Source organism: Streptomyces sp. NPDC038707 (assembly GCF_040636485.1).
Taxonomy (GTDB): domain Bacteria; phylum Actinomycetota; class Actinomycetes; order Streptomycetales; family Streptomycetaceae; genus Streptomyces.
Map to the genome: position 1 here is coordinate 266,889 of NZ_JBEZUP010000002.1, position 113,943 is coordinate 380,831.

Sequence of the window (113,943 nt, forward strand, 5' to 3'; positions counted from 1 at the left end):
GCGGCGGCGCAGTCGGTCACGGAGGTGGCTCCTTCCGTGGCACCGCGGGCGGCCGGTTCCGTGGCTTCCCAGCCGGTCCGGCAGGCGGCGGCGCAGTCGGCCACCAAGCCCGGGCGGCGGGCGGACGGGCCCCCGGCTGCCCGGGTGTCCCCGGACGTGGTTCCGTCGGCGGTCACGCAGCCGGGCCCGCACTCCGCTCTCGGGGCCGCCTCGGCACCGCAGCCGGGCCCGCACTCCGTTCCCGTGGCCGCCTCGGCACCGCAGTCGGGCCCGCACTCCGCTCTCGGGGCCGCCCCGGCACCGCAGTCGGGCCCGCACTCTGTTCCCGGGGCCGCCCCGGCACCGCAGCCGGTGCCGGTTCCGGGATCGCCATCGGCGCGGGCGCCGCAGGCCCCGGCCCCCGCCACCCCCCGCCGAGCCGCCGCCGTCCCCATGTCGGCCACGCTCGCCGCCGACGCCGCGCTGGAGGCGCGGCGGCGGGCGGGGCAGCGGGTGCTGCCGATGACCAGCGGGGAGATCGGGCTGCCCGTGCTGCCGGAGCTGCGGGCCCGGCTGGCCGCGGCGGCCGGGGAGAACGCCTACGGCCCGGTGGCCGGCGGACCCGCGCTGCGCGAGGCCGCCGCCGGCTACTGGCGCCGCCGCGGCCTGGCCACCGACCCCGAGCTGGTGGTGGCCGGCCCGGGCAGCAAGGCGCTGTTGTACGCGCTGCTCCTCGCGGTCGGCGGCGACGCGGTGGTGCCCGTGCCGAGCTGGGTCAGCTACGCGGCCCAGACCCGGCTCGCCGGCGGGCAGCCGCTGCCGGTGCCGATCCTGCCCGGCCAGGGCGGCGTCCCCGATCCGGCCCGGCTGCGCGAGACGGTCCTCGCCGCGCGCGCCGCCGGCCGCGACCCGCGCGCGGTGGTGGTGACGGTGCCGGACAACCCGACCGGCACCGTCGCCCCGGCCGCGACCGTACGGCGGCTGGCCGCGGTCGCCCGCGACCTGGACCTGTTCGTGATCTCCGACGAGATCTACGGCGACCTGGTCCACGACCCGGCCCGGCCCGCCGTCTCCCCGGCGGCCTACGCCCCCGAGCGCACCGTCGTCACCACCGGCCTGACCAAGAACCTCGCGGTCGGCGGCTGGCGCACCGGCGTGGCCCGGCTGCCCGACAGCCCGGCCGGGCGCGAGCTGCGCACCACGCTGCTCTCCGTGGCCAGCCAGATCTGGTCCAGCCCGCCCGCCCCGGTGCAGTCCGCCGCGGCCTACGCCTTCGCCGAGCCCCCGGAGGTCACCGAGCGGATCGCGGCGAGCCGCCGGCTGCACGCCACGGTGGCCCGCGCGGCGGCCGCCCGCTTCACCGAGGCCGGCGCACGCCTGGCCCCGGTCACCGCGACCTGCTACCTCTACGCCGACTTCGAGCCGCTGCGCGCCCGTCTCACCACCGCGCACGGCATCACCGACGGCGCCGGCCTGGTCCGGTTCCTCGTCGAGCGGCACGGCGTCGGCGTGCTGCCCGCGAGCGCCTTCGGCGAACCGGACGGCGCCCTGCGCGTCCGGGCCGCCACCAGCCGCCTGTACGGCGACACCGACGAGCGGCGCACCACCGCCCTGACCGCCCCCGACCCCCTCGCCCTGCCGTGGATCCGCGAGGCGCTGGACCACCTCGGCGACGCCCTGGCCGACCTGACCGGCCCCCGACCCTGAACCCCGCCTGGAGGCTTCCCATGTCCCAGTCCCTGCCGCCCGTGCTCACCGAGGTGGTCCACGAGGACCGCCGCCACGTCACCTTCGGCCTGCCCGAGCCGGGTGAGCCGCAGACCCTGTACCGGGTGGCCGAGGGCGCCCTGGCCGCCGCGTTCCTCGAAACCGACGGCTCCGCCGACGCCGTCCGGGCCGCCGTCACCGAGGGCGCCGAGACGGTCGTCGTCCCGGCCGGCGACCCGGCAGTGCGCCCGCTGGTGCCGCTGCTGCCCGGGGCGTCCGGCGCCGCGCTGCTGAGCGGCTTCATGGGCACCCACAAGAAGAAGTGGAACGGGCAGAGCCAGCCGGAGGACGGCGAGTTCACCCCGCCCAGGTGGTTCTTCAAGGGCTTCGGCGACTGGGCCCGGCTGCCCGGCGAGGACCTGACCGTGCCCGCCCGCCCCCTCGCCCTCATCGAGGAACCGGAGGTCGTGCTCGTCTACGTCAACGACGCCGACGGCACCCCGCACTACGCGGGCTACACCTTCGGCAACGACCTGTGCGACATCGGCCTGCACCGCAAGGACCCCGGCTACAACCCGTACTGCAAGCTGTGCGACACCGCGCTCGCGCCCTGGCTGTTCCTCGGGGCGCCGCCGCGCTCGGCCAACGGCCGCGTCACCATCGTCCGGGACGGCGCGCCGGCCTGGGAGGGCAGCTTCGACTGCGGCGGCGACGCGCTGTACTTCCGGGTCCGCGACATGGCCGAGCACCTGTTCTCCTACCCGGCGGTGCGACGGCCCGGTCTGGTCAACTACGTACTGCTGGGCGCCGACGAGGCCAGCTTCCACGACGGGTTCCGGATCGCCGACGGCGACCGCATCGCCATCGACGTCAAGAGCCACGGCATCGCCTTCGAGAACACCGTGCGCTACGTCTCCCCGGCCCCCGCGGCCGTCCTCCCCGCCGAATGAGCGGCCCTGAGTCCGCGGGCCGCAAGCAGGTGCACCTCGCCGCCCAGCTGCCCGGCATCCACAACGTGACCGTCTGGTCGGACCCGCGCTCGCGCAGCCAGATCGCCTTCGAGTCCTTCCGCCACCTCGCGCGGACCGCCGAACGCGGCCGGTTCGACTTCTTCTTCCTGGCGGAGGGCCTCAGGCTGCGCGAGCACAAGGGGCACCTGTACGACCTGGACGTGGTGGGCCGCCCGGAGAACCTCACCCAGCTCAGTGCCCTGGCCGCGGTCACCGCCCGGCTGGGGCTGGCCGCCACCGTCAACGCCACCTTCAACGAGCCCTACGAGGTGGCGCGCCGGCTGGCCACCCTGGACCACCTCAGCGGCGGGCGCGCCGCCTGGAACGTGGTCACCAGTTTCGACGCGTTCACCGGCGAGAACTTCCGGCGGGGCGGCTTCCTCGCCGAGGCCGACCGGTACTCCCGCGCGGCGGAGTTCCTGGCCACCGCGCGGGAGTTGTGGGACAGCTGGGCCGAGGGGGACGTGCGCGCCGACGCGGCGGCCGGCGCGTTCGTCCGGCCCGGCGCCGGCCGCTTCGCCCACCACGGCGAGCACTTCGGCATCTCCGGCCGCTTCACCACCCCGCGCCCGCCCCAGGGCCATCCGGTGATCATCCAGGCGGGCGACTCGCCGCCGGGCCGGGAGTTCGCCGCCGCCGAGGCCGACGTCGTGTTCAGCAAGTACAACCGGCTCGATGAGGCCCGCGCCTTCTACCGGGACGTCAAGTCCCGGCTGGCCAAGTACGGCCGCACCCCGGACCAGCTGAAGATCCTGCCGACGGCCACCGTGGTGGTCGCCGACAGCGACGCCGAGGCCGCCGCCCTCGCCGACGAGATCTCCCGCGCCCAGGTGAGCCCGCAGACCGCGATCGCGCACCTGGAGGCCGTCTGGGGCCGGGACCTGTCCGGCTACGACCCCGACGGGCCGCTGCCGGACATCGACCCCGAGCCCGACGCGCAGATGCTCAAGGGCCACTCGCTCTTCCGCCGCGACCGCGCCGCGATCGCCCGCGGCTGGCGGGCCCTCGCCGAGGAACGCGGACTGAGCATCCGCGAGCTGGTCATCGAGGTCTCGGGCGGCCAGACCTTCGTCGGCGCCCCGGGCACGGTCGCTGACGCCATCGACCACTTCGTGCAGAGCGACGGCGCCGACGGCTTCGTCCTCGTCCCCCACCTGACCCCCGGCGGCCTGGACGACTTCGTGGACCGGGTGGTGCCGCTGCTCCAGGAGAAGGGCGTCTTCCGGCGCGACTACACCGGCCCGGCCCTGCGCGACCACCTGGGCCTGCCGCCCGGCCCGCGGCGCGCCCCCGCCCCGAAGGAGACCCCGTGACCGCACCCCCGCTGCACCTCGCCGTCGCCCTGGACGCCGCCGGCTGGCACCCGGCGGCCTGGCGCGCCGAGGACGCCCGCCCCGCGGACCTGTTCGGCGCGGACTACTGGGCGGACCTGGTCACCGAGGCCGAGCGCGGCCTGCTGGACTTCGTCACCTTCGAGGACGCGCTCGGTGTGCAGTCGGCCGCCTTCCACCGGCCCGACGACCGCACCGACCAGGTCCGCGGCAGCCTGGACGCGGTGCTGCTCGCGGCCCGGGTGGCGCCCCTGACCTCGCACATCGGCCTGGTGCCGACCGCGAACGTCACCCACACCGAGCCGTTCCACGTCTCCACCGGCATCGCCACCCTCGACCACGCGAGCACCGGCCGGGCGGGCCTGCGCCCGCAGATCGCCTCGCGCGCCGCCGACGCCGCCCACTTCGGCCGCCGTACGACCCCGCAGCTCACCGACGAGGACGTGCGCGACCCGGAGCGGATCGGCCGCCGGCTGAGCCCGCTGTTCGACGAGGCCGCCGACGCGGTGGAGGCCGCCCGGCGGCTGTGGGACAGCTGGGAGGACGACGCCGAGATCCGCGACGTCGCCACCGGCCGTTTCATCGACCGGGACAAGGTGCACCACATCGACTTCGAGGGCCCGTACTTCAGTGTCCGGGGCCCGGCGATCACCCCGCGCCCCCCGCAGGGACAGCCGCCGGTGATGAGCCTCGCGCACGCCTCCGTGCCCTACGAGTTCGCGGCACGCGCCGCCGACGCCGTGTGGATCACCCCGCACGACCGGGCGGGGGCCGCGGCGATCCTCGCCCAGGTGGACACGGCCGTCCGGCGCACCGGGCGGGACACCGCCGCCCGGCCGCTGCTGCGGTTCGCGGAGGTCCTGGTCTTCCTGGACGACGAGCCGGGCGCCGCCGCCCGCCGCAAGGCCCGCCTGGACGACCTGGACGGCGCCGAACTCGGCTCGGACGCCGAGGTGTTCACCGGCACCCCCGGCGAACTCGCCGACCTGCTGCTGGACTGGCGCGAGGCCGGGCTGGACGGCTTCCGGCTGCGCCCCGGCACGCTGCCGCACGACCTCGTCCGCATCACCCGCGGCCTGGTGCCGGAGCTCCAGCGGCGCGGCGCGTTCCGCACGGCCTACGACGCGACGACCCTGCGCGGCCACCTGCGCCTGCCCCGCCCCGCGAGCCGCTACGCGCGGACCGGCTGAACCGCGGAGACACCGCGAAGCCTCCGCCGTCGCGGCGGAGGCTCCTGCGGTCCGCGGGGCTCAGGCCTCGTCGTCCTCGTCGGCCGCGTCCTCCTCGGCCTGCTTCGCCCGCACCTCGGGGTCCAGCCCGGCCGGGCCGGTGCCGTCCACGGAGGTGAGCAGGGGTGAGTCGGCGGGCACCTCCGTCGCGGCGGGCGGCTCGACCAGCCAGTCGGGGTTCGCCTGCTTGTCCCACCACTTCCAGGCCGCGAAGGCACCGCCCGCCAGGACGGTCAGCACCGCGCACACCTTCACGGTCCGGCCGGTGCGGGAGCGCCGCTGCTGACGCCGGACCAGCTTCTGCACGTCCTGGGCCGAGACCTGCCCGCGCAGCGCGGCCAGCGCGGCGGCACCGCGCGCGGCGGCCTCGTCGCGCACGGGCGCGGTGGCGGCCACCGCCTGTTCGATCTTCGGACGGGAGTACAGGGCGGCCTGCCGGGCCGCCTTGCGGGTGCGCAGGGCGGCCTCCTGGGCGGCGAGGTCGACCTTCGGCGGCACATGGGTGAGCGCCTGTTCCAGGCGGGGGGCGAGCCGGGCGTCGTACTGCACGCGGGCCTGCTCCGCGGCCTGCGACACCACGGGCGCCAGCCGCACGCGTGCCTCCTGCGCGTAGTGCGCGGCACGCTCCTTGGCGGTGTCGGCGTAGGGCGCCACCGCTTCCGCGGCGTGCAGCACGCTGTCCTTCGCCGAGCCGGTCGCGGCGCGCACGCTGTCAATGCGGGTCACGGGTTCCTCCTCCTCGGTGGCGTACGGTATTTCGACTTTCCACCCTTTTACGGATCATGCCTCCCGGCGGCCTTCGCGGCACGCGCGGGCGGGCATATGGGTGCCGACCGCTTCCTGCGGCCCGGTCCGGGCGGTGGCCGCCGGGCGTCGGGCGGGCGGGAGCGTGGAAGGATCGGAGCACCGCGGCGGAACGACGACGGAAGGCGGACCGTGGCCGAGCAGCTCTACGCCACCCTGAAGACCACCCTCGGCGACATCGAGGTCCGGCTCCTCCCGCTGTACGCGCCCGTCACGGTCAGGAACTTCGTGGAGCTGGCGCGCGGCGAACGCGAGTGGACCCACCCCGGCACCGGCGTGCGCAGCAGGGACCGGCTCTACGACGGCACGCTCTTCCACGCGGTGATCGACGGCTTCATGATCCAGGGCGGCGATCCCCTGGGCAACGGCCTCGGCGGCCCCGGTTACGGCTTCGAGGACGAGTGCCACCCCGACCTGGCCTTCGACAGGCCGTACCTGATGGCGATGGCCAGCGCCGGCCCGGGCACCAACGGCTCGCAGTTCTTCATCACCGTCACCCCGAGCACCTGGCTGAACGGCAAGCGCACCGTCTTCGGCGAGGTCAGCACCCCGGCCGGGCGCAAGGTCGTGGACGCCATCGCCCGCGTGCCGACGGGACGCAACGACCGGCCGCTGACCGATGTCGTCCTGCACACGGTGCTGGTCGAGACCCGCGAGGAGTGAGCGGCGCCCGCCTCCCGGATCCGCCGGCGCGGGGAACCGGAGAGCACGCTCGTCCGTAAGGATGAAGGGAGGCAGGATAGTGCCGTCAGGCACGGACGCGACGAGCAAGGGGATCTGATGGAGCAGGCCGCAGGGAGCGCGCAGGACGCCCGCAGCGCGCCCGGGTGCTACCGGCACCCGGACCGCGAGACCGGCGTGCACTGCACCCGCTGTGAACGGCCCATCTGCCCGGAGTGCATGGTCAGCGCCTCGGTCGGCTTCCAGTGCCCGGACTGCGTCCGCGGCGGCACCGGCGGGGGCCCCGCCCCGCAGGCATCCCGGCCGCGCACGCTCGCCGGCGGCGCGGTCACGGCGGACCCCCGGCTGCTCACCAAGATCCTGATCGGGATCAACCTCGCGATGTTCGTCGCGATCAAGGCCGATCCCTCGTTCCTGTACGACGTCGTGCTCTACGGCGGCTTGCCGACGAAGCCCTTCACACCGACCTCGGGCGTGGCCGGCGGCGAGTGGTACCGGTTCGTGTCGTCGATGTTCGCGCACGAGGACTACTGGCACATCGGCTTCAACCTGCTCAGCCTGTGGTGGGTCGGCGGCCCGCTGGAGGCGGCCCTCGGCCGGGCCCGCTATCTGGCGGTGTTCTTCGTCTCCGGACTGGCCGGCGGTGCGCTCGCCTATCTGCTCACGCCGCCCGATGCCGCCGTGCTCGGCGTCTCGGGCGCGCTGTACGGCCTCTTCGGCGCCACCGCCGTGCTGATGCGCCGGCTCAACTACGACATGCGGCCGGTCGTCGCGCTGCTGGTGATCAACCTGCTCTTCACCTTCAACGGGTCCCTGCACATCTCCTGGCAGGCGCACATCGGCGGACTGGTCGCCGGGGTCTTCACCGGGTACGCGATGGTGCACGCCCCGCGCGAGCGGCGCGCGCTGGTGCAGTACGGCACCTGTGCGGTCGTCCTCGCCCTGGCCCTGGCGCTCGCGCTGATCAGGACCGCCCAGCTCACCTGACCGGGCCGGGGAACACACTGTTCCCGAACCGTTGTCCACAGCAGGTGCCCGATCTTGTGCACACGGTGCGGACACAGCTGTGCCCCCTGTCGCTCGGATGTGTTTCCGCAGGTCGGACAGGGGGCGAACGAGTGTCTGAGCAGGGTGGTACCAGTCACACCGGCGTCAACACCCGACAAGTTATCCACAGATCGTCGTTCTTTTTCCCCACTGTGGACAACGCTGTGGATAACTCAGGGGACAAACCCTGGGCAGAGCCGTGCGCGGAGCTACTTCCACTGCGTGGAGACACCGAACCCGGCGGCGATGAAGCCGAAGCCGACCACGATGTTCCAGTTGTCCAGGCTGTCGACGGGCAGCGAGCCGTCCGTCACATAGAAGACGACGATCCAGGCCAGGCCGATCAGGAACATGGCCAGCATGACCGGTGCGACCCAGGCCCGATTGGTCAGCCTGATCGCCTGCGCCTGCTTCGCCGGCGGCGGCGTGAAGTCGGCCTTCTTGCGGATACGTGACTTCGGCACGAGGGTCTCTCCTGTCGATGCGCTGCGTGGCCGCGCAGGGAACTGGGTCGGGGCTCGGGGCAGCGTACAAGGGGCCAACATGACGACTCTGTGTGCTCCCCCGGGCGTCCGTTAGCGTAGTGCTTCCGTGGCGCCGAAGGAGATAAGGGTACGTTGAGCAATTCTGCCGACTCCCCCGGGACGGGAGCAACGGGCACCGGACCCGCCCGCGGGCCGCGCCTGCGCCCGGTGCGGATCCTCACCGCGGCCGTCTTCGCCCTCGCCGGGCTGATCTTCTTCACCAGCTTCGACACGGCCAAGGGCACCGACATCCGCCAGGACGCCTCCCTGCTGAAGCTGTCCGACCTGATCCAGCAGCGCAGCCGCAAGAACAAGGGGCTGGACGAGTCCAACGCGACCCTGCGCGACAGCGTGGAGTCGCTGGCCGAGAGCGACGACGGCAGCACCAAGGCGGAGGACGAGAAGCTCAGCGGGCTGGAGCAGAGCGCGGGCACCCACGAACTGACCGGCAAGGCCGTCACCGTCACCCTGAACGACGCCCCGCCCGACGCCACCGCCAAACTCCCCGGCTACCCCGAGCCGCAGCCCGACTATCTGGTCATCCACCAGCAGGACCTCCAGGCCGTGGTGAACGCGCTGTGGCAGGGCGGCGCCAAGGGCATCAGGGTCATGGACCAGCGGCTGATCTCCACCAGCGCGGTGCGCTGCGTCGGCAACACCCTGATCCTCCAGGGCCGCGTCTACTCACCCCCGTACAAGATCACGGCGGTCGGCGACCCGGACCGGCTCAAGCAGGCCCTCGCGGACAGCAGGGCGATCCAGACCTACATGGTCTACGTCAACGTCTACGGCCTCGGCTGGAACGTCACCGACGACGGCACGGTGACGCTTCCCGGCTACACCGGCACCGTGGACCTGCACTACGCGAAGCCGGTGGGATAGCCCGTGGAGTCAGGCCGGCCGGAGGCCCCGCGCCGCTAGTCTGGTGACGTACGGCGTGGGTCTGGTGCCGTAGGGGATACGGAAGGGACGGCATGTACGGCTGGATCTGGCGGCATCTGCCGGGGAACGCGTGGGTGAAGGCACTCGTCTCGCTCGTACTGGTCCTTGCCGTGGTCTACGTCCTCTTCCAGTACGTCTTCCCCTGGGCCGAGCCACTGCTGCCCTTCAACGATGTGACGGTGGACAACCAGTGAGTGCGCGGATTCTCGTCGTCGACAACTACGACAGCTTCGTCTTCAACCTCGTGCAGTACCTGTACCAGCTGGGCGCCGAGTGCGAGGTGCTGCGCAACGACGAGGTGACGGTCTCGCACGCCCAGGACGGCTTCGACGGCGTGCTGCTCTCCCCCGGCCCCGGGACACCGGAGCAGGCCGGCGTGTGCGTGGACATGGTCCGGCACTGCGCGGCCACCGGCGTGCCCGTCTTCGGGGTGTGCCTCGGCATGCAGTCGATGCAGGTGGCCTACGGCGGCGTGGTCGACCGGGCGCCCGAGCTGCTGCACGGCAAGACCTCGCTGGTCGAGCACGAGGGCAAGGGCGTCTTCGCCGGTCTGCCCACCCCCTTCACGGCGACCCGCTACCACTCCCTGGCCGCCGAACCGGCCACGGTTCCGGCCGAGCTGGAGGTGACCGCCCGCACCGAGGACGGCATCATCATGGGCCTGCGGCACCGGGAACACCGCGTCGAGGGCGTGCAGTTCCACCCCGAGTCGGTGCTGACCGAGCACGGCCACCGGATGCTGGCCAACTGGCTGGCGGAGTGCGGCGACCACGAGGCCGTGGCACGGTCGGCGGGGCTCGCCCCGGTGGTGGGCAGGGCCACGGCGTGACCGCGCTGCGCCCCGAGCGCGAGGACTTGTCCGGCGGCGAGAGCCCCGACGAGCCCTCCACCGGTGCGCGACCGCCCGCTCCCCCGACGGGCCCCCGGCCGGCGTCATCACCCGGACAGACCAGCGAGATCAGCGAGATCAGGGAGTCCAGGAAGACAGGGGAGCCGCAGGGGACCCCGCAGCCCGCGTCGACCACGCACCCGCGGCACGCGGCACCCCGCCGCCCCCCCGAGGACCCCCGGACGACCCGACTGCCCCGGATCACGGACGACCCCGTGACGACCCGGCTGCCCCGGGTCGTGGAGGACCCCTTGACGACCCGGCTGCCTCGGGTGGTGGACGGACCTTCAGCCGCTCGTGCGTCCCGGGGGCCGGGTGAGTTCCGGGCGGCCCCGGTGCCCCCTGCCGTGGATGGGTCTCCGGTCGCTCGTCCGCCCCGGGTCTCGGACGACCCTTTGACGACCCGGCTGCCCCGGGTGGTGGACGGACCTTCAGCCGCTCGTGCGTCCCGGGCGCCGGGTGAGTTCCGGGCGGCGCCGATGCCCCCTGCCGTGGATGGGTCTCCGGTCGCTCGTCCGCCCCGGGTCTCGGACGACCCTTTGACGACCCGGCTGCCCCGGGTGGTGGACGGGTCTTCGGCCGCTCGTGCGTCCCGGGGGCCGGGTGAGTTCCGGGCGGCGCCGATGCCCCCTGCCGTGGATGGGCCTCCGGTCGCTCGTCCGCCCCGGGTCTCGGACGACCCTTTGACGACTCGGCTGCCCCGGGTGGTGGACGGGTCTTCAGCCGCTGGTCCGTCCCGGGCGGCCCCGGTGCCCCCGGTCGTCGATGAGTCTCCGGGCGCTCGTCCGCCCCGGGTCTCGGACGACCCTTCCACGACCCGGTTGCCCCGGGTGGTGGACGGACCTCGGGCTACGCCGGTGCGCCGGGTCACGGAAGGACCTCGGACGGCGCCGATGCCCCGGGTCACGGACGAGCCGCCGACGGCGCCGATGCCCCGGGTCTCGGACGAGCCCCGTACCGGGCGGCCGTTCCGGGCCGAGGGCGATTCGGCGATGGCCCCTTTGCCGTCCGTCGATGACGACGAGACGATGGCGCTGCGGGTGGTGCCCGGGCGGCCGGGCGGGCCCGTGGGGGGCTCTGGGGCCTCTTCCGTCACCGGGGCCGCCCCTGCCCCGCCCGGCGGCCGGGCGGCCCGTAGGAAGGCCGCCAAGCGGCGCGGCGGGCGCCGGACGGCCGCGGCGCCCCCCGCGGTGCGCGATCCGCAGCGTCCCCTGACCCGGGTGGAGGCCCGGCGCCAGGCCCGGCTGCGCAAGCCGGGCCCGGCGACCCTGGCGAGCCGGGCCATAGGCGAACTGTTCATCACCACCGGCGTGCTGATGCTGCTGTTCGTCACCTACCAGCTGTGGTGGACCAACGTCCGCGCGCACATGCAGGCCGGCAGCGCCACGCACCGGCTCCAGGACGACTGGGCCAGCGGCCGGCGCAGCCCGGGCGTCTTCGAGCCGGGCCAGGGCTTCGCCATCCTGCACATCCCCAAGCTGGACGTGGTCGCGCCCATCGCGGAGGGCACCAGCAACAAGAAGGTGCTCGACAAGGGCATGGTCGGGCACTACGGCGAGGCCCCGCTGAAGACGGCGATGCCCCAGGACAGGACCGGCAACTTCGGTCTCGCGGCGCACCGCAACACGCACGGCGAGCCGTTCCGGTACATCAACCGGCTCACCCCGGGCGACCCGGTCGTGGTCGAGACGCAGGACACCTATTTCGTGTACGAGGTCACCTCGACGCTCCCGGTGACCTCGCCGTCCAACGTCAGCGTGCTGGACCCCGTGCCGCCGGGCTCCGGCTTCACCCGGCCCGGCCGCTACATCACCCTCACCACGTGCACGCCGGAGTTCACCAGCAAGTACCGCCTGATCGTCTGGGGCAAGATGGTCCAGGAACGCCCGCGCAGCAAGGGCAAACCGGACGCGCTCATCGAATAGGGCTCACCGAGCAAGGGCAGAGGAACTGTGGCAGCGACCGCCGACGAGACCGAAGAGACCACGGGCGCGCCCGAACCGGACCCGGCCCCGCGCCGCAGGCGCCCCGGCCGGATCGCGCTCGCGGTCAGCGTCTTCGGGGAACTCCTCATCACGGCGGGCGTGCTGCTCGGCCTGTTCGTCGTCTACTCGCTGTGGTGGACGAACGTGATAGCGGACCGCAAGGCGGACCGGAAGGCCGACCAGGTGCGCGAGCACTGGGCCCAGGAGAAGGACTCGGGACCGGGAGCCCTCGACACCGGCGACGGCATCGGCTTCCTGCACGTGCCGGCGATGCGCAACGGCGAGGTGCTGGTCGAGAAGGGCACGGGCACGGACGTCCTCAACGACGGCGTGGCCGGTTACTACACGAAGCCGGTCAAGGCGACGCTGCCCACCTCCGGCAAGGAGGGCAACTTCACCGTCGCCGCCCACCGGGACGGCCACGGCGCGAAGTTCCACAACATCGACAAGCTGGCGAAGGGCGACCCGATCGTCTTCGAGACCCGGGACGACTGGTACGTCTACAAGGTCTACTCGATCCTCCCCGAGACCTCGAAGTACAACGTCGAGGTCCTCTCCCCGGTGCCCAAGGAATCCGGCCGGAAGAAGCCCGGCCACTACATCACCCTGACGACCTGCACCCCGGTCTACACCTCCCGCCACCGCTACGTGGTCTGGGGCGAACTGGTCCGTGTGCAGAAGGTCGACAGCGAGCGCACCCCGCCGGCGGAACTGCGCTGACACCGGCCCGGAACGGCGTTGGCCCCGCCGGGACGTCCCGGCGGGGCCACACGGAGGCGTCAGGCGTCAGCCGCCCATGCCGCCGAAGAAGTCCATCTCGCCGCCGCCGTTGTCGTTGTCGCCGTTGTTGTTCCCGTTGCCGTTGCCGTGGTCCCGGCCGAACGACACCGTGGTCAGCGTGATCGTCGTGCCGTTCGGGTCGGCCTGGCTGTTGGCCTGCGGGTCCTGCTGGGCCACGAACGCGTTGTCGTCGTCGGGGCTGCCGTTCGCGAACTGGATGTTGTTGAAACCGGCCTGCTGGAGCAGTTTCCTGGCGTCCTTCACCCGCTGGCCGACGACGTTCGGCACGGCCGACTGCTGCTGCTGGGCCTTGCCGACGTTGATCACCACGTTGGTGTTCTTGACGACCTGCTGGCCCGCCGTCGGGTTGGTGTTCTGCACCTTCCCGTCCTGCGCGGGATCGCTGACCGGGGTCTCGGTGCAGCTCGGCACCAGCCCCTGGGCCTGGAGCGCGGCCTTCGCCTCGTCGCACGACTTGCCGGTGACATCGGGAACCGCGATCTTCTCCTCGGGCTTGGCGACCGTGAGGGTGATCGTGGTGCCCTTCTCCTTGCTGACGCCGGGCTCCGGGTCCTGGGTGATGACGACCCCCGGCGTACGGTCCGACACCTCGAACTTCCTGTCGACCTCGAAACCCTTGTCCTTCAGCTGGGTCTCCGCCTGGTCGAACTGGGCCCCGCGCACGTCCGGCACCTGGACCTTGGGCGCGCCCGTGGAGATCACCAGGTTGACCGTGGTGTTCTTCTCGACCTTCAGGCCCTGCTCGGGATCCTGGGAACACACATTGCCCGTGGCCTGGTCCTCGCAGGGCTTCTTGCTGACCGCCACCTTGAGGTCGACGTTCGCGGCCATCTTCTCGGCCGTCTTCTGCGGCTGGCCCACGAACGACGGCACGGGCACCTTGCCGTCGTCCGAGTTCTTGTGGGTGAACGCGTACTTGCCGATCAGGATCGCGCCGACCAGCACCAGCAGGCCCGCGACGACCAGCAGGACCGTGCCGGTGCCGGACTTCTTTTTCTGCTGGCGGCGGCGGTCCGGACGGTCGTCGTAGCCGTAGCCGCCGTCGTCGGGGGTCATCGGCGGCAGCACGGTGGTCGCGCCCGCGTCCGCGCGCAGCGCGGTCGTCGCCTGCTCCTCGGGGTAGCCGCCGTAGCCCACCGCGCCCAGCGCGGCCGTGGCCGCGACCGGCTGGCCGTCCAGGCAGGCCTCGATGTCGGCGCGCATCTCGTCGGCCGACTGGTAGCGGTAGTTCGGGTCCTTGACCAGCGCCTTGAGGACGATCGCGTCCATCTCGGGCGTGATCTCGGGGTCGAAGACCGACGGGGGCTGGGGCTCCTCGCGCACGTGCTGGTAGGCCACGGCCACCGGGGAGTCGCCCACGAACGGCGGCCGTACCGTCAGCAGTTCGTAGAGCAGGCAGCCGGTCGAGTACAGGTCCGAGCGGGCGTCGACCTGCTCGCCCTTGGCCTGCTCCGGGGAGAGGTACTGGGCGGTGCCGATGACCGCGGCCGTCTGGGTCATGGTCATGCCGGCGTCGCCCATGGCGCGGGCGATGCCGAAGTCCATCACCTTGACCTGGCCGCCCCGGGTCAGCATGACGTTGGCCGGCTTGATGTCCCGGTGGACGATGCCGCTGCGGTGCGCGTACTCCAGGCCCTGGAGGATGCCGATGGTCATCTCCATCGCCCGCTCGGGCAGCAGCTTGCGGCCGGAGTGCAGCAGCTCACGCAGCGTGGAACCGTCGACGTACTCCATCACGATGTACGGGATGGAGACCCCGTCGATGTAGTCCTCGCCCGTGTCGTAGACCGCGACGATCGCGGGATGGTTGAGCGAGGCGGCCGACTGGGCCTCCCGGCGGAACCGGGCCTGGAAGGACGGGTCGCGCGCGAGGTCCGCGCGCAGCGTCTTCACCGCCACGGTGCGGCCGAGCCGGGTGTCGTGCGCGAGGTAGACCTCGGCCATGCCACCGCGGCCGAGCACCTGGCCCAGCTCGTACCGGCCGCCGAGGCGACGCGGCTCTTCCATAGCTACCTACCAGCCCTCTCCGTCGGTCTCGGCCGCGCCCCTGTGCGCGGCCGGAGGCGCTGCCGTCCGGGCCTACCGTACCCGGCTCGCTCTGTGTGACCTGGCCAAGCCCGTAACCCGATACAGGACCGGTATCGCAACGTGCGGCGATGTGAAATGCGTGTGAGGGGTGTCACTTCCGGGGCCGGGGTCGGTCACTTCTTGGCGTTGACGACCGCCTTCATGACGTTCCTCGCGATCGGCGCGGCCAGGCCGCCACCGGAGATGTCGTCGCGGTTGGCGCTCTCGTCCTCGATCACCACGGCCACCGCCACCGGCGAGCTGCCGTCGGGCAGCTTGGCGTAGGAGATGAACCACGCGTACGGGTTCTCGCTGTTCTCCACGCCGTGCTGGGCGGTACCCGTCTTGCCGCCGACCGTGACGCCGTCGATCTTCGCGTTCGTGCCGGTGCCCTTCTCGACCACCGTCTGCATCATGTCCTGGAGGATCTGCGCGTTCTTCGGCGACAGCGGCCGGCTCAGCTCCTCCGGCTCGGTCTTGGCGACCGGGTCCAGGTTGGAGGACTGCAGCTCGTCGACCATGTACGGCTTCATCAGCCTGCCGTCGTTGGCGACCGCCGAGGCCACCATCGCCATCTGCAGCGGGGTGGCGGCGGTGTTGTACTGGCCGATGGACGACAGCGCGGTCTGCGACTTGTTCATGTCGTCGGAGAACACCGAGGCGGTCGCGCGCACCGGCGTGAACTGCTCGGAGTCGAAGCCGAACTTTTTCGCCTCCTCCAGCATCTTGTCGTTGCCGAGGTCGGAGCCGATCTTGCCGAAGACGGTGTTGCAGGAGAACTGGAGCGCGACCCGCATGGTCGCGTTCTCGCAGGGGATGTTGCCCTCGTTCTTCAGCTCGGTCGTGGTGCCCGGCATGGTCCACGGCAGCGGCGAGTCGGTCCGCTCGTCGGCCGAGGTGTACTTGCCGTTCTCCAGCGCCGCGGCGGCCGTGACCACCTTGAAGGTCGAGCCCGGCGGGTACGTCTCGCGCAGCGCCCGGTTCAGCATCGGGTCGTTCGGGTTGTACTTCTTCTGGAGCTTCTTCCAGGCCGCCGCGTCGTCGTTCGTGTTGCCCGCGAAGGACGAGGGGTCGTACGACGGGTAGGAGGCCAGCGCCAGGATCTTGCCCGTGGAGGGCTCCAGCGCGACCACCGCGCCCTTGCCGCCCTGCTTCTTCAGACCCTCGAACGCGGCCTTCTGCGCGCCGGCGTTCAGCGTGGTGACGACGTTGCCGCCCTGCTGCTCCTTGCCGGTGATCATGTCCAGGGTCTTGCGGAAGAACAGCCGGTCGTCGTCGCCGGTCAGGATGCCGTCCTCGATGGACTCCAGCTGGGTGGCGCCGAAGGCCTGCGAGGCGTAACCGGTGACCGGCGCCCACATGGCGCCGTTCTTGTACGTCCGCTTGTACTTCAGGTCGTTCACACCGCTCTTGCTCGTCTCGGCGGACCCGGTGATCGGGTCGCCGCCGACGAGGATGTCGCCGCGCGGGGTGGCGTAGCGGGCGATGGTGACACGACGGTTCTTCGGGTCGTCCTTGAGGCTGTCGGCCTTGACGTACTGGAGGTAGTTGTCCCGCAGCAGCAGGGTCAGCACGAGCAGACCGCAGAAGATCGCGATGCGGCGCAGGGGCTTGTTCATGACGGGCGGACCACCTGGGTCATCTCGGCGTCGGGGTTGCTCGCGGGGGCGGGCGCCGGGCGGCGGGCGGTGTCGCTGATCCGGATCAGGATGCCGATCAGCGCCCAGTTGGCCAGCACGGACGAACCACCGTACGCGAGGAACGGCATGGTCATACCGGTCAGCGGGATGAGCCCCATGACACCGCCGGCCACCACGAAGACCTGGAGGGCGAAGGCGCCGGACAGGCCGATGGCGAGCAGCTTGCCGAACGGGTCGCGGGCGGCGAGGGCGGTGCGCACGCCGCGCTCCACGATCAGACCGTAGATCAGCAGGATCGCCATGATGCCGGCCAGGCCCAGCTCCTCGCCGAAGGTGGCGAGGATGAAGTCGGAGTTGGCGGCGAACCGGATCAGGTCGGAGTGGCCCTGGCCCCAGCCGGAGCCGAGGGTTCCGCCGGAGCCGAAGGCCCACAGGGCCTGCATGGCCTGCTCGGAGTGGAGGACGCCGTCGTGGGCCCCGGTCCGGCTGAGGGTGTACTCCCTCATCGGGTCGAGCCAGGCCTTCACACGGGTCTGGATGTGCGGTTCGAAGCTCGCCACGCCCACGGCGCCGGCCGCGGACATCAGCAGACCGAAGACGATCCAGCTGGTCCGCTCGGTGGCGACGTACAGCATGATGACGAACATCCCGAAGAACAGCAGCGAGGTGCCGAGGTCCGTCTCGAAGACCAGGATGAGGATCGAGATCGCCCAGACGACCAGGATCGGGCCGAGGTCGCGGCCGCGCGGCAGGTACAGGCCCATGAAGCGGCGGCTGGCGAGGGCCAGGGCGTCGCGCTTCACCATCAGGTAGCCGGCGAAGAACACGGCGAGGACGATCTTCGCGAACTCGCCGGGCTGGAGGGAACCCAGACCGGGGATCCGGATCCAGATCTTCGCGCCGTAGATGTTGGCCCCGAGACCCGGCACCAGCGGCAGGATGAGCAGCACCAGGGCGCTGAACATGGAGATGTACGTGTAGCGCTGGAGGACGCGGTGGTCCTTCAGGAAGATCAGCACCACGACGAACAGCGCGATGCCCAGCGCGGTGTACAGCAGCTGCCGGGGTGCGGCCGTGACGAAGTTGGGCAGCGACTGGAGCAGCTTGGACTGGTCCAGCCGCCAGATGCACACCAGCCCCAGCCCGTTGAGCAGGGTGGCCAGCGGCAGCAGCAGCGGGTCGGCGTACGGGGCGAACTTCCGTACGGCGAGGTGGGCGACGCCGGCCAGCAGCCCGAGGCCCAGGCCGTAGCTGAGCAGCCCGGACGGGACCTGGTCGCTGATGGCCAGGCCCACGTTGGCGTAGGCGAACACCGGGATGGCCACGGCGAAGACCAGCAGGGCCAGCTCGGTGTTGCGGCGGCTCGGCGCGCCGATGGCGCCGATCGTGGACGTGTGATGCGTCGGCGAATTCGTAGAACTGCTCATCGTGTGACGGGGCCTCTCACGGCTTGCCTACTGCTTACCGCACAGCGAGACGACCTTCTGCTCATCCTCCGAGAGAGTGGGGCCGGGGCTGGGGGTCGCGGACGGGGTCGTGGACGGAGACTTCGAAGGAGACGCCGGGGTCGTCCTCGAGGCCGTCGGGTTCGGGGTCGGGGTGGCCTTCGTGACGAGGGAGACCTGGGCCACGGCGACGACCGGCGGGACGGAGTCCTCCGGGAACGCGGCGTGCGTGCCCGTACCGGCGGTGGTGCCGGTGCCGGTGCCGCCGGTCCCCGTGGTGCCGGTGCCGGAGGTGCCGCCGGTGGCCTTGCCGCCGTCGGCGGGCTTGCCCTTGTCGTTCTTCGCGTCGCGCGCGGCCTCGTCCGCGGCCTTGCGCTCGGCCTGCTTCCGGCAGGCGGAGGCCTGCACGGCCAGCTCCTCGACCTTCGTCCGGGCCGCCTGGAGGCCGCCCTCCGCGATCGTGGCCTTCACCTGCTTCTGCTGGTACGGCGGCAGGTACTTGAGTTCGATCTCGGGGTGGTCCCTCTCCACCTTCGACAGCGACACCCAGGCCAGGTCCTGGCTGATCCCGCGGTACAGCGCGACGTGCTCGTCCTTGGCGCCGATGTAGTACTGCGTCTGCGTCCAGCGGTAGCCGCCGTACAGTCCGCCGCCCACGACGGCGAGGGCGAGGGCGCCGTACAGGGACGTCTTGAGCCATCTGCGCTGCTTGCGCGGCTTGGAGAAGTCGTCGTCGGCGTACTCGCCGAAGCCGCCGCCCTGCTGGTAACCGGTGTCACCGGAGCCGGGCGGTCCGAACTCGCCGCCGCCGTGGCCCTGCCGGCCCAGATGGGCGGCGCGGCCGGCCGGGGTCTGCATGATGCCGTTGTCGTGCGGGTGGTGCTGGTTCTCGGCGACCGCGCCGACCACCACCGGCTGGTCGGACAGCTGACCGGCGAGGGTGTCGCCCTGGTCCAGGTCCAGCACGTCGGCGACGATGACCGTGATGTTGTCCGGGCCGCCGCCGCGCAGCGCGAGCTGGATCAGCTCCTGCACGGTCTCCTCGGGGCCCTGGTAGCTGGCGAGGGTCTCCTCCATCGTCTGGTGGGAGACCACGCCGGACAGTCCGTCGGAACAGATCAGATAGCGGTCGCCGGCGCGGACCTCGCGGATGGAGAGGTCGGGCTCGACGTGCTCGCTGCTGCCGAGGGCGCGCATCAGCAGGGAGCGCTGCGGGTGGGTGGTGGCCTCTTCCTCGGTGATCCGGCCCTCGTCGACGAGCCGCTGCACCCAGGTGTGGTCCTGGGTGATCTGGGTGAGGACGCCATCGCGCAGCAGATAGGCGCGCGAGTCGCCGACGTGCACCAGACCGAGCCGCCGGCCGGTCCACAGCAGGGCGGTGAGGGTGGTGCCCATGCCCTCCAGCTGCGGGTCCTCCTGGACCATGGCGCGCAGCTGGTCGTTGGCGCGCTGCACGGCGGTGCCGAGCGAGGTGAGGAGGTCGGAGCCGGGCACGTCGTCGTCGAGCGGGACGATGGTGGAGATCACCTCGGAGGAGGCGACCTCGCCGGCCGCCTGGCCGCCCATGCCGTCGGCGATCGCCAGCAGGCGCGGGCCGGCGTACCCGGAGTCCTCGTTGTGCCCGCGGATCATGCCCTCGTGCGATCCGGCGGCGAAGCGCAGTGACAGACTCATGCGCACCTCGCCCGTCGGCTCCGACTGCAGCCGGTCGTGTCGAGCCACACTGCCCACCCTCCGGTCGGGAGCGCGCCGGAGACCGGGTGGCGGCCTGCCGCGGCGTGCTCGCTCCGCTCGCGCTTATTCATGACGTAGCACTACTTCCGCAGCTCGATGGCGGTCTTGCCGATGCGGATCGGCGCGCCCAGCGGGATCGGTGTGGGGGTCGTCAGCCGGGACCGGTCCAGGTACGTGCCGTTGGTGGAACCGAGGTCCTCGATGATCCACTGGCCGTTCTGGTCCGGGTAGATCCTGGCATGGCGGCTGGAGGCGTAGTCGTCGTCCAGCACGATCGTGGAGTCGTGCGCCCGGCCCAGGGTGATGGTCTGGCCCTGCAGCGCGACGGTGGTGCCGGTCAGTGTGCCCTCGGTCACGACCAGCTTGGTCGGGGCGTTGCGGCCGCGCCGGCCGCCGCCCTGCTGGCCGCGCTGTTGCGGCGGTGCGGCCTGCTGCCGGGCCTGTTGCCGGGTCTGCTGCCGTCCGGACTGCTGCGGCCGGGCCGCCTCCCTACGCGATCCGCGCTGGGTGACGCGCGTACCGAACAGGTCGCTCCGGATGACCTGCACGGCCACGATCACGAACAGCCACAGTACGGCCAGGAAACCCAGCCGCATGACCGTGAGGGTCAGCTCTGACATTGCCCCCGCTTCACCCTTCGGCTTGCCTATAGATAACGGTGGTGCTGCCCACGACGATCCGCGAGCCGTCGCGGAGCGTAGCGCGGGTGGTGTGCTGCCCGTCCACCACGATGCCGTTGGTGGAGCCGAGATCCTGGATCGTCGAGGGCGTTCCGGTCCGGATCTCGCAGTGCCGGCGGGAGACGCCGGGGTCGTCGATCCGCACATCGGCGTCGGTGCTGCGGCCCAGCACCAGCGTCGGGCGGGAGATCTGGTGGCGGGTGCCGTTGATCTCGATCCAGTAGCGGGTGCGCGCGCCGCTCATCGGGGCCGCGGCGGGCCGCTGGGTGGCGGGCTGCGGATAGCCGTACCCCCCGGGCCGGGCGCCGGGCGGCGGCGTCGACGGCATCGGGGGCGCCCCGGCGGGCGGGGCGGCCGGCGGGTAGCCGTACCCGCCGGGGGTGCCCGCCGCGGGGCGGCCGGGCGCCGGGGCGGGCGGCGCCTGCGGGTCCTGCTGGCTGCTGGAGGAGGCGAGGGTGCGCGAGCGCACCCGGTACAGGCCGGTGTCCAGGTCTTCGGCCTTCTCCAGATTGACCTTGATCGGGCCCATGAAGGTGTAGCGCTGCTGCTTGGCGTAGTCGCGCACCATCCCGGCCAGCTCGTCGCCGAGCTGCCCGGAGTAGGGGCTGAGGCGCTCGTAGTCCGGCGCGCTCAGCTCCACGATGAAGTCGTTGGGCACGACGGTGCGGTCCCGGTTCCAGATCGTGGCGTTGTTGTCGCACTCCCGCTGGAGCGCTCCGGCGATCTCCACGGGCTGGACCTCGGACTTGAAGACCTTGGCGAAGGTGCCGTTCACCAGACCTTCGAGACGCTGCTCGAACTTCTTCAGGACTCCCATGGGGCACCTCCTCCGTCCCTGCCGTCGTCTTGCCTTGCTGTGTGCCGCTGCCTTGCCGGGGTACTGCTGGGTACTGCTTACTGATCGTATCTACGCGCCCGCCAATCAGCCGGTTCCCCCAGCGGCTCCCCTTCGAACTCCTGGTGCGTGTCCTGCTGCCCCTGGATCGTAGAGGCGGGCGAAGACCAGTGTCCCGCACCCGGCTGTGCACCCGGCCCGCCTTCCGGGGAGACGGCCGGGACCGGTACGAGGTTGATACGTGAACCGTGTCTCTCTGAGACGGACGGGCACGGGCGGTGCACGTGGGGAGGCGCGGGGGAGGCGCGGGCGGGGCGCCGTGGGGTTGCGCGGGGGAGGCGCGGGGGAGGCGCGGGGGAGGCGCGCACCACCGCCGTCGGTGACGGGGAGGGCCCGGGCGGGGTCGCCGGGGGCGGCGGGAAGGGATGTGAATCCACCCTGGACGACGTGCTAATGTTCTCGATGTCGGAAGGGGCCAGCCCGAAAGGGAAGGAACCGGAAGACACACCCAATGCGCGGGTGGCGGAATAGGCAGACGCGCTGGATTCAGGTTCCAGTGCCCGCAAGGGCGTGGGGGTTCAACTCCCCCCTCGCGCACAACCCGGAAGTGGCCGGTCTCGATTACGAGACCGGCCCTTCTGCTTTTCCGGCGCGAGGCTTCCGGGCGTTGGTGCTGTGGGGCTCCTTTGGGGCTGCGGGGGTCTCCTTTGTGCCGCCGGAGCCTTTGTGAGGAAGCTCTCAGGAGCAGCCGGGGCCCGGGCGGAGCCCGCCGAGCTGGGCCAGGGCCCGGTCGAAGAGGGCCGGGAGGCCGGGCTCGCCGTTCTGTTCCGCCCAGTACAGAAGGGTCTCGGTGACCACCGCGGCGAGGACGGCAGCGGTCACCCTCACCTCGTACGCGTCAGGGGCCCCTCCCGCGCGCCGGGCGAGCAGCGCCGCCGTGTGCGCGACCTGCGCCTCCTGCCGCTGCCACATCCGCCCGCGCAGGGACGGCACCCGCGCGGCCAGCCCGAGCCGCGCCAGCGTGGTGTCCGGGTCCGGGCCGAGACGCCGGGCGAGCAGGTCGTGGAGCGTGGCCCGCACCGCGTCGTCCGCCGGCGGCTCCGGCGGGCCGGGCACGGCGGGAGGCTCCTCCGCGAGCGGGCCGGGGTCGTCCGTGAGGACCACGTCCTCCTTCGTCGGGAAGTATCGGAAGAACGTGCTCGGTGAGATGTCGGCCGCGACGCATATCTGTTCGACAGTGGTGTTGTCGTATCCCTGCTCCACGAAGAGACGGAGGGCTTCCTGCCGGAGCAGGCGCCGGGTCTTGGCCTTCTTCCGCTCCCGCAGGCCGGGCCGGGTGGTCATGGGCCTACCCCTTCCTGACGCATGAGGCCGACGCCATTGTCCCACCGCCTGCTCACCGCGGTTCCTAGCCGTTCCCGCTGGTCAGCGCGATGAGGAAAGCGGTTTCCGGGTCCTTTCGGCCGGCGCGGACCCTGGGCAGCGCGAGCAGCGGGGCCAGGGCCCGGCACCAGTCCCGTACCCGGTCGGGGGACTGGCCGGGGACCAGCTCCGCCAGCTTCCGGACCCGCTCCTCGAGCGCGGCCGCGTCCGCGACCCCGTCCAGGGCCCAGTCGACGGCGTCGAAGTCCGGGTCGCCCCAGGCCGGCCGCGGATCGATCGCCACCATGCGGGCACCGGGGCCGGACAGCACGTTGGCCGGATGCAGATCACCGTGTACGAGGCCGACGGGCCCGGTGGCGGCGAGTCCGAGGGCCGCCTCCCGGGCCCGGTCCAGTGCCCCCGGAGGGAAGGGGGCGGCCGGGACCGCCGCCCGCGTGCGGTCCGCCAGGTCGAACAGGAAGCCGATCCGGTGGGACAGGGGCCCCAGCACCGAGTGCTCACCCCGCGCGGGCGGGCCGGCCCGCAGCTCCCGCAGCAGCGCCGCCGCGCCGGACAGCTCCCAGGAGAGCTGTCGTACGGGCACTCCCGGCTCCACGTCCTCCAGCAGCAGGGCCCCCAGGCCGGGGTCTTCCGCCAGCAGTCCGACGACCGACGGCCTGCCCGCCCACGCCCGCAGCGCCTCGGCCTCCTCACGGGCGATCGCCGGCTCGGGCGTGAGTTTCAGCCATACCGAGGCGCCCGTGGGCCGCTCCACACACCGGAACACCCGTGAGGTGCCTCCCCCGCCCGCCGCCACGACCGCCAGGTCCCAGCGGGCGGTCAGCTCACCGACCAGACCGGGCAGCCGGTCGCACCAGGCGAGCACCGCGGGCCCGAACCGCACCACCAGCCGGTCCCGGGCCTCCGGTGTGACCAGGTCCCTCACCGCGCCCCCAAGATCGTCCGGTGCCGACCAGCCTACGGTTCGCCGGCCGCCGGGGGCTCAGGTATTCCGGCCGGCGGTTGTACCGTCTCCCCGAGTCGATGGTCGTACCGACGTCTGTTCGAAGACGTGCGGCAGTGCGGGGGAGGCGGTCGTGATGACCGGAAGCGATGGGCGGGCGGCGGACACGGCGGCGCGGAGCGCGCGCCGGCTCCCCCGGGTACGGGGCTTCGCCTCCTGGGCCCCGGGGGAGCCGGGGCCGGCGGGTGCGTCCGGCGCGCCGAAGAAGGAGGGCAAGGCGCTGCGGGAGAGCGTGCCGCGTTCCGCCCACCGCGCGTACGACCCCGACGCCGGCCGCCCCGACGCGGTGAGCGCGGTACGGGAGTCCAACGCCGGCCGCATCCCCGAGCTGATCCCGCTGCGCGTGGGCCGGATGGCGGCCGGACCGTTCGCCTTCCTGCGCGGCTCGGCCGGGCTCATGGCGTACGACCTCGCCCGCACCCCCATGACCGGGATCGGCACCCAGCTCTGCGGGGACGCGCACGCGGCCAACTTCGGCCTGTACGGCGATGCCCGCGGTGACCTCGTCATCGACCTCAACGACTTCGACGAGACCGCGCACGGCCCCTGGGAGTGGGACCTGAAGCGGCTCGCGGCCTCCCTGGTGCTGGCCGGCCGGGAGGCGGGCGCCGACGAGGACACCTGCCGCGGTGCGGCCCGGGACGCGGTCGGCGCCTACCGCCGCACCATGCGGCTGCTCGCCAAGATGCCGGCGCTCGACGCCTGGAACGCCATCGCCGACGAGGAACTGGTCTCCCACACCGACGCCCACGACCTGCTCGGCACCCTGCGGAGGGTCTCGGAGAAGGCCCGGACCAACACCAGCGGCCGGTTCGCGGCGAAGTCCACGGAGCCCGTCGAGGGCGGCGGCCGCCGGTTCGTGCCCGCCCCGCCGGTCCTGCGTGACATCCCGGACGCCGAGGCCGCGGCGGTCGCCCTGGCCCTGGAGGAGTACGCCGGCACGATCGGCGAGGACCGCCGTCCCCTGCTGGCCCGGCACGCCGTGCACGACGTGGCGTTCCGGGTGGTCGGCACCGGCAGCGTCGGCACCCGCTCCTACGTCGTCCTGCTGCTCGACCACCGCGGGGAGCCGCTGATCCTCCAGGTGAAGGAGGCCCGCCCCTCCGCGCTCCTGCCGCACCTGGCCACGGCCGGCTTCCCGGTGCCGCCGGTGGCGCACGAGGGCCGCCGGGTGGTCCTCGGCCAGCAGCGGATGCAGGTGGTCAGCGACATCCTGCTGGGCTGGACCACCGTCGAGGGGCGCCCCTGCCAGGTGCGCCAGTTCCGCAACCGCAAGGGCAGCGTCGACCCGGCCGCCCTCCCCGCCGACCAGCTCGACGACTACGGCCGCATGACCGGTGCCCTGCTGGCCCGCGCCCACTCCCACGGCGCCGACCCGCGGCTGATCGCCGGCTACTGCGGCAAGAACGAGGAACTGGACGAGGCCATCACCGCGTTCGCCCACACCTACGCCGACCGCACCGAATCCGACCACGCCGACCTCCTGACAGCCATACGGACGGGCCGGATAGCCGCGGAAACGGGGGTATGAGCCACCACTCAGCCCTACGGCACGAGAGCGATCCCCTTCCGGCACAAACAGCTCCCGTCCGGTGCGGGGGCTCTGCGACTCCCCGGGGCGCGGGGAACCGCGCGCCCGGCCCGAACGCACCCGCGCCCACGCCACAAGCCAGGCGGAGCGCCCCGCGACGATACGCTGAGCGGGTGACCACCCCCGAAGCCGGCCATTCCCAGGCGCCGCGCCCCGAGGAGCGGCTGGAACAGGCCGTCCGGGCCGCCGAGCAGGCGCTGATCGAGTACGAGATCGCCGTGGAGACGTTCCGCGTCGAGGTCGAGAACTTCTCCCGCCTGCACGACCAGCGGCTCGGCCCGTTGTACGCCCGGATCGAGGAACTGGACGCGCAGATCGCCGAGGCGCGCGCCGCCCGCACCGGTGACCCCGAGGACGTCCGCCGCGCCGCCGAGGCCCGTGCCCGGGTGCTGCCGCTGCCGGACGTGGAGGAGCTGCTGCACGGCTGGATGGACGGCGACGGCCTGTTCCCGGAGGCCACCGCCATGCTCACCGGCCAGGCGGTACGGCCCCCGGAGCGGGTCCGGCCCAGCGAGCGGGCCCGCAAGCTCTACCGCGACCTCGCCCGCAAGGCCCACCCCGACCTGGCCCAGGAGGAGGACGAGCGCAAGCGGCGCGAGGAGTTCCTCAGCCGGGTCAACGCCGCCTATGCCCGCGGTGACGAGACCCTGCTCACGGAGCTGGCCGCCGAGTGGGCCGCCGGACCGGTACCGCCCGAACGCCGGCCCAGCCCCGCCGAGGAGCTGTACGCCCGCCTCGAATGGCTCGCCCAGCGCAAGGAACTGATCGCGATCGTCGCCCGCGAGCTGGAGGAGGGCGCGATCGCCGGGCTGCTCCGGCTCGCCCCGGACGACCCCGACGGACTGCTCGACGAGATCGCCGGCCGGCTGCGCGCCGACATCGCCCAGCGGGAGGTGGAACTGGCCGGCCTCCTGGGACAGGGCTGAGCCCGGCTTCGGGTAGCGTCGGAGGCATGAATTTCGGAGCTGGTGTGCCCACGGTCCAGGTCACGGACGTCAAGGACGGTGCCTTCCTGCTGGACGTCCGCGAGGACGACGAGTGGCAGGCGGGCCACGCCGAGGGGGCGCTGCACATCCCCCTCAGCGAGTTCGCCGCCCGCTACGGCGAGCTGACCGAGGCCGCCCCGCAGGACGGTCGCGTCCACGTCATCTGCCGCTCGGGCGGCCGCTCGGCCCAGGTCACCATGTACCTGGTCCAGCAGGGCGTCGACGCGGTGAACGTCGACGGCGGCATGCAGGACTGGCAGCAGGCAGGCCGCCCGGTCGTCACCGACGACGGCACCCCGGGCTTCGTCCTCTAGCCACCCGGCGGAGGCGGTACGTCAGCGGTCGAAGTCCAGCTCCACCCTTTCCGTCAGCGGATGCGACTGGCAGGCCAGCACATACCCGGCCTGCGTCTCCTCCGTCTCCAGCGCGAAGTTGCGGTCCATGCGCACCTCGCCCGCGACCAGGAAGGCCCGGCACGTCCCGCACACGCCGCCCTTGCAGGCGTAGGGCGCGTCGGGCCGGTTGCGCAGCACCGTCTCCAGCAGCGACTCGCCCTCGCGCACCGGCCAGGTGCCGCCGCGCCCGTCCAGCCGCGCGGTGACGGTGCTGTGCGCGGGCGCCGCCGCCGTCGCCGCGGGGGCCGAGCCCGCGTCCACATGGAAGATCTCCTGGTGGATCCGGTCCCGTGCCACGCCCAGGTCGCGCAGTGCCCGTTCCGCGCCCTGCACCAGCCCGTACGGTCCACACAGGAACCAGCCCGCCACCTCCGTCACCGGCAGCAGCGCGGGCAGCAGTCCCGTGAGCCGCTCCCGGTCGAGCCGGCCCGACGGCAGGCCCGCCTGCTGCTCCTCCCGGGAGAGCACGGTCACCAGCTGAAGCCGCTCGGGGTAGCGGTCCTTCAGGTCGGCGACCTCCTCCAGGAACATCGTCGAGGCGGCCGTCCGGTCGCTGCGTATCAGACAGAACCGGGCCCGCGGTTCGCGTGCCAGCAGCGTGGTGACGATGGACAGCACCGGGGTGATGCCGCTGCCGCCGACCACCGCCGCGTACCACCCCGGGGCCGGGTCCAGGGTGAAGCGGCCCGCCGGGGTCATCACCTCGAGCTCGTCCCCGGCGTTGATCTCCTTCAGCGCGTAGGCGGAGAAGGCCCCGCCCTCCACCAGCCGCACCCCCACCCGCAAGGTCGCCGGTCCCTCGCCGGCCGGGTCGGGGGCGGGGGAGCAGATCGAGTAGGTGCGGCGGATCTCCGTGCCGTCCACCCGGCGGCGCAGCGCCAGATGCTGGCCGGGCGCGTGCCGGTACTCCTCGCGCAGTCCGGGCGGGACGGAGAGGGTGAGGGCGACGGAGTCGTCCGTGAGCCGGTCGACCGCGGCCACCGGGAGCGGGTGGAAGCGTGCCATCACAACTCCTTGAAGTGGTCGAACGGTTCGCGGCAGTCCAGGCACCGGCGCAGCGCCTTGCACGCGGTCGAGGAGAACCGGCTCAGCAGCTCGGTGTCGGCCGATCCGCAGTGCGGACAGCGGACCGGTTCCGCCGCCGCATCCGGGCCGGCGTTCCCGGTCCGGTCCGTGGACCGGGTGCGCGTCGGGCCCAGGGACAGCGGCACCGGGCCGGCCGGGCGCTGGGTGCGGGGCGGAGCGATGCCGAACTCCCGGAGTTTCTCGCGTCCTTCGGGGGTGATGTCGTCGGTCGACCAGGCGGGGGTGAGCACCGTACGGACGGTGACCTCGCGCATGCCGTGGGCGCGCAGCACCCGCTCTATGTCGACGCTCATCGCCTCGATGGCGGGACAGCCGGTGTAGGTGGGGGTGAGATCGACCTCCACCGCGTCCGTGCCGTGGACGTGCACCGCGCGGAGCACGCCCAGCTCCCGCAGCGTGAGCACGGGCAGCTCGGGGTCGGGCACCGCCCCGGCCAGCTCCAGCAGTTCCGTCTCCAGGGCGGTGGCGGTCACCATGTCGCCCCCGGGTGGCTGCGGTGCAGGTGCTGCATCTCGGCGAGCATCCGGCCGAACGGCTCGGTGTGCAGGCCCTGCCGGCCGGCCCCCGCCGACCAGGCACCGGTGCGCGGCCCCTCGGGGAGGGTGAGGGTGGCACGGGTGAGCACGTCCTCGACGGACTCCAGCCACCGCTCCTCCAGCCGCGCCCAGTCGACGGTCAGGCCCTCCACCGGCTGGAACATCTCCCCGGTGTAGCGCCACAGCGCGGCACAGGCCCGGGCCATCCGCTCATGGCTGGTCCGGGTGCCGTCGCCGAGCCGCAGCGTCCACTGCTCGGCGTGGTCGCGGTGGTAGGCGACCTCCTTCACCGCCTTCGCCGCCAGCGGCGCGAACGGGCCGTCCGCCGCGGCCAGGCCGGCGTACAGGAGGTGCTGGTACGTGGAGAAGTACAGCTGGCGGGCGATGGTGTGCGCGAAGTCGCCGTTCGGCTGCTCGACGAGCTGGAGGTTGCGGAAGGACCGCTCCTCGCGCAGGTAGGCCAGTTCGTCCTCGTCACCGGCCAGCGACAGCAGCACCCGTGCCTGCCCGAGCAGGTCCAGGGCGATGTTGGCGAGGGCGACCTCCTCCTCCAGGACCGGGGCGTGCCCGGCCCACTCCCCGAGGCGGTGGGAGAGCACCAGGGCGTCGTCGCCGAGGGCGAGCGCGGCGGTCACCGGGACGAGGGCGGGGCCGGCGGCGGTCACAGGTGCTTCACCCCTTCCGGGATCTCGTAGAAGGTCGGGTGCCGGTAGGGCTTGTCGGCGGCCGGCTCGAAGAAGGGGTCCTTCTCGTCCGGCGAGGAGGCGGTGACGGCGGTGGCCGGGACGACCCAGATGGAGACGCCCTCACCGCGCCGGGTGTACAGATCGCGGGCGTTGCGCAGGGCCAGCTCTGCGTCGGGCGCGTGCAGGCTGCCGGCGTGGGTGTGGGACAGGCCGCGCCGGGAGCGCACGAAGACCTCCCACAGGGGCCAGTCGGTGGTGCTCATGCTCGCGTCGCTCCCGTCCCACCGGTGTCGCCGGTGTGCTTGGCCGCGTAGGCCGCGGCGGCTTCCCGTACCCACGCGCCCTCGTCGTGGGCGCGCCTGCGCTGGGTGAGGCGCTGTTCGTTGCAGGGGCCGTTGCCCTTGAGCACCTCCCAGAACTCCGTCCAGTCGATCGGGCCGAAGTCGTGGTGCCCCCGCTGTTCGTTCCACCGCAGTTCCGGGTCGGGGAGGGTGAGACCCAGGGACTCGGCCTGCGGGACGCAGATGTCCACGAAGCGCTGGCGCAGTTCGTCGTTGGAGTGCCGCTTGATCTTCCACTCCATCGACTGCGCGGAGTGCTGGGACTCGTCGTCGGGCGGGCCGAACATCATCAGCGACGGCCACCACCAGCGGTCCACCGCGTCCTGTGCCATGGCGTGCTGTTCCGGTGTGCCCTTGCTGAGGGCCAGCAGCAGTTCGTAGCCCTGGCGCTGGTGGAAGGACTCCTCCTTGCAGATCCGCACCATCGCGCGGGCGTACGGGCCGTAGGAGCAGCGGCACAGGGGCACCTGGTTGGTGATCGCGGCGCCGTCCACCAGCCAGCCGATCGCTCCGACGTCGGCCCAGGTCAGGGTCGGGTAGTTGAAGATCGAGGAGTACTTCTGGCGGCCGGCGTGCAGTTTGTCGAGCAGCTCGTCGCGGCTGGTGCCGAGCGTCTCGGCCGCGCTGTACAGATACAGGCCGTGGCCGGCCTCGTCCTGGACCTTGGCCATCAGGATCGCCTTGCGCCGCAGTGAGGGCACGCGGGTGATCCAGTTGGCCTCCGGCTGCATGCCGATGATCTCGGAGTGCGCGTGCTGGGCGATCTGCCGGACCAGGGTCGCGCGGTAGGCGTCCGGCATCCAGTCGCGCGGTTCGATGCGCTCGTCGGCGGCGACGGCCGCGTCGAAGGCCGCCTGGTAGGCCGCCGTGTCGGTGGTGTCCGGCGCGCCGTCCGCCTCTGTACCGGCCGTGCGCTGCGCGGCTGCTGTGGCCATGCGGTCCCCCTGACCTCGGCTCTGCGGTGAACACTGTTCTGCCCGCCCGGCCCGACCGATCGTTCGGTCCGTGCGCAATCCATGGTGGGCCGGGCCGCCACGGGGTGTCAACCGCTGTGGAAAACTCCCGGCACGGCCTGTGGACAACGTGCCGGGGCGTAGGACGGGGCGTGGTTCACGGGCTGGTCCGAGGGGGTGGAAGGGCAGGGCGGAGGGGGCGTGAGGGTGTGGTGGAAGGGTGGGGGCGGGCGTGACCCGGTGGGCTGAAGGGCCGGCGAGGGCGGGTCAGGGTGGACGAGCGGTGAGCGGGTGAGCACGGTGGCGCGGGATGCCGGCGGTGGGCTGTGGCATGGCGCCCGTCCGAGCGGCGGATGCCGTGTCCGCTGAGTTCCCGCGTGCCGCCAGTGGCGTGGCCACGCCCTCGGATCGGCCCCGGGGCTGCGCCCGGTGCCCCTGGCTGAGTACCGTTCCGTGCGGGCACCGAGACGTGGCGCTGGTGCAGCGTGCGGCGCCTGTGCCGAACCCGGCGCCGACGGGCTGCCCCGCCCGGCCCGGACGCCGGGCGGACGAGACCGAGCGGAACGACCGGGCCTAACGAGAATGAGCCGATACGGGGGACGGGACGGAATGGACGCGTACGACGAGGACTCGCGGGAACCGCGGGATCCCGACGGGCCGGCCGGGACGCGTCTCCCGGAACAGCCGCCGCGGCCGGCCTCGCCGCCCGCCGCCCCTGAGCCACGTAACGCCGCCCCTGAGCCACGTAACGACGCGCCTGAGCCACGTAACGACGCGCCCGCGCCCGGGCCCCACGCCGGAGACACAGGGTCCGGGCGCCGAACTGATGGACCGGTGCCCGAGCCCCGTGCCGACGGTACGGGGACCGGCGCCCGTACCGGCATGGCCGTTCCCGAGCCCGGCACCGGTGGTGCGGGGGCTGGGTCCGGTGCCGGGGTGTTCGCGTCGGAGCCGCGTGGTGGTGCCGCCTGGGCGGATCCTCGTACCGGCGGGTCTGCGTTCGAGTCCGGCACCGGTGGTGCGGGTGCTGGGTCCGGTGCCGGGGTGTTCGCGTCCGGGTCGCGTGGTGGTGCCGCCTGGGCGGATCCTCGTACCGGCATGGCCGTACCCGAGCCCGGCACCGCTGGTACGGGGACTGAGCCCGGTACCGGGATCTTCGCTTCCGATCCCCGCGTCGGGGCCGCCTGGGCCGACCCTCGTACCGGTGGGTCCGCGTTCGAGTCCGGTGCCGCTGGTGCCGGGACCGGACCCCGTGTCGGTGTGGCCGCTCTCTCCACCGGATACCAGGTCGTCGCCGCGCTCGTCCTCGCGGTGATCGCCGTGACCGCCGGTGTGCATCTGCTGATGGTGTTCCTCACCCTCGCGCCCTCCAACACCGTGACGAAGCAGCATGGCGAGGCGATACAGGGGTGGGTGGACCCCGAGTTCGAGCAGAACTGGAAGCTGTTCGCCCCGAACCCGCTCCAGCAGAACATCGCCGTACAGGTCCGCGCGGAGGTGCGGATGCGCGACGGCGGGCTGCGCATCACCGGGTGGACCGACCTGTCCGCCGAGGACGGCGCAGCCATCGACGGCAACCTGGCGCCCAGCCACACCCAGCAGAACGAGCTGCGCCGGGCCTGGGACTTCTTCGCCTCCACGCACGACACCGACAACCGCGCCGTGGGTCTGCGCGGCTCGCTGTCCGAACAGTACCTGCGCCGGATCGTGGTGATGCGCCTGTACCGGAGCGATCCGACCAGCCGGGAAGGCGTGATCCAGCGCGTGCAGGTCCGTTCCAGCACCACCAATGTGCAGCCGCCGCCCTGGAGCCGTGAGCGCGTGTACGACAAGCCCGTCTACCGCGTGCTGCCCTGGTGGTCCGTGACGTCCGACGAGGCCGCGGGAGGCGTGCGGTGAACCGTCTCTCCCTGAAGCTGTCCGCCGGTATCGCCCGGGTGACCGGGGCCGCCCTCGGGCCGTACCAGAGCGCCGTGATCCGGATCGGGTTCGCCGGGACCTGGCTGCTGTTCCTGCTGCGCGAGTTCCCGCACCGGCAGGAGCTGTACGGTCCTTCCGGGCCGTGGGGCTGGAACCTGGCCAAGCAGCTGACCGCGGACAACCACGCCTTCACGGCGCTGCTGTGGTCCGACGGGCGGCTCTGGTTCGAGATCTGCTACGCGCTGGCCCTCCTCGCCGCCGCGGCCCTGGCGCTCGGCTGGCGCACCCGGACCTCGTCCCTGCTGTTCATGATGGGCGTGCTGTCGCTGCAGAACCGCAGCGTCTTCGTCGGTGACGGCGGCGACAACGTCCTGCACCTGATGTCGATCTACCTGGTGTTCACGCGCTGCGGACAGGTGTGGTCCCTCGACGCCCGCCGCGCGGCCCGCGACGCGGCGGCGCGCGCTCGTGGCGAGCGGGTGCGCGCCGACCTGGTGGGGCCGGTGCTGTGGGCGGTCCTCGGCCTGGCGCTCGGCACCGCGACGCTGACCGGGCGGTTCGACAACGGATGGCAGATCCTGGTGCTGCTGTGGACGGTGTGGGCGGGACTCGGTCTGTGGTGGGCCGTCGGGCGGTGGGCGGCCGGGCGGGATCCCCGGCTCCTGCTGGACGTCATCGCCAATGTCCTGCACAACGGCGCCCTGGTCGTGATCATGGCCGAGGCCTGTCTGATCTACGCCACGGCCGGCTGGTACAAGGTCCAGGGCTCGCGCTGGCAGGACGGCACCGCCGTCTACTACCCGCTCCACCTGGACTACTTCTCTCCCTGGCCCGGGCTCGCGGACCTGATGTCCTCCAGCGGCACGATCATGCTGATCGTGGCCTACGGAACGGTCATGGTGCAGGTCGCCTTCCCGTTCACCCTGTTCAACCGGCGGGTCAAGAACGTCCTGCTGATCGCGATGATGACCGAGCACGCGGTGATCGCGGTCGTCCTCGGCCTGCCGTTCTTCTCCCTGGCGATGATCGCCGCCGACGCGGTGTTCCTGCCGACGTCGTTCCTGCGCCGCCTCGGCGACCTCGCGGAACGCGCGCGGGGACGGCTCACCCGGAGGGCCGGCGCGGTCCCGGCACCGCGCTCGCCGGAGGAGGGAACGGCCGACCACGTAGGGTTCACCGCATGACCGACCCGCTCAGCCGCTGGCGCGCGCACGCCCAGGGCGCCGTCCTGCTCGACGGCTTCCACGCCCTCAAGCACGCGCTGCGCTTCGGTGCCGAGGTGCCGGTCGCGGTCGCCACCGACCGGCAGGCGGCGCTCGGCCTCGCCGAGGAACTGGCGGGCGACGTCCACGGCACTCTGGACGCCCTGCTGACGGAGGTGTCCGCGCGTGAGTACGCCGCCCTCGTGCCCCGCCCGCATCCGACCGGTGTGGCCGCCCTCGCCGTACGTCCGTCCCGCGAGGCGAACCTGCGCGCGCTCGCCCGCACGCCCCGCACCGCCCCCGTCGTGGTGCTGGACAATCCGCGCAACCTGGGCAACGCCGGTGCCGTGATCCGGCTGGCCGCCGGCTTCGGGGCGACGGGGGTGGTGACCACGGGCACGCTCGACCCCTGGCACCCCACCGTGGTGCGCGGCGGCGCGGGACTGCACTTCGCGACCGCCGTGGAGCGCCTGGACCTCGCCGGCCTGCCCGCCGGGCCGCTGTTCGCGCTCGACCCGGAGGGCGAGGACATCCGGGGCACCCGGCTGCCGGACGACGCCGTACTGGCCTTCGGCTCGGAACGCACCGGTCTCTCGGCCGAGCTGCGTGCCCGCGCGGACCACCTGCTGCGCCTGCCGATGCGCCCCCAGGTCTCCAGCTACAACCTCGCCACCAGCGTGGCCATGACGCTGTACCACTGGAGCGCGACCGGGGGCGCGCCCCTCATCTAGGCCTCCCGTCGCACCTCCACCGTCCGGAAGCGGCTGGCCACGAAGGCGCTGTCGGTCAGGGCCGCGTTGGCCGCCGGGTTGCCGCCGGAGCCGTGGAAGTCGGAGAAGGCGGCCGTCTGGTTGACGTAGACCCCGCCGGTCAGGTTGAGGGAGAGCTGGGCCGCCTCCTCCAGACAGACCTCCTCCACGGCCTGCTCGGTCGCGGCGTCCGTGGTGTACGCGCCGACCGTCATCGCGCCCTTCTCCCGGACGGTGCGGCGCAGCAGCTCCACGGCGTCGGCCGCCGAGTCGACGGCGACCGCGAAGGAGACCGGGCCGAAGCACTCGCTCATGTACGCGGCCTCGTCGTCCGGCTTGGCGCCGTCCAGCTTGACGATGACGGGAGTGCGGACCACCGCGTCCGGGAACTCCGGATGGGTGATCTCGCGGGAGGCGAGGGCCACCTCGCCGAGGCCGGCCGCGGCCTCCAGCCGGGCCTTGACGTCCGGGTTGACGATCGCGCCCAGCAGCGCGTTCGCGCGCGCGTCGTCGCCGAGCAGGCCGTCGACCGCGCGGGCGAGGTCGGCGACGACCTCGTCGAAGGTCTTGTGCCCCTGGTCGGTGGCGATGCCGTCGCGGGGGACGAGCAGGTTCTGCGGGGTGGTGCACATCTGGCCGCTGTACAGGGACAGCGAGAACGCCAGGTTGGACAGCATGCCCTGGTAGTCGTCCGTGGAGTGCACGAGCACCGTGTTGACGCCGGCCTTCTCCGTGTAGACCTGCGCCTGGTGGGCGTGGGTCTCCAGCCAGTCGCCGAACGCCGTCGACCCCGTGTAGTCGATGATCCTGATCTCGGGGCGCAGCGCGAGGGTCTTGGCGATGCCCTCGCCGGGCCGTTCGGCGGCCAGCGCGACCAGGTTCGCGTCGAAGCCCGCCTCGGTGAGCACGTCCCGGGCGATCCGGACGGTCAGCGCGAGCGGCAGCACCGCGCGCGGGTGCGGCTTGACCAGGACCGCGTTGCCGGTGGCCAGGGAGGCGAACAGGCCCGGGTAGCCGTTCCAGGTCGGGAAGGTGTTGCAGCCGATGACCAGGCCGATGCCGCGCGGGACCGCGGTGAACCGCTTGGTGAGGACCAGCGGGTCGCGCTTGCCCTGGGGCTTCGTCCACTCGGCCTGCTCCGGTGTGCGGATCTGCTCCGCGTACGCGTACGCCACCGCTTCCAGGCCGCGGTCCTGGGCGTGCGGGCCGCCCGCCTGGAACGCCATCATGAACGCCTGGCCGGAGGTGTGCATGACCGCGTGCGCGAACTGGTGCGTGCGGTCGCTGATCCGCTTGAGGATCTCCAGGCAGACCACGGCCCGCAGCTCCGGGCCCGCGTCCCGCCAGGCGCGCTGCCCGGCCCGCATCGCGGGCAGCAGCACGTCGATGTCCGGGTGCGGGTAGGTCACGCCCAGCTCGATGCCGTAGGGGGAGACCTCACCGCCCACCCAGTCGTCGGTGCCCGGCTGGTCGGCGAGGTCGAGGCGGTTGCCCAGCAGGACGTCGAAGGCGGCCTTGCCCGCCGCCGCGTCGAGGCTGCCGTTCTCGCCGTACGCCTTGGGGTGCTCGGGGTGCGGGGACCAGTACGCGCGCGTGCGGATCGCTTCCAGCGCCTGGTCGAGCGTGGGCCGGTGCTTCCGGAGCAGCTCGTGGGCGGTCGGTTCGGCGGCCATGCGGGACCAACTCCTCGTCTGGAGAGCCTCTTCGTCGAGTCCGTGACCTGGGCAGGGGCTGCCCGTCAGAGCTAGAGTAACCGAACGATCGGTCGGGACAAGGGGGTCCGGCGCATCTGTGGAAAACGTCGTGCGGGAGGATCGCGCACATGACAGCACTCGACCTCAGCAGCCCCGTGGCCGTCGTCGGCACCGGCACCATGGGCCAGGGCATCGCCCAGGTCGCGCTGGTCGCCGGTCATCCCGTACGGCTGTACGACGCCGTCCCCGGGCGGGCCCGGGACGCGGCCGAAGCGATCGGCGCCCGGCTCGACCGGCTCGTGGAGAAGGGCCGGCTCCCCGCCGGCGACCGGGACGCGGCCCGCGCCCGCCTCACGCCCGCCGACGGCCTCGCGGAACTGGCCGACTGCGCCCTGGTCGTGGAGGCCGTCCTGGAGCGGCTGGACGTCAAGCAGCGGCTGTTCGGCGAGCTGGAGGAGATCGTCGCCGAGGACTGCCTGCTGGCCACCAACACCTCCTCGCTGTCGGTGACGGCCATCGGCGGTGCCCTGCGCCACCCGGGCCGCTTCGTCGGCCTGCACTTCTTCAACCCGGCGCCGCTGCTGCCGCTGGTGGAGGTGGTCTCCGGCTTCGCCACCGACTTCTCCTCGGCCACGCGCGCGTACGAGACCGCCCGTGCCTGGGGCAAGACCCCGGTGGCCTGCGCCGACACCCCCGGCTTCATCGTCAACCGCATCGCCCGCCCCTTCTACGCCGAGGCGTTCGCCGTCTACGAGTCGCAGGCCGCCGACCCGGCGACCATCGACGCGGTCCTGCGGGAGTCGGGCGGCTTCAGGATGGGCGCCTTCGAACTGACCGACCTGATCGGCCAGGACGTCAACGAGTCCGTCACCCACTCGGTGTGGCAGTCCTTCTTCCAGGATGTGCGCTTCACGCCCTCCCTCGCCCAGCGCCGGCTGGTGGAGTCCGGGCGGCTCGGCCGCAAGAGCGGGCGCGGGTGGTACGACTACGCCGAGGGCGCCGAGCGGCCCGAGCCGCACACCGCCGACAAGGAGCGGCCGCCCGCCCATGTCGTCGCCGAGGGCGGCCTGGGCCCGGCGGCCGAGCTGCTGACGCTGATCCGCGAGGCGGGCATCGAGGTCCGCGAGGAGGACGAGAACCAGGGCACCCGCCTGGTGCTGCCCGGCGGCGGCGACCTGGTCCTGGCCGACGGCCAGACCTCCTCCGAGTTCGGGGACGTCGTCTACTTCGACCTCGCCCTGGACTACCGGAAGGCCACCCGGATCGCCCTGGCCGCCTCCCAGGACACCTCGCCGCGGACCCTGGCCGAGGCCACCGGGCTCTTCCAGGCGCTCGGCAAGGACGTCAGCGTCATCGGCGACGTCCCCGGCATGATCGTCGCGCGCACGGTCGCCCGGATCATCGACCTCGCCCATGACGCCGTGGCCAAGGGCGTGGCGACCGAGGAGGACATCGACACCGCGATGCGCCTGGGCGTCAACTACCCGCTCGGGCCCTTCGAGTGGGACCGCAGGCTCGGCCGCGACTTCGCCTTCGACATCCTGGACGAGATGCACGAGCGCGACCCTTCCGGACGCTACGCGCCCTCCCTCGCGCTCTACCGTCACGCCTATGCCAACGACCGGCGGGAGAGCACCTCATGACCACGGCCAGACGCGACACCTACACCCCCGAGACGCTGCTCTCCGTCGCCGTGCGGGTCTTCAACGAGCGCGGCTACGACGGCACCTCCATGGAGCACCTGTCCAAGGCGGCGGGCATCTCCAAGTCGTCGATCTACCACCACGTCAGCGGCAAGGAGGAGCTGCTGCGCCGGGCCGTCAGCCGAGCCCTGGACGGCCTGTTCGCGATCCTGGAGGAGGAGCACGCGCGCGCGGGGCGTGCCGCCGACCGGCTGGAGCACGTCGTGCGCCGCATGGTCGAGGTGCTGACCGCGGAACTGCCGTACGTGACACTGCTGCTGCGGGTGCGCGGCAACACCGAGACCGAGCGGTGGGCGCTGGAGCGGCGCCGGGACTTCGACCACCGGGTGGCCGAGCTGATGAAGGCCGCGGCGGCCGACGGCGACATACGCGGCGACGTGGAGGTGCGGCTCGCCACCCGGCTGGTCTTCGGGATGATCAACTCCATCGTGGAGTGGTACCGGCCGGACGTGCGCGGCGCCAGCGACCGGGACGTGGCCGACGCCGTCGTGCAGCTGGTCTTCTCGGGGCTGCGCCGGGGCTGACCTCAGGCGTCCGGCTCCAGGTCCTCCTCCTCGAACACCAGCAGCGTGCGGGTGCTGAGCACCTCGGGGATCGCCTGGAGCCGGGTCAGCACCAGCTCGCGCAGCGCCCGGTTGTCCGGCGTGTGCACCAGCAGCAGCACATCGAAGTCGCCGCCCACCAGGGCGATGTGGGAGGCGCCGGGCAGCTGCCGGAGCTGCTCGCGGACCGTGCGCCAGCTGTTCTGGACGATCTTCAGCGTGATGTAGGCGGACGTGCCGTGACCGGCCCGCTCGTGGTCCACGCGGGCGCTGAAACCCCGGATCACCCCGTCCTCGACGAGCCGGTTGATCCGTGCGTAGGCGTTGGCGCGCGAGACGTGGACGCGCTCGGCGACGGACCGTATCGAGGCGCGGCCGTCCGCCTGGAGGATCCTCAGGATGTCCTGGTCGATGGCGTCCAGCGGGCGCGGTGGCGGCAGCGCGCCCTCCGCCTGCGGGCCGTCGGCCATTTGTTCAGGCGCCATGTCCCCCCGCTTCCTCGCCGTGGACGTCCTGCGTTCATTCCAGGCTGTGGAGAACCGTTTGTCCACAGCCTCGGGGTGCCTGTAGCCAAAATGCCCCACCGACCGAACAATCGGTGGGTGAGACGGGTCACAGCCGATCCGTCTCCGTAGCCGCTCCCACGAGGAGGTGCCGTCATGACGGTTCTGGAGCAGCGGGGCGCGTACCGGCCGTCGCCGCCGCCCGCCTGGCAGCCCCGTCTGGACCCCGCGCCGCTGCTGCCCGACGCCGAGCCGTACCGCGTCCTCGGCACCGGATCGGCCGCCGACGCCGACCCCGGCCTGCTGCTCAGGCTCTACGCCGCGCTGGTCCGCGGGCGCCGCTACAACGCGCAGGCCACCGCCCTGACCAAGCAGGGCCGGCTCGCCGTCTACCCGTCCAGCACCGGTCAGGAGGCCTGCCAGATCGGCGCCGCCCTGGCCCTGGAGGAGCGCGACTGGCTCTTTCCCAGTTACCGCGACACGCTCGCCGTCGTCGCCCGCGGCGTGGACCCGGCCGAGGTGCTCACCCTGCTGCGCGGCGACTGGCACAGCGGCTACGACCCCTACGCCCACCGGGTGGCCCCCCTCAGCACCCCCTTGGCCACCCAGTTGCCGCACGCCGTCGGGCTCGCCCATGCCGCCCGCATCAAGGGCGACGACGTGGTGGCCCTGGCCATGGTCGGCGACGGCGGCACCAGCGAGGGCGACTTCCACGAGGCGCTGAACTTCGCCGCCGTCTGGCAGGCCCCGGTCGTCTTCCTGGTCCAGAACAACGGCTTCGCCATCTCCGTCCCGCTGGCCAAACAGACCGCCGCGCCCTCCCTGGCCCACAAGGCCGTCGGGTACGGCATGCCGGGCCGGCTGGTCGACGGGAACGACGCCGTCGCCGTGCACCAGGTCCTCGGCGAGGCCGTACGGCACGCGCGCGCGGGCGGCGGTCCGACCCTGGTGGAAGCGGTGACGTACCGCCTGGACGCCCACACCAACGCCGACGACGCCACCCGCTACCGGGAGGACGCCGAGGTCGCGGCCTGGCGCGCCCACGACCCGGTCGAGCTGCTGGAACGCGAACTGACCGCGCGCGGGCTGCTGGACGAGGCCGGCATCGAGGCCGCCCGGCAGGACGCCGAGACCATGGCCGCCGCCCTTCGCGCCCACATGAACGGGGACCCCGAACTCCACCCCATGGACCTCTTCGACCACGTCTACGCCGAGACCACCGCCCAGCTGCGCGAACAGCGCGCGCTGCTGCGGGCCGAGCTGGAAGCCGAGCAGGAGCAGTCCGGCGGAGCGGGCGGGGAACCCGGCACGCGGGAAGGCGGCGCCCGATGACCACCGTCGCGGTCAAGCCCGCCACCCTGGCCCAGGCGCTCACGCGCGCGATGCGCGACGCCATGGCCGCCGATCCCACCGTGCACGTCCTCGGCGAGGACGTCGGCACCCTCGGCGGGGTCTTCCGCGTCACCGACGGGCTCGCCAAGGAGTTCGGTGAGGACCGCTGCACCGACACCCCGCTCGCCGAGGCCGGCATCCTCGGCACCGCCGTCGGCATGGCGATGTACGGCCTGCGCCCGGTCGTGGAGATGCAGTTCGACGCCTTCGCCTACCCGGCGTTCGAGCAGCTGGTCAGCCACGTCTCCCGGATGCGCAACCGCACGCGCGGCCGGATGCCCCTGCCGATCACCGTCCGCGTCCCCTACGGCGGCGGCATCGGCGGCGTCGAGCACCACAGCGACTCCTCCGAGGCCTACTACATGGCCACCCCGGGCCTGCACGTCGTCACCCCGGCCACTGTCGCCGACGCCTACGGACTGCTGCGCCGGGCCATCGCCTCGGACGACCCGGTGGTCTTCCTGGAGCCCAAGCGGCTGTACTGGTCGAAGGACACCTGGAACCCCGAGCGGCCCGCGGACGTGGAGCCCATCGGACGTGCGGTGGTGCGCCGCCCCGGCAGCAGCGCCACACTGATCACCTACGGCCCCTCGCTGCCGGTCTGCCTGGAGGCCGCCGAGGCCGCCCGGGCCGAGGGCTGGGACCTGGAGGTGATCGACCTGCGTTCCCTGGTGCCCTTCGACGACGAGACGGTCTGCGCGTCCGTGCGGCGCACCGGCCGCGCGGTCGTCGTCCACGAGTCCACCGGGTTCGGCGGGCCGGGCGGCGAGATCGCGGCCCGGATCACCGAGCGCTGCTTCCACCATCTGGAGGCACCGGTGCTGCGCGTGGCCGGCTTCGACATCCCCTACCCGCCGCCCATGCTGGAGCGGCACCACCTGCCCGGCGTCGACCGCATCCTGGACGCCGTGGCCCGGCTGCAGTGGGAGGCCGAGGTCTGATGGCTCACGTGCTGGAGTTCAAGCTGCCCGACCTCGGCGAAGGGCTCACCGAGGCGGAGATCGTCCGCTGGCTGGTCCAGGTCGGTGACGTGGTCGCCGTCGACCAGCCGGTGGTCGAGGTGGAGACGGCCAAGGCGATGGTCGAGGTGCCCTGCCCCTACGGCGGTGTGGTCACCGCCCGCTACGGCGAGGAAGGCACCGAACTGCCCGTCGGCGCCCCGCTGCTGACGGTCGCCGTCGGCGAACCGGAGGAAAGCCCCGAGGGCTCGGGCAACGTCCTGGTCGGCTACGGCACCCAGGCACCGGCGGCCCGCAGGCGCCGGGTCCGGGCGGGCACGGCCCTCGCCGACGGGCAGGCCCGGCGCCCCGCAACCGCCGAGACCGCCTCCTCCGCGCCCGTGGCCGCGCCGGCGCCCCCGCCCGCGGCCACCCCCGCGCCCGCCGCGGGCCCGGTCCCCGTGATCTCCCCGCTCGTGCGCAAGCTCGCCCGGGACAACGGCGTCGACCTGCGGCAGCTGACCGGCTCCGGCCCGGACGGCCTCATCCTGCGCGCGGACGTGGAGAACGCCCTGCGCGCCCCGGCCGCCCGCGCGGGGACGGCCGGCGGCCAGGCGCCACCGGCTCCCGTGGCCGCACTCGGCGGCCGGGCGGCACCGGCTCCCGTGGCCACGTCCGGCGAACCGTCCGTGACGGCCCCCGCGCAGCCGGCCCGCGCCGAGGGCGCGGTGCGGATCCCGCTCAAGGGCGTCCGCGGCGCCGTGGCCGACAAGCTCTCCCGCAGCCGCCGGGAGATCCCGGACGCCACCTGCTGGGTCGACGCCGACGCGACCGAACTCCTGCGTGCCCGCACGGCGATGAACGCCACCACGGGCCCCAGGATCTCCCTCCTCGCGCTGCTCGCCCGGATCTGCGCCGCCGCGCTGGCCCGGTTCCCCGAGCTGAACTCCACCGTCGACACCGAGGCCCGCGAGATCGTCCGGCTCGACCGCGTCCACCTGGGCTTCGCCGCCCAGACCGGGCGCGGGCTGGTCGTACCGGTCGTCCGGGACGCCCACACACGCGACGCCGAGTCCCTGACCGCCGAGTTCGCCCGGCTCACCGAGGCCGCCCGGGCCGGGACGCTGACCCCCGGGGAACTCACCGGCGGCACCTTCACGCTGAACAACTACGGAGTCTTCGGAGTCGACGGGTCCACGCCGATCGTCAACCACCCCGAGGCGGCCATGCTCGGCGTCGGCCGCATCGTGCCCAAGCCGTGGGTGCACGAGGGTGAGCTGGCCGTCCGGCAGGTCGTGCAGCTCTCGCTCACCTTCGACCACCGGGTGTGCGACGGCGGCACGGCGGGCGGCTTCCTGCGGTACGTGGCGGACTGCGTGGAACAGCCCGCGGTTCTGCTGCGCACCCTGTGAAAGAACAGCGTGCGCATCCTGTGACCCGCACCCGGCCCGGAAGGAGGGGCCGACGGGACATACTCGTGGGGTGACCGCCGCCGCGCCCGCCGCCCCCGGGACACCCGCACCGTACGACGCCGTCGTACTGGCCGGCGGTGCCGCCCGGCGGCTCGGCGGCGCCGACAAGCCCGGTGTCCGCGTCGGCGGCCGGGCGCTGCTCGACCGGGTGCTCGCGGCCTGCGCGGACGCCCGGACGACCGTCGTCGTGGCCGCGCCCCGGCCCACCGCCCGGCCGGTGCGCTGGACCCGCGAGGAACCGCCCGGCGGCGGGCCGCTCGCCGCGCTGGCGGCCGGACTGCGGCACACCACCGCCGGACACACCGTCGTCCTCTCCGCCGACCTGCCCTTCCTGCGGCCCGGCACGCTCCACCGGCTGCTGGCCGCCCTTCGGTCCACCGGCGCCGACGCAGCGCTGCTCACCGACGCCGACGGCCGCGACCAGCCGCTCGTGGCCGCCTACCGCACCGCCGCCGTGCACCGTCAGCTGGCCGCCCTCGCCGCCGCCCACGACGGCCTGACCGGGCTGCCCCTGCGCCGGCTGACCGACACCCTCCGCCTCACCCGTGTCCCGGACCCGCTCGCGTCGTTCGACTGCGACACCTGGGACGACATCGCCGACGCCAGGGCACGCATCAGGGAGCATGGCTACGTGTTGGATGAATGGATCTCCGCAGTCAAGGACGAGCTGGGCATCGACCTGGACGTCGACACCGGCGTCCTGCTCGACCTGGCCCGTGACGCCGCCCACGGCGTGGCCCGCCCCGCCGCCCCGCTGACCACCTTCCTCGTGGGCTACGCCGCGGCGCGCGGCGCGGGCGGCCCCGAGGCCGTCGCCGAGGCCGCGCGCAAGGCCGCCGCGCTGGCCCTGCGCTGGCAAGAGGAAAACGACAAGTCCGGGAAGAGCGTGCGCGACGGGGGCCCGAGCGCCCCGGACGCCGGATGACCGCCCCCGCCCCCGGCACGCCGGCCGGGGCCCCCGCCGCCGACACCGACGACCTCGACGTCGAGGAGGCCCTGGCGCTGGTGCGGGAACCCCACAGGGAGCCCGGAGACGACGGCCCGGCCCGCGCGCCCGGCGGACCGGCCGCGCGACAGCCCGGCGAGCGCCCTGCCGAGCGGCACACGGCCACCTCCTGGCCCCACGCCCGCGCCATCGCGGCCCGCGCCGCCCGTACCGTGCGCGCCCCCGGCCGGCCGGGCCCGGCGGAGTCCCCCGCCGGGGTCCGGCGCGCCCCCGTCTCCGTGCCCCTCGGCGACGCCCTCGGACTGGTCCTGGCCGCCCCCTTGGAGGCCCTCACCGACCTGCCCTCCTTCGACACCTCGGCAATGGACGGCTGGGCGGTCGCCGGTCCCGGCCCCTGGCAGGTACGGGAGGACGGCGTGCTCGCCGGGCACGCCCAGCCCGAGCCGCTCACCGACGGCGCGGCGGTCCGCATCGCCACCGGCGCCCGCGTTCCTGCCGACACCACCGCCGTCCTGCGCACCGAGCACGGCCGGACCGACGCCCAGGGCCGGCTGCACCCCACCCGCGAGCTGTTCCACGGCCAGGACATCCGCCCCCGAGGCCAGGAATGCCGCAGCGGTGACCAGTTGCTGCCCGTCGGCACCCTCGTCACCCCCGCCGTCCTGGGCCTCGCCGCGGCGGCCGGCTACGACACGGTCACCGCCGTCCCCCGCCCCCGTGTCGAAGTCCTGGTGCTGGGCGACGAGTTGCTGACCGAGGGCCTGCCGCACGACGGGCTGATCCGGGACGCGCTCGGCCCGATGCTGCCGCCCTGGCTGCGCGCGCTCGGCGCCGACGTCCTCGCCGTGCGCCGGATCGGCGACGACGCCCGGGCCCTGCGCAAGGCGGTCACCGCCTCCCGGGCCGACCTCGTCATCACCACCGGCGGCACCGCCCACGGGCCCGTCGACCATGTCCATCCCGTCCTCGAACGCATCGGCGCCGAACTCCTCGTCGACGGCGTCAAGGTGCGCCCCGGCCACCCCATGCTGCTGGCCCGCACCAAGGACGACCAGCACCTCGTCGGACTGCCCGGCAACCCGCTCGCGGCCGTCTCCGGCCTGCTCACGCTCGCCGAGCCGCTGCTGCGGACCCTGGCCGCCCGCCCCGCCCCCGAGCCGTACACCCTGCCCCTCAAGGAAGCGGCGCAGGGGCATCCGTACGACACCCGTCTCATCCCCGTGGTGCTGCGCGGGGACCACGCCGTGCCGCTGCACTACAACGGCCCGGCGATGCTGCGCGGCATCGCCGCCGCCGACGCGCTGGCCGTCGTACCGCCGGGCGGGGCCGGACAGGGCGAGGAGGCGGAGCTGCTGGACCTGCCATGGGCGACCGCCGGAATCGGGGTGTGTTTCACGTGAAACTTCCGGGTCATGACGCCATCGCCCGCCAGGCGGACGAGCACCTGGTGACCCATCGGGTGAAACTCCCGAGGAAAGTGGTGGAGCGCCCGATCCGCCAGGTCGTCAAGCGGCTCGTCATGGCCCTGACGGTGCTGGTGGCCACCGCGCTGATCGTCTACGCCGACCACGACGGCTATCACGACAACGCGGACGGCTCCGTCGACCTGCTCGACGCGTTCTACTACGCGACCGTCACCCTCTCCACCACGGGATACGGCGACATCACCCCGGTCAGTGACGGTGCCCGGTTCACCAACATCTTTCTGATCACGCCCCTGCGCGTGCTGTTCCTGATCATCCTGGTCGGCACCACGCTGGAGGTCCTCACCGAACGCACCCGTGAGGAATGGCGCCTGAACCGCTGGAGGTCCGTCTTGCGCGATCACACCGTCGTCATCGGTTTCGGTACCAAGGGACGGTCGGCCATCCAGACCGTCTGCGCGACCGGACTGAAGAAGGAGCAGGTCGTCGTGGTCGACCCCAGCTCCAAGGCGATCGACGCGGCGGCCGCCGAGGGCTTCGCGGGGGTCATAGGCGACGCCACCCGCAGCGATGTGCTCAAGCGGGCCGAGGTGCACAAGGCGCGGCAGATCATCATCGCTCCGCAGCGCGACGACACCGCGGTCCTCGTCACCCTGACCGCCCGCCAGCTCAACCGCGGTGCCAAGATCGTGGCCGCCGTCCGCGAGGAGGAGAACGCCCCGCTGCTGCGGCAGTCCGGCGCCGATGCCGTCATCACCAGCTCCGGCGCGGCCGGCCGGCTGCTCGGGCTGTCCGTGCTGAGCCCGGCCGCCGGCATGGTGATGGAGGACCTCATCCAGCAGGGCAGCGGGCTGGACCTCGTGGAGCGGCCGGTGGTGCGCGGCGAGGTGGGCAAGACCCCGCGCGAGACGGACGACCTGGTGCTGAGCGTCGTACGCGGACACCGGGTGCTCGGCTACGACGATCCGTCCGTCGGCACCCTCCAGCTGACCGACCGGCTCATCGCCATCGTCCGGGCCACCCCGGGCAACCAGGTCACTCCGGACACCCGTCCCCTGCCTCACGACTGACCGGGCCGGCGGGGAGTAGCGTCACCCGCATGTACGCGATCACAATTTCCCAACCCGGTGGTCCCGAGGCGCTGGTCTGGACGGAGGTCCCGGACCCGGTGCCCGGCGAGGGCGAGGTGCTGGTCGAGGTGGCGGCCAGCGCCGTCAACCGTGCCGACATCCTCCAGCGCCAGGGCTTCTACAACCCCCCGCCCGGCGCCTCCCCCTACCCCGGCCTGGAGTGCTCCGGCACCATCGCCGCGCTCGGCCCCGGCGTCTCCGGCTGGGCCGTCGGCGACCGGGTGTGCGCGCTCCTCGCGGGCGGCGGCTACGCCGAGAAGGTCGTCGTACCGGCCGGTCAGCTGCTGCCGGTGCCCGAGGGCCTCTCCCTGCGGCAGGCGGCGGCGCTGCCCGAGGTGGTCTGCACGGTCTGGTCCAACGTGTTCATGGTCGCGCATCTGCGGCCGGGCGAGACGCTGCTGGTGCACGGCGGCTCCAGTGGCATCGGCACCATGGCGATCCAGCTCGCCAAGGCGGTCGGCGCCCGCGTCGCGGTGACCGCCGGTACGAAGGAGAAGCTGGACCGCTGCGCCGAGCTGGGCGCCGACGTGCTCATCAACTACCGCGAGCAGGACTTCGTCGCCGAGATCGGGCGGGCCACCGACGGCGCGGGCGCCGATGTCATCCTCGACAACATGGGGGCCAAGTACCTGGACCGCAACGTCCAGGCACTCGCCGTCAACGGACGCCTCGCGATCATCGGCATGCAGGGCGGTGCGAAGGGCGAGCTGAACATCGGCGCGCTGCTCGCCAAGCGGGGCGCGATCAGCGCGACCTCGCTGCGCGCGCGTCCGCTGGAGGAGAAGACGGCCATCGTCGCGGCCGTCCGCGAGCATGTGTGGCCGCTGCTGGCCGCCGGGCGCGTCCGGCCGGTCGTGGACCGTGAGCTGCCGATGCCGGAGGCGGCCGAGGGGCACCGGCTGGTGGAGGAGAGCGGGCACATCGGCAAGGTGCTGCTGGTGACGTCGTAGCGGCTGCCGGGCCGGCGTGCCGCTCGGCAGGATGTTCCGTCGGGCCGGCCGGTCAGCTTCTGCGCAGTCTCAGGCCCAGTAGGGCCAGTCCGAGGCCCGTCCCGATGAGGACCAGTCCGCTGCCCAGCGGCAGGATCCGCAGGGCCGGTTCCGTGGCGGTCTCGCTCTGCCCGGCCGCCTGCCGGGTGCCGGGCCGCGGCGCGGGCGTGCCGGAGCCGGGTCCGGCCTTCTGGGCCGGCGCCTCGGAGGCCGCGGGCACGTCCGTGGTCTCCGGCTCCGCCGGCTGGACGGCCGGGGTGGTGGTGGCGGAGCGGCCCTCGTCCTCCGGCTCGGCCGCGAGCCGGTCCGGCCGGCCCGGGCGCAGCCGGCCCTCACCGGCCCGGCTGCCCGCCCGGGTGGGCTCGGTCCAGGCGAGGGAGCGGTAAGGGCGGACCGAGGCCGAGGCGGAGTCGGACGGCATGGGCACCGGGGTGGCCGGGCCCTGCCGCGCGGGGCCGGCGGAGGCGGACGGCCCCCGTCCGGGCCGGTCGCGGCCCGGCCGCTCGTGGCCCGCATGCCCGGCGTGGTCCCGGTCCGGGTCGTCCCGGTCCGTATGGTCTCGCTGCGGGTGCTGCCCGCCCGGGGAACCGTGGTCCGGCTCCGGCCGATGGGGGCGCTGGTGCGGTCCGGCGGAGCGGCCGTCGGCCGAGTGGCCCGGGGACGGGTGCCTGGGCACCGTCCGCCCCGGCGACGCGGCCCCGGCGGGTGCCTGCCGCTCCTCACCGTGGTGCGGGGCGGACGCGGGGGGCGGGCCCGGCTCGGCGGCGTGGGCGGGCGGACCGCCGTACACGGCGGCGATGCCGCACCACGGCAGCGCCGCCGCCGTGAGGACGGCCGGCAGCCGCAGGCAGCGGAGCGTGCGTCGCAGGCGTGGAGTCACGTCGGTGACCTCCCGGAGCCCAGGTGTCGTGACCGATGAACAACCGACGGGAATCAGCCTCACATCACCTCCGCAAGGGGGCATTCCGGATTGGTCCGTCGGGGCGAAACGGCGGATCGGCGCCACGCGGGGGCACCACGGTGAGGAGGTGACGGCATGCGAGAGAATGACGGCATGGAGATGCCGAGGAACGAACGGTCGCCGGAGAATCCCCAGATCCTCGTCGTGGGTCAGGACGGAATGGCACTCGGCGGCGGGGACGAGGACTCTCGTGAGACCCCGGTGACGGAGCAGGTGGAGCAGCCGGCCAAGGTCATGCGGATCGGCAGCATGATCAAGCAGCTGCTGGAGGAGGTGCGGGCGGCTCCCCTCGACGAGGCCAGCCGGGTGCGGCTGAAGGAGATCCACGCCAGCTCGGTGAAGGAGCTGGAGGACGGCCTGGCTCCCGAGCTGGTCGAGGAACTGGAGCGGCTCTCCCTGCCGTTCACCGACGAGGGCACCCCGAGCGACGCGGAACTGCGGATCGCGCAGGCCCAGCTGGTGGGCTGGCTGGAGGGCCTCTTCCACGGGATCCAGACGACGCTGTTCGCCCAGCAGATGGCCGCCCGGGCCCAGCTGGAGCAGATGCGCCGCGCGCTCCCGCCGGGCATGGCCGGTGGCGAGGGCGGCGACGAGCACCACGCGGGCGGCCGTTCGGGCGGCCCGTACCTGTAGTCCGAGCCCGAACCTCACCCGACCCGACTACGACCCGACAGGGGCCCGGCGGACGACCGCCGGGCCCCTCGCCCTGTTCCGTGGAGCCCGGGACCGCCGCGTGCGGACCGCGCCCCGGCCGCCGGTCACCGCCGAGGAGCGCCCCGCCCGTCGCTCACAGCGGGGGATTGCCCGTGGACACGCTCAGTTCGATGGTGCCGACGTCGTCGGGATCGACATCGGCGCCCTGCGCGGGGAACTGCTTCAGGACGGTCCCCTCGCCCCAGGTGTTGTCGTCGTCGTGGTCGATCTTCCACTGCCAGCCCGCGGCCTGGAGGCACTTCTTCACGGAGTCCAGATCCTTGTACCGGAAGTCCGGCAGCTCGATCTTGGCGGAGTCGTGCCACGACTCCTGCGGATCGGTGCACTCGCTCGCGTCGATCTGCCGCGAGTGGTCCGGTCCGCGGTAGCCCGCCCGGTGGGACGCGGACGCCGTGGCGGCGCTGCTCCCGCCCTTGGCCTCCGCGCCGCCGTCCTTCAGCGTCAGCGCGACGACCACCCCGGCGACCACGATGGCCGCCACCGCGACCGAGCCGATGACCACCGGCCGCCTGCGGCGCCCGGAGCCGCCGCCCGGGCGGGACGGCTGGGGCGTCGTCGTGTACGGCGGCGGGGTCGGGGCGGCACCTCGCGGGCCGTACGCGGCGGGCGGGGTGGGGTAGCCGGCCTGCGGCGGGTAGCCGTAGGCCGGGGCGGGCGCCTGGTGGCCGTACGGGTTCGGGGCCGGTGCGGGAGCCGGCTGGTAGGGCGTGCGCGGCTGCCCCTGCTGGGCCGCGGCCGCCTGGCCGACCGGCGGGAACACCGCCGAGCCGACGCCCGCACCGCTCTGCCGCGGCCCGGCGTCCGGCACGATGCTCGGCGGGACCGCCTGGAGGGAGGCCGCGATGCGCAGGCACTCGGTGCGCATGGCCTCGGCGGTCGGGAAGCGTTCGTTCGGGTTCTTCTTCAGCGCCCGGGCGACCAGCGCGTCCACGGCGGGCGGCAGCGAGCGGTTGACCGAGGAGGGCGCCACCGGCTCCTCCTGCACATGCGCGTACGCGATGGCCAGCGGCGAGTCCGCGTCGAACGGCAGCCGTCCGGTGACCAGCTGGAACAGCATGATGCCGACCGAGTACAGGTCGGAGCGGGCGTCCACGCCCCGGCCGAGGGCCTGCTCGGGCGAGAGGTACTGCGGGGTGCCCACGACCATGCCGGTCTGGGTCATCGAGGTGACCCCGGACTGCATGGCGCGGGCGATGCCGAAGTCCATGACCTTGACCACACCGCGCTTGGTCGTCATCACGTTGCCCGGCTTGATGTCCCGGTGGACCAGCCCCATCTCGTGGCTGATCTCCAGGGCGGCGAGGACGTCGGCGGCGACCTTCAGCGCCTTCTCGGCGGGCATCGCGCCGTACCGCCGGATGTCCTCCTCCAGGACCGAGCCCAGCGGCCGGCCCTCGACGTACTCCATGACGATGTACGGAGTGGCCATGCCGTTCAGCTCGTCCTCGCCCGTGTCGAAGACGGAGACGATGTTGGTGTGCGTGAGCTTGGCCACGGCCTGCGCCTCGCGGCGGAAACGCTCGCGGAACGCCGGTTCCCGGCCGAGTTCGGTGTGCAGGGTCTTGATCGCGACCGGACGGTCCAGCACCGTGTCGTGGGCCAGGTGCACCGAGGCCATGCCGCCCTCGCCGAGCAGGTCGCGCAGCTGGTAGCGGCCCTGCGCCAGGGCCTGCCCCGCGTACCGGCCCGGTGCGCCGTGCTGGCTCATCTCTCCGCGTCCCCCACTGGCCGTCCGGCGCCGTGATCCAGCGAACAGGCCTTGATCAGATGTCTCATTCCCGGCCAAGTCTGCCGGAGGGCACCGACACGTCAAGCTCGGTGCCCGTTCCGTGACCGTACGCGCAAGAAGCGTCGCGCAAGCGTTACAGGGGACCCGTGAGCGGCGCACGGAATTTGCACGACAGCGGCTGCTGGAGGTTTCATGACCGGTCCGTCTCGGGTCCGTCCCGGTCGCGGTTCCGGACCGGCGGCCCCCATGGAGGCTGTAGCGTGGCCGACGGAGACCGTAACAACACCGCGCGCACCGCGGGCAGAAACGACGGCGAGGACTGATGGCACAGACGCAGCGCTCTCAGGGCCCGTCCGACCCCGAGGCGACTGGCGGCGGCATGTCGGACGCGCCGGAGCTGTGGGGCAACGGCGGGCTCGTCGGCGACGGCCGGTACCGGCTCACGCACCGGCTCGGCCGGGGCGGCATGGCCGAGGTGTTCGCGGCGGAGGACGTCCGCCTGGGCCGCACGGTCGCGGTCAAGCTGCTCCGCGCGGACCTGGCCGAAGACCCGGTCTCCAAGGCGCGGTTCACCCGTGAGGCACAGTCGGTCGCGGGTCTCAACCACCATGCGATCGTCGCCGTGTACGACTCCGGCGAGGACTCGGTGGGCGGCCAGTCCGTGCCGTACATCGTGATGGAGCTGGTCGAGGGCCGCACCATCCGCGACCTGCTGATGAACGCCGAGGCGCCGGGCCCCGAGCAGGCCCTGATCATCGTCTCCGGGGTGCTTGAGGCGCTCGCCTACTCGCACCAGCACGGCATCGTGCACCGTGACATCAAGCCGGCGAATGTCATCATCACCCACAGCGGTGCCGTCAAGGTGATGGACTTCGGCATCGCCCGCGCCCTGCACGGGGCGTCCACGACGATGACGCAGACCGGCATGGTCATGGGCACCCCGCAGTACCTCTCCCCGGAGCAGGCGCTCGGCAAGGCCGTCGACCACCGCTCCGACCTGTACGCGACCGGCTGCCTGCTGTACGAACTGCTCTCGCTCCGGCCCCCCTTCACCGGCGAGACCCCGCTCTCCGTGGTCTACCAGCACGTCCAGGACATGCCGGTGCCGCCGTCCCAGGTCACCGCAGGCACCTGCCCGCCGGAGCTGGACGGCCTGGTGATGCGTTCCCTCGCCAAGGACCCCGACGACCGGTTCCAGACCGCCGAGGAGATGCGCGGCCTGGTCCAGTACGGCCTGCAGATGCTGTACGAGCAGGGCGGCCACACCGGCACCTGGAACACCGGCCCGGTGGAGGCGCCCGACGGCCGGACCGCCCCGTCGGCGGCCTTCGCGGGCACGACCGTCATGCCGCACCCGGTGGACGCGGGCGGCACGGCGCAGATCCCGCAGCCGATCCTGCCCACGGGCTACGGCAACGGCGACGACGGCGGCTTCGAGGGGCACGGCAACAGGGGCAGCGGACGCGGCAAGCTGTGGATCCTCGCCGTCCTCGCGGTCATCGCGATCTCGGCGGGTGTGGCGCTGGCGCTGCACAACGCGAACGGTGACGGCGGCAAGGGCAGCGACACCAAGCCGACGACGACCCACTCCAAGAACACGAAGAAGGAGTCGCCCACGCCGACCCCGTCGGACGAGCACACCGAGGAGTCGGTGGATCCCGGCACCAGCACCGGGGGCTCGTCCACCGGCGGCGGTGGCGGCGGCGGCTCCAAGTGGCCGCCGGCGAACACGCCGTCGTACACCCAGTCGCAGCAGGCCTCCCCGCCGCCGAGCAACGCGCCCTCGACCCCGCAGAACACGCCGTCGCAGCCGACGGACACGGTGAACGGCGGGACCGACGCAGGCACCGGCGACGGCGGCACCGACACCGGCGGGACGGGCGACGGCGGCACGGACGAGGGCGCCACGACCGACGGCGGCGCCACCGGCGAGGGCATCACGACCACCACCGGCGGCACCACCGCCGACGGCGAGACCACCGGTTGAAGCGAACTCCCCGCGACCGGGCCGGCGACACCCTGAGGTGACGCCGGCCCGGTCGCCGTAGGCCGGTCGAGCGCCGTTCACCGCACGAACGCGTCGCACACCGCGTCGTACTCGCGCGTCCACCACACCGCGAGCGCCGACGCGGCCGGGAACTGGCAGTCCGCGCGCGTGTCGCCGCGTTCGTAGTGCCAGCGCAGCATCCAGAAGTCGTTCAGCCGCTCCCACCACACGCGGTGCACGGCCGCCGTCAGCTCCGAGGGGGTGGCACCGGCCGCGCGCCGGTACGCGCGCGCGTAGGCACGCACTTTCGGCAGGTGCAGCCGTCCGGAGGGCCGCACGAAGAAGATGGCGGCGGCGCGGACGGCCTCCTCCGCGCGCGGCTGCACACCGAGCCGGTCCCAGTCCACGATGGCGGCCGGGGCGTCGTCCTTGTAGAGCAGGTTGAACGGGTGGAAGTCGCCGTGCACCCAGCCCACCGGGCCGCCGCGCGGCGGGCGCCGGCCCGCGTGCTGCTCCAGCAGGGCGCGGCGCTCCAGCAGCCGGTGCCGGGCGAGTTCGTCGAAGGCGTCGGCGGGCCGGTGCCGGCGCACCTGCGCGAGCAGGTCGTCGATGAGGGCGAAGGTGTCGGCCGGGTCGGCGCTCTCGACGGGGTGCGGACTCGTCGCCGGCCTGGTCCGGCCCTTGGGTGGCATCACCCGCTCCAGGCAGGCGTGGACGGCGCCCAGGAGCGCGCCGAGGCGGGCGCTCTCCGCGCGGGTGAGCTGGCCGCCGTGCCGGTGTCCGCCGTCGATCCAGGGGTGCAGGGCGTAGGCGTGACCGCCGACGACCGCGACCGTGCGGCCCTCGCGGTGGGCGAGCGGCGGGGCGACCGGGACGCCGAGGTCGGCGAGGCGCTGGGTGGCCCGGTGCCGGCGTTCGATGGCGGCCGGGTCGGCGGTGTCCGGATCGAAGTGGTGCTTGAGGAAGTAGCGGCCGCGGGTGGTGCGCAGCCGGTAGCCGCGGTTGAGCAGCCCCTGGTCGACCGGCTCGCAGGTGAGGGCGGTCCCCGCGGCGTACAGGCGCAGCAGGGCGCCCAGAGGGGGCGCGTGAGGCACGGCAGGTGGTACACATGAGCGCGGCACGCGCCAGATGGTAGGGCACGAGCGTCCCCTGTGAGCTGGGCGTTGTCACACACTGTCGCCGACGGTCGCATTCGGTCGCGGCGCGGGCTTCCGCTCGTACATACGAGTGACAGTGCCGGGCCCCGGGTGACGCCCGCGCATTCCGCGCCCCGGTAACCGCCCGGTAATAACGGGATTTCTCCTGCTTCGGGTGCGAGTCCTGTTTCACATGGAAGTCTTCCCGTCACCTGGGTCGGCGGGATAACGTGCGCATGCTCGGGCCTGTCGCAAGGCTGTGACCAGCGCGCTTTCCCATCGCCTCGATTTACTTGGAAATCCAAGCAAAAACGCAGGTCAAACGGGGTTTCACAGAAATGTGGGGCACTGGGTAACGTGATGGTTGCAGGGCGCTCGCCGGGGCACCTGTCACGCCTGTTCCCGGCCGAGTGGCACCCACCCCGTGCCCGGTGGTCGGAACAGGTGAGCCGCACTGGCCTACCGGCAACCCCGGGGGCCGGAACGACGGAGGAGCACACGTGACCGTGGAGAGCAGTGCCGCGCGCAAGCCGCGACGCACCGCCGCAGGCAAGGCCGGCACCACCGGCAGCAAGACCGGAGCCACCGGCACCAAGCGCACCACCCGCAGCACCCGCAGCACCGCGAAGAAGAGCACCGAGCCCGGCCTCGTGCAGCTCCTGACCCCGGAGGGCGAGCGGGTCGGGAACGCCGAGTACGACGCCTACGTCGCCGGCATCACCCCCGAAGAACTGCGCGGCCTGTACCGCGACATGGTGCTCACCCGTCGCTTCGACGCCGAGGCCACCGCACTGCAGCGCCAGGGCGAGCTGGGCCTGTGGGCCTCCCTGCTGGGACAGGAGGCCGCCCAGATCGGCTCGGGCCGTGCCACCCGTCCGGACGACTATGTCTTCCCGACCTACCGCGAGCACGGCGTCGCCTGGTGCCGCGGCGTCGACCCGACCAACCTGCTCGGCATGTTCCGCGGCGTGAACAACGGCGGCTGGGACCCGAACAGCAACAACTTCCACCTGTACACGATCGTCATCGGCTCCCAGACGCTGCACGCCACCGGTTACGCGATGGGCGTGGCCAAGGACGGCGCGGACTCGGCGGTCATCGCCTACTTCGGCGACGGCGCCTCCAGCCAGGGCGACGTGGCCGAATCGTTCACCTTCTCCGCGGTCTACAACGCCCCCGTGGTGTTCTTCTGCCAGAACAACCAGTGGGCGATCTCCGAGCCCACCGAGCGGCAGACCCGTGTCCCGCTGTACCAGCGCGCCCAGGGCTACGGCTTCCCGGGCGTCCGGGTCGACGGCAACGACGTGCTCGCCTGCCTCGCGGTCACCAAGTGGGCGCTGGAGCGGGCCCGCAACGGCGAGGGCCCCACCCTGGTGGAGGCGTTCACCTACCGCATGGGCGCCCACACCACCTCCGACGACCCCACCCGCTACCGGGGCGACGAGGAGCGGCTGGCCTGGGAGGCGAAGGACCCGATCCTGCGCCTTCGCCGCTATCTGGAGGCCTCGAACCACGCGGACGAGGGATTCTTCGCGGAACTCGAGACCGAGTCCGAGGCGTTGGGCAGACGAGTGCGCGAAGCGGTCCGCGCCATGCCCGACCCGGACCGGTTCGCCCTCTTCGAGAACGTGTACGCGGACGGACACGCGCTCGTGGACGAGGAGCGCGCCCAGTTCGCCGCCTACCAGGCGTCGTTCGCCGATGAAGGGGGTCACTGACATGGCCGAGAAGATGGCGATGGCCAAGGCCATCAACGAGTCGCTGCGCCGCGCCCTGGACGCCGACCCCAAGGTCCTGGTCATGGGCGAGGACGTCGGCAAGCTCGGCGGTGTCTTCCGGGTGACGGACGGGCTGCAGAAGGACTTCGGCGAGAGCCGGGTGATCGACACCCCGCTGGCCGAGTCCGGCATCGTCGGCACCGCGATCGGCCTGGCCCTGCGCGGCTACCGCCCGGTGGTGGAGATCCAGTTCGACGGCTTCGTCTTCCCGGCCTACGACCAGATCGTCACCCAGCTCGCCAAGATGCACGCCCGCTCGCTGGGCAAGGTCAAGCTCCCGGTCGTCGTCCGCATCCCCTACGGGGGCGGCATCGGCGCGGTCGAGCACCACTCGGAGTCGCCGGAGGCGCTGTTCGCCCACGTGGCCGGCCTGAAGATCGTCTCCCCGTCGAACGCCTCGGACGCGTACTGGATGATGCAGCAGGCCATCCAGAGCGACGACCCGGTGATCTACTTCGAGCCGAAGCGGCGCTACTGGGACAAGGCCGAGGTCGACCCCGAGGCGATCCCGGCCCCGCTGCACACGGCCCGCGTGGTCCGTGAGGGCACCGACCTCACCCTGGCGGCCTACGGCCCCATGGTGAAGCTCTGTCAGGAGGTCGCCGCGGCGGCGGCCGAGGAGGGCAGGCACCTGGAGGTGCTGGACCTGCGCTCGGTCAGCCCCCTGGACTTCGACACCCTCCAGGCGTCGGTGGAGAAGACCCGCCGCCTGGTCGTGGTGCACGAGGCACCGGTGTTCTTCGGCTCGGGCGCGGAGATCGCCGCGCGGATCACCGAGCGCTGCTTCTACCACCTGGAGGCACCGGTCCTCAGGGTCGGCGGCTACCACGCCCCGTACCCGCCGGCCCGCCTGGAGGAGGAGTACCTGCCCGACCTGGACCGCGTGCTCGACGCCGTCGACCGCTCGCTGGCGTACTGAGGAGAGGGACGTGACGACGATGACGGATGCGTCCGTACGCGAGTTCAAGATGCCCGACGTGGGCGAGGGGCTCACCGAGGCCGAGATCCTCAAGTGGTACGTCCAGCCGGGTGACACGGTCACCGACGGCCAGGTGGTGTGCGAGGTCGAGACGGCGAAGGCCGCCGTGGAACTGCCCATCCCCTACGACGGCGTGGTCCGCGAACTGCGCTTCCCCGAGGGCACCACGGTGGACGTGGGCACGCCCATCATCACGGTCGCCGTGGCCGGCGCCGCCGCGTCCGAGGCCCCTGGCGGGCAGCCCGCGGCGGAGCCCGCCCCGGCCGAGGAGGAGCCGGAGCCGACGGGCCGCCAGCCCGTCCTGGTCGGCTACGGCGTGGCCACCACCTCGACCAAGCGCCGCCCCCGCAAGGGCCCCCAGGCCGGCGTGCCGGGACCGGCGCAGGCGGTCCAGGCCGAGCTGAACGGCCACGGCGGCACGGTCGCCGAGAAGCCCCGCCCGCTGGCCAAGCCCCCGGTGCGCAAGCTGGCCAAGGACCTGGGCGTTGACCTGGCCGTGATCACCCCGTCCGGCCCGGACGGCGTCATCACCCGCGAGGACGTCCACGCGGCGGCCACGGTGCGGACCGACGAACCGGTCGCCCAGGCCCCGGCCGCGGCGCCGGCCCAGGCAGCGCCGGCCGCCGCCCCCGCGGCCCCGGCGCCCGCGGTGTCGTACGACACCGCGCGGGAGACCCGTGTCCCGGTCAAGGGCGTCCGCAAGGCCACCGCCCAGGCGATGGTCGGCTCGGCGTTCACGGCGCCGCACGTCACCGAGTTCGTGACGGTGGACGTGACCCGCACGATGCGGCTGGTCGATGAGCTGAAGCAGGACAAGGACATGCAGGGCCTGCGGGTCAACCCGCTCCTGCTGATCGCCAAGGCCCTGCTGGTCGCCATCAAGCGCAACCCGGAGATCAACGCCTCCTGGGACGAGGCCGGCCAGGAGATCGTGCTCAAGCACTACGTCAACCTGGGTATCGCGGCGGCCACCCCCCGTGGGCTGATCGTCCCGAACATCAAGGACGCGCACGACAAGACGCTCCCGCAGCTGGCCGAGGCGCTCGGTGAACTGGTGACGACGGCCCGCGAGGGCAAGACCTCACCCGCGGCGATGCAGGGCGGCACGGTGACCATCACCAACGTCGGCGTCTTCGGCGTCGACACCGGAACGCCCCTGCTGAACCCCGGCGAGTCCGCGATCCTCGCCGTCGGCGCGATCAAGCTCCAGCCGTGGGTCCACAAGGGCAAGGTGAAGCCGCGCCAGGTCACCACCCTGGCCCTCTCCTTCGACCACCGCCTGGTCGACGGCGAACTGGGCTCGAAGGTGCTCGCGGACGTGGCGGCGGTCCTGGAGCAGCCGAAGCGGTTGATCACCTGGGGATGAGGCCCGTCGGCGGGTAACCTCTGACACGCGAAGGGGACGGCCGCAACTTCGTCCTGCGACCGCCCCCTTCGTCATCCGGCCCCGGTCAGCCCTGGTCAGCCCTGGTTGAGCACGTACACCGGTGCCCCGTCCTCCGCGCCGCCCCGTGAGCGGATGCAGGCGTGCTTGCGCAGCAGCCGGAGGCATTCGTTGACGCGGTGCACCGACAGTCCGGTCCGCGCCGCGATGGACTCCAGCGGCTCGCGCAGCTCCCCCTTCTCGACCAGGACCGGGGCGATGACGACGGCCACCGCCCACACGTCCGCCGTCACGGACAGCCGCTGCCGCCAGTCGGCCAGCAGGGTCTCCGTGGTGGGCGGTGCCGACGGGTGAGCGCCGGGCGTGGGGCGCGGGAGGGCGAGTCCGTCGAGCCGGTCCGCGATCCGTTCCACCGCCCGCACCATGGCCTGCTGTACGGCGAGCGTGGCCTTCTGCAGTTCGATCGACTCCCGCTGCCCGTTCGCCAGCTCCTCGTCCACCCGGAGGTTGTGCGCCTCCAGCCGGACGACGGCCTCCGCGACCTGTTCCGGCATGGCGTAGGCGATGGGCGCCCCCGGATCGGCGGGCTGTACCTCGGCCTTGTCGAGAGTGTAGGAACCCTCCCTCTGCACGGTCTCGATGACTTCGGCGGCCCAGAGTTTGAAGGGCGTGCAGGCCGGCTTGGTGCAGGCGTTGACGAGCAGGATGAGACCTTGGAGAGAGATCAGATTCATGTCTCGGCGCCACTCCCTACCTGCGGGAACGCTGAGACCGTAACCTCCAGTTAGGGTCTCGAGAGACTCTCGGTGGGCTTCCGGGACATGGTCCGAGAGCGCTTTTTGCGGGTTGCTGTGCCCGAGTTCCTTGCACACGTCCACCGCCGGGAACCAATGGCTTCCGTCCGGCATGGTGAGCCGGCGGACGCGGGCTCCGGTCGCCGCGTAGCTGATATTCGTGATTACAGGTGAATCAGCGGCATGTGGGTGACAAAAGGAGGGCCGGCGAGGTAGCTCGGTCAGTCGGTGGACAGCCGGGCGCGCAGGGTGTTCAGCAGGGCCGCGCCCCGTTCCGCGTCGTCCACGCTCACCGCGAAGTCGGAGCGGCGGCCCCGGGGCCGTATGACCAGACACTCGCCGGCGCGGAGCATGACCGTCGTGCCGAGGCCGCTGATCCGGTAGCCCCAGCCGCCGACCTGGGCCGGCCGCCGCCGCTCGGCGCGGGCGGATTCGATGGCGGCCGGGGACCAGCGGCGGACGGGCCAGCCGAGCGGGCCGAACGACACCTCCAGTCCCGCTTCCGACACCTTCGCCTGGACCGAGGAGAACGTGGCGACGGCGATCGCGACGACGGCGGAGCAGACGAACACCGGCCACAGCGTGGCGGGGTCGGCCAGACCGAAGGCCAGGGCGACCAGCGCGACGCCGGCCACCAGCACCCCCACCGCCGCCAGCAGCCGCAGCCAGGAGTTCGCCGCGCGGGAGAACCACACCAGGCGTTCGCCCTCGGGTACCTCCAGTACGGGGGCGGCGGCGGGGACGGCGGCGGGCCGTGGCGCGAACCGCCAGGCGGCCACCGCGGCGAGCGCCGCCAGAACCCCGAGCAGCACCACCGCGAGCACCGGCTGACGGGCCTGGTGCCAGTCGGTGCGGCCGAGGTTGGCCAGGACGATGGAGACCTGGGCGCCGACGAGCACCGCCCCCGTGGGTGCCAGCGCCATGGGCCGCCAGGAGCGCGCGGCGGGATCGGTGTCGCGCCGGCGCACGCTCGTCGCGAGGACGGTGAGCAGCCAGACGCCGGCCGGGACCAGGGCGGCCGCCCACAGTGGCAGCGAGCCGTCGGGACTGCCACCGGCACTCCAGTGGGTCGCCAGCCGGCCGGGGAGCCGGCCCTGCACGGCCAGGGGCAGTCCGGCGAGGACGGCCGTGACGCCCACCACCGCGCCGGTGGACCACCACCGCGCCGTACCGCCCCGGGACGCCGGCCCGGTCTCCGCGCGTCTCATGCCGACCCCCTGATCATGTCGATGACGTCGGTCCTGCTGTAGCCCAGCCGGGACGCCTCCGCGACCAGCTCACGCACCCTGATCTGGAGGCCGGAACGCCGGGCCGCTCCCTCGGCGACCGTGATGCCCCGGCCGCGCCGGAACTCCAGCAGGCCCTCGTCCCGCAGCTCGCGCAGTCCGCGCAGCACGGTGTTGACGTTGATGTCCAGGGCCGCGGAGAGATCGCGGGCGGACGGCAGCCGGTCGCCCGCGCGGCACTCGCCCTCGGCGATGGCCCGCCGGATCGCCGCGGCGACCTGTTCGTGCAGCGGGCGGGTGTCGGTCGTGTCCAGACGCAGCAGCATGGTGCCAATGAAACTAGCACCATGCGTGTCATCGGGGAACCGGGCGCAGCGAAAGGGCCCGTCGCGGCGGGCGACGGGCCCCTTCGGGGAGTGACGCGGGATCAGCCCAGGCGGGCGAAGCCGTAGTTGAGGAGCTTCTTCGCGTCCGCCTCGCGGTTGGCGATGGAGGTGGAGGCGAGGACGGTGCCGATGACCGTCTTGTTCTTCCGGGTCGCGGCGAAGACCAGGCAGTACTTGGCCTCCGGGCCGGAGCCGGTCTTCACGCCGATGGTCCCGCTGTAGCTGCTGAGCAGCCCGTTGGTGTTCTTCCACGGGGCCATCGTGCGGGTGCCGCCCGACTTGGTGCGGGTCTTGGCGGTGTACGTCTTGGTCTTGACGATCGTGCGGAACGTGGAGTTCTTCATCGCACTGCTGGCGATCTTCGTCAGGTCGCGCGGCGTCGAGTAGTTGCTGCCGTTGCCGATGCCGTCGAAGGAGTCGAAGTGGGTGTTCTTCAGGCCCAGGTTCTTGGCGGCGGTGTTCATCTTGCCGATGAAGCTCTTGACGCGCGCCGCGCGGGTCGAGCCGGAGCCGTACTTGTCGGCGAGCGCGTAGGCGGCGTCGCAGCCGGACGGCAGCATCAGGCCGTACAGCAGCTGGCGCACGGTCACCTGGTCGCCGACGATCAGATGGGCCTGGGAGGCGTTGTTCTTGACGACGTAGTCGCTGTACGCCTTCTGGATCGTGACCTTGGAGTCGAGGTTGAGGTTCGACTGCGCGAGCACGACCTTGGCCGTCATGATCTTGGTGGTGGAACCGGTGGCCAGCCGGGTGTCCGCCTTCTTCGTGTACAGCGACGAGCTGTTGGCGTTGTTCATCAGGTACCCGCCCTTGGCCACGATCGAGGGCGCGGTGACGGCCTGTGCGGGCGCCGCGGTCAGGGCACCGGTGGCGGCCAGCGCGCCGGCGGTGACGGTGACGACGGCGGCCCTGCGGAGACTGGTACCCGTAATGCCGGTAATCAACTGATGTACCCCGAATGTGTCGAATGCCCCAGTGCTGCGGCCGAGTTGAGGTGGGCGCGAAAGGGGGCCGCATGTGTGTGACACGTAAGTAGCACAGAAGGTTGTGCGGTTGCCGGGACGGGGGCGGTTCCCGGCCGCGACGGTCCGCATGGTGGACGCGCCCTCACTTGCGTACGTGTTGTATCTATCCTGTGGGCATGAGAACGGCCGTCGAGCACCCCGCGTCCCAGTCCCTCAAGCAGCCACCCGCCGCCGACCGCGTGTACGCCCATGTCAAGCAGGGGGTGCTCGACCGCCGCTACGAGGGCGGCACCCTGCTCACCGAGGGCGAGCTGGCCGAGGCCGTCGGCGTCTCGCGCACGCCGGTGCGGGAGGCGCTGCTGCGGCTGGAGGCCGAGGGGCTGCTCCGCCTCTATCCGAAGAAGGGCGCCCTGGTGCTGCCGGTCTCCGCGCAGGAGATCGCGGACGTGGTGGAGACCCGGCTGCTGGTCGAGGAGCACGCGGCCCGCAAGGCCGTACCCGCCCCGCCGGGTCTGCTGGAGCGGCTGACCGAGCTGCTGGAGCGGCAGAAGGCACAGGCCGCCGCCGGTGATCTGGCCGCCGCCGCGGTCACCGACCGCTCCTTCCACGCCGAGATCGTGCGCAGCGGGGGCAACGAGATCCTCTCCCGGCTCTACGACCAACTGCGCGACCGTCAGCTGCGGATGGGCGTCGCGGTCATGCACTCCCACCCCGACCGGATCGCCAAGACGCTCGCCGAGCACGAGGAGATCCTGGACGCGCTGCGCGCCGGGGACGCGGAGGCGGCCGTCGGCGTCGTGCACCGGCACGTGAGCTGGTTCTCGAACCTCGCGCGGGGTGAGGTCCGATGAGCGCCGCGGTGCGCGGCACCGCCCTCCCGGGAGACCCCCCGGGGGGCCGCCGGGCGGTCGCCGTCTGGTCCATAGGCGTGGCGGTCTACTTCGTCGCCGTCATCTTCCGGACGTCGCTGGGGGTGGCCGGCCTGGACGCGGCCGACCGCTTCCACGTGGGCGCCTCCGCCCTGTCCACCTTCTCCATACTCCAGCTGCTGGTCTACGCGGGCATGCAGATACCCGTCGGCCTGCTGGTCGACCGGCTCGGCACCAAGAAGGTGCTGAGCATCGGCGCGCTGCTGTTCACCGCCGGCCAGCTGGGCTTCGCCTTCTCCCCGTCCTACGGCACCGCGCTCGCCTCCCGGGCGCTGCTGGGCTGTGGTGACGCGATGACCTTCATCAGCGTGCTGCGGCTGGGCACCCGCTGGTTCCCGGCCCGGCGCGGCCCGATGGTCGCGCAGCTCGCGGGGCTGGTCGGCATGGCCGGCAACCTGGTCTCCACCCTGGTGCTGGCCCGGCTGCTGCACGGCATCGGCTGGACCCCGGCGTTCGCGGGCAGCGCGCTGGCGGGCGCGGTCGTCCTGGTGCTGACCCTGCTGTTCCTGAAGGACCACCCCGAGGGGCAGGAGCCGGAACCGTCCCCGCACCGGGGCGCGGCCTACGTCCGCGGGCAGATCGCCGCGGCCTGGGCCGAGCCGGGCACCCGGCTGGGCCTGTGGGTGCACTTCACCACCCAGTTCCCGGCGATGGTGTTCCTGCTGCTGTGGGGCCTGCCGTTCCTCGTCGAGGCACAGGGCCTCAGCCGTGCCACGGCCGGTGAACTGCTCACCCTCGTCGTGCTGTCCAACATGGTGATCGGCCTGGTCTACGGTCAGATCGTGGCCCGGCACCACGCGGCCCGGCTGCCGCTGGCGCTGGGCACGGTGGGCGCGACCGCGCTGCTGTGGGCGGCGACCCTGGCCTACCCGGGACGGCACGCGCCGATGTGGCTGCTGCTGGTGCTGTGCGCGGTGCTCGGCGCCTGCGGGCCGGCGTCCATGCTCGGCTTCGACTTCGCCCGGCCCGCCAATCCGCCCGAGCGGCAGGGCACGGCGTCCGGCATCACCAACATGGGCGGCTTCCTCGCCTCCATGACGACGCTGTTCGCGATCGGCGTGCTGCTGGACGCGACCGGGGACGACTACACCGTGGCGTTCAGCGCCGTGTTCGTGCTCCAGGCGCTCGGGGTGAGCCAGATCCTCAGGCTGCGGGGGCGGGCGGCCCGGCGGGAGCGGGAGCGGCTGATCTCCAGCCGGATAGAGACGGTGCACGTTCCCGCGTAGGGCGGCGCGGCCGGGTCACGGCGTCACCGCGAAGTGGCGCAGGATCGCGGCCGCCAGGTCCTGGTCGCCGTCCGTCTTCACCCGGTCCGCCACCGCCTGCGGGGTGACCCGGCCGCAGGCCAGGCGGACGTACGTCTCCCAGTCGAGGGTGAGCGTGGCGGCCGGGCCGAGGGCGGGCACGGTCTCCACCGTGCCCCGGCCCTGGATGTCGACGCGGACGGTGCGCAGGAACTCGACCGGTCCGTGCACGTCGAACACGATGGCCGAGCTGCGCGGGGCGTTCGCGTCGTGCGCGACGACCTTGGGCAGCGCCTCCAGCAGCACGTCCCGGGTGACGTACGCGCCCGGCGAGTCCAGGTTGCCGGGGCGGCCGAGGGCCGTACGCAGGTCCTGCTCGTGCACCCACACGTCGAACGCCCGGATCCGGTAGGACTGTTCCAGGGTGATCTCCTTGCCGAGCGGGCCGCGCACCAGGGTGCCCGGGTCCCGGGACTCGTTCCGCAGCTGGCGGCCCCGGCGGATGACCGTGTACTCCAGCTCCGCCGTCATCTCCGGCGCCGTGTGATGACGGCGGACGTCGACCTGCATCTCCATGTAGCGCTGGTGCTCGGTGGTGACGTGGAAGAGGTCGCGCGGCAGCGCGTGGATGGGGCGCGGGTCGCCGAGCATCTCGCAGTCCATGCCGATGACATGCGAGATGATGTCCCGCACCGACCAGCCGGGGCACGGGGTCCGCCGGTTCCACTCGCCCTCGACGAGTGACTGCGCCATCTCGGATATCGCTTCGATGGAGTGCGTCCAGGCGTCGGCGTAGGGCTGGAGAGTGGGATGCAGACTCACGGAACGGGACCCCTCGGCGGTCGGTACACGGGCGGGTTGACGGCGCTGTTGCCGGCGGACGGCTGCTGCACTTCGGCGGGTGTCTTGAGTCGCTAAGTTACGCTGCGGAAAGGCACCCCGGCAGTGCTTTCGTGTGACGATCGTAGGCCCGTATGGACGACTCGAGACCCAGGACGGTGGTAGTGTGCGCGCCTCGCTGATCCAGACAGCCGTGGACGAGGGCGAACCGGTCGGCTCCCGGCGGCGGCGCATGGCCGCGCTGGTGCGCGAGCAGAGCGGCGCCGACCTCGTCGTCCTGCCGGAGCTGTGGACCACCGGCGCCTTCGCCTACGAGGAGTTCGGCGCCGAGGCGGAGCCGCTGGAAGGACCGACGTACGAGGCGATGGCGGCGGCGGCGCGCGACGCGGGCGTGTGGCTGCACGCGGGCTCCATCCCGGAACGGGACCCCGAGGGCCCCCTCTACAACACCTCCCTCGTCTTCTCCCCCTCCGGTGAACTGGCCGCGGCCTACCGCAAGATCCACCGCTTCGGCTTCGACAAGGGCGAGGCCGTGCTGATGGGCGCGGGCCACGACCTGGTGACGGTCCGGCTGCCCGGCACCACGCTCGGCGTGGCCACCTGCTACGACCTCCGTTTCCCCGAACTCTTCCGCTCACTGGTCGACGCCGGCGCCGAGACGCTGGTCATCCCGGCGGGCTGGCCCGAACGGCGACGCGCGCACTGGACGCTGCTGGCCCGGGCACGGGCGGTGGAGAACCAGGCGTTCGTGCTCGCCTGCGGAACGGCCGGGACCCACGCCGGAGTTCCCCAGGCGGGTCACTCGATCGTGGTGGACCCGTGGGGCGAGGTGCTCGCGGAGGCCGGCTCCGGCGAGGAGGTCCTCACGGTCGACCTCGACCCGGCGAAGGTGGCCGCGACCCGCGCGCAGTTCCCGGCGCTGAAGGACCGGGTCCTCGGGCTGGAGCCGCCCCGGCACCGGGGCTGAGCACCCCCTGGCCGGCGCCGGGCCCGGGGTCAGTCCTCCTCGCCCTCCTTCTCGGCGAGGTGGATCACGCACACCGCGACCGCGATGAGCAGCGCCGGATCGGCGTCCTCCCGGACGACGTCGACGCCGTAGGTGTCGCGGACGGCGAGCCAACGGCGGGAGATCACCGCGAGGAGTTCGCCGTCGTACTCGACGGCGAACTCTCGGTCCAGGATCTTGCCGCTGACGTCCAGCTCGGTCCCGTCCACCAGGGCCACCCGGTAGTGGTGGCGCAGCAGAGACAGCCGCTTGCGCCGGATCCGGGCGAGGACCTCGCCGTCCCGCTCGATCACCATCGTGTCGCGCAGCGCGAACATCTTCTGGTGGATGTCGATCAGGACCCGGCCCTCGGCGTCCTTCAGCTCGAAGGTGTCCCGCAGCCGCATGGCCTTGCCGTCGACGAGGTAGACCTTCCGGCCGTGCTCGTCCTCGATCCACCAGTCGTCACCGATGCCGAGGATCCGGTCGCGTACGAGGAATCTCATACGGGTCAGGCTTCCCCCGGGGCGGGCGATCCTCACAGACCGTCATCCCACGGGCGCGTCCTGCCGGGGCGCTCCGCCGAACCGCTTGCGGTACGCCGACGGGCTCAGCCCCGTCGCCTCGCGCAGCCGGGCGCGCAGATTGGCCGCCGTGCCCAGACCGCTGCGCGCCGCCACCACGTCCAGCCGTTCCTCGCCCCGCTCGATCAGCCGGCAGGCCAGCGCCACCCGCTCCCCGGTGAGCCAGGCCAGCGGGGTGGTGCCGAGCCGGCTGCGGAAGCGGCGGTGCAGGGTCGCGGGGGAGACGGCCGCGCGGGCGGCGAGATCGGCGACGGTCAGCGGCTCGTCCAGCCGCTCCTGCGCCCAGGCCAGCAGCGGTCCGAGGGACTCGTCGGGCACCTCGGGCACCGGGCGCTCCACGAACTGGCGCTGCCCGCCGTCGCGGTGGGCGGCGAAGACCAGACGGCGGGAGACGGTGTTGGCCGGTTCGGCTCCGTGGTCGCGGCGCCACAGGTGCAGCCCGAGGTCGAGCGCGGCGGCACTGCCCGCGGCGGTGAGGATGTCGCCCTCGTCGACGAACAGCACATCGGGTTCCAGCAGCACCGCGGGGTGCAGTTCCCGGAAGGTGTCCGCCCACATCCAGTGGGTGGCGGCCCGGCGGCCGTCCAGCAGCCCGGCCTCGGCGAGCGCGAAGCCGCCGGTGCAGAAGCTGACGACCCGGGTGCCCCGCGCGTGCGCGCGCCGGATCGCGGCCAGCACGTCCGGGCCGCGCGGGACGACGTTGTCCGGGCGGCCGGGCACGATCAGGGTGTCGGCCGTGTCCACCGCCTCCAGGCCGGGTAGGCCGCTCATGGTGAAGAAGCCGTGGTTCATCCGGATCTCCGGAGCGGGCGCGCACAGCGTCACGTCGTACAGGGGCGCGTCGAGCCCCAGCTCCGGCCGGGGCAGCCCGAACAGCTCGGTGGCGACGCCGACCTCGAACGGGTTGACGCCCGCGTCGACGAGCACCACGACCCGGTGCGGGGCGTGCGAGGATCCTTGCGGCATATGCGATTCCTAGCACTCGTACGGCGTCCCGGCCACCCCCACGATGGGCACATGGCACACACGGAACACACCGCACCCGTCCTTCTCGATCAGGCCCTCGCCTCCTTCACCGAGCGGTGGAGCCCCCGCATCGTCACCACGGTCAACGACTACGACGTGCGCGTGGCGAAGGTCGAGGGCGAGCACGTCTGGCACGTCCACGAGCACACCGACGAGTTCTTCCTGGTCCTGTCCGGGGAGCTGCACATCGGCCTGCGCGAGCCGGGCGGCGAGCGCACGGTGGTGCTGCCCAAGGGCGCGGTGTTCACCGTCCCGCGCGGCACCGAGCACAGGCCGTACGCGCGCGTGCCCACCGAGATCATGCTCTTCGAGCCGACCGGCACCCTCTCGGTGGGCGACCGGCACGACGAGGTGCCGGACCACGTGGACGCCACGACGGGCCACGCCCTGGCCTGACCGGGCGGCGGAATCCACCCGGCCGCCGGCTGACGCGCGGATGAACTCTGCGTTCTCCTGCGGAAGTTGCCCAACCGGGCGGGCGGGACGCGAGTCGGAAGGTGCGTAAGGCACGACCGCGCACGTCCTCTCGGAGGTTTCCCATGCCCGCTCGTCCCGCCCGCCGCCGGGTGCTCCACGCCGTCTCGGCGGCGACGCTGGTCCTCGGTACGGCCCTGGCCGTACCGCTCACCCTGGCCGGCCCGGCCGGCGCCGCCACGGCGCCGGCCACCGCCGAGGTCAACGGGTACGACTGGCAGCTCACCTACCAGGCCGCCCCCGGACAGGCCAACAAGGCCACCGTCACCGCGTCGCTCACCGCCGACCGCACGGGCACCGTCTACCTGATCGACGACGTGGTGCCGGTCGAGGCGGGCCACGGCTGCGGCCACCCCGTCGCCGCGGACCGCACGAAGGTCTCCTGCACGGTCACCGGTGTGGACAGCCAGGACCCCTACGCCGCCCTGGTCATGAACCTCGGCGACCGCGACGACACGGTCGCGTACAGGAACGACACCGACCAGATCTACTCCTACGCCCAGATCTCCCTGGGGGCCGGCAACGACAAGGCGACCGACTCGGGCCGTCTGGACGGCGCCTACGTCTCGGGCGACGCGGGCAACGACACCCTCACGGTCGGCAAGGAGGGCCTGGCCTGGGGCGGCGACGGCAACGACACGATCACCGCGGCCGGCGGCGGCAACATCGCGCAGGGCGGCAAGGGCGACGACACGCTGCACGGCGGTGCCGGCTCCCAGTACCTGACCGGCGACGACGGCAAGGACAGGATCACCGGCGGCGCCGGCGCCGACGAGCTGTACGGCGGCAAGGGCGACGACGTGCTGTACGGCAACGGCGGCAACGACCGGATCTACGGCAACAGCGGCAACGACCGGCTCTACGGCGGCCCGGGCCGCGACACCCTGTCCGGCGGCCCCGGCCGGAACGTGGTCCGCCAGGACTGACGACCCGGCCCGTCGTCCACAGCCCGGGGCGCGTCAGCGGGGTTGTCCACAGGCGCCGGAACGTCCGTCGGCGCCAGGTGGCACCCTGGATCCATGAACGACCCCGCACCCCGACGCGCCCGAGTACGCGCCCCCGAGCTGATCGGCAAGGGCGGCTGGCTGAACACGGGAGGCCAGCAGTACACCCTTGCCGACCTGCGCGGACGCATAGTCCTCCTGGACTTCTGGACCTTCTGCTGCATCAACTGCCTGCACGTCCTGGACGAGCTGCGCGAGCTGGAGGAGAAGCACCGGGACACGCTCGTGGTGATCGGGGTGCACTCGCCGAAGTTCGTGCACGAGGCGGACCACCGGGCGGTCGTGGACGCCGTCGAGCGTTACGGCGTGGCGCACCCGGTCCTGGACGACCCGGAGCTGGCCACCTGGAAGCAGTACGCGGTGCGCGCCTGGCCCACCCTCGTGGTGATCGACCCCGAGGGCTACGTCGTCGCCCAGCACGCCGGCGAGGGCCACGCGCACGCCATCGAGCGGCTGGTCGGGGAGCTGGAGGCCGAGCACGGGGCGAAGGGCACCCTGCGCCGCGGCGACGGCCCCTATGTGCCGCCGGAGCCCGAGCCGACGTCGCTGCGCTTCCCCGGCAAGGCGCTGCTGCTGCCGTCGGGGAACTTCCTGGTCAGCGACACCACCCGGCATCAGCTGGTGGAGCTGGCCGAGGACGCCGAGACGGTCGTGCGGCGGCTCGGCTCCGGCGCGCGCGGCTTCGCCGACGGCGGCCCGGACCAGGCGTCCTTCAACGAGCCGCAGGGGCTGGCCCTGCTGGACGACGGCTCGGTGGTGGTCGCCGACACCGTCAACCACGCCCTGCGCCGCCTGGACCCCGCCACCGGTGAGGTGACCACTCTGGCGGGCACCGGCAGACAGTGGTGGCAGGGCTCGGCGACCTCCGGTCCGGCCCGTGAGGTGGATCTCTCCTCCCCGTGGGACGTGGCGGTCTTCGGCGGGAAGGTGTGGATCGCGATGGCGGGCGTCCACCAGCTGTGGACCTACGACCCCGAGGGCGGGACGGTGGCCGTGGCGGCCGGCACCACCAACGAGGGCCTGGTGGACGGTTCCGGAGCCGAGGCCTGGTTCGCCCAGCCCTCCGGCCTCGCGGCAACCGCCGGCCGGCTGTGGCTCGCCGACTCCGAGACGAGCGCCCTGCGCTGGGTGGACCCCGACGGGCGGGTGCACACCGCCGTCGGCACCGGTTTGTTCGACTTCGGCCACCGGGACGGCGCCGCGGACCAGGCGCTTTTCCAGCACCCGCTGGGCGTCACCGCGCTGCCGGACGGCTCGGTCGCCGTCGCCGACACCTACAACCACGCCCTGCGCCGCTACGACCCCGCCACCGGCGAGGTCACCACGCTCGCCACCGATCTGCGCGAGCCCAGCGACGCCGTCCTCGCCGGCGAGGACATCGTGGTGGTGGAGTCGGCCCGGCACCGGCTGACCCGGCTGCGGCTGCCCGAAGAAGCGGTGCGCGTGGAGTCGGTCGCCCACCGCGCCCGGCGGGCGGCCACCGAGGTCGCCCCCGGCCGCCTCCGCCTGGACGTGATCTTCCAGGCGCCCGCGGGCCAGAAGCTCGACACCCGCTACGGCCCCTCGACCCGCCTGCTGGTCTCCGCCACCCCGCCCGAGCTGCTGCTCAAGGGCGACGAGGCGGACACGGACCTGTCCCGTGACCTCGAACTGAACCCGGCCGTGACCGAGGGCGTCCTGCACGTCTCCGCGATGGCCGCGTCCTGCGACGACGACCCCGCCAACGAGTACCCCGCCTGCCACGTGCACCAGCAGGACTGGGGCGTCCCGCTGCGCCTCGCGGCGGACGGGACGGACCGCCTGCCGCTCGTCCTGGCGGGTATGGACGAGCAGTAGGCGGACGGCACGTCAGACGCCGTAGCCGTCCGAGTAGCCGTCGACGCGGTGGTGGTGGCGGTGGGGGTCCTCCTCCACCACCGGCGTCGTCGGCGGGACGACCACGCGGCGGCGGCGGGCGATGCCGCTGAACGTCGCGATGCCGATCAGGCCCACGGCCATCAGGATCAGGCCGACGACGGTGACGTTGACGCCCTTCATGTGCCAGTCGGTCGCGAACGTCAGAATGGCCCCCACGCCGATGAGGATGATGCATCCGCCGAGACCCATGAGACCTCGCCTCCCCTTCCGGTTCCGGAATCTCCGGTGTCGTCCGGGTACCCGGCGGGGTCGCGGCTAGGCCCGGTCGCCGAATCCCGGGCGCGCGCAGGGAGTTCGACGACGGGACCTAGCCCTCCAGGAAGGCCGTCAGGGCGTTCGCGAGGAGGAACGGGTCGTCGGCGCCGCACAGTTCGCGGACGCTGTGCATGGAGAGGATCGCCACGCCGATGTCCACCGTGCGGATGCCGTGCCGTGCCGCGGTGATCGGGCCGATGGTGGTGCCGCACGGCATGGAGTTGTTCGAGACGAAGCTCTGGAAGGGCACGCCCGCCTTCTCGCAGGCCGCGGCGAACACCGCGCGGCCCGAACCGTCGGTCGCGTAGCGGTTGTTGACGTTGACCTTGAGGATGGGGCCGCCGTTGACCCGCGGGTGGTGGGTCGGGTCGTGCCGCTCGGCGTAGTTGGGGTGCACGGCGTGACCGGTGTCGGAGGACAGGCAGACCGAGGCGGCGAAGGCGCGGGCCCGGTCCTCGAAGGACCCGCCGCGGGCGAGGACCGAGCGCTCCAGGACGGAGCCGAGCAGCGGGCCGTCGGCGCCGGTGTCCGACTGGGAGCCGTTCTCCTCGTGGTCGAAGGCGGCCAGTACCGGGATGCGGGTGAGCGGGGCACCGGAGGCCGCGACGGCGGTGAGGGCGGCGGCCCCGGCGTGCACGGACAGCAGATTGTCCATGCGCGGACCGGCGACCAGCTCCCGGTCCCGGCCGAGGTAGGCCGGCGGCTCCACCGGGTGGGTCATCAGGTCCCAGCCGGTCACCGAGCCCGCCGTGAGCCCGGCCTCCTGCTCCAGGAAGGCGATGAGGTCGCCGTCGCGCACCTCGTCGCCGAGGCCCCACACCGGCTGGAGGTGCCGCTGCTTGTCCAGCTTGAGCCCCTCGGAGCCGACCGTGCGGTCCAGGTGGATGGCGAGCTGCGGCACCCGCAGCAGCGGCCGGTCCACGTTGACCAGGACACAGGAGCCGTCGCGCAGGGTGAGCCGGCCGGCCAGCCCGAGGTCCCGGTCCAGCCAGGAGTTGAGCAGCGGGCCGCCGTAGATCTCCACGGCCACCTGGCGCCAGCCGTGCGCCCCGCTGTCCGGGCGCGGCTTGACCCTCAGGCTCGGGGAGTCGGTGTGCGCGCCGATGATGTGGAAGGGGGTGTGCGCCTCGGCGCCCTCGGGCACGTACCAGGCCACGATCGCGCCGCCGCGCAGCACGTACTTGCCGCCGTGCGTCCCGTCCCAGGCGTCCGTCTCCGCGACCTGCCGGAAGCCCGCCTTCTCCAGTCGCTCGGCGGTGTTCGCCACGGCGTGGTACGGCGACGGGCTCGCCGCCAGGAAGGACATCAGGTCGTCGGTGTGGCCGCGGTCGAAGCGGGCTGGTGCGCTCATGGGATTCACCTTAACGACGTGCGCGGGCCCGCTCCCGGAAAGAGAGCGGGCCCGCGCGAGGAATCGACGGGGACGTCCGGAACGTCGGAAAACCGGACGCCCGGAACGCCGCGGCCTAGAAGGCGGCCTCGTCCAGCTCCATCAGGTCCAGCTCGACATGGCCGGCGACCTTGCGGGCGAGGGTGACGCCCGGCAGGACGTTCGCCGCGAAGAACTTCGCCGCGGCGATCTTGCCGGTGTAGAACGCCTTGTCCTTCGCCGAGGCGGTGGCCAGCTTCTCGGCGGCGATGGCGGCGCCCTTGAGGAGGAGGTAGCCGACGACCACGTCACCGGAGGCCATGAGCAGGCGGGTGGTGTTCAGGCCGACCTTGTAGATGTTCTTGGCGTCCTGCTCGGTGGCGGCCAGGTCGGTCAGCATCAGGCCGACGATCGCCTCCAGCTCCACGGCCGCCTTGGCGAGCTGCTCGCGGGCGCCGGCCAGCTCCTCGCCGCCGGTGCCGAGCGCCAGGAACTTCTTGATGTCCTCGGCGAGGGAGTTCAGCGCGGCGCCCTGGTTGCGGACGATCTTCCGGAAGAAGAAGTCCTGGCCCTGGATCGCCGTCGTGCCCTCGTACAGGGTGTCGATCTTGGAGTCCCGGATGTACTGCTCGATCGGGTACTCCTGGAGGAAGCCGGAGCCGCCGAAGGTCTGCAGCGACTGGGCGAGCAGCTCGTAGGCCTTCTCGGAGCCGTAGCCCTTGACGATGGGCAGCAGCAGGTCGTTCAGGGCGTGCTCGGCGGAGGCGTCCTCGCCGGTCGCCTCCTTGATCTGGATGGCGTCCTGGACCGAGGCGGTGTACATCACCAGGGCGCGCATGCCCTCCGCGTACGCCTTCTGCGTCATGAGCGAGCGGCGCACGTCGGGGTGGTGGGTGATGGTGACCTTGGGCGCGGTCTTGTCCATGAAGTTCGCCAGGTCCGGGCCCTGGACGCGCTCCTTGGCGTACTCCAGCGCGTTCAGGTAGCCGGTGGACAGCGTGGAGATCGCCTTCGTGCCGACCATCATGCGGGCGAACTCGATGATGCGGAACATCTGGCGGATGCCGTCGTGCTTGTCGCCGATCAGCCAGCCCTTGGCGGGGTGCCGGTCGCCGAAGGTCATCTCGCACGTGTTGGACGCCTTCAGGCCCATCTTGTGCTCGACGTTGGTGGCGTAGACGCCGTTGCGCTCGCCCAGCTCGCCGGTCTCGAAGTCGAACAGGTACTTCGGCACGAGGAAGAGGGACAGGCCCTTGGTGCCGGGGCCGGCGCCCTCGGGACGCGCGAGCACGTAGTGGAGGATGTTCTCCGACATGTCGTGCTCACCCGAGGTGATGAAGCGCTTCACGCCCTCGATGTGCCAGGAGCCGTCCTCCTGCTGGACCGCCTTGGTGCGGCCGGCGCCCACGTCCGAGCCGGCGTCCGGCTCGGTGAGCACCATGGTGGAGCCCCACTGCTTCTCGGTGGCGATCTTCGCGATGTGCTTCTGGACCTCGTTGCCCTCCTCGAAGAGGATGCCGGCGAACGCGGGGCCCGAGGAGTACATCCACACGGCCGGGTTGGCGCCCAGGATCAGCTCGGCGTAGGCCCAGATCAGGGAGCGCGGCGAGGTGGTGCCGCCGATCTCCTCGGGCAGGCCGAGGCGCCAGTACTCGGAGTCCATGTAGGCCTGGTAGCTCTTCTTGAAGGACTCGGGGACCGGCGCGGTGTTGGTCTCCGGGTCGAAGACCGGCGGGTTGCGGTCGGCGTCGGCGAAGGACGCGGCCAGCTCGTTCTCCGAGAGGCGGGTCATCTCCTCCAGGATGCTCTTGGCGGTGTCGACGTCCATCTCCTCGAACGGGCCGGTGCCGTACACCTTGTCGCGCCCGAGTACTTCGAAGAGGTTGAACTCGATGTCGCGCAGATTCGACTTGTAGTGCCCCATGGCGACGGCTCCGTAGAGGGATCGGCGAGGCACTGACTCCTCGCACCTAGTTCACGTACCAACAAGTAGCTACGATGATGCTACCCGCCGGTAATAAGACGCAACCCCGATCGGGTCATCTGTGACGCGTCTCAATCACCGCCGCGAGCTCCCGCGCACGCCAGGTGCATGCCCCCTCCGAGTGCCCTGTGAACACGCCTGCGCGCTCCGCCGTCCGGGTGAGTCGATGCCTCGGGGCCGGGTGCGACGCGTCGCCGGACCGACGCCGTACGCCATCCGGGTGAAGGGCCGGCTCGGTACGCTTCTCCTCATGTACGGCTACGACCAGAACGTGGGCGCTCAGCAGCAGTACGCCCCGCCGCAGCAGCAGATGCCGGGCGGTGTCGGCGGGTACGGCCAGCAGCCGCCGCTCTATCCGGAGCCGTCCCCGCCCTCGCTCGCGGACGCGGTGCGCGCCTTCACCACCGGGCAGATGGCCGCCGAGGACTTCCAGCAGATCTTCGCCACCTCCAAGGTGTACTGCCCGCGCGGCGACACGCCGGGCTTCCTCGCCCTGCACAACACCCAGCAGCCGGTCATCCCGATGTTCACCTCGCTGAAGGAGCTGCGCCGGTACGCGGGCAAGGAGTCCAAGTACTTCGTGATCACCGGCGCCGAGGTGATCGACCTGCTGCCCACCGGCTACGGCTTCGTCCTGGACATGGAGGGCGAGCACCGGATCGTGTTCGACGCCAAGGCGGTCGAGCAGATGGTCGACTTCGCGATGCGGCGCATGTACGGCGGCGGCTGAGCCGGCACCCGGTCGCGGGGCCCGGAGGGAATTCCCTCCGGGCCCCTTCTGTTGTCGGTGGCGAGAAGTTCAACGCTCAACTAAAGTGGGCGTACCAAGGAGGTACCCGCCATGCCCGCAGTGACCGTCGAGAACCCGTTGACGCTGCCCCGTGTGACCGCTCCCGCCGACGCCGTGGCACGTCCCGTGCTGACCGTCACGACCGCCCCGAGCGGTTTCGAGGGGGAGGGATTCCCGGTGCGCCGGGCGTTCGCGGGGATCAACTACCGCCACCTCGACCCGTTCATCATGATGGACCAGATGGGGGAGGTGGAGTACGCGCCGGGCGAGCCGAAGGGAACGCCCTGGCACCCGCACCGCGGCTTCGAGACCGTCACCTACATCATCGACGGCGTCTTCGACCACCAGGACTCGCACGGCGGCGGGGGCACCATCACCAACGGCGACACCCAGTGGATGACGGCCGGCTCCGGCCTGCTCCACATCGAGGCACCGCCGGAGTCCCTGGTGGTGTCCGGCGGTCTCTTCCACGGCCTCCAGCTGTGGGTGAACCTGCCCGCCAAGGACAAGATGATGGCACCGCGGTACCAGGACATCCGCGGCGGCACCGTCCAACTGCTCACCTCCCCCGACGGCGGCGCCCTGCTGCGCGTCATCGCCGGCGAGCTGGACGGCCACCAGGGCCCCGGCGTCACCCACACGCCGATCACGATGATCCACGCGACCCTCGCCCCGGGCGCGGAGATCACCCTGCCGTGGCGGGAGGACTTCAACGGCCTCGCGTACGTCCTCGCGGGCCGCGGCAGCGTCGGTACGGAGCACCGCCCGGTCCGCACGGGCCAGACGGCCGTCTTCGGCGCCGGCTCCGCGCTGACCGTCCGCGCCGACGAGCGGCAGGACGCGCACACCCCGGACCTGGAGGTCGTCCTCCTCGGCGGCCGGCCGATCCGGGAGCCGATGGCCCACTACGGCCCGTTCGTCATGAACACCAGGGACGAACTGGTGCAGGCCTTCGAGGACTTCAAGAAGGGCCGGTTCGGGCAGGTCCCGGCGGTGCACGGCATGACCGAGGGCGGCATCTGATCCCTCGGGTCCGGACGGGCGCCCCTCGCCCGTCCGGACCCGTGCGACGGGACAGCGGGCGGTCCGTGTGATCGGCTGGGAGCGTGCCACCGCTGCCAGAACCCGTCCGCCGGCTCGCCGCCTGGTGCGCCGTGCTGCTGCTCCTCGCCGGGGTGGGCTGGGTCGGCGTACAGCTGTGCGGTGAGCTGCGCACGGCCGTCACACCGGTGCTGCTCGCCCTGCTCGGCACCGCGCTGCTCGGACCGCTGTACCGGTGGCTGGTGCGGGCCGGGGTACAGGCGTCGCTGGCGGCCGGCCTCACCTGCGCCGCCGTCGTGGCCGTCGTCGGCGGCGCCGTGTACATCGTCGTCGCCGCGCTCGTCGACAGCGGCGCGGAGATCCTCGCCTCGCTGCGGGACGCCGCCAAGGGGGTCGCGCGGCACTTCGGGGCCTCCGGGACCGGGCTGGACGACCTCACCGCCAAGGTGCCCGGGCTGCTGCGCAGGTTCGGCGGGACGGCCGCGTCCAACGTCGTCAGCGGGGTCAGCGTGGTCGCCGAGTCCCTCGCCATGGCCGTCCTCGCGCTGCTGCTCGTCTTCTTCTTCCTGCGCGACTCCCACCGAGCCCTGGACGCACTGCGTTCCCTCGCGCCCGGCGACAGCGCCGACACCCTGGAGGCCATCGCCCGGCGGGCCTTCGCCGCGGTGGAGGGGTTCATGCGCGGGACGACCCTCATCGCGCTCATCGACGCCCTGTGCATCACCGTCGGCCTGCTGGTCCTCAGGGTGCCCGGCGCGATCGGGCTCGGCGCGCTGGTCTTCGTCGGCGCCTACATCCCCTATCTCGGCGCCTTCATCTCCGGCACGGTGGCCGTGCTGGTCGCCCTCGCCGACCGGGGCTTCGTGATCGCGCTGTGGGCGCTCGGGGTGGTGCTCGCCGTGCAGGTGCTGGAGGGGCACGTGCTGCAACCGGTGATCCAGAGCCGGACCGTGCAGATGCACCCGGCCGTGGTGCTGGTGGCGCTCACCGCGGGCGCCTCCGTCGCGGGCATCCTCGGCATGCTCCTCGCGGTACCGGTGACCGCGGCGGCCTTCGGCGTCGCGGCCGAACTGCGCGACCGCCGCGCCGGACCCCCGCGGGAGGGCCCCGCCACTCCCTAGCGCGCCTACGGCACGTATGTCCCCGGCGGGGTGCCGGGGGGCTCCGCGCCCGTCCGTTCCCGCAGTTCGAACCAGATGCTCTTGCCCTCGCCCCGGGGGGCCACGCCCCAGGTGTCCGCGAGGAGCTCGATCAGCATCAGGCCGCGGCCGGAGGAGGCCAGCTCGCCGGGGCGGCGCTTGTGCGGCAGGTCGTCCCCGGTGTCGAAGACCTCCACCCGCAGCCGTCGCCCGCCCTCCGCGCGGAGGACCTCGGCGAGCAGCAGCGCGTCGGCGTCGGTGTGCACCAGCACGTTGGTGACCATCTCGGAGACCAGCAGCACCGCCGAGTCCACCTGGTCGGAAGAGGCCCAGTCGTGCAGCAGCTCGCGCAGGTGCTGGCGGGCCTCGGCGATCCGGTCCGGCTCGTCCTGGGCCACCGACAGCAGGGTGCGCCGCACCGGCGGCCCCGCCGCGCCGGTGCCGCCGCGCCCGCGGGCCTCGGCCGGCCGGCACAGCAGCACCAGCGCGATGTCGTCCTCGCGGCGGTCGGCCAGCGGGCCGGTGGTGTGGTGCGAGGACGGTCCGTGCACCGCCTGCACCAGGGCGTCGGCCAGTCCCTCCAGGTCCTCCTGGCGGTACTCGCCCGCCCGGTGGTCCTCCAGCAGCGTCCGCAGCCGGCGCCAGCCGCTCTCCAGGTCGTGCCCGACGGTCTCGATCAGACCGTCGGTGCACAGCATCAGCGTCTCGTCGGGTTCGAGGGTGAACCGGGTCGTCGGATAGTCGGCGTCCGGGTCGACGCCCAGCGGCAGCCCGCCCGCCGTCGGCCGCATCATCACCGTGCCGTCCGCCATCCGGATCACCGGGTCCGGGTGCCCGGCGCGGGCGATCTCCAGCATGCCGGTCGCCGGGTCGGCCTCCACGTACAGGCAGGTCGCGAACCGGGGGTCGGACAGGGCGTCGGGCCCGGAGCCGTCCGTGACCCCGTGCAGGAAGCGGGCGGCGCGGGAGAGGACGGCGTCCGGGCGGTGCCCCTCGGCGGCGTAGGCGCGCAGCGCGATGCGCAGCTGGCCCATGATCCCGGCCGCGCGCACGTCATGGCCCTGCACGTCCCCGATGACCAGCGCGAAGCGCCCGGAGGGCAGCGGGATCATGTCGTACCAGTCGCCGCCGACCTGGAGCCCGCCGCCGGTCGGGATGTACCGGGCGGCGATCCGCAGCCCCGGGATGTCCGGGCCCAGCGACGGCAGCATGGAGCGTTGCAGGCCCTCGGCGAGCTCCCGCTCCGACTCGGCGGCGCCGGCCCGGGACAGCGCCTGGGCGAGCATCCGGGCGACCGTGGTCAGCACCGCCCGCTCGTCGGGCGTGAACGCCACCGGGTAGGTGAACGCGGCCATCCAGGCTCCCCTGGTGCGCCCGGCGGCCGTCAGCGGCAGGAACGCCCACGAGCGGCGGCCGAAACGCCGGGCGAGCGGCCAGGTGGCCGGGTAGCGCTCCCGGTACTCCTCCGGGGAGGACAGATAGACGGCCCGGCCGGTGCGGACCACCTCGGCGGCCGGGTAGTCGGTGTCCAGCGGCATGTGGGAGAAGGGGTTCATGTCGCCGGGGTGGTGTCCGTGCTGGCCGGTGATCGTCAGCCGGTCGCCCTCCACGCCGTAGACCACGAGCCCGTCCGGGGAGAAACCCGGCATCGACAGGCCGCCGGCCACCCGCAGCACCTCGGCCGTGGACCGCGCCTCCGCCAGCGCCCGGCCCGCGTCCAGCAGGAACGCCTCCCGGGAGCGCCGCCAGTCGCCGGTGACCGCGCTGCGGGCCGCCGCGGTGCCGGGGGCGGGCTCGGTGACCTCCTGGAGGGTGCCGATCAGTTCGTAGGTGCGCCGCTCGGGGTCGAAGGACGGCTTGGAGCGGCTGCGGACCACCCGCAGGACGGTGCCCCCGGCGTCCATGACCCGGATGCGGACCTCGGCGAGGGTGCCCTCGTCGGCGGCCAGCCGCACCACTCCGGTGATCTCGTTCCAGTCGACGGGGTGCAGCCGGGCCCGGGTCTGGGCCTCGGTGAGGGTGACCGGCTCGGCGGGCAGCCCGAGCAGCCGTGCCGCCTCCGCGTCCAGGGTGACCAGTCCGGCAGCCGTGTCCCAGTGCCACAGTCCGGTCGCGAGGGCGGCGAGGACCTCCCCGACGGACGGCAGGGGCTCACCGGTGCGCATTGCCCCACTTTATGGAGGGGGGCCCGATGGCTGCCACCTAGGCGGGCGGGCGGTAATGGTGGGGAGTCGTTCATGGGGTGCCCGGTACCCTTGGGATGGCCTAGGCCGTACCCGCCTGGCGACACCCGATCCGCACAGACTGGATGAACGACGATGCATCGGTACAGGTCCCACACCTGCGGCCAGCTCCGCGCCTCTGACGTCGGCACCGACGTCCGGCTGAGTGGCTGGCTGCACAATCGGCGCGACCTGGGCGGCATCCTCTTCATCGATCTGCGCGACCACTACGGCATCACGCAGCTGGTCGCCCGCCCCGGCACCCCGGCGTACGAGGCACTGGACACGATCTCCAAGGAGTCCACGGTCCGCGTCGACGGCCGCGTTGTTTCACGTGGAACCGAGAACGTGAACCCCGATCTGCCCACCGGCGAGATCGAGGTCGAGGTCGCCGAGGTCGAGCTGCTCGGCGCTGCCCAGCCGCTGCCCTTCACGATCAACACCGAGGACGGGGTCAACGAGGAGCGGCGCCTGGAGTACCGCTTCCTGGACCTGCGCCGCGAGCGCATGCACCGCAACATCATGCTGCGTACGGCGGTCATCGGCGCCATCCGCCAGAAGATGACGGCGCTCGGCTTCAACGAGATGGCCACCCCGATCCTGACGGCGACCTCCCCCGAGGGCGCCCGTGACTTCGTGGTCCCCTCCCGGCTGCACCCGGGCCGGTTCTACGCCCTGCCGCAGGCCCCGCAGCAGTTCAAGCAGCTGCTGATGATCTCCGGCTTCGACCGTTACTTCCAGATCGCGCCCTGCTTCCGCGACGAGGACGCCCGCGCCGACCGCTCGCCGGGCGAGTTCTACCAGCTCGACGTCGAGATGAGCTTCGTCGAGCAGGAGGACGTCTTCCAGCCCATCGAGCAGCTGATGACCGAGCTGTTCGAGGAGTTCGGCGGCGGCCGGCACGTCACCTCCCCGTTCCCGCGGATCCCGTTCCGCGAGGCGATGCTCAAGTACGGCTCCGACAAGCCGGACCTGCGCGCCAAGCTGGAGCTGGTGGACATCACCGATGTCTTCGAGGGCTCGGAGTTCAAGGCGTTCGCCGGCAAGCACGTGCGCGCCCTGCCGGTGCCGGCCGTCCAGGACCAGCCGCGCAAGTTCTTCGACCAGCTCGGCGACTTCGCCGTGTCGCTGGGCGCCAAGGGCCTGGCCTGGGTCCGGGTCGGCGAGGACGGCACGCTGTCCGGCCCGATCGCGAAGTTCCTCACCGAGGAGAACGTCGCCGAGCTGACCAAGCGCCTGTCGCTGGCCCCCGGCCACGCGGTCTTCTTCGGCGCGGGTGAGTTCGACGAGGTCTCCAAGATCATGGGCGCGGTCCGCGTCGAGGCCGCCAAGCGCGCCGGCCACTTCGAGGAGAACGTCTTCCGGTTCTGCTGGATCGTCGACTTCCCGATGTTCGAGAAGGACGAGGACACCGGGAAGATCGACTTCTCGCACAACCCGTTCTCCATGCCGCAGGGCGGCATGGAGGCGCTGGAGACGCAGGACCCGCTGGACATCCTGGCCTGGCAGTACGACATCGTCTGCAACGGCGTGGAGCTGTCCTCCGGCGCGATCCGGAACCACGAGCCGGACATCATGCTGAAGGCGTTCGAGATCGCGGGCTACGACCGTGAGACCACCGAGCGCGAGTTCGCGGGCATGCTCCGCGCGTTCCGCTTCGGCGCCCCGCCGCACGGCGGCATCGCCCCGGGCGTGGACCGGATCGTCATGCTCCTCGCGGACGAGCCCAACATCCGCGAGACGATCGCCTTCCCGCTCAACGGCAACGCCCAGGACCTGATGATGGGCGCCCCGACCGAGCTGGAGGAGTCCCGCCTGCGCGAGCTGCACCTGGACATCCGCAAGCCGCAGCCGAAGTAAGCGGGAACGCCGGGGCTCAGCCGCCCTGCTCGTCGGACGGAGCGTCGTCGGACGGTGCGTCGTCGGACGGTGCGTCCGGGGACGCGCCGTCCTCCAGCAGCCGTTCGGCGATGTCGTCGGACCAGTGCTGGGCCCAGGCGCGCAGGGCGGCGATGTCGCCCTCCGCCAGGCCGTACCGGAGGAAGTCCCGGTCGGCGTAGAAGTCGGTGCCCGTCAGCCGTGACTGGAGGGTGGGCAGGTCGAACGGGTCGTGGGCGTGCCGACGGCCCAGTTCCTCCAGGTCCGGCAGCGAGAACCGGGCCGCGCAGGCGCGGGCGTCGACGAGATCGACGGCCGCGCCCCGGTCGTACAGCGCGCGGATCTTCGTCCCCACGGCGTCCGCGAGGCAGAGCGCCGGGCCGTATCCGGTCGGCTCCGGCGGCTGCCAGAACGTCTCCTTGTGCAGCGCGAGCGCGCACGGCTCGCCGGTGGGCGGGTCGGTCACCGTCAGCCGCGCGGTCAGCGCGGTGACCGCGCCGGCCGTCACCCGCCGCCCCCGCTCCTCCAGGGCCGCGCCGACGGCGGCGGCGATCCGCTCCATGGTCTCGGCGCTCTCGGTGGCCAGGTCGACATCGGCGTGCGGGCGGCTCAGCAGGCCGTGCGCCTGGAGGGCGTAGCCGCCGGCCAGCACCAGGCCGTACGGGCCGCCCGCCGGGGCGGCGTCCGCGAGGAGCCGGCGATGGGGTTCGGTGATCTCCACGCGGACGATTCTGCGGCCTCCCGCCCCCGGGAAGCGACACCGGGGAGGCCGCGTGAGAATTTCGCGCGCGCCGGCGGCAACCTTCCCTCCCCGGGCGGCCACTGAGGAGTCGTAAGACATGTACGACAGACTTTAAGGACTCCTCCGTGGCAGCTCCCTCCCACCGCCGGTCCCTCCGCAAGCGGCGCCTGTTCGCCGTGTCCGCAGCCGTCCTGGCCGCGGGTGCGGGCGCCGGGGTGTTCGTGCTGAACGCGCACGCCGACGGCGTCGACCTGTACCACCAGACCCTCCCCGCCAAGGACGGCTGGGCCGCCTCCGGCACGGGGACCACCGGCGGCGCGAAGGCCGACTCCGCGCACACCTTCACCGTCTCCACCCGCGCCCAGCTCGTGAAGGCGCTCGGCTCGGCCTCGGACACCACGCCCCGCGTCATCAAGGTCAAGGGCACGATCGACGCCAACACCGACGACAGCGGCAGGAAGCTGACCTGCGCCGACTACGCGGCCGGCACCGGCTACTCGCTGTCTGCCTACCTCAAGGCCTACGACCCGGCCGTCTACGGGCGCTCCAAGCTGCCCTCGGGCACCCAGGAGAAGGCCCGAGCCGCCGCCCAGGACAAGCAGGCGAAGACCATCGTCTTCAAGGTGCCGGCCAACACCACGATCGTGGGCGTGCCCGGCACCGGCGCCGGGATCACCGGCGGCATGCTCCAGATCCAGAACGTGGACAACGTCATCGTCCGCAATCTGGCCTTCTCCGCCACCGAGGACTGCTTCCCGCAGTGGGACCCGACCGACGGCGACGACGGCAACTGGAACAGCAACTACGACTCGGTCACCCTGCGCGGCGCGACCCACGTCTGGGCGGACCACAACACGTTCACCGACGCCCCCCACTTCGACAAGGCGAACCCGAAGTACTTCGGCCGCGAGTACCAGATCCACGACGGGGCCCTGGACATCACCAAGGGCTCCGACCTGGTGACCGTCGAGCGCAACCGGTTCACCGACCACGACAAGACGATGCTGATCGGCTCCAGCGACAAGGACAGCACCGGCAAGCTGCGTGTGACGATTCACCACAACGTGTGGAAGGGAATCGTGCAGCGGGCCCCGCTGGCCCGCCTCGGCCAGATCCACCTCTACAACAACGTGTACGACACGACGGCCGTCGACGGCTACGCGCCCCAGTACAGCATCAACTCCCGCGCGGGGGCCCAGGTCGTCGCGCAGGCCAACTACTGGACGGTGCCGAGCGGCGGCAAGGTCGCCAAGCTGCTCAGCGGCGACGGCACCGGCGCGGTCGCGGGCAGCGGCAACCTGGTCAACGGCACAGTCACCGACCTGGTCGCCGCCTACAACGCAGCGAGCTCCAAGAAGATCAGGACGACCGTGAACTGGACCCCGGCGCTCACCGCGGGCCTTCAGACCTCGGCGGAGAACCTGCCGGCGGAACTGGCGGGCACCACCGGCGCGGGCGTGCTGAAGTAACCCCGCCGTACGCGAAAGGGCGCCGGGCCGCGACGGCCCGGCGCCCTCCTCACGCGGACGGAAGCGGCGGGGTCAGCCCTCCTCGCCGCCGAAGCGCTCCTTGTACGCGGCCAGGTCCTCGTCGGTCAGCTTGGCGAACAGCACCGGCGGGACCGTGAAGGGCGTGCCGGCCGGGACGGCGGCCAGGGCCTTGGCCTCCTCGGCGGAGACCCAGACGGCGGAGTCGTCCGGCAGGGCGAACGCGCCGCGCATCGCCGCCGAGGTGGCCGGGATCAGCGGCTCGGAGACCACCGCGTACAGGTGGATCAGGTTCATCGCCGTACGCAGGGTGAGGGCCGCGCCCTCCTTGTCCGTCTTGATCTCCAGCCAGGGGGCCTTCTCCTCCAGGTAGGAGTTGCCGGCCGACCACAGGGCGCGCAGCGCGGCGGCGGCCTTGCGGAACTGGAGGGCCTCCATCTGCTCCTCGTACTCGGCGAGCAGACGGGCGATCTCCTCGCCGAGCCGCGCCTCCGCCTCACCGGGCTCGCCGCCGGCCGGGACCTCCTCGCCGAACCGCTTCCTGGAGAAGGACAGCACGCGGTTGACGAAGTTGCCGAGGGTGTCGGCCAGGTCCTTGTTCACCGTGGCGGTGAAGTGCTCCCAGGTGAAGGACGAGTCGTCCGACTCGGGAGCGTTGGCGATCAGGAAGTAGCGCCAGTAGTCGGCGGGCAGGATGTCCAGGGCCTGGTCGGTGAAGACGCCCCGCTTCTGCGAGGTGGAGAACTTGCCGCCGTAGTACGTCAGCCAGTTGAACGCCTTGACGTAGTCGACCTTCTTCCACGGCTCGCGCACGCCCAGCTCGGTGGCCGGGAACATCACCGTGTGGAAGGGGACGTTGTCCTTGGCCATGAACTCGGTGTAGCGGACGGTGTCGTCGGCCTCGTACCACCACGCCTTCCAGTCCCGGTTCTCCGGGTCCTGGTCGGCCCACTCCTTCGTCGCGCCGATGTACTCGATCGGGGCGTCGAACCAGACGTAGAAGACCTTGCCCTCGGCCGCCAGCTCCGGCCAGGTGTCCGCCGGGACCGGGACGCCCCAGTCCAGGTCGCGGGTGATCGCGCGGTCGTGCAGGCCCTCGGTCAGCCACTTGTGGGCGATGGAGGAGGCGAGCTGCGGCCAGTCCTTGTCGTGCCGGGCGACCCACTCGCGGACCTCGTTCTCCAGCTTGGACTGGAGCAGGAAGAGGTGCTTGGTCTCGCGGACCTCCAGCTCCGTGGAGCCGGAGATCGCCGAGCGCGGGTCGATCAGGTCGGTCGGGTCCAGCACGCGGGTGCAGTTCTCGCACTGGTCGCCGCGGGCCTTGTCGTAGCCGCAGTGCGGGCAGGTGCCCTCGACATAGCGGTCCGGCAGGAAGCGGCCGTCGGCCGGGCTGTAGACCTGGCGGATCGCCCGCTCCTCGATGAAGCCGTTCTCGTTCAGCTTGCGGGCGAAGTGCTGGGTGATCTCGACGTTCTGCCGGCTGGAGCTGCGGCCGAAGTAGTCGAAGGCGAGCGCGAAGCCGTCGTAGACCGCCTTCTGCGCGTCGTGCGCGCGGGCGCAGAACTCCGCCACGGGCAGGCCCTGCTCCTTGGCGGCCAGCTCGGCGGGGGTGCCGTGCTCGTCGGTCGCGCAGATGTAGAGGACCTCGTGGCCCCGCTGGCGCAGATACCGGGAGTACACGTCCGCCGGGAGCATGGACCCCACCATGTTGCCCAGGTGCTTGATCCCGTTGATGTACGGAAGGGCGCTGGTGATGAGGTGTCGAGCCATCGTGGCTGCTCCCAGGTCGCTGCTTTTCTGCGGTTTCGAACCTTCAAATCGTAGCCGACACGGGTGGGCCGCCCGCTTCCCGTTTCGCGGACCGGGAAGGGGCGGCCAGGGCACTACGGTGCGTCACGGACGCCAGTCGGCGAGGACGCCCTCGTACAGCTCGGTGTCCGTCAGCTCGCGGGGGGCGGGGCCGGCGTGGAAGAAGGACGCGTTGGGGGTCTTCAGCTTGCGGAGGTAGTCGAAGGCCTTGTTGTCGTGATCACCGAAGGCGACGAAGGAGAAGAAGACGCCCGGGTGGGTCTGCGCGGCCTCGGTGAGGGCCTGGGTGGCGGGGGTCTTGGCGTCGGGGGCGCCGTCGGTCTGGAAGACGACGAGGGCGGGGACCGTGTCGCTGTTGACGTGCGTGTCGTAGTGGCCGAGTACGGCGGTCACGGCGGCGTGGTAGCTGGTGCGGCCCATGCGGCCGAGGCCGGCGTGCACGTCGTCGATCTTCGTGTCGTGGCCGGGGGCGAGGGTGAGGTCGGTGGTGCCGTCGACCTCCGTGGAGAAGAAGACGACGTGGACCGCGGGGTCGGCGTCGAGGTGGGCGGCGAGGGCGAGGGCCTGGTCGGCGAGGGCCTGGGCGGAACCGTCCTTGTAGTACGGGCGCATGCTCGCGGAGCGGTCCAGCACGAGGTAGAGCTTCGCTCGGGTGCCGGTGAGGTCCTTCTTCCTGAGGGTGGCTGTGGCGGCCTTGTAGGCGGCGGCGAGGGAGGGGGTGCGGGTCTTGACCTTGGCGAGGGGGGTGGCGGGTTTGGGCTTCGGGACCGCCTCGGCTTCGCCTTCGGCGTCCGTGTTCCCACCCGCACCACCCGTGCGGGCTTCGTCGTCGGGTGCGGGTGGCCCCTGAGGTGCGGTCTCGCCGTCGGCGGCCTGCGGGTCGGTGCCCGACGGTGCCTCGGCTACGCCTTCGGTGGGGGTGTTCCCGTCCGCACCACCCGCGCGGGCTTCGTCGTCGGGTGCGGGTGTCCCCTGAGGTGCGGTCTCGTCGTCGGTGGCCTGCGGGTCGGTGCCCGACGGTGCCTCGGCTTCGCCTTCGGTGGGGGTGTTCCCGTCCGTACTGTCCGTGTGGGTTTCGTGGTCGGGTGCGGGTGGTTCGTGTGGGGTGGTGTCGTCGTCGGTGGCCTGCGGGTGGTTGTCCGCGGGTGCTTCGGCTTGGGCTTCGGTGGGGGTGTTCCCGCTCGCGCTGCCTGTGCGGGTCTCGTCGTCGGGTGCCGGTGGCTTCTGTGAGGCCTCCTCGCCGACGGCGGCCTGCGGGGCTGTCTGGGTGGGCGGCTCGGGCTCGGGCTCCGCTGCCGCCTCCGGCTCCGGTTCCGGTTCGGCTGTCGGCTTCGGCGGTGCGTCCGGCTCCGGGACGGCTTCCGTCGCCGCTTCCGGTTCCGGTTCCGGGGTCGTTGCCGTCGGCTCTGTCGGCTCTGTCGGCTCCGGAGGGGTCTGGTGGGGGATCTTGACGTGGTCGAAGGCCGCTGTCACCAGGTCGTGGTCCTCGGTGGGGGACTGGCGGGGTTCGGGGACGGGGGGCTGCTCGGGAGTCTCGGGGGCACCCTCCGGCTCGGTGGCTCGTGGCTTGCGTGAGCGGCCGAACGCGTTCCGCAGGAGAGTGAGAATGCCCATGTGCGCACCCCTTCGCGTGAGTTGTAGCCCGTGATCGCTGGCCAGGACGGACACGTAAGGTTAGCGGCCCGAGGATGCCGGACCGGTCAACGCGGCGACGTGATCGAGCGGGCCGCCGCCACCTCCTGGCGCAACGGCTCCAGCACGCTGTCCGCGGGCCCGGTGAGGTCGGTGCGTACGGCGGTCAGGGTCCGCGCCCGCCGTACGCCTTCGGCCAGCTCCCGCAGTTGCAGGGTCACCTGCGCGATCTCCGCCGCCGACGGGGGTGCCGCGCCGTGCTTGACGCGGACCCGGGCCGCCGTCGTGGCGTCGACGATGCGCTCGACCGCCACGACGAGCGGCCACCACGCGGCGGCCCGCCGGCCGGTCGGCGGTGGTTCGGTCAGGGCCCGCTGGAACTCCGTGCGGATGACGGACAGGTCCCGGTACAGCCGGCGGCGCATCCGGGCCCGCGCGGCCGGGTCGGTGCCGGGGCCGAACGCCCGCTCGACGTAGAGCGCAGTGTCGGCCACCGCGCCGGCCAGCCGGTCGCCCACCCGGGTGTGCCAGCTCTCCGGCCAGCACAGGTAGCCGGCGGTCAGGGCGATCGCGCAGCCGATCAGCGAGTCGTTCAGCCGGGGCAGCAGCAGGGCCGTGCCCTGGCGGTTGAGGACGTCGGACAGCAGGAGGATGACCGGGGTGATGGCCGCGGTCTGGTAGCCGTACCCCCGCGGGGTCAGCGCCGGGATCAGGGGCGCGAGGAGGAACATCACCGGGACGTCCCACCAGCCCAGGGGGACCTCGGCGAGGACCACCGCCGCCACCACCAGGCCGGCCACCGTGCCCACGGCCCGCATGAGGGCGCGGGAGAACACCGAGCCGAAGTCCGGCTTGAGGACGAAGGTGACGGTCAGCGCGACCCAGTAGGAGCGCGGTACGGGGACGAGTGACACCAGCGCCTGGGCCAGGCCGATGCAGAGGGCCAGCCGGACGCCGTAGCGCCAGGAGCCGGCGGACAGCACGACGTTGCGCGCGGCGCGGGCCGTGCGGATGCCGAGCGTGGCCGGCCGGCCCAGGCGGTCGTCGATGCCCCGCGGGTCCACGTCGGGCGCGGCGACGACCTCGGCGGTGTGGCGCAGGGCGTGGTCCACCGCCCGGGCCGTCTCCGTGGTGGGGACGGGCAGGTCCAGGGGCGGCAGGGGGGCCGTGTCCGTCGCCACCCTGCGGGCGAGGTCGCGGACCGCCGCGGGGATCCGCGGGCACAGCGGCCGGGCCGCCAGGTGGGCGGCGGGGGCCGCCTCGATCACCGGGGTGATCGCGTTCAGCTGGGCCAGCAGCCGGGTCAGGTCGGGGCTGCGGCCGTGGTGGCGGGCGCGCCGGGCCAGGATCAGGTCGTAGGACTCGTTCAGGGACTGGGTGACCGCGCGGCGGGCCTCCTCATAGGCCTCGGCGCGGTCGGTGCCGGCGGTGGCGAGCAGGTCGGCCACCGCGCGGTAGGTGGCGGCGACCGCGGTCCGTTCGGGGACTCCCGCGCGCAGCGGCCAGGACAGCAGGGCGAGGAGCAGGACCAGCAGGCCGCCGCCGGTCATCAGGGCCGGGGCCAGCCACCAGGGGGACGGCAGCGGCAGGCCCGCGCCGACCACGCAGTTCAGGAGCAGCAGCAGACCGGACACCGAGGCCACCGCGCCGATCGTGGAGATCATGCCGGAGACCAGCGCGACGCCGGTGACCGCGGCGACCGCGTACCAGCCGTGCCCGTACGCCAGGGTGCCCAGGGTCACGCCGGCCGCGCCGAGGAGCTGGGGGACGGCGATGTTGAGGACCCGCATCCGGTAGGCGTCGGCGGTGTCGCCGATGACGCCGGACAGGGCGCCCATGGAGGCGAGGGCTCCGTAGGCCGGGCGGTCCGCGGCGAGGCCGGCGGCCAGCGGGAGGGCCAGGGCGATGGCCGCGCGGAGCACGGCGGCCCGGTTGACCGGCGCCTGCTGGGGTCTGAGGTTCCGCATCAGCCAGTCGGGAGGGGTCAGGCCGATGGGGAACTCTCGGGGCATGCGCCCATTATGGGGGAGTGGTGAATTTCGGTGCGTTTGCCGTCGGGCGGGCTACGCGTTCTCGTCCAGCCTGGTCAGGAACGCGGCGAGGTGGCGGTTGAACTCCTCGGGGCGTTCCAGGTTGGGCAGGTGGGCGGCGCCCTCGATGACGTGCAGGGCCGAGTCGGGCAGGGCCGCGTGCATCTCCTCGGCGTCGGTGACGGGGGTGTAGGTGTCGTCGGCGCCGACCAGGACCAGGGCAGGCACGGCGACCCTGGTCAACAGCGCGCGGTAGTCGGGGCGTTCGGCCCGGCCGCGCAGGGACGCCGCGGCGCCCTCGGGCGGGGTGGCGGTCATCATGCGGTGTACGTGCGCCTTGACCTCGGGGTCGGCGTAGGGGGCGACCATCTTCTCCAGCACCTCGTCGGCGTAGCCCCGCATGCCCTCGGCCAGCAGCCGGTCGGCCATGGCGTTGCGGCCCCGTTTGCCCTCGGGGGTCTCGGCGGCGGGGAAGGTGTCGGCGAGGACCAGGCCGCGGATCCGGTCGCCGAAGCGGTCGTGACAGTCCATGACGATCTGGCCGCCCATGGACAGGCCGGCCAGGGCGAAGGAGTCCACGGCCAGGTGGTCCAGCAGCTCGGCGATGTCCTCGGCGTGGCGGGCGAGCGGGACCGTGCCGGGGGTCACGGGGGAGGCGCCGTAGCCGCGCAGATCGGGGGCGATCACCCGGCGGCCGGCGGAGAACCCGGCCAGCTGCGGGTCCCACATCGTGCGGTCGAAGGGGTGGCCGTGGACGAGAACGAGGGGAACCCGGGAGGAGTTTTCGGGGCCTTTGTCGGTGTATGCGAGGAAGGGGGGCATGGGCATGACCCTAGGTGCGGCCTTCTGCTCGGCGCAATAAAATCTTTGCCCTCGGTGCAATCCAACGCGCCGGGGACGAGGGGGACTTGTGGACGACTACCGGCGCATCGCCGACCGGATCGCGGCCGACATCACCGGCGGACGGCTCCGCCCGGGGCAACGGCTGCCACCGCAGCGGGCGTTCGCCCGGCGCCGGGGCATCGCGCCGTCCACGGCGGGGCGGGTGTACGCCGAACTGGTGCGCCGGGGACTGGTGGTGGGCGAGGTCGGGCGCGGTACGTTCGTCCGGGCCACCGCGCCGGACGGACAGCCGGGGCTCGCCCTCACCGAGGCGGCCGGTGCCCCGCTGGTGAACCTGGAGCTGAACTACCCCACCGCGCCCGGCCAGGCGGAGCTGCTGGCCCCCGCCCTCACCACCCTGCTGCGGCCGGACGCGCTCGGCCAGGCGCTGCGGCCGGCCGCCGCCACGGGCACCCCGGCGGCCCGGGAGGCGGTCGCCGCCCTGCTGGCCCAGGGCGGGCTGCGGGCCGGTCCGGAACGGATCGTGTTCACCGGCAACGCCCGCCAGGCCATCGCCGCCGCCCTCGCCTCGCTGGCCCGGCCGGGCGGCCGGGTCGGGGTGGAGCCGCTGACGTATCCGCTGGTCAAGGAGATCGCGGCGCGCCTCGGGCTGGTCCTCGTGCCGCTCGCCACGGATGCCGAGGGGCCCCTGCCCGAGTCGGTGGCCGACGCCCACCGCGGCGCGCCGCTGTCCGCCCTCTACCTCCAGCCCGCCCTGCACAACCCGACCTCGCTGACCGTGGGCGCCGAACGGCTGCGGCGGCTCGCCGACTGTGTCCACAGGCTGGGGATACCGGTGGTCGAGGACCGGATCTGGGCCTTCCTCCAGCCGGGCGGCACACCCCCGCTCGCCGCGCTCGCGCCCGGCCTGGTGCACCTGGTGGACAGCCTGTCCAAGCGGATCGCGCCCGGGCTCACCGCCGGTTTCGTCGTCGCGCCCGAAGGCCGCGCCGACGCGGTGGCGCGGGCCGTCCGGTCCGGGGGGTGGAGCGCGGGCGGCTTCGCGCTGGAGGCGGTGGTGCGCTGGCTCGGCGACGGCACGGTGGACCGGCTGGTGGCCGCCAAACGGCAGGACGCCCGGCGCCGCCAGCGGCTGCTCGCCGAGAGGCTGGCCGGGTTCGCCGTACGCTCCGACCCGGCCGCGTACTTCGCCTGGTGGGAGCTGCCGGCGCCGTGGCGGGCGGACACCTTCACGGCCGCCGCGCTGGACCGGGGGATCGCCGTCACCCCGGGTACGGCGTTCGCCGTCGGTTCCGGCCGGGCTCCGGACGCGGTCAGGATCGGCCTCGGTTCGGCACCGCAGCGGGATTTGTCCCGGGCCCTGGCGGCCCTCGCCGATTTGGCTCGGGAGGGTGGAGCCGTGACCGGGGGGTGAGGGGGCGTTCCAGTGGTGGGCGGACACCTTCACGGCCGCCGCGCTGGACCGGGGGATCGCCGTCACCCCGGGTACGGCGTTCGCCGTCGGTTCCGGCCGGGCTCCGGACGCGGTCAGGATCGGTCTCGGTTCGGCACCGCAGCGGGATTTGTCCCGGGCCCTGGCGGCCCTCGCCGATTTGGCTCGGGAGGGTGGAGCCGTGACCGGGGGGTGAGGGGGCGATCCGTGGCGGGCGTGCGGGGCCGGGGGAGCGTGGTCGCCGGGGTCAGGCCTGGGCTCGGGTCGGTGCCGGGGCGGGCGGGGGAGCCGGTGCCGGGGACGGTCGCCGCTGTCGCGCGGGGCGGGGCAGGCGGAGCCGGCGGGTGAGCCAGACGGTGAGGGCGACGGCGAGGCCGAGGCCGAGCAGCAGCCAGGCGGCCGAGCGCAGCGAGCCGGTCAGGGCGTCGTAGACCGCGCCCGCCGCGCCGTGCGACGCGTCGGCGGGCAGATCGGCCAGGGTCAGCGCGCGCCCCACGCGCAGCGCGAGCATCAGCAGCGCGCCGCCGAGGGCCGTGCCCAGCGCGGTCGCGGCCACCGCCCGGCGACGGCGCACGGCGAGCGCGACCCCGCCGGCGGCGAACGCCACGGACGCGGCCGGGAGCCAGGTACCGGCGACTTCGAGCACGTGGAACCCCTTCCGGAGCGCGGCCAGCCGGCCCGCCGGGAGCACGGCGACCGCGGTGTGTTCCACCGGGATGCGCGCGGCGAGGGGCACGTGGTCGCGGGCGAGCTGACGTTTGACCTGGGCGGTGACGGGGGCCAGGTCGACGGTGACGGCGCGTTCGTCCCGCTCCCGCAGGGCCCGCAGCACGGCGTCATGGGTGATCCGGTTGCCGGTGTCCCAGGCCAGCCGGAACGCCCGGGTCTGGGTGAAGGAGCGCACCGCGTCGCGGACGAACGGGCGCACCGTGCCGGGCGCCGGGCGGACGTCCAGGCGCTGGTCCACGGCGCGCAGGAGGCCGTCGCCGACGGTGTCCGCGACGGCCTCCCGCACGGCCGGGTCGGCGGCGAGCGGCGCCATGGCGGTGACGTACCGGCCCGTGTCGGCCAGCCCGTACGCCGCCCAGGCCGCCAGCGCGCCGAACGGGACGAGGAGGCAGGACAGGCTGATCAGTACGGCCGACAGGGCGCTCCTGAGGCGTCGTGAGGGCACATGCCCAGGCAAGTCCCCCCGGCTCCCGGGCGCGACCGGGAGCACTGCGTCCGGGCGGCGGAAGCACCCGTGCGGCGCAAGGGCGGGCCCGGGCCGCGGAGCGGCTCTCCGGTGGAGGGATCACCCGGACGGGTGTTTGCTGGTGCTGGGTGGTTCCGGCGCGGCCGGCTTCTCATGGGTCGTGGAGCCGGACCGGAGCCGGGCCCCCGCTCGGGTGGGGCGCAGGGGCGTGCGGGGAAACGCGTGGGTCCCGGCGGCCGGCCGGGACCCACGCCGTGCGCCGGGGCACGCGCTCAGCGGATCCGGCGCCCGAAGGCGTCCTCCCGCGTGTAGTAGCGGTAGAAGAACGCCATGAACGTGGCCGCCGCGACCAGCAGGGCGATCAGCACGCTGCGCAGCACCGGCCTGCCGGACTGGGCGTACAGGAAGCCGAACGCACAGCCCACGAAGGCCGTCCACAGCAGCGCGTGCACCTCCCTCGGCAGCCGGGGCGCCAGCGCCAGCAGCGCCGCGCACAGCACCGCGAACACCAGCGCGCTGACGAAGCCGAGCAGCAGGTTCCAGCCGGTGATCGGGCCGCCGGAGCGGTCGTTGGCCGCCGCCCAGTAGCCGTAGACGAGGCCCAGAACGACCGGTACGGCGATCCGGGCCGTCCGGTGGGCGCGGGCGTCGAAGACGTCGGGCGGACGGGCGGGGACATCGCTCGCCCGGCCCTCCACCTCGGGCGTGCGGCCGGGCCGGGACATGCCGCCGGGCGCGGGTGCCGCTTGAGCCATGAGAGCACTCCTCTCTCTCCTCGCCCCCGATCTGCCTCCGCTACCAGGGCACACCGGGGCAGGTGGCCCGGCAACTCGGCCGGGAGGGTGCCCGGTGCCCGGATGCGTGCGGGGGTGCCCCGTGCTTCGCTGAGGACATGGAGGGCTGCCGGCCGTGACGTGGATGGAGTACGGGCGGCGACCGCTGCTGCGGGTGCGCGGGCGCAGCGTCGCCTGGCTGCCCCCGCTGCTGCTCCTCACCGGCGTCGTCCTGCTGGACTTCGCCACCGGGGAGAGGCTGCGGATGATCTCCTGGATCGTCCTGGTGCCGGGCATCTCCTCGGCGGTCTGCGGGGTGTGGACGACGGCCGTGTACGGACTGCTGGCGGTGGCCACGTACGTCCTCGTGGACAGCGCCTGGCCCGAGCAGTACCAGGCCGGGCTCGGCGACTTCATCCTGGTCGCCGTCGGCGGCGTCCTGGCCACCCTCGCCGCCGCCGTGCGCGTGCGCCGGGAACGGCAGGTCGTGCACATCCGGGACATCGCCGACACCACCCGGCGCACCGTGCTGCGCCCGCTGCCGCCCGACTGGGCCGGGCTGGAGCAGGCGGGGGTGTACCTGGCGGCCGATGTCGAGGCCCGGGTCGGCGGGGACTTCTACGACATCCAGCCCAGCCCGCACGGCACCCGTGTCCTGGTCGGCGACGTGCAGGGCAAGGGACTCGGCGCGGTGGAGGCCGCCGCCGCGCTGCTCGGCACGTTCCGCGAGGCCGGGTACCACGAGAAGGATCTCGTGACCGTCGCCGAGCGGCTGGAGATCCGGATGCTGCGGCACCGCTCCCACACCGCCGCGCTCGGCGCCGCCGACGGCGACCGGTTCGCCACGGCCGCCCTGATCGCCTTCCCGGCGGACACGCCGGAGACCCTCGAGCTCGTCAACTTCGGTCACGAACCTCCGCTGCTCGTCGGCCCGCGCGGCGTGCGCGAACTGCCCAGCGGCGAGGGGATGCCGCTGGGCTGCGCCGATCTCGCGGAGGGCCGGATGCCGCCCGTGCGCCGGGTGCCGGTGGCGCCGGACGAGACGCTGCTGCTGGTCACCGACGGGGTGACCGAGGCCCGCGACGGGCCCGGCGCGTTCTACGACCTGGTCCGCGAGATCGCCTGCGCGGTCCGCGCCGACCCGGGCCGGGCCGCCCCGCACCGGCTGGTGCGCCGGGTCCGCGACGGCGTGCTGCGGCACACCGGGGGCCGGCTGGCGGATGACACCACGATCTTCGCCGTGCGCCGGCTGCCGGGCGGCGGGGGCCCGCCGGGAGAAGACCTCGAACAGGGACGTTTGCGGTACTGAGGCCCCGGTGCGCGGCGCCAGCGGTTACGGTGCTGGCTGAAGACCGGATCCAGCGGACCAGGTGACAGGGGGAGGCACGATGCCCGGAACGGTGCTGCTGCTCGCGGCCTCGCCGGTGGGCCGGGGGCGCCTGGTGGACGCGGCCGGCGTCCTGCCGGTGCTGGCGGCCGTCGCCCCCGCCGTGCTGTCCGGCGCCGACACGGCGAACGTCGTCGAACTCGCCGACCCGCTGGAGCCGCAGGCCGTGCTGACCCGGCTGCGGGCCGCCGCGGCGGCGCCCGGGCCGCTCACCGTGTACGTCACCGGCCAGCTGCACCTGGACCGGCGCCAGCACCGGCCCCATCTGGCCCTGGCCCGCACCACCCCGGCGACCGTCCGCTACACCGCGCTGCCCTGGCACTGGATCCGCGAGGAGCTGCGCCTGCGCTCGGCCGCGGACACCGCGCTCGTCGTCGATCTGCACGCCGACGCCGAGACCTGGAAGTACCTCACCGAGCGCGGCCTGGACTGCGGCCCGTACACCGCCGTGTACGGCCGTGTCGCCCCGCCGGCCCGGCGGGGCCTGGCCGGGCCGGCGTACATGAAGACGGTCGCCACCCTGCTGCGCAGCGGCCACCGCCCGCCACTGGCCACCCTCCACGAACAGACCCTGAGCCGGATCCCGGAGGAGACCCGGGGCAACCTGCTGCTCGCGCACGCGGGGGGTCACACGGCGGCCGGGGCGGCACCGGCGGCCCCGTACGGCCCCGGGCGGGGCGTCCCCGGGCCGCCCGGCGTGGTGCCGCCCGGCGTGGTGCCGCCCGGCGAGGTGCCGGTCGGCGAGGTCCGGGGCGGGACGGTCACGGTGCCCGGGGCCGTCCGGGGCGGGGCGGCGGAGGGACCCGCCGCCGATCCCCATGCCGCCATCAGCGCCGCCGTACAGGGCGGGCGGCATCACGAGGCGGACGGACTGGCCGCGCGGTACGAGGAGGCCGCCGCGCGGGCGTACGGCGGCGGGTCCGAGCAGGCGCTGCACTGGCGGGAGGTCCGGGCCGATCTGGCGATGTTCGCCGGGGACCCGGCGCGCAGCTGCCGGGCCTGGCTGGCGGTGGCCGAGGCCCGGCTGGCCGCCGGGCAGGCGGCGGACGCGCCCGCCGTGGAGGCGGCCGTGGACCGCGCCCACCACCAGTGGGGCCGCATCGAGGACCCCGCGCGGGCCCGCGAACTCGGTCCCGCGCTCGCGGAGTTGCGCCTCAGGGTGCCCGGGCGCCGGCGCGGCGCGCTGGAGAACGTCCAGCGGCAGCTGGGCCGTCTCCAGGCCGCGCCGTAGGCCCGGCAAGCGGGCCCGGGCCGGCCGGAAGCGCTCAGGCCAGCCACACGGTGGTGTCCGGCGGCAGCACCCCGTCGCCCGGCAACGGTGCGCTGCTCAGCAGGACCTCGCCGGGCGGCAGCGGCACCGGCCCGTCGCCCAGGTTGGTGACGCTGCGCCAGGCCTCGGTACGGGTGAAGTCCAGCACGCCGGCGGGCGCGCCCGGGGTCCAGGCCAGCGTCTCGCCGTCCAGCAGCTTGCGGCGCAGCCGCAGGGCCGTGCGGTACAGCTCCAGGGTGGAGCCCTCCGTACCGGACTGCGCCTCCACCGCGTACGCCGCGAAGGACGCGGGCTGCGGCAGCCAGCCGGCACCGGGCCCGAAGCCGTACGACGGTCCGGTCGTCGTCCACGGCAGCGGCACCCGGCAGCCGTCGCGGCCCTTGCGGGTGTGGCCGGTCTGCTCCCAGATCGGGTCCTGGAGCACCTCCGTGGGCAGATCGGCGACCTCGGGCAGGCCGAGTTCCTCGCCCTGGTACAGATACGCCGAGCCGGGCAGCGCCAGCATCAGCAGCGTCGCCGCCCGGGCCCGGCGCAGTCCGGCCGCCGGATCGACGGCGGGCGCCGTGCCGTGGGTGAGCAGCCAGGCGTCCGGGCCGGTGCCGGGCGGCAGCATCAGCCGGGAGGCGTGCCGTACGACGTCGTGGTTGGACAGCACCCAGGTCGCGGAGGCACCGGCCGCGCGGGCCGTGTCCAGCGCCCCGGTGATGATCCCGCGCAGCTCCTCCGCGTCCCAGCGGGCCTCCAGGTACTCGAAGTTGAAGGCCTGGCCGAGTTCGTCGGGGCGGGCGTACAGGGCCCGGCGGTCGTCCGGGACCCAGGCCTCGGCGACGGCCATGCGCGGCGGGCGGTAGGCGTCGAAGATCTTGCGCCAGTCGCGGTAGATCTCGTGCACCTCGTCCCGGTCCCAGTACGGGTGGCTGCCCGGCGGCAGGTGCGCCAGGGCCGCCTCACCGGCCGTGCCGAGGGCGCCGAGGTCCCGCAGCGGCTCGGTGAGGTCCTTGGCCAGGCCGTGCGCGACGTCCACGCGGAAGCCGTCCACGCCCCGGTCGGACCAGAACCGCAGGGTGGTGCGGAAGTCGGCGCGGACCTCCTCGTTGTCCCAGTTCAGGTCGGGCTGCTCGGGGGCGAACAGGTGCAGGTACCACTCCCCGTCGGCCACCCGCCGCCAGGCGCTGCCGCCGAACACCGACTGCCAGTCCGTGGGCGGCAGTTCGCCGTGCGCCCCGCGCCCCGCCCGGAAGACGTACCGCTCCCGGGCGGCCGAGCCGGGCCCGGCGCGCAGCGCCTCCTGGAACCAGCGGTGCAGATGGGAGGTGTGATTGGGCACGATGTCCACGACGACCTTCAGCCCCAGCCGGTGCGCCTCACCCACCAGGGCGCCGAAGTCGTCCAGGGTGCCCAGGCGTTCGTCGACCCCGCGCGGGTCGATGACGTCGTAGCCGCCGTCGGCGAGTTCGGAGGGGTAGAAGGGGCTCAGCCACAGGGCGTCGACGCCGAGCGCGGCGAGGTGGGACAACCGCTGGGTCAGGCCTCTCAGGTCGCCGAGGCCGTCGCCGTCGGCGTCGGCGAAACTGCGCGGATACACCTGGTAGATGACGGCCTGACGCCACCAGTCGGGGTTCCTGGACGAGAGGTCCGGCGGGCGGTCTGCCATGCGGGCTCCCTAGGGACGGACGACAGTTACGGAATCTGTATCTGTCCACATTGCCCGAAAGGGAACCTTTTCCGGGGCGATCAGCCGGCGCAGTGCTCCAACAGGCCCCGTACGTCCTCGTCCACCACCCGATAGCGCACCACGCGCCCCTCTTTCTCCCCCGCCACGACCCCCGCCGCGCGCAGCAGCCGCAGGGCCTGGGACACGGCCGGGTCGTTCATGCCCGTGGCGATGGCCAGGTCCGAGACGGCCAGCGGTCCGGTCCGGTGCAGCGCGAGCAGCAGCGCGAGCCGGTTGGCGTCGGCCAGCAACGAGAAACGGCCGGCCCAGGCGCGCACACGCCCCGCGTCGCCGATGGCGGCGATCGCGTCACACACCCGGTGACCGTCGATGGTCCGACGATCGGCACGGTCGGCAGGCACGAGATGCATGCGCCCATCCTGACAGGCCCCGGTGTGATCTTGCATACCTGCGTGAATGCGCAGCTATGCAGGAAACCGCGTGCCCCTCTACGGTGGGCGGGCCGTGGTGCTCGGGAAGTCGATGCAAGGTCGACGCGGCCCTCGCCACTGTGATCGGGGAGTTCCCGTTCCGTCCGGCACACCGCCGGGCCACTGGTCGTACGACCGGGAAGGCAGGGACGGCGGACGTGTGACCCGTAAGCCAGGAGACCGGCCACGGCAGCTCAGAAAGATCCACGAGGTGCTGGAGCTGACCATATGAACCTGCCCGGGACGTCTCTGTCCGAGTCCGCGCACCCCTCGTTCCGCTGGCGACGCGAGGACACCGTCAAGACGGCGGGGCTGCTGGTGGTGATCCTCGCCCTGCACGTCGTCGCCTTCGGGATCCTCTATCTGCTGGTCGCCCCACGGCACTACCAGGTGGGTTCCCAGGTGTTCGGCGTGGGCCTGGGGATCACCGCCTACACCCTCGGTGTGCGGCACGCCTTCGACGCCGACCACATCGCGGCGATCGACAACACCACCCGCAAGCTGATGGCCGACGGCAAGCGGCCGGTGTCGGTGGGCTTCTGGTTCGCCCTCGGGCACTCCAGCGTGGTCGTGCTGCTGGCCCTGCTGATCGCGGGCGGCACCTCGCTGGCCGGGAAGGTGATGAACGAGGGTTCCGCCACCCACCAGGTGCTCGGAGCGCTCGGTACGACGATCTCCGGGTCCTTCCTCTATCTCATCGCCGCCCTGAACCTGATGGCCCTCGCCGGCATCCTGAAGGTCTTCCGGGCGATGCGCGCCGGCGCGTACGACGAGACGGAGCTGGAACGGCACCTGGAGTCACGGGGGTTCATGAACCGGCTGCTGGGGCGGCTGACCAAGTCCGTTTCCCGCCCGGGCCAGATGTATCCGCTGGGCTTCCTCTTCGGCCTCGGCTTCGACACGGCCACCGAGGTCACCCTGATGGTGATGGCCGGTTCGGGCGCGGCGGCCGGCCTGCCCTGGTACGCGATCCTGTGCCTGCCGCTGCTCTTCGCCGCCGGGATGAGCCTGTTCGACACCCTGGACGGCACGTTCATGAACTTCGCCTACCAGTGGGCGTTCGCCAACCCCGTCCGCAAGGTCTTCTACAACCTCGCCATCACCGGCCTGTCCATCGCGGTGGCCTTCTTCATCGGCACGATCGAACTGGTCGGCGTGGTGCACGAGAAGTTCGGCCTCGCCGATCCGGTGACCGGCTGGGTGGCCGGCCTCGACCTGGACAACGTCGGCTATCTCATCGTCGGCCTGTTCGTGGCGGTGTGGGCGGCGGCGCTGGCGTACTGGCGGCTGGCACGGGTGGAGGAGCGCTGGGCGGTACGGGCGGCGCCGTCCGACTGAGCCGGCGGGCGAGCGCGGCGCGGACCACCGGCTGGGGCGGCGTGTGGCGGAGCATCGGCGGCAGGACGGTCATGGCGGCCTCATCCGCCGGGACAGCGCGGAGGCCATCGGCGGTCCGCCGTCCAGGCTTTCGGCCGCCCCGCGGAGGACCGCCGTCACCCGGTCCGCGCGGGCGGCCGCCGCGCCCGCGCCGAGCGGTCGGCGAGCGGCAGGGCGACCGCGGGCGGCGCCGCGGCCGGCACGCCGAGCCGGACCGGGCGGCCCCGGGACACCCCCGGTCGGTCCGGCGCCGGGCAGCCCGTCCGGCAGCAGCCGCGCGGCCGGCCCGAGCGGCGGGAAGGCGGCGAACGCCAAACCCTCGCCGCGCCCCGGACCGCCGCCCGGCAGGGCCTAGGACCGTTCCACCGTCTCCAGGTACAGCTTCACGTACCGCTCCACGTCCACGTCCAACGCCACGTCCACCCGGGCTCGTTCGGGGCCGTCGTCGTGGATCTCGGCCTCGCCGGGACCGGGCCTGAGGTCCACGACGGTCTGGCCGCGGGCCGGGCCGGGCGCCAGGCAGACCTCTACCGGCAGCAGCCGGGTGGTGAGCCCCGCCGGATCGGCGACCGCGCACACCGCGCCCGCGTCGCCGAGACCGCCCGCCTCCTCCGTCCCCGGCTCCCCGCCCTGCGAGGTCGGCCGGCACCTGAGCAGGTCCCCGGCCAGGCGGGCGCCGGGCTCGTCGCTCGCCCGCAGCCGGCGCACCTCCGCGCCGGGCACGACGACCCGCCGGAACACGTCCAGCCCGTACATGGTGATCGGCACCTGCGCCGTCAGCAGCACCGCCGCCGCCTCGGGGTCGTGCCACACGTTGAACTCCGCGACCGGGGTGGCGTTCCCGGTGGTCACCGCCCCGCCCATGAACACGATCCGCTCGATGTTCCGGGTGACCCCGGGGTGGGTGCGCAGCAGCAGCGCGATGTTGGTCAGCGGGGCGGTCGGGATCAGCGTCACGGGGCGCGGGGAGGCCAGGATCTCCCGGTGCAGCAGGGTGACCGCGTCCACGTCCGCCGGGACGCGGGAGGGCACCGGGAGCCCCAGGTCGCCCATGCCGTCGGCACCGTGCACCGGCGCCCGGCGGGCCGGCTCGACCAGCGGGCGCTCGGCGCCCCGCGCCACCGGGATGTCGGGGGCGCCCGCCCGCTCGAGCACGGTCAGGGTGTTGCGGACCACCCCGTCCACGCCGGTGTTCCCGGCCACGCAGGTCACGGCCCGCAGGTCGAGCCCGGGATGGCGCACGGCGAAGAGCAGGGCCAGGGCGTCGTCGACGCCGGTGTCGCAGTCGATGATCACGGGCACGGGCTGACCGGTCACGGCGGTCTCCTTCCGTCCAGCCGACCCTAGAACAGAAGGACTTGCCGAGGCTCTGCGTCCCGGAGCGCGCCGGGACGGTCGCCGTGCCGTCGTGCTCGACGGGCGCTGCGGGCACTGCGGGCACTGCGGGCGCTGCGGGCACTGCGGGGCGCGCCGTACGGACGGGACGACGGCGGCAGTGGCCGTACGGACGGGACGGCGGCAGCGGCCGTACGGGCCGTCGCGCGGAACGCCCCCGGTGCCCGTACGCCCTCACCCGTACGGCGCCGAGCGCTGGTGGGCGGCTCTGCCCGGTGGTGCCGTGAGACCAGGCACCCCGCCGGCCGCACGCAGTCCAGGAGGCACCGATGTCCCCCGCGATACCCCCGCGCGTCCCCCGCCTCCCCCGCGCCGTCGCGCTCCCCCTCCTCGCCACCGGCCTGCTGCTCGGCGGAGGCTGCGCGGCCCTCCAGCTGAACCACCCGGCGAGCGCCCCGCACCCGCTGCCCACCCTCGACCGGCCGGCGTCGGCCCAGGCGTCCCGGCGGGCCGACGGGTCCACGCTCAGCGACGAACAGGCGCAGGCCGCGCTGATCACCCAGACCGACCTCGGCGCCCCCTGGACCGCGACGCGCGGTGCGGCCACCTGGCGGGACGGGCTGCTCAAGAGCCGCACCGCGACCGGGGAGTGCCAACGGCTGCTGGACGCCCTCTACATGGACGAACTCCTCGGCGCCCCGGCGCGCGTCGCCGTCGGCCTGGACGACGCCGACACCGAGGCCCAGCTGCGGTTCCAGATCGGCGCCCGCCGCCCGGCGGACGTCGACGCCGCGCTGGCCTGGCTGGCGGAGATGCCGGTGCGCTGCGCCCGGTTCACGGCCGCCACCCAACTGGGGCTGCTGGAGGACGTGCAGGTGAGGGACGCCCCGCTGCCGGAGGTCGGGGACGCGCGCCAGGGGCTGCGCGTCACCTGCGCCGCCACCGGTTCCGACGGGCAGCGGTTCCTGCTCACGATGGACGTGGCCGCCGTCCGGGTCGGCGAGGACGCCTTCGCGCTCACCAACGCCGGCCTGGGCGACGTACCGAACGAGGCGACCCAGGCCGCCGTCCAGATCGGTGCGCTGCGGCTGGCCGACATCCGCCGGCAGGAGCGCGCGGAGGTGTGAGGACCACACCGCTCGGCACGCACCCGCCGCTTCCCCCCGGGCCCCAAGGCCCCAGGCCGCCCTTGCCGTCGGGACGCGACTGCGCCTAGGTTGAACGGTGGATCAAGCATGCTTGACGCTCCGCCGTTGTGTTGCGAGGTCGCCGTGCCCGGACGTACATCCGCACCCTGCGCACCCCCCGTCCGCCCCCGCGTACGCCCGGCCGGGTGGGCCTGTGCCGCCCGGGGTGTCGCCGCGGCCGTGATCGCCGCGTCCGGTCTGCTGCTGGCGGCCAACGCGGGCCCGGCCGGCGCCGCCGACACGCCGCGGGAACCGGCACCGGCGGTCCAGGAGACGGGCGGCTGAGACCGCCGTATCCGCCCCCCGGGTCGTCCTTGCGGGTGGCCGGGGAGTACTCGCCCTGCGGGGAGTGACGTTGTGGGCCAATATGGTGACATTGGCCGCATTGCTCCTTCTAAGGGGGCCTCCATGGCTGTGGACATCCCTCCGCTCGTCAAGACGTCCCGGCTCAGAAGCCGGGGCGGTCTGCTGGGCGAGTGCCTGGCGGAGTTCTTCGGGACCTTCGTCCTCATCTCCTTCGGCTGCGGCGTGGTCGCCATGGCGGTCGCCGCGCTGCCCGGCTCCGGCCGGGCCGCCACCACCACCACGATCTTCCTGGCGGCCGGCGACTGGCTGCTCATCGCCTGGGGCTGGGCGTTCGCCGTCATGTTCGGCGTCTATGTCGCCGGCGGCGTCAGCGGTGCCCACCTCAACCCGGCGGTGACCCTGGCCATGGCCCTGCGCCGGGGCTTCTCCTGGGCCAAGGTGCTGCCGTACTGGTTCGCCCAGGTCGTCGGCGCCCTCACCGGCGCGGCGCTGGTCTACCTCGTCTACCACGACGCGATCAGCGCCTTCGACCGCACCGTGGCCGGACCGAAGGTGAACGGGCACACGAACACCACGTTCTCCATCTTCGCCACCTTCCCGGCCCCCTACTTCCACGGCGGTGTCTGGGGCCCGCTGATCGACCAGATCGTCGGCACGGCGTTCCTGCTGATGCTGATCGCCGCCGTCAACGACCTGCGCAACCAGGCCGTGCGGGCCAACCTCGGCCCCCTGGTCGTCGGTCTCGTCGTCGCCGCCATCGGCATGTCCTACGGCGCCAACGCGGGCTACGCCATCAACCCGGCCCGCGACTTCGGCCCCCGCCTGCTCACCTACGCGGCCGGCTGGGGCAGCCTGGCGTTCCCGGGCAGCGTGTCCGGCGCCTTCAGCGGCTACTGGTGGATCCCGATCGTCGGCCCGCTGATCGGCGGCGCGCTCGGCATCCTGCTGTACGACCTCTTCATCGGCGACGTCCTGCTCACCCGCAGCGAGCTGGCCCAGCTCCCCCCGCCGGGCCGCTCCATGCCGGCGCGGACCCGCCCCGAGGAGTGAGGCACCGGCCCTCGCGTCCCTGCCCGCCCGTTGGAAACCCCGTGACCCCTCTCCCCCGGACCGTACGTCTGCGATAATCGCGCTCCATCCATGACGGGGAGTCAACTCGCCGCCGGGCGAGGGGAGTAGGCACGATGACCGCCGGGCGACGGCGGGCCCTGCTGATCGCGGTGCCCGGCTATCCGCAGCTGGAGCGGGTGGAGGAGCTGAAGGGCCGGTTCCCGGGCCTGCCCTTCACCGCCAAGGACGCCGCGACCCTGCGCGCCACCCTGCTGCGCAGCGGCTACCGTCCGGAGCACGTGACCGTGCTCGACGACGAGGACGCCACCGGCGAGGGCGGCATCCGTGACGAACTGGGCCGGTTCCTGAACTCCCTGGAGGACGGCGACACCGGTCTCGTCTACTTCACCGGCCACGGCGTCCGCTCCGGCGAGAAGGACTACCTCGTCCCCAGCGACATCCGCGCCGGCTGGGGCCGCGCCGGCGAGCGCACCCTCGGCCCGCACGGCCTCATCGAGGTGGCCCCCGACGAACTGCTCGCCCCCTTGCGCTCCAGCGCCACGGTGATGCTGTGCCTGGACGCCTGCCGCAGCGGCGGAGACGTCCCGCCGCCCGCCTTCGACACGCTGACGATGGGCCGCCCCTGGGACAACGTCGTCCTGCTGAGCGCCTGCTCCCCCGGCGAGGAGGCCCTGGGCCACCCCGACGCCGGCAGCGTCCTGGCGATGGCCCTGAGCGAGACCCTGGCCCCGGAGTCCTCCGCCCGCACCTTCCGGCAGGTGATCGAGCGGGTGAAGCGGCGCGCGGAGGAGATCGCGGCCGGCTACACCCACCGCAGGCCGCCCACGGTCAGCAGCCGGTGGCTGGGCGAGGACCTGTCGGGCGGCGCGCACGCCGACGCGGTGCTGTGCGAGGCCATCGAGTCGGCCGGCCCCTGGACGGACGCCGTCCTGCGGTCCGCCCTGTGGGAGCGGACCGACGGCACCACGCCCGCCCAGCGCGGCCGGGCCAAGGAGCAGCTGTCGCAGGTCGTGACGAAGACCGTCGCGCTGCGCGCGCTGCGCGAGCCGGAGGCCGACCCGTGGGACGACCCGCTCGTGCCGCGACGGCTCATCGAACGCCTCGACCACCTCGTGGAGGCCGCGGGCGCCCGGCTCAGCCTGATCGAGACCGTGGTGCTCCTCGGCGCGCCGTTCCTGCGCGAGGCCGCGCTGTCCTGCGGCCTGGCCGCGCTGCGCACCCTGCACGGCGACGGCCCGGACCACGCCGCCCCGGCGCGCGAGCTGCCCGAGGACAGCTTCCCGGCCCATCTCGACCGGGACATGGCCGACGTGCGGCGCGCCCACCGGCAGATCGAGGCCACCCGCCGGACCCTGCTGCGCCGCGGGCACGAGGCCGACGCGCGCAGCGCCGAGTACTGGCTGCGGCACCGCTTCCTCGCCGACTGGGACCTGCTGTGGGAGCAGCGCGGGGACGCCGAGCTGGACAGCCTGCGCGCCGCGGTCGACCTGCTGGTGCGGGCGGCGGAGAGCGCGGCCGGCCTCACCCTGGGCACCGAGGAGCGCGGTGTGCTGCGGCGCGCCGTCGTCCACGTCGTCTCCCAGCTGGGCACCGGCACCCCGGCCGGCACCGTCGCCCCGGACGGCGCGCCCTGGGACACCGACCTGTGCGCCTACCTGTGCGGAGAGGCGGACCGGTGGAGCTGGCGCCCCCGTGAGCTGGCCACCCTGCTGCACCTCGCCGGACTCCTCGCGATCGACCCCCGTCAGCTCGACGGCGTCCTGGTCGACCACCTCGGCCCGCGCGCACCCACCCAGGTCCGGCCGGCGGGCATCAAGGAGGAGATCGCCGCGAACGACGGCTTCCGGCCCGCCGGCGGTGCCTGGCCGCCGGGGAACGGGACGCCCGGCCCCGCCCCGGGCACCGTCTGGCGGCTGGTGTTCAAGTGCTCGGGCCCGGCCCTGTTCACCGCGCTGGACCGGCTCGCCACCCGGATCGCCGCCGTCTCGGACGCCACCCGCCGTGCCCAGGGTGCCCTGCGCCCCGGCGACCTCCTGTACGGCCTGCCCCAGCTGGTCAAGACGGAGGGCCTGCTGCCGCGCAACCGCGGCTTCGACAAGCCCCCGCCCCGGTTCCGGCTCGCCGAGGACGAGGTCAAGCCGCTCATCATGGGCACCCAGCTGTACGGCGACCGGATGCTGGCGGTGCGGGAGCTGTACCAGAACGCCCTCGACGCCTGCCGGGTCCGCCAGGCCCGGCGCCGGTACGCCGAACACGCCCCGGCGGCCGGTGCCCGCACGGAGCGGGAGCAGCTCGACGGGAGCCACATCGTCTTCACCCAGGGCACCGACCCGGACACCGGCCGCACCTACATCCAGTGCGAGGACAACGGCGTCGGCATGACGGCCGAGGAACTGCGGGACCTGTTCGCCCAGGCCGGCCGCCGCTCCGAACAGTCCGCGGCCCGCATGCGGGAGATGCGCCGCTGGCGCCGCCGGGGCGTCACCACGGAACTCAACAGCCGGTTCGGCATCGGCGTGTTCAGCTACTTCATGCTGGCCGAGGAGATCGAGGTGACCACCCGCCCGGTCAACACGTCCGGCCTGGCCCTGGACGGCCACCGGGCCGGCGTCACCGCCGGCTCGGGCCTGATGCACCTGGTCCGCGAGTACGGCGAACTGCTCGGCGGCGGCACCCGGGTACGTCTGTACCTGCACGACGATCCCGAGGAACGGGACGAGGGCCGCCCGTCACTGATCGCGGCCCTGCGGGAGTTCCTGTGGGTCAGCCCGGTAAGGGTGACGGCCACGGAGTACGACGGCGATCCGGCGGAGTGGCAGCCGGGGGAGCTGTACGGCGACTCCTCCGTGCCGGGCGCGCGCATCGCCGCCACCGAGGGCGTCTGGTGGGTGCGGGGCGAGGGCATGCTGCTGGCGGACGGGCTGCTGGTCTCCAGGGCCGTGCGCCCCGAGGGATACGTGATCAACCTGCGCGGCAGGCACCGGCCCGAGCTGAGCGTCGACCGCAACCGCTTCCTCGGGTACGACGAGCGTCGCGTGGAGGAGGACCTGAAGGAAGCCGTCCCCGCACTGGTCCGCTCGGCGTGGCAGCCCTTCCCGCTGGAGTGGCTGTGGAGACTCACCAAGTCCTGGCCCCGACTCGCCCAGGACGTCCTCGGGGAGCTGATGGCGCACGATGTGCGGGTGTCGGTACCGGTCCAGCGGGGGCGCGACGTCTGGGACGGTGAACGACGGGTGGTCGCGTTGCGGGACGTGGGCTGCCTGCCCGTCGACAACGACATACTCGGACTGGAGTTCCCGCCCATCGGCCTGGACACCGGCCTTGACATGCGGTTCTTCGAGGCGTGGCGCTCCGGCGTGCTGGGCGTCGGACGGGTCTCGCTGCCGCTGCCCACGCCACCCGGTCTGCCACGGCCCGCGCCCCTCGACGCCGCTCTGTTCGCCGAAACACCGCTCGGGCCCTTCACGGGTCCGCTGCGTGCCGCCGCGGACACCGGACTCGCGCTACGGGAGATGATCCGGTGTCTGCGCCGGTACGCCGTCATGGGGGTGCGCGTTCCGGAGGTGGCGGACGTCCGTGCCCTGGCGGATTTCGTGCCCGAGCCTCTGATGGCCACGCTGTACGGGGAGTACACGAAGGAGGCCGAACGTGGTGAGACGGAGCCGGACCCGGCCGGACAACAGGCGCTCCGGCAGGTGCTGGTGCGGGTGTCCGCCAGGGAGAAGGTGAGCCTGGGCGTCCTGGCGGAGCTGTTCGCCCGGCTGTCGCGTCTCGATCCGTCGCTTCCCGCGCTGCCGGACCTGGAGGGGCTCGGTTCCCATCGCGTGGACGCGCGGGAACGCCGCGTCCTGGTGGCGGACGTGTCGAGCAAGACGATCTTCAACAGTCCTCCGTCGCTGCCCGCCCTCGTGCGGCCGCTGGACGTTGTCCGGCGAGCCCTGGACACCGGTATCCCGCCGGCGGAGATCGAGGCGGTCGTCCGCCGTTTCTCCCCCCTCGGTTACCGGCTCACCGGGCCGGAGCTGCCGTACCTGCTGGACGAGTCACAACTCGCCGCGCTCAGCCGCGACCTGGACGCGAAGCCCCCGTTTCTGCCTCCCGACCCGATCGGCCTGCGGCACCTGGTCCGGTTGGCCGCCCGGCGCGAGGAGTCGGTCGGGGCCACGGCGTCCTGGCTGACCGGCTGGGCGGCCCCGCTGGGCGTCGAGGTGGTGGACCCGGGCCCGCTCGCCTCGTTCACGCCGCCCACGTGGTGCGGTCCCCTGCCGCCGCAGCTGCTCGGTGCGGCGGACCGTGAGATGACCCCCTGGGAACTGCTGAGGGTCTTCGAGAGACTGGGGGACTCCGTCGCGGTGTCCCGGCACCTCGCCGTCGTCGACGTACTGGCCGACGCGGGTCTGGTCGAGCGCCGGACGGCCGAGCTGGCTCGCGCCTGGTACGCCAGGCCCGCGCCCGTAGGGCCGTTTGACGCCGGGAGGAAGACCGCCCGCCGACGGGGGACGGCGTTCCCCACGCTGGCGGGGTACGTCGGTCGTGACGACCGGCTGCGGACGGTAGCGCTGGTGGTGCTGGCCGACGCCTTCCAGACGAGCATCGGCACCATCGCGGAGCAGGTGCGGAGCCAGGCGCTCGGCTACGGCTTCGAGGTGCCCGAAGTGCCCGAGGAGACCGCCCTCCTGCACCCGGACGACTTCGTGCAGGATGTACTGAGCCCCCACGGCAGGTGGCGGTCGTTCATCCCGCTGAGACTCCTCACCGTCTTCGCCGACAATCACGGCATCGACCTCCGCACCGCCGCCGCCGAACTCAACGCCTACGCCCCCCTCGGCGCCCCCACCGTCCCGGTGCGCCCGGGCTTCACGCCCCCGGCCGAACCCGGAGAACGCGACACCGCCGCCGAACTCGCCCTCCTCCAGTCCTGCCTGGACGACTCCTGGACCCTCCCCCCGCTCGGCCTGGTCGTCGCCGCGGCCCGGCTCGGGGAGGGGCTGCGGGAGACGTACCGGCGGCTCGGGCCGTTCACCGGGCTCGGGCTGGAGCTGCCGTACCCGGAGCCCGGCTGCGACCGCGTTCCCGACTGGCGGGACGTCGTACTGCTCACCGCCCGGCTCACCGGCAGGGACCCCGTGCTGTCGGGCGAGGTCGGCGCGGGCCACCTGGAACTGGCCGCGGAGGAGACGGAGCTGACGGTGGACGAGGTGCGCGCGCGGCTGGCCGACTACGCGCCGCTGTTCGGGTTCCGTCTGCCGCCGCACGAGAGGAGCTGACCGCGTGACGCACGACCACGACCCCAAGCCCTTCGAGTCCCGGCACCTGCCGGACCAGACGGGATTTCGCTGGGACTTCTCCGGCGGGCGGCTCGTCATCACCGGCACGTGCCCGGCCTGCCGCGGCGCGACCAGCCACCCGGTGCCGGACATCAGGCCCGGCACGGTCGCCAAGGGGCCGTTGCGCAGGACGGCCGCGCGGGACGAGGTGCCGGACGAGGTCTACATGCGCTGCCGGTGCCGGCTGCCGCACCCCGGGGACGCGCACGAGAACGGCGGCTGCGGGGCCAAGTGGGTGGCCGTGCGCCGGCCGGGCACCGGCGCATGACACCGGCGCGCGGATACGAGCCCGAGGAACTGGAGCGCGCCCAGCAGCGGCTGGACGCGATGGCGCACGACCAGCTGGGGATCGCGCGGGCGCAGGCGGAGGGCTGGCGGAACTTCCTCGGCGCCGCCACCGGGCTGCTGGCCGCGGTACTGGTCCTCAAGGGCCGGGAGAACGTCGCCGAACTCCCCGGCGGCTGCCGTACGGCGGTCGTCGCGCTGGTGGCGGCCGGGCTGGTGCTGCTGCTCGGCGCCGCCTTCCTCGCCGTGTCCGCCGCGCACGGCCGGCCCGGTGACGAGCTGCGGTACGCCCATGCCGCGAGGCTCCTGGAGTGGGAGGAACGGGAGCTGGACCGGATCGCGGCGCGGATCGGCGCCGCGCGCTGGGCGGCCGTCGCCGGCGTACTGGCCACCGCCGCCGGGATCCTGCTCACCTGGGTGGCGCCCGGGCCGGAGGACCCGGTGCCCACGGTCCGGGTGCACACCCGGGGGGAGGCCCTGTGCGGCGAGCTCCTCGCGGCCGACGGCAGCGGCGTCACCGTGAGGATCGAGCCGAAGGGCGGCAAGGGAGCCGTCACGGTCCGCCATCTCACCTGGGAACGCGACGCGGTGAGCGTGGCCCCGGCCACCGCCTGCTGACCGCCCGGCCGGTCAGGTGCCGCTGCCGGTGATCGTGACCCGGACGCCGACGGCGGTGTGCTCGTACAGCCAGCGGGCGTCGGCGGTGCGCAGCCCGATCACGCTCAGCGTGGACGGGCGGCGCCCGGGGACGTCGGTGGCGGCGGCGGTGCCGTAGAGGAAGTGCGGCTCGCGCTCGGGGCCGCTGAAGGCGATCACCCAGTCGTGCCGCTCGATGTCGCCCGTCGGCGAGGCGCTGAACCGGGCGTGCCGCAGGCGTTCGGTGACCCGGGCGACCGCATCGCCGCGGAACGGCCGGTTCATGCCGGGCGCGGAGATGGGGAACGTCCGCCCGCCTGCCCGCAGTTCGAGCGCGGACAGGTCGATCCGGATGTCGTCGACGGCGGTGTCGGCATCGGGGGAGGGGGGCGGCGCCGGGGCGGTCGTGGAGGCGGTCGCGGCGGGCGGGGGCGCCGGCCGTCCGCCGCCGTCCAGCAGGGCCGTGGCGGTGAGGACGGCCGCGCCCGCGACGGCGAGGCCCGCCGACACCAGCCCGGCCCGGCGGGCGCGGCGGCGCAGCACGGCCCGGCGGCGGACGGCGGCGCCCGGGCCGGGCGCGGGCCGCCGGCCCTGCCCGGCGACCTCGCGCAGCGCGTGCGTCAGCCGGTCGGCGCTCTCCCCGGGCGCGGCCGGGTCCGTCGGGTCAGGGAGCATGCGTGGCCTCCTTCGTCCCGGTCATGGTCCCGGACTCCTCGGGCGACAGCCGGCGGGCGAGCGCGGCGCGGCCCCGGGCCAGCCGTGCCTTGACCGTGCCGGCGGGCGCGCCGGTCTCCGCGGCGATCTGCTCCACGCTCAGGTCGCACACGTGGTGCAGCACCACGGCCAGCCGCTGCGCCGGGGGCAGCGCGCGCAACGCGGCGACCAGGGCGACGTGTTCCGGTCCGGGGCCCGGCACCTGGTCCCGGGGAGTGTCCTTGCGGACGAGTTCCAGCCAGCGCCGGGCACGCCGGAAGCGGCTGACCGCGAGCCGGGTGGCCACCGTGCGGATCCACGCCTCCGGGGCCTCGGCCGCGTCGAACGACGTCCGCCGGTCCCAGGCCCGTACGAACGCCTCCTGGACGACGTCCTGCGCCTCGGCGTGGTCGCCGGTGAAGGCGTACAGCTGCCCCACCAGCCGGGGGAAGGCAGCCGTGTAGAAGGTGTCGAACTCCTCCTCCGTCATCACGCCCCCGTGCTCCCCCTCTTGGAGAGGTGCATCCTACGGCGGGCGGGGGGCCGGAAATCTTTCCCCGTACCGGTGCAACCGGGGCGCCGCGCGGTGCGTACAGACGATGTCCGTACGCATCCCAGGGGGGAACCTCCGTGTCCACGCACGCGCATCGCTCACGCATCCCGCACGACCCGTCGGCCCGCCCGGCCGTCCACCGTCCGAGAACCGTCGCCGGTGCCCTGGCGGCGGCCTGCGCGCTGGCGCTCGCGGCGACCGGCTGCGCGTCCACCACCTCCACGGCCGCCGTCGGGCCGGCCGCCCCGTCCGGCGCCCGCGCGTCCGCCGCGCCCCGCCCCACCGCGCCCGCCGTCCCCGAGCCGGCCGCGCTGGCCGGGGCGGAGGTCAACGTCGGCGAGGGGGCCACCGTGGGCGTCGGCATGCCGATATCCGTCACCTTCCCGCACCCGGTGCCGCGCTCCGAGCGGGCGGCGGTGGAGCACTGGCTCGGGGTCGGCACCCGGCCCGCCGTCACGGGCGCCTGGAGCTGGGTGAAGGACCGCAACCTGCTCGACGGCCAGCGCGTCGACTACCGGCCGCCCGCCTACTGGAAGCCCGGCACCCGCGTCACGCTGCGCGTCGGCAGCCACGCCGTACGGCACTTCTCCGTCGGCCGCTCCCTGACCGCGACCGTCGACGTGCGCACCCACACGATGACCGTCACGGAGGACGGCCGGCCCGCCACCCGCGTCCCGGTCACCGCCGGCCGCCCCGGCCTGGACACCTGGAACGGCACGATGGTCGTGATGGACAAGCAGCCCAGGGTCTACATGGACTCCCGGACCGTCGGCCTCGGCGACGCCTACCACGGCTACTACGCCTGGGCCGTGCACACCACCACGTCCGGCACCTACGTCCACCAGAACCCCAACGCGAACACGTACGCCGGCCGGGCCAACGTCACCCACGGCTGTGTCGGCCTGGCCACCGACGGCACCGCCGAGCGCTTCTACCGGCGGGTGATTCCCGGTGACGTCATCCGTGTCACCGGCTCCAAGGACACCGTGGAGCCCGGCAACGGCTACGGCGACTGGAACCTCACCTGGTCCGAGTGGCTGGCCGGCAGCGCGACCCGGCACGGCGGCGACGCGCGCTGAGGCGCTGAGACGCGGCGGGGGTCAGAAGGCGAGCAGCAGCGCGGCCAGCGCGGTGCAGCCCGCGCACACCGCGACCACCGCGAGCACCACGGCCAGGCAGCGCCGCCGCAGCTCCTGGTAGCGGTGTTCGTACTCGGCCCGCAGCGACACGCACCGGGCCGCGACGCGCTCCAGGTCGGCGCGGGCCCGGCGCAGGCTGTCGGCGGTGTACTGCCGCTCGACCTCCTCGCGCTGGGCCGTGGTCAGCCAGTCCAGGGGGCCGGTGAACTCGCGGGCGCGCTGCTCCGCCTCCGCGACGCGGGCCTGCCACAGCAGATAGCCCTCGACCTCGTTGCCGAGGTCGCCGCCCGCTCCGGTCCCCCGCTTGCGCAGGCCGCTCATCCGCGGGGCCGGTCGCTGGTGGCGATCTCGTAGCCCTCCTGCTCCCGCGCCGCGATGTCCGGGTGGTGCAGGTCGAAGGCCGGGGACTCGCTGCGGATGCGGGGCAGGGTGACGAAGTTGTGCCGTGGCGGCGGGCAGGACGTGGCCCACTCCAGGGAGCGGCCGTAGCCCCACGGGTCGTCCACGCCGACCGGGGTGCCGAACTTCGCCGTCCGCCACACGTTGTAGAGGAACGGCAGCATCGACAGGCCGAGCAGGAAGGAACTGATGGACGACAGCGTGTTCAGCGCGGTGAAGCCGTCGGAGGCCAGGTAGTCGGCGTAGCGGCGGGGCATGCCCTCGGCGCCCAGCCAGTGCTGGACCAGGAAGGTGCCGTGGAAGCCGACGAACAGGGTCCAGAAGGTGATCTTTCCGAGGCGTTCGTCGAGCATCTTGCCGGTGAACTTGGGCCACCAGAAGTGGAAGCCGGCGAACATCGCGAAGACGACCGTGCCGAAGACCACGTAATGGAAGTGGGCGACGACGAAGTACGAGTCGGAGACGTGGAAGTCCATGGGCGGCGAGGCCAGGATGACGCCGGTCAGCCCGCCGAACAGGAACGTCACGAGGAACCCGGCCGCCCACAGCATCGGTGTCTCGAAGGAGAGCGAGCCCTTCCACATGGTGCCGATCCAGTTGAAGAACTTCACCCCGGTCGGCACCGCGATGAGGAAGGTCATGAAGGAGAAGAAGGGCAGCAGCACCCCGCCGGTGACGTACATGTGGTGGGCCCACACCGTCACGGACAGGCCGGCGATGGCGATCGTCGCGGCGACCAGGCCCATGTAGCCGAAGATCGGCTTGCGGGCGAAGACCGGGATGACCTCGGTGACGATCCCGAAGAACGGCAGGGCGATGATGTAGACCTCGGGATGGCCGAAGAACCAGAAAAGGTGCTGCCACAGCAGGGGCCCGCCGTTGGCCGGGTCGTAGACGTGGGCGCCGAAGATGCGGTCGGCCGCGAGGGCGAACAGCGCGGCGGCCAGCACCGGGAAGGCCAGCAGGACCAGCACACCGGTCAGCAGCACGTTCCAGGTGAAGATCGGCATGCGGAACATGGTCATGCCGGGGGCGCGCATGCAGACGATCGTGGTGATGAAGTTGACGGCGCCGAGGATCGTGCCGAAGCCGGAGAAGGCCAGGCCCAGGATCCACAGGTTGCCGCCGAGCCCGGGGGTGCGGGTGGCGTCCGACAGCGGGGTGTAGGCGAACCAGCCGAAGTCGGCCGCGCCGTTCGCGGTGAGGAAGCCGCCGACCGCGATGAGCGAGCCGAACAGGTACAGCCAGTAGGCGAACATGTTCAGCCGGGGGAAGGCCACGTCGGGCGCGCCGATCTGCAGCGGCATGATCCAGTTGGTGAACCCGGCGAACAGCGGGGTGGCGAACATCAGCAGCATCACGGTGCCGTGCATCGTGAACATCTGGTTGAACTGCTCGTTGGAGATGATCTGCAGCCCCGGACGGGCCAGCTCGGCGCGCATCAGCAGCGCCATCACCCCGCCGACCAGGAAGAACGCGAACGACGTCGTCAGATACAGCGTGCCGATCGTCTTGTGGTCGGTGGTCGTCAGCCACTTCACCACGACATTGCCGGGCTGCTTGCGCCGCAGCGGCAGCTCGTTCTCGTACGAGTCCTCGGCTGCCGCGCCTCCGCCCTGGGGTTCGTTCAGGATGCTCACAAGTCGTCCGTCTCCCGATGCTCGCGTCCGCCCGTGCGGTGACGGCGGTCCACCCGCCATCCTCACCGTCCGGACGCGCGCCGGGGGGTCCCCGGGGGGCCGGTGTGCGGCCGTCCGGGTGAGGGATACACCCGGACGCAGCAACGGACCGGCCGCCGCGGCGGGTCCGGGCGGCGTCGGCCGGGGTGCCCTCAGGCCGCCCGGATCCGGCGGGCGGGGAGCGAGGGCACCGGGGTGTCCCGTGCGGCCTCGCGGGCGAGGGCGGCGAAGAGACGTACGGCGCCGTTCGCGTCACCGGCCCGCCACAGCACGCCGTAGCGCAGCGGCTCCTCGCCCTCGACCGGCACGTACGAGACGCCGGGCCGGCCGTGGTAGACGGCGATGTGGGCCGCCGTCAGCAGGGCGCCCCGGTCGCCGGCGACGAGGGTCAGCGCCTCCTGGAGGCTGGTGACGGACGGCCCCTGCGGGACCGGCCGGCCGCCGGGGGTGCGGATTGGCTGCCGGTGCCGACGCCAGTGCTCCGGGAGGTCGCCCTCGACGGTCAGCAGGGTGACACCGGCCAGGTCCTCCGGGGTCACCGCGGCGCGCCCGGCCAGCGGATGGCCCGCCGCCACGGCGAGCACCCGGCCCTCGGTG

The 113,943-nt window shown here is 73.1% G+C and carries 98 protein-coding genes, 1 tRNA gene, 1 pseudogene and 1 riboswitch (1 of these 101 cut by a window edge); of the genes and pseudogenes, 54 read left to right on the forward strand and 46 right to left on the reverse strand.

The features are described from left to right. The first annotated feature begins 432 nt into the window (after positions 1–432). Genes AB0E62_RS03820 through AB0E62_RS03835 form a run of 4 tightly spaced genes read left to right on the forward strand, consistent with a single transcriptional unit; the run spans position 433 to position 5,217 of the window. The gene (locus AB0E62_RS03820; protein WP_362187542.1) at positions 433–1,686 is read left to right on the forward strand and encodes a pyridoxal phosphate-dependent aminotransferase; all 1,254 of its coding nucleotides are present in this window, start codon (positions 433–435) and stop codon (positions 1,684–1,686) included. A gap of 20 nt (positions 1,687–1,706) precedes the next feature. Then, positions 1,707–2,636 (forward strand): fumarylacetoacetate (FAA) hydrolase, encoded by a 930-nt coding sequence (locus AB0E62_RS03825; protein ID WP_362187545.1) that lies wholly within the window; start codon positions 1,707–1,709, stop codon positions 2,634–2,636. Beyond that, positions 2,633–4,009 carry an NtaA/DmoA family FMN-dependent monooxygenase gene (locus tag AB0E62_RS03830; protein ID WP_362187548.1) on the forward strand — a complete coding sequence of 459 codons (1,377 nt, stop codon included), beginning with the start codon at positions 2,633–2,635 and terminating at the stop codon, positions 4,007–4,009. The genes AB0E62_RS03825 and AB0E62_RS03830 overlap by 4 nt, the downstream gene beginning before the upstream one ends. After that, positions 4,006–5,217: an LLM class flavin-dependent oxidoreductase gene (locus AB0E62_RS03835; RefSeq protein ID WP_362187551.1), complete on the forward strand. Its 1,212-nt coding sequence runs from the start codon at positions 4,006–4,008 to the stop codon at positions 5,215–5,217. Before AB0E62_RS03830 ends, AB0E62_RS03835 begins: the two co-directional genes overlap by 4 nt. Before the next feature lie 60 nt (positions 5,218–5,277). Here the strand turns inward: AB0E62_RS03835 and AB0E62_RS03840 are convergent, their stop codons facing one another. After that, complete coding sequence (locus tag AB0E62_RS03840) at positions 5,278–5,982, reverse strand: DUF5324 family protein (protein ID WP_362187554.1); 705 nt, start codon at positions 5,980–5,982, stop codon at positions 5,278–5,280. A gap of 210 nt (positions 5,983–6,192) precedes the next feature. Between AB0E62_RS03840 and AB0E62_RS03845 the strand changes: the two genes are divergently transcribed. Beyond that, entirely contained in the window at positions 6,193–6,723 is a 531-nt protein-coding gene (locus AB0E62_RS03845; RefSeq protein WP_362187557.1) for a peptidylprolyl isomerase, read from the forward strand. Positions 6,724–6,840: 117 nt separating this feature from the next. Then, positions 6,841–7,728 (forward strand): rhomboid family intramembrane serine protease, encoded by an 888-nt coding sequence (locus AB0E62_RS03850; protein WP_362187560.1) that lies wholly within the window; start codon positions 6,841–6,843, stop codon positions 7,726–7,728. A 269-nt stretch (positions 7,729–7,997) separates the two neighbouring features. On the opposite strand, the gene crgA is transcribed toward AB0E62_RS03850, so the two are convergent. Beyond that, the gene (gene crgA, locus AB0E62_RS03855) at positions 7,998–8,252 is read right to left on the reverse strand and encodes a cell division protein CrgA (RefSeq protein WP_030609281.1); all 255 of its coding nucleotides are present in this window, start codon (positions 8,250–8,252) and stop codon (positions 7,998–8,000) included. Positions 8,253–8,405: 153 nt separating this feature from the next. Between crgA and AB0E62_RS03860 the strand changes: the two genes are divergently transcribed. From AB0E62_RS03860 to AB0E62_RS03880, 5 genes are all read left to right on the forward strand, one after another. After that, positions 8,406–9,194, forward strand: coding sequence for a DUF881 domain-containing protein (locus AB0E62_RS03860; RefSeq protein ID WP_362187563.1), 789 nt, complete (start codon positions 8,406–8,408; stop codon positions 9,192–9,194). 92 nt (positions 9,195–9,286) lie between these two features. Further along, complete coding sequence (locus AB0E62_RS03865; protein ID WP_190016099.1) at positions 9,287–9,448, forward strand: hypothetical protein; 162 nt, start codon at positions 9,287–9,289, stop codon at positions 9,446–9,448. Continuing rightward, a complete protein-coding gene (locus AB0E62_RS03870; RefSeq protein ID WP_362187566.1) occupies positions 9,445–10,083 on the forward strand; it encodes an aminodeoxychorismate/anthranilate synthase component II in 639 nt (212 codons plus the stop codon). Before AB0E62_RS03865 ends, AB0E62_RS03870 begins: the two co-directional genes overlap by 4 nt. Before the next feature lie 683 nt (positions 10,084–10,766). Next, on the forward strand, positions 10,767–12,068 hold the full coding sequence (locus AB0E62_RS03875; RefSeq protein ID WP_362187569.1) for a class E sortase: 1,302 nt from the start codon (positions 10,767–10,769) through the stop codon (positions 12,066–12,068). Between the two features lie 27 nt (positions 12,069–12,095). After that, entirely contained in the window at positions 12,096–12,848 is a 753-nt protein-coding gene (locus AB0E62_RS03880; protein ID WP_362187572.1) for a class E sortase, read from the forward strand. A 66-nt stretch (positions 12,849–12,914) separates the two neighbouring features. Here the strand turns inward: AB0E62_RS03880 and pknB are convergent, their stop codons facing one another. The 6 genes from pknB to AB0E62_RS03910 all read right to left on the reverse strand — a co-directional run bounded on the left by pknB (position 12,915) and on the right by AB0E62_RS03910 (position 21,312). Continuing rightward, positions 12,915–14,936: a Stk1 family PASTA domain-containing Ser/Thr kinase gene (gene pknB, locus AB0E62_RS03885; RefSeq protein ID WP_362187575.1), complete on the reverse strand. Its 2,022-nt coding sequence runs from the start codon at positions 14,934–14,936 to the stop codon at positions 12,915–12,917. Between the two features lie 194 nt (positions 14,937–15,130). Further along, the gene (locus AB0E62_RS03890; RefSeq protein ID WP_362187578.1) at positions 15,131–16,615 is read right to left on the reverse strand and encodes a penicillin-binding protein 2; all 1,485 of its coding nucleotides are present in this window, start codon (positions 16,613–16,615) and stop codon (positions 15,131–15,133) included. Further along, entirely contained in the window at positions 16,612–18,063 is a 1,452-nt protein-coding gene (locus AB0E62_RS03895) for an FtsW/RodA/SpoVE family cell cycle protein (protein ID WP_362187581.1), read from the reverse strand. The genes AB0E62_RS03890 and AB0E62_RS03895 overlap by 4 nt, the downstream gene beginning before the upstream one ends. A gap of 27 nt (positions 18,064–18,090) precedes the next feature. After that, on the reverse strand, positions 18,091–19,755 hold the full coding sequence (locus tag AB0E62_RS03900) for a Stp1/IreP family PP2C-type Ser/Thr phosphatase (RefSeq protein WP_362187583.1): 1,665 nt from the start codon (positions 19,753–19,755) through the stop codon (positions 18,091–18,093). 140 nt (positions 19,756–19,895) lie between these two features. Beyond that, the gene (locus AB0E62_RS03905) at positions 19,896–20,435 is read right to left on the reverse strand and encodes an FHA domain-containing protein (RefSeq protein WP_362187586.1); all 540 of its coding nucleotides are present in this window, start codon (positions 20,433–20,435) and stop codon (positions 19,896–19,898) included. A 10-nt stretch (positions 20,436–20,445) separates the two neighbouring features. After that, a complete protein-coding gene (locus AB0E62_RS03910; protein WP_362187588.1) occupies positions 20,446–21,312 on the reverse strand; it encodes a DUF3662 and FHA domain-containing protein in 867 nt (288 codons plus the stop codon). A 531-nt stretch (positions 21,313–21,843) separates the two neighbouring features. Here AB0E62_RS03910 and AB0E62_RS03915 point away from each other — a divergent pair. After that, positions 21,844–21,927, forward strand: a tRNA-Leu gene (locus tag AB0E62_RS03915). A gap of 141 nt (positions 21,928–22,068) precedes the next feature. Here the strand turns inward: AB0E62_RS03915 and AB0E62_RS03920 are convergent. Together AB0E62_RS03920 and AB0E62_RS03925 are read right to left on the reverse strand one after the other, a co-directional pair. Further along, complete coding sequence (locus AB0E62_RS03920) at positions 22,069–22,674, reverse strand: TetR family transcriptional regulator (RefSeq protein ID WP_362187591.1); 606 nt, start codon at positions 22,672–22,674, stop codon at positions 22,069–22,071. A gap of 64 nt (positions 22,675–22,738) precedes the next feature. After that, complete coding sequence (locus AB0E62_RS03925) at positions 22,739–23,638, reverse strand: aminoglycoside phosphotransferase family protein (protein WP_362187594.1); 900 nt, start codon at positions 23,636–23,638, stop codon at positions 22,739–22,741. Between the two features lie 154 nt (positions 23,639–23,792). On the opposite strand from AB0E62_RS03925, the gene AB0E62_RS03930 reads away from it, so the two are divergent. From AB0E62_RS03930 to AB0E62_RS03940, 3 genes are all read left to right on the forward strand, one after another. Beyond that, positions 23,793–25,247, forward strand: coding sequence for a DUF2252 domain-containing protein (locus tag AB0E62_RS03930; RefSeq protein ID WP_362187596.1), 1,455 nt, complete (start codon positions 23,793–23,795; stop codon positions 25,245–25,247). Positions 25,248–25,420: 173 nt separating this feature from the next. Next, a complete protein-coding gene (locus AB0E62_RS03935; RefSeq protein ID WP_362187599.1) occupies positions 25,421–26,233 on the forward strand; it encodes a hypothetical protein in 813 nt (270 codons plus the stop codon). Positions 26,234–26,277: 44 nt separating this feature from the next. Then, positions 26,278–26,607, forward strand: a complete 330-nt coding sequence (locus tag AB0E62_RS03940) for a rhodanese-like domain-containing protein (protein WP_362188093.1) — start codon at positions 26,278–26,280, stop codon at positions 26,605–26,607. Positions 26,608–26,628: 21 nt separating this feature from the next. On the opposite strand, the gene AB0E62_RS03945 is transcribed toward AB0E62_RS03940, so the two are convergent. From AB0E62_RS03945 to paaA, 5 genes are read right to left on the reverse strand one after another with little or no spacing between them, the layout of a single operon-like run. Continuing rightward, the gene (locus AB0E62_RS03945; protein WP_362187601.1) at positions 26,629–27,693 is read right to left on the reverse strand and encodes a 2Fe-2S iron-sulfur cluster-binding protein; all 1,065 of its coding nucleotides are present in this window, start codon (positions 27,691–27,693) and stop codon (positions 26,629–26,631) included. Then, on the reverse strand, positions 27,693–28,250 hold the full coding sequence (paaD, locus tag AB0E62_RS03950) for a 1,2-phenylacetyl-CoA epoxidase subunit PaaD (RefSeq protein ID WP_362187603.1): 558 nt from the start codon (positions 28,248–28,250) through the stop codon (positions 27,693–27,695). The genes AB0E62_RS03945 and paaD overlap by 1 nt, the downstream gene beginning before the upstream one ends. Continuing rightward, on the reverse strand, positions 28,244–28,975 hold the full coding sequence (paaC, locus tag AB0E62_RS03955; RefSeq protein WP_362187606.1) for a 1,2-phenylacetyl-CoA epoxidase subunit PaaC: 732 nt from the start codon (positions 28,973–28,975) through the stop codon (positions 28,244–28,246). Before paaC ends, paaD begins: the two co-directional genes overlap by 7 nt. Then, positions 28,972–29,259 (reverse strand): 1,2-phenylacetyl-CoA epoxidase subunit PaaB, encoded by a 288-nt coding sequence (gene paaB / locus AB0E62_RS03960; RefSeq protein ID WP_362187609.1) that lies wholly within the window; start codon positions 29,257–29,259, stop codon positions 28,972–28,974. Before paaB ends, paaC begins: the two co-directional genes overlap by 4 nt. Further along, on the reverse strand, positions 29,256–30,272 hold the full coding sequence (gene paaA, locus AB0E62_RS03965) for a 1,2-phenylacetyl-CoA epoxidase subunit PaaA (protein ID WP_362187612.1): 1,017 nt from the start codon (positions 30,270–30,272) through the stop codon (positions 29,256–29,258). The genes paaB and paaA overlap by 4 nt, the downstream gene beginning before the upstream one ends. Before the next feature lie 1,116 nt (positions 30,273–31,388). Between paaA and AB0E62_RS03970 the strand changes: the two genes are divergently transcribed. Genes AB0E62_RS03970 through AB0E62_RS03980 form a run of 3 tightly spaced genes read left to right on the forward strand, consistent with a single transcriptional unit; the run spans position 31,389 to position 34,143 of the window. After that, complete coding sequence (locus AB0E62_RS03970; RefSeq protein WP_362187614.1) at positions 31,389–32,189, forward strand: DUF5819 family protein; 801 nt, start codon at positions 31,389–31,391, stop codon at positions 32,187–32,189. Beyond that, on the forward strand, positions 32,186–33,394 hold the full coding sequence (locus AB0E62_RS03975) for an HTTM domain-containing protein (protein WP_362187617.1): 1,209 nt from the start codon (positions 32,186–32,188) through the stop codon (positions 33,392–33,394). Before AB0E62_RS03970 ends, AB0E62_RS03975 begins: the two co-directional genes overlap by 4 nt. Next, positions 33,391–34,143, forward strand: a complete 753-nt coding sequence (locus AB0E62_RS03980) for a TrmH family RNA methyltransferase (protein WP_362187620.1) — start codon at positions 33,391–33,393, stop codon at positions 34,141–34,143. Before AB0E62_RS03975 ends, AB0E62_RS03980 begins: the two co-directional genes overlap by 4 nt. Here AB0E62_RS03980 and paaN read toward each other — a convergent pair. Further along, a complete protein-coding gene (gene paaN / locus AB0E62_RS03985) occupies positions 34,140–35,834 on the reverse strand; it encodes a phenylacetic acid degradation protein PaaN (protein ID WP_362187622.1) in 1,695 nt (564 codons plus the stop codon). The genes AB0E62_RS03980 and paaN overlap by 4 nt on opposite strands. Before the next feature lie 149 nt (positions 35,835–35,983). Between paaN and AB0E62_RS03990 the strand changes: the two genes are divergently transcribed. Next, a complete protein-coding gene (locus AB0E62_RS03990; RefSeq protein ID WP_362187625.1) occupies positions 35,984–37,498 on the forward strand; it encodes a 3-hydroxyacyl-CoA dehydrogenase in 1,515 nt (504 codons plus the stop codon). After that, positions 37,495–38,082, forward strand: coding sequence for a TetR/AcrR family transcriptional regulator (locus AB0E62_RS03995; RefSeq protein WP_362187628.1), 588 nt, complete (start codon positions 37,495–37,497; stop codon positions 38,080–38,082). Before AB0E62_RS03990 ends, AB0E62_RS03995 begins: the two co-directional genes overlap by 4 nt. Before the next feature lie 2 nt (positions 38,083–38,084). On the opposite strand, the gene AB0E62_RS04000 is transcribed toward AB0E62_RS03995, so the two are convergent. After that, a complete protein-coding gene (locus tag AB0E62_RS04000; RefSeq protein ID WP_362187631.1) occupies positions 38,085–38,585 on the reverse strand; it encodes an Lrp/AsnC family transcriptional regulator in 501 nt (166 codons plus the stop codon). A 174-nt stretch (positions 38,586–38,759) separates the two neighbouring features. Between AB0E62_RS04000 and pdhA (AB0E62_RS04005) the strand changes: the two genes are divergently transcribed. From pdhA (AB0E62_RS04005) to AB0E62_RS04035, 7 genes are all read left to right on the forward strand, one after another. Beyond that, positions 38,760–39,935 (forward strand): pyruvate dehydrogenase (acetyl-transferring) E1 component subunit alpha, encoded by a 1,176-nt coding sequence (gene pdhA / locus AB0E62_RS04005; RefSeq protein WP_362187634.1) that lies wholly within the window; start codon positions 38,760–38,762, stop codon positions 39,933–39,935. Then, entirely contained in the window at positions 39,932–40,936 is a 1,005-nt protein-coding gene (locus tag AB0E62_RS04010; RefSeq protein WP_362187636.1) for an alpha-ketoacid dehydrogenase subunit beta, read from the forward strand. The genes pdhA (AB0E62_RS04005) and AB0E62_RS04010 overlap by 4 nt, the downstream gene beginning before the upstream one ends. Then, positions 40,936–42,345, forward strand: coding sequence for a dihydrolipoamide acetyltransferase family protein (locus AB0E62_RS04015; RefSeq protein ID WP_362187639.1), 1,410 nt, complete (start codon positions 40,936–40,938; stop codon positions 42,343–42,345). Before AB0E62_RS04010 ends, AB0E62_RS04015 begins: the two co-directional genes overlap by 1 nt. Positions 42,346–42,415: 70 nt before the next feature. Next, a complete protein-coding gene (locus tag AB0E62_RS04020; RefSeq protein WP_362187642.1) occupies positions 42,416–43,330 on the forward strand; it encodes an NTP transferase domain-containing protein in 915 nt (304 codons plus the stop codon). Further along, positions 43,327–44,751 carry a molybdopterin molybdotransferase MoeA gene (locus AB0E62_RS04025; RefSeq protein ID WP_362187644.1) on the forward strand — a complete coding sequence of 475 codons (1,425 nt, stop codon included), beginning with the start codon at positions 43,327–43,329 and terminating at the stop codon, positions 44,749–44,751. The genes AB0E62_RS04020 and AB0E62_RS04025 overlap by 4 nt, the downstream gene beginning before the upstream one ends. Next, positions 44,748–45,845, forward strand: coding sequence for a potassium channel family protein (locus tag AB0E62_RS04030; protein WP_362187647.1), 1,098 nt, complete (start codon positions 44,748–44,750; stop codon positions 45,843–45,845). Before AB0E62_RS04025 ends, AB0E62_RS04030 begins: the two co-directional genes overlap by 4 nt. A 29-nt stretch (positions 45,846–45,874) precedes the next feature. Further along, positions 45,875–46,855, forward strand: coding sequence for an NAD(P)H-quinone oxidoreductase (locus AB0E62_RS04035; RefSeq protein WP_362187650.1), 981 nt, complete (start codon positions 45,875–45,877; stop codon positions 46,853–46,855). 52 nt (positions 46,856–46,907) lie between these two features. Here the strand turns inward: AB0E62_RS04035 and AB0E62_RS04040 are convergent, their stop codons facing one another. After that, a complete protein-coding gene (locus tag AB0E62_RS04040; RefSeq protein WP_362187653.1) occupies positions 46,908–47,774 on the reverse strand; it encodes a hypothetical protein in 867 nt (288 codons plus the stop codon). 174 nt (positions 47,775–47,948) lie between these two features. Here AB0E62_RS04040 and AB0E62_RS04045 point away from each other — a divergent pair, with 174 nt between their 5' ends. Continuing rightward, a complete protein-coding gene (locus tag AB0E62_RS04045; protein WP_362188096.1) occupies positions 47,949–48,488 on the forward strand; it encodes a bacterial proteasome activator family protein in 540 nt (179 codons plus the stop codon). 154 nt (positions 48,489–48,642) lie between these two features. Here the strand turns inward: AB0E62_RS04045 and AB0E62_RS04050 are convergent, their stop codons facing one another. Further along, positions 48,643–50,277: a protein kinase gene (locus tag AB0E62_RS04050; protein WP_362187656.1), complete on the reverse strand. Its 1,635-nt coding sequence runs from the start codon at positions 50,275–50,277 to the stop codon at positions 48,643–48,645. Positions 50,278–50,620: 343 nt separating this feature from the next. On the opposite strand from AB0E62_RS04050, the gene AB0E62_RS04055 reads away from it, so the two are divergent. Continuing rightward, complete coding sequence (locus tag AB0E62_RS04055) at positions 50,621–52,285, forward strand: protein kinase (RefSeq protein ID WP_362187659.1); 1,665 nt, start codon at positions 50,621–50,623, stop codon at positions 52,283–52,285. Between the two features lie 77 nt (positions 52,286–52,362). On the opposite strand, the gene AB0E62_RS04060 is transcribed toward AB0E62_RS04055, so the two are convergent. Beyond that, positions 52,363–53,379, reverse strand: a complete 1,017-nt coding sequence (locus AB0E62_RS04060) for a phosphotransferase (RefSeq protein ID WP_362187662.1) — start codon at positions 53,377–53,379, stop codon at positions 52,363–52,365. Positions 53,380–53,921: 542 nt separating this feature from the next. On the opposite strand from AB0E62_RS04060, the gene pdhA (AB0E62_RS04065) reads away from it, so the two are divergent. From pdhA (AB0E62_RS04065) to AB0E62_RS04075, 3 genes are read left to right on the forward strand one after another with little or no spacing between them, the layout of a single operon-like run. Next, positions 53,922–55,139, forward strand: coding sequence for a pyruvate dehydrogenase (acetyl-transferring) E1 component subunit alpha (gene pdhA / locus AB0E62_RS04065; protein WP_362187665.1), 1,218 nt, complete (start codon positions 53,922–53,924; stop codon positions 55,137–55,139). 1 nt (position 55,140) lies between these two features. Further along, positions 55,141–56,118 (forward strand): alpha-ketoacid dehydrogenase subunit beta, encoded by a 978-nt coding sequence (locus AB0E62_RS04070; protein WP_362187668.1) that lies wholly within the window; start codon positions 55,141–55,143, stop codon positions 56,116–56,118. A 10-nt stretch (positions 56,119–56,128) separates the two neighbouring features. After that, entirely contained in the window at positions 56,129–57,544 is a 1,416-nt protein-coding gene (locus tag AB0E62_RS04075; RefSeq protein ID WP_362187671.1) for a dihydrolipoamide acetyltransferase family protein, read from the forward strand. A 95-nt stretch (positions 57,545–57,639) separates the two neighbouring features. Here the strand turns inward: AB0E62_RS04075 and AB0E62_RS04080 are convergent, their stop codons facing one another. The 4 genes from AB0E62_RS04080 to AB0E62_RS04095 all read right to left on the reverse strand — a co-directional run bounded on the left by AB0E62_RS04080 (position 57,640) and on the right by AB0E62_RS04095 (position 60,912). After that, the gene (locus AB0E62_RS04080) at positions 57,640–58,470 is read right to left on the reverse strand and encodes a Bro-N domain-containing protein (RefSeq protein ID WP_362187674.1); all 831 of its coding nucleotides are present in this window, start codon (positions 58,468–58,470) and stop codon (positions 57,640–57,642) included. 107 nt (positions 58,471–58,577) lie between these two features. Continuing rightward, entirely contained in the window at positions 58,578–59,564 is a 987-nt protein-coding gene (locus AB0E62_RS04085) for a DUF1648 domain-containing protein (RefSeq protein ID WP_362187677.1), read from the reverse strand. Then, positions 59,561–59,908, reverse strand: coding sequence for a GntR family transcriptional regulator (locus AB0E62_RS04090; protein WP_362187680.1), 348 nt, complete (start codon positions 59,906–59,908; stop codon positions 59,561–59,563). The genes AB0E62_RS04085 and AB0E62_RS04090 overlap by 4 nt, the downstream gene beginning before the upstream one ends. Before the next feature lie 101 nt (positions 59,909–60,009). Beyond that, positions 60,010–60,912: a D-alanyl-D-alanine carboxypeptidase gene (locus AB0E62_RS04095; RefSeq protein WP_362187683.1), complete on the reverse strand. Its 903-nt coding sequence runs from the start codon at positions 60,910–60,912 to the stop codon at positions 60,010–60,012. Positions 60,913–61,109: 197 nt separating this feature from the next. Between AB0E62_RS04095 and AB0E62_RS04100 the strand changes: the two genes are divergently transcribed. Both AB0E62_RS04100 and AB0E62_RS04105 read left to right on the forward strand, forming a co-directional pair. Next, positions 61,110–61,784, forward strand: coding sequence for a GntR family transcriptional regulator (locus AB0E62_RS04100; RefSeq protein WP_362187686.1), 675 nt, complete (start codon positions 61,110–61,112; stop codon positions 61,782–61,784). After that, positions 61,781–63,088 (forward strand): MFS transporter, encoded by a 1,308-nt coding sequence (locus AB0E62_RS04105; RefSeq protein ID WP_362187689.1) that lies wholly within the window; start codon positions 61,781–61,783, stop codon positions 63,086–63,088. Before AB0E62_RS04100 ends, AB0E62_RS04105 begins: the two co-directional genes overlap by 4 nt. Before the next feature lie 15 nt (positions 63,089–63,103). Here the strand turns inward: AB0E62_RS04105 and AB0E62_RS04110 are convergent, their stop codons facing one another. After that, a complete protein-coding gene (locus tag AB0E62_RS04110) occupies positions 63,104–63,928 on the reverse strand; it encodes a maleylpyruvate isomerase family mycothiol-dependent enzyme (RefSeq protein ID WP_362187692.1) in 825 nt (274 codons plus the stop codon). 184 nt (positions 63,929–64,112) lie between these two features. Here AB0E62_RS04110 and AB0E62_RS04115 point away from each other — a divergent pair, with 184 nt between their 5' ends. After that, positions 64,113–64,913: a carbon-nitrogen family hydrolase gene (locus tag AB0E62_RS04115; protein WP_362187695.1), complete on the forward strand. Its 801-nt coding sequence runs from the start codon at positions 64,113–64,115 to the stop codon at positions 64,911–64,913. Positions 64,914–64,942: 29 nt separating this feature from the next. On the opposite strand, the gene AB0E62_RS04120 is transcribed toward AB0E62_RS04115, so the two are convergent. Continuing rightward, complete coding sequence (locus tag AB0E62_RS04120; RefSeq protein WP_362187698.1) at positions 64,943–65,437, reverse strand: LURP-one-related family protein; 495 nt, start codon at positions 65,435–65,437, stop codon at positions 64,943–64,945. Between the two features lie 42 nt (positions 65,438–65,479). After that, the gene (locus AB0E62_RS04125; protein ID WP_362187701.1) at positions 65,480–66,481 is read right to left on the reverse strand and encodes a helix-turn-helix domain-containing protein; all 1,002 of its coding nucleotides are present in this window, start codon (positions 66,479–66,481) and stop codon (positions 65,480–65,482) included. A gap of 51 nt (positions 66,482–66,532) precedes the next feature. Between AB0E62_RS04125 and AB0E62_RS04130 the strand changes: the two genes are divergently transcribed. From AB0E62_RS04130 to AB0E62_RS04140, 3 genes are all read left to right on the forward strand, one after another. Beyond that, a complete protein-coding gene (locus AB0E62_RS04130; RefSeq protein WP_362187704.1) occupies positions 66,533–66,937 on the forward strand; it encodes a cupin domain-containing protein in 405 nt (134 codons plus the stop codon). Positions 66,938–67,080: 143 nt separating this feature from the next. Further along, entirely contained in the window at positions 67,081–67,941 is an 861-nt protein-coding gene (locus tag AB0E62_RS04135; RefSeq protein WP_362187707.1) for a calcium-binding protein, read from the forward strand. A 93-nt stretch (positions 67,942–68,034) separates the two neighbouring features. After that, positions 68,035–69,855, forward strand: coding sequence for a thioredoxin-like domain-containing protein (locus tag AB0E62_RS04140; RefSeq protein ID WP_362187710.1), 1,821 nt, complete (start codon positions 68,035–68,037; stop codon positions 69,853–69,855). A gap of 12 nt (positions 69,856–69,867) precedes the next feature. Here the strand turns inward: AB0E62_RS04140 and AB0E62_RS04145 are convergent, their stop codons facing one another. The 3 genes from AB0E62_RS04145 to AB0E62_RS04155 all read right to left on the reverse strand — a co-directional run bounded on the left by AB0E62_RS04145 (position 69,868) and on the right by AB0E62_RS04155 (position 73,484). Next, complete coding sequence (locus AB0E62_RS04145; RefSeq protein WP_362187712.1) at positions 69,868–70,125, reverse strand: DUF6458 family protein; 258 nt, start codon at positions 70,123–70,125, stop codon at positions 69,868–69,870. A gap of 118 nt (positions 70,126–70,243) precedes the next feature. Beyond that, the gene (locus AB0E62_RS04150; protein ID WP_362187715.1) at positions 70,244–71,542 is read right to left on the reverse strand and encodes a M18 family aminopeptidase; all 1,299 of its coding nucleotides are present in this window, start codon (positions 71,540–71,542) and stop codon (positions 70,244–70,246) included. Between the two features lie 115 nt (positions 71,543–71,657). Then, positions 71,658–73,484 (reverse strand): acyl-CoA dehydrogenase, encoded by a 1,827-nt coding sequence (locus AB0E62_RS04155; protein ID WP_362188099.1) that lies wholly within the window; start codon positions 73,482–73,484, stop codon positions 71,658–71,660. 310 nt (positions 73,485–73,794) lie between these two features. Between AB0E62_RS04155 and AB0E62_RS04160 the strand changes: the two genes are divergently transcribed. From AB0E62_RS04160 to AB0E62_RS04170, 3 genes are all read left to right on the forward strand, one after another. Further along, complete coding sequence (locus AB0E62_RS04160; RefSeq protein ID WP_030609496.1) at positions 73,795–74,274, forward strand: SseB family protein; 480 nt, start codon at positions 73,795–73,797, stop codon at positions 74,272–74,274. Between the two features lie 111 nt (positions 74,275–74,385). After that, positions 74,386–75,357: a pirin family protein gene (locus AB0E62_RS04165; protein WP_362187718.1), complete on the forward strand. Its 972-nt coding sequence runs from the start codon at positions 74,386–74,388 to the stop codon at positions 75,355–75,357. A gap of 83 nt (positions 75,358–75,440) precedes the next feature. Continuing rightward, the gene (locus AB0E62_RS04170; RefSeq protein ID WP_362187721.1) at positions 75,441–76,496 is read left to right on the forward strand and encodes an AI-2E family transporter; all 1,056 of its coding nucleotides are present in this window, start codon (positions 75,441–75,443) and stop codon (positions 76,494–76,496) included. A 5-nt stretch (positions 76,497–76,501) separates the two neighbouring features. Here the strand turns inward: AB0E62_RS04170 and AB0E62_RS04175 are convergent, their stop codons facing one another. Beyond that, entirely contained in the window at positions 76,502–78,679 is a 2,178-nt protein-coding gene (locus AB0E62_RS04175; protein ID WP_362187724.1) for a SpoIIE family protein phosphatase, read from the reverse strand. Between the two features lie 153 nt (positions 78,680–78,832). Between AB0E62_RS04175 and aspS the strand changes: the two genes are divergently transcribed. Beyond that, positions 78,833–80,596 carry an aspartate--tRNA ligase gene (gene aspS, locus AB0E62_RS04180; RefSeq protein ID WP_030609535.1) on the forward strand — a complete coding sequence of 588 codons (1,764 nt, stop codon included), beginning with the start codon at positions 78,833–78,835 and terminating at the stop codon, positions 80,594–80,596. Between the two features lie 16 nt (positions 80,597–80,612). On the opposite strand, the gene AB0E62_RS04185 is transcribed toward aspS, so the two are convergent. Next, the gene (locus AB0E62_RS04185) at positions 80,613–81,335 is read right to left on the reverse strand and encodes a nucleotidyl transferase AbiEii/AbiGii toxin family protein (protein ID WP_362187727.1); all 723 of its coding nucleotides are present in this window, start codon (positions 81,333–81,335) and stop codon (positions 80,613–80,615) included. 146 nt (positions 81,336–81,481) lie between these two features. Between AB0E62_RS04185 and AB0E62_RS04190 the strand changes: the two genes are divergently transcribed. Then, positions 81,482–82,825: a polysaccharide lyase family 1 protein gene (locus tag AB0E62_RS04190; protein WP_362187729.1), complete on the forward strand. Its 1,344-nt coding sequence runs from the start codon at positions 81,482–81,484 to the stop codon at positions 82,823–82,825. Positions 82,826–82,897: 72 nt separating this feature from the next. On the opposite strand, the gene metG is transcribed toward AB0E62_RS04190, so the two are convergent. The 4 genes from metG to AB0E62_RS04210 form a co-directional block, all read right to left on the reverse strand. After that, positions 82,898–84,613: a methionine--tRNA ligase gene (metG, locus tag AB0E62_RS04195; RefSeq protein ID WP_362187732.1), complete on the reverse strand. Its 1,716-nt coding sequence runs from the start codon at positions 84,611–84,613 to the stop codon at positions 82,898–82,900. A gap of 123 nt (positions 84,614–84,736) precedes the next feature. After that, a complete protein-coding gene (locus AB0E62_RS04200) occupies positions 84,737–86,266 on the reverse strand; it encodes a VWA domain-containing protein (protein ID WP_362187735.1) in 1,530 nt (509 codons plus the stop codon). 86 nt (positions 86,267–86,352) lie between these two features. After that, on the reverse strand, positions 86,353–88,296 hold the full coding sequence (locus tag AB0E62_RS04205) for an FUSC family protein (RefSeq protein WP_362187737.1): 1,944 nt from the start codon (positions 88,294–88,296) through the stop codon (positions 86,353–86,355). A gap of 51 nt (positions 88,297–88,347) precedes the next feature. Further along, positions 88,348–89,136, reverse strand: coding sequence for an alpha/beta fold hydrolase (locus AB0E62_RS04210; protein WP_362187740.1), 789 nt, complete (start codon positions 89,134–89,136; stop codon positions 88,348–88,350). Between the two features lie 88 nt (positions 89,137–89,224). Here AB0E62_RS04210 and AB0E62_RS04215 point away from each other — a divergent pair, with 88 nt between their 5' ends. Both AB0E62_RS04215 and AB0E62_RS04220 read left to right on the forward strand, forming a co-directional pair. Then, positions 89,225–90,571: a PLP-dependent aminotransferase family protein gene (locus AB0E62_RS04215; protein WP_362187742.1), complete on the forward strand. Its 1,347-nt coding sequence runs from the start codon at positions 89,225–89,227 to the stop codon at positions 90,569–90,571. Between the two features lie 19 nt (positions 90,572–90,590). Further along, positions 90,591–90,785, forward strand: a pseudogene (locus AB0E62_RS04220) (PLP-dependent aminotransferase family protein); the annotation flags it as partial. A 51-nt stretch (positions 90,786–90,836) separates the two neighbouring features. Here AB0E62_RS04220 and AB0E62_RS04225 read toward each other — a convergent pair. Together AB0E62_RS04225 and AB0E62_RS04230 are read right to left on the reverse strand one after the other, a co-directional pair. Next, positions 90,837–91,763: a hypothetical protein gene (locus AB0E62_RS04225; RefSeq protein ID WP_362187745.1), complete on the reverse strand. Its 927-nt coding sequence runs from the start codon at positions 91,761–91,763 to the stop codon at positions 90,837–90,839. 293 nt (positions 91,764–92,056) lie between these two features. After that, a complete protein-coding gene (locus tag AB0E62_RS04230; RefSeq protein WP_362187748.1) occupies positions 92,057–92,539 on the reverse strand; it encodes a hypothetical protein in 483 nt (160 codons plus the stop codon). Between the two features lie 163 nt (positions 92,540–92,702). Between AB0E62_RS04230 and AB0E62_RS04235 the strand changes: the two genes are divergently transcribed. After that, a complete protein-coding gene (locus AB0E62_RS04235; RefSeq protein WP_362188101.1) occupies positions 92,703–93,866 on the forward strand; it encodes a PP2C family protein-serine/threonine phosphatase in 1,164 nt (387 codons plus the stop codon). 79 nt (positions 93,867–93,945) lie between these two features. After that, positions 93,946–95,175 (forward strand): hypothetical protein, encoded by a 1,230-nt coding sequence (locus AB0E62_RS04240; RefSeq protein ID WP_362187750.1) that lies wholly within the window; start codon positions 93,946–93,948, stop codon positions 95,173–95,175. A 34-nt stretch (positions 95,176–95,209) separates the two neighbouring features. On the opposite strand, the gene AB0E62_RS04245 is transcribed toward AB0E62_RS04240, so the two are convergent. Together AB0E62_RS04245 and AB0E62_RS04250 are read right to left on the reverse strand one after the other, a co-directional pair. Further along, on the reverse strand, positions 95,210–96,868 hold the full coding sequence (locus AB0E62_RS04245) for a glycoside hydrolase family 13 protein (protein WP_362187753.1): 1,659 nt from the start codon (positions 96,866–96,868) through the stop codon (positions 95,210–95,212). An 80-nt stretch (positions 96,869–96,948) separates the two neighbouring features. Next, positions 96,949–97,299, reverse strand: a complete 351-nt coding sequence (locus AB0E62_RS04250; protein WP_362187756.1) for a metalloregulator ArsR/SmtB family transcription factor — start codon at positions 97,297–97,299, stop codon at positions 96,949–96,951. A gap of 78 nt (positions 97,300–97,377) precedes the next feature. Beyond that, positions 97,378–97,563, forward strand: a riboswitch (cobalamin riboswitch). A 24-nt stretch (positions 97,564–97,587) separates the two neighbouring features. Here AB0E62_RS04250 and AB0E62_RS04255 point away from each other — a divergent pair. Then, positions 97,588–98,697, forward strand: a complete 1,110-nt coding sequence (locus tag AB0E62_RS04255) for a HoxN/HupN/NixA family nickel/cobalt transporter (protein WP_362187759.1) — start codon at positions 97,588–97,590, stop codon at positions 98,695–98,697. Positions 98,698–99,087: 390 nt separating this feature from the next. Here the strand turns inward: AB0E62_RS04255 and AB0E62_RS04260 are convergent, their stop codons facing one another. After that, positions 99,088–100,053, reverse strand: coding sequence for a nucleoside hydrolase (locus AB0E62_RS04260; protein ID WP_362187762.1), 966 nt, complete (start codon positions 100,051–100,053; stop codon positions 99,088–99,090). A 347-nt stretch (positions 100,054–100,400) separates the two neighbouring features. Between AB0E62_RS04260 and AB0E62_RS04265 the strand changes: the two genes are divergently transcribed. The 5 genes from AB0E62_RS04265 (at position 100,401) to AB0E62_RS04285 (ending at position 108,865) form a co-directional block, all read left to right on the forward strand. Then, positions 100,401–101,198, forward strand: a complete 798-nt coding sequence (locus AB0E62_RS04265) for a hypothetical protein (RefSeq protein WP_362187764.1) — start codon at positions 100,401–100,403, stop codon at positions 101,196–101,198. A 468-nt stretch (positions 101,199–101,666) separates the two neighbouring features. Further along, a complete protein-coding gene (locus AB0E62_RS04270) occupies positions 101,667–102,614 on the forward strand; it encodes an MIP/aquaporin family protein (RefSeq protein ID WP_362187767.1) in 948 nt (315 codons plus the stop codon). Positions 102,615–102,748: 134 nt separating this feature from the next. Next, entirely contained in the window at positions 102,749–107,902 is a 5,154-nt protein-coding gene (locus tag AB0E62_RS04275) for a caspase family protein (RefSeq protein ID WP_362187770.1), read from the forward strand. 4 nt (positions 107,903–107,906) lie between these two features. Next, complete coding sequence (locus tag AB0E62_RS04280; RefSeq protein ID WP_362187773.1) at positions 107,907–108,230, forward strand: hypothetical protein; 324 nt, start codon at positions 107,907–107,909, stop codon at positions 108,228–108,230. Next, positions 108,227–108,865, forward strand: coding sequence for a hypothetical protein (locus tag AB0E62_RS04285; RefSeq protein ID WP_362187776.1), 639 nt, complete (start codon positions 108,227–108,229; stop codon positions 108,863–108,865). Before AB0E62_RS04280 ends, AB0E62_RS04285 begins: the two co-directional genes overlap by 4 nt. 12 nt (positions 108,866–108,877) lie before the next feature. On the opposite strand, the gene AB0E62_RS04290 is transcribed toward AB0E62_RS04285, so the two are convergent. Continuing rightward, positions 108,878–109,558, reverse strand: coding sequence for a L,D-transpeptidase (locus AB0E62_RS04290; RefSeq protein WP_362187778.1), 681 nt, complete (start codon positions 109,556–109,558; stop codon positions 108,878–108,880). Further along, entirely contained in the window at positions 109,548–110,066 is a 519-nt protein-coding gene (locus tag AB0E62_RS04295; RefSeq protein WP_362187781.1) for a SigE family RNA polymerase sigma factor, read from the reverse strand. The genes AB0E62_RS04290 and AB0E62_RS04295 overlap by 11 nt, the downstream gene beginning before the upstream one ends. Before the next feature lie 140 nt (positions 110,067–110,206). Here AB0E62_RS04295 and AB0E62_RS04300 point away from each other — a divergent pair, with 140 nt between their 5' ends. Continuing rightward, the gene (locus tag AB0E62_RS04300; RefSeq protein ID WP_362187784.1) at positions 110,207–111,208 is read left to right on the forward strand and encodes a L,D-transpeptidase; all 1,002 of its coding nucleotides are present in this window, start codon (positions 110,207–110,209) and stop codon (positions 111,206–111,208) included. Positions 111,209–111,229: 21 nt separating this feature from the next. Here the strand turns inward: AB0E62_RS04300 and AB0E62_RS04305 are convergent, their stop codons facing one another. The 3 genes from AB0E62_RS04305 to AB0E62_RS04315 all read right to left on the reverse strand — a co-directional run. Further along, entirely contained in the window at positions 111,230–111,589 is a 360-nt protein-coding gene (locus AB0E62_RS04305; RefSeq protein WP_362187787.1) for a cytochrome C oxidase subunit I, read from the reverse strand. Beyond that, a complete protein-coding gene (gene ctaD, locus AB0E62_RS04310) occupies positions 111,586–113,307 on the reverse strand; it encodes a cytochrome c oxidase subunit I (protein WP_362187790.1) in 1,722 nt (573 codons plus the stop codon). The genes AB0E62_RS04305 and ctaD overlap by 4 nt, the downstream gene beginning before the upstream one ends. A gap of 191 nt (positions 113,308–113,498) precedes the next feature. After that, positions 113,499–113,943: the 3' portion of a LysR family transcriptional regulator gene (locus AB0E62_RS04315; RefSeq protein ID WP_362187793.1), read on the reverse strand. The gene runs 485 nt beyond the window's last position; the window shows 445 of its 930 coding nt (coding positions 486–930); its start codon lies beyond the right edge, outside the window; the stop codon is at positions 113,499–113,501.

Bases quoted from the DNA above. Each gene is read 5' to 3' on its own strand.
- AB0E62_RS04305 (WP_362187787.1), bottom strand. From the start codon at position 111,589: ATGAGCGGCCTGCGCAAGCGGGGGACCGGAGCGGGCGGCGACCTCGGC.
- AB0E62_RS04125 (WP_362187701.1), bottom strand. From the start codon at position 66,481: ATGCCGCAAGGATCCTCGCACGCCCCGCACCGGGTCGTGGTGCTCGTC.
- AB0E62_RS04205 (WP_362187737.1), bottom strand. From the start codon at position 88,296: ATGCCCCGAGAGTTCCCCATCGGCCTGACCCCTCCCGACTGGCTGATG.
- AB0E62_RS04140 (WP_362187710.1), top strand. From the start codon at position 68,035: ATGAACGACCCCGCACCCCGACGCGCCCGAGTACGCGCCCCCGAGCTG.
- AB0E62_RS03830 (WP_362187548.1), top strand. From the start codon at position 2,633: ATGAGCGGCCCTGAGTCCGCGGGCCGCAAGCAGGTGCACCTCGCCGCC.
- AB0E62_RS04000 (WP_362187631.1), bottom strand. From the start codon at position 38,585: ATGGCGCCTGAACAAATGGCCGACGGCCCGCAGGCGGAGGGCGCGCTG.
- AB0E62_RS04235 (WP_362188101.1), top strand. From the start codon at position 92,703: ATGGAGTACGGGCGGCGACCGCTGCTGCGGGTGCGCGGGCGCAGCGTC.
- AB0E62_RS04200 (WP_362187735.1), bottom strand. From the start codon at position 86,266: ATGGGCATTCTCACTCTCCTGCGGAACGCGTTCGGCCGCTCACGCAAG.
- AB0E62_RS04100 (WP_362187686.1), top strand. From the start codon at position 61,110: ATGAGAACGGCCGTCGAGCACCCCGCGTCCCAGTCCCTCAAGCAGCCA.
- AB0E62_RS04130 (WP_362187704.1), top strand. From the start codon at position 66,533: ATGGCACACACGGAACACACCGCACCCGTCCTTCTCGATCAGGCCCTC.
- AB0E62_RS03900 (WP_362187583.1), bottom strand. From the start codon at position 19,755: ATGAGTCTGTCACTGCGCTTCGCCGCCGGATCGCACGAGGGCATGATC.
- AB0E62_RS04290 (WP_362187778.1), bottom strand. From the start codon at position 109,558: ATGCTCCCTGACCCGACGGACCCGGCCGCGCCCGGGGAGAGCGCCGAC.
- AB0E62_RS04250 (WP_362187756.1), bottom strand. From the start codon at position 97,299: ATGCATCTCGTGCCTGCCGACCGTGCCGATCGTCGGACCATCGACGGT.
- AB0E62_RS04275 (WP_362187770.1), top strand. From the start codon at position 102,749: ATGACCGCCGGGCGACGGCGGGCCCTGCTGATCGCGGTGCCCGGCTAT.
- AB0E62_RS04080 (WP_362187674.1), bottom strand. From the start codon at position 58,470: ATGCCGGACGGAAGCCATTGGTTCCCGGCGGTGGACGTGTGCAAGGAA.
- AB0E62_RS03820 (WP_362187542.1), top strand. From the start codon at position 433: ATGTCGGCCACGCTCGCCGCCGACGCCGCGCTGGAGGCGCGGCGGCGG.
- AB0E62_RS03895 (WP_362187581.1), bottom strand. From the start codon at position 18,063: ATGAGCAGTTCTACGAATTCGCCGACGCATCACACGTCCACGATCGGC.
- pdhA (WP_362187634.1), top strand. From the start codon at position 38,760: ATGACGGTTCTGGAGCAGCGGGGCGCGTACCGGCCGTCGCCGCCGCCC.
- AB0E62_RS04165 (WP_362187718.1), top strand. From the start codon at position 74,386: ATGCCCGCAGTGACCGTCGAGAACCCGTTGACGCTGCCCCGTGTGACC.
- AB0E62_RS04145 (WP_362187712.1), bottom strand. From the start codon at position 70,125: ATGGGTCTCGGCGGATGCATCATCCTCATCGGCGTGGGGGCCATTCTG.
- metG (WP_362187732.1), bottom strand. From the start codon at position 84,613: ATGGCTCGACACCTCATCACCAGCGCCCTTCCGTACATCAACGGGATC.
- AB0E62_RS03945 (WP_362187601.1), bottom strand. From the start codon at position 27,693: ATGGCACGCTTCCACCCGCTCCCGGTGGCCGCGGTCGACCGGCTCACG.
- paaB (WP_362187609.1), bottom strand. From the start codon at position 29,259: ATGAGCACCACCGACTGGCCCCTGTGGGAGGTCTTCGTGCGCTCCCGG.
- paaA (WP_362187612.1), bottom strand. From the start codon at position 30,272: ATGGCCACAGCAGCCGCGCAGCGCACGGCCGGTACAGAGGCGGACGGC.
- AB0E62_RS04210 (WP_362187740.1), bottom strand. From the start codon at position 89,136: ATGCCCCCCTTCCTCGCATACACCGACAAAGGCCCCGAAAACTCCTCC.
- AB0E62_RS04155 (WP_362188099.1), bottom strand. From the start codon at position 73,484: ATGGGGCACTACAAGTCGAATCTGCGCGACATCGAGTTCAACCTCTTC.
- AB0E62_RS04045 (WP_362188096.1), top strand. From the start codon at position 47,949: ATGGAGATGCCGAGGAACGAACGGTCGCCGGAGAATCCCCAGATCCTC.
- AB0E62_RS04175 (WP_362187724.1), bottom strand. From the start codon at position 78,679: ATGCGCACCGGTGAGCCCCTGCCGTCCGTCGGGGAGGTCCTCGCCGCC.
- AB0E62_RS04230 (WP_362187748.1), bottom strand. From the start codon at position 92,539: ATGGCTCAAGCGGCACCCGCGCCCGGCGGCATGTCCCGGCCCGGCCGC.
- AB0E62_RS04010 (WP_362187636.1), top strand. From the start codon at position 39,932: ATGACCACCGTCGCGGTCAAGCCCGCCACCCTGGCCCAGGCGCTCACG.
- AB0E62_RS04120 (WP_362187698.1), bottom strand. From the start codon at position 65,437: ATGAGATTCCTCGTACGCGACCGGATCCTCGGCATCGGTGACGACTGG.
- AB0E62_RS03890 (WP_362187578.1), bottom strand. From the start codon at position 16,615: ATGAACAAGCCCCTGCGCCGCATCGCGATCTTCTGCGGTCTGCTCGTG.
- AB0E62_RS03875 (WP_362187569.1), top strand. From the start codon at position 10,767: ATGCCCCCTGCCGTGGATGGGCCTCCGGTCGCTCGTCCGCCCCGGGTC.
- AB0E62_RS04150 (WP_362187715.1), bottom strand. From the start codon at position 71,542: ATGAGCGCACCAGCCCGCTTCGACCGCGGCCACACCGACGACCTGATG.
- AB0E62_RS03905 (WP_362187586.1), bottom strand. From the start codon at position 20,435: ATGTCAGAGCTGACCCTCACGGTCATGCGGCTGGGTTTCCTGGCCGTA.
- AB0E62_RS04055 (WP_362187659.1), top strand. From the start codon at position 50,621: ATGGCACAGACGCAGCGCTCTCAGGGCCCGTCCGACCCCGAGGCGACT.
- AB0E62_RS03920 (WP_362187591.1), bottom strand. From the start codon at position 22,674: ATGACCACCCGGCCCGGCCTGCGGGAGCGGAAGAAGGCCAAGACCCGG.
- AB0E62_RS04105 (WP_362187689.1), top strand. From the start codon at position 61,781: ATGAGCGCCGCGGTGCGCGGCACCGCCCTCCCGGGAGACCCCCCGGGG.
- AB0E62_RS04070 (WP_362187668.1), top strand. From the start codon at position 55,141: ATGGCCGAGAAGATGGCGATGGCCAAGGCCATCAACGAGTCGCTGCGC.
- AB0E62_RS04015 (WP_362187639.1), top strand. From the start codon at position 40,936: ATGGCTCACGTGCTGGAGTTCAAGCTGCCCGACCTCGGCGAAGGGCTC.
- AB0E62_RS04255 (WP_362187759.1), top strand. From the start codon at position 97,588: ATGAACCTGCCCGGGACGTCTCTGTCCGAGTCCGCGCACCCCTCGTTC.
- AB0E62_RS04285 (WP_362187776.1), top strand. From the start codon at position 108,227: ATGACACCGGCGCGCGGATACGAGCCCGAGGAACTGGAGCGCGCCCAG.
- AB0E62_RS03910 (WP_362187588.1), bottom strand. From the start codon at position 21,312: ATGGGAGTCCTGAAGAAGTTCGAGCAGCGTCTCGAAGGTCTGGTGAAC.
- AB0E62_RS03990 (WP_362187625.1), top strand. From the start codon at position 35,984: ATGACAGCACTCGACCTCAGCAGCCCCGTGGCCGTCGTCGGCACCGGC.
- AB0E62_RS04270 (WP_362187767.1), top strand. From the start codon at position 101,667: ATGGCTGTGGACATCCCTCCGCTCGTCAAGACGTCCCGGCTCAGAAGC.
- AB0E62_RS04240 (WP_362187750.1), top strand. From the start codon at position 93,946: ATGCCCGGAACGGTGCTGCTGCTCGCGGCCTCGCCGGTGGGCCGGGGG.
- AB0E62_RS03995 (WP_362187628.1), top strand. From the start codon at position 37,495: ATGACCACGGCCAGACGCGACACCTACACCCCCGAGACGCTGCTCTCC.
- AB0E62_RS03865 (WP_190016099.1), top strand. From the start codon at position 9,287: ATGTACGGCTGGATCTGGCGGCATCTGCCGGGGAACGCGTGGGTGAAG.
- paaD (WP_362187603.1), bottom strand. From the start codon at position 28,250: ATGGTGACCGCCACCGCCCTGGAGACGGAACTGCTGGAGCTGGCCGGG.
- pknB (WP_362187575.1), bottom strand. From the start codon at position 14,936: ATGGAAGAGCCGCGTCGCCTCGGCGGCCGGTACGAGCTGGGCCAGGTG.
- AB0E62_RS04245 (WP_362187753.1), bottom strand. From the start codon at position 96,868: ATGGCAGACCGCCCGCCGGACCTCTCGTCCAGGAACCCCGACTGGTGG.
- AB0E62_RS04135 (WP_362187707.1), top strand. From the start codon at position 67,081: ATGCCCGCTCGTCCCGCCCGCCGCCGGGTGCTCCACGCCGTCTCGGCG.
- AB0E62_RS04050 (WP_362187656.1), bottom strand. From the start codon at position 50,277: ATGAGCCAGCACGGCGCACCGGGCCGGTACGCGGGGCAGGCCCTGGCG.
- AB0E62_RS03930 (WP_362187596.1), top strand. From the start codon at position 23,793: ATGACCGGAAGCGATGGGCGGGCGGCGGACACGGCGGCGCGGAGCGCG.
- AB0E62_RS03970 (WP_362187614.1), top strand. From the start codon at position 31,389: ATGGCCGTACCCGAGCCCGGCACCGCTGGTACGGGGACTGAGCCCGGT.
- AB0E62_RS04090 (WP_362187680.1), bottom strand. From the start codon at position 59,908: ATGCTGCTGCGTCTGGACACGACCGACACCCGCCCGCTGCACGAACAG.
- aspS (WP_030609535.1), top strand. From the start codon at position 78,833: ATGCATCGGTACAGGTCCCACACCTGCGGCCAGCTCCGCGCCTCTGAC.
- AB0E62_RS03825 (WP_362187545.1), top strand. From the start codon at position 1,707: ATGTCCCAGTCCCTGCCGCCCGTGCTCACCGAGGTGGTCCACGAGGAC.
- AB0E62_RS04160 (WP_030609496.1), top strand. From the start codon at position 73,795: ATGTACGGCTACGACCAGAACGTGGGCGCTCAGCAGCAGTACGCCCCG.
- AB0E62_RS04295 (WP_362187781.1), bottom strand. From the start codon at position 110,066: ATGACGGAGGAGGAGTTCGACACCTTCTACACGGCTGCCTTCCCCCGG.
- AB0E62_RS04085 (WP_362187677.1), bottom strand. From the start codon at position 59,564: ATGAGACGCGCGGAGACCGGGCCGGCGTCCCGGGGCGGTACGGCGCGG.
- AB0E62_RS03850 (WP_362187560.1), top strand. From the start codon at position 6,841: ATGGAGCAGGCCGCAGGGAGCGCGCAGGACGCCCGCAGCGCGCCCGGG.
- AB0E62_RS04265 (WP_362187764.1), top strand. From the start codon at position 100,401: ATGTCCCCCGCGATACCCCCGCGCGTCCCCCGCCTCCCCCGCGCCGTC.
- AB0E62_RS04025 (WP_362187644.1), top strand. From the start codon at position 43,327: ATGACCGCCCCCGCCCCCGGCACGCCGGCCGGGGCCCCCGCCGCCGAC.
- AB0E62_RS04035 (WP_362187650.1), top strand. From the start codon at position 45,875: ATGTACGCGATCACAATTTCCCAACCCGGTGGTCCCGAGGCGCTGGTC.
- AB0E62_RS03980 (WP_362187620.1), top strand. From the start codon at position 33,391: ATGACCGACCCGCTCAGCCGCTGGCGCGCGCACGCCCAGGGCGCCGTC.
- paaN (WP_362187622.1), bottom strand. From the start codon at position 35,834: ATGGCCGCCGAACCGACCGCCCACGAGCTGCTCCGGAAGCACCGGCCC.